Raw genomic sequence first — 113,454 nt, forward strand, 5'->3', positions numbered from 1 at the left:
CGCTTCCCTCCTCCGCCTTGCGATCGCACGCACCAGACCCCGCCAGCCCCGCCCTTCCGGGCGGCCGACGCCACTTTGACGACACTCCCTAGGGCTGGTCCGGTGTGATGCCCTTGATGACGGCGAAGACGCCGCCCTGGGGGTCGGCCAGGACGGACATCCGGCCGGCCGGCATGTCGAAGGGTGGGGCGATGACCTTGCCCCCGGCCTTCCCGGCTGCCGCGGCGATCGCGTCCACGTCGTCCGTGTGGAAGTACGCGAGCCAGTGCGGCGGGGTGCCCGCCGGGTGCTGGTCGAGACCCATCATCCCGCCGACCTCACGGCCGTCGACGCGGATGGTGGTGTAGCCCTCGGCACCCGGGAGGTCGGCGGGGCCGGTGGTGAGGGGCAGGACGCGGGAGTAGAACTCGGCCGCCACGGCAGTGTCGTGGGTGGCGAGCTCGTTCCAGATGAGGGCCCCGTGCTCGTTGACGATGCCGGCGCCGTCGAAGGTGCCGGGCTGCCAGAGGCCGACGGCGGCGCCGGTCGGGTCGGTGATGATCGCCATCCGGCCCAGGTCCATGACGTCGACCGGGCCCATCATGACGCTGCCGCCCGCGTCGGTGACGGCCTTGACGGTTCCGTCGACGTTGTCGGTGGACAGGTACGTGGTCCACACGGTCGGCGGCATCGGGTCGGGCACCGTGCCGTCCGGGTTCATCGCCTTCATGATTCCGGCGACGGGCTTGCCCTTGAGCTGGCAGACCGAGTAGCCGCCGGTCTCCGGCGGGCCGATCTCCCCCTGCCAGCCGAACAGGCCGCAGTAGAAGTCGAGGGCGGCCTGCTGGTCGGGGACCATCAGGTCGATCCAGCACGGGGTGCCGGGCTTGTACGGGCCGTTCATGTCGGGCACTGATGCCTCCGGTGGATACCGTTGGGGAAGGACGGGCTGTCCCGTACCCGCCCCGCAGACCCCGAACCGCGCCGAACGGGTCACCGTACGACCGGGTGGAAGTGAAGCCCGGGCCGACGGACGTCGTCGAGCCGGCCCCGATCGGTTCGCTTTCGTCGGCCCGTCCGAGGGCGCCTCGGCCTCGCGCGCCCGTTCCTCGCGTGCGCGCCCGGCCATCGGGCGACCGGCCGGGTGACCTGCGCCCGACTCACGGTCGTGCACCGCGGAAGCCGGCTCACGCACGCGGGAGGATGCGCAGGCCGTTCCGACTTCTTCGCCGCTGGAGATTCAGTGCTCGAACGCAAGCAGACCAAGGGCCGCACCCAGGTCACCTTCGTCCTCCCCGCCGACGCCCCGGACGGGCCGGTCAGCGTCGTCGGAGACTTCAACCACTGGAACCCGGCCGCCCACCCCCTCGAGCCCCGGGGCGACGGCACCCGCGCCGCCAGCGTCACCCTGCCAGCCCACAGCGCACACTCTTTCCGCTACCTCGCCGCCGGCGACTACTGGTTCGACGACGAACACGCCGACTGCCACGACGGCACCAACTGCCGACTCCACACCTGACGGGTAGGTTGCGGGCCGGGCACGTGGCAGGACCCGGCCGGGGTGATGGTGGCCACGGGCCCGACCGGGTCCTGCGTGCATGGGCGAAGAGCGATCCGATGTGGTCAGAACTCGTCTTCGCGCATTTCGTCATCGCCGCGCTCACGCCGCATCGCCTCCAGGCGGCGCTGCGCGATCTCCTCGGGGCTCATCTTGCCAGACCGCTCCTCGCGGGTACCGGGGTGGACGGGGTCCTGCTCCACAGCACGCATGCGCTCCTGCTCCTCGCGGCCCTTGCCCGGCTCCTGGCGCTTGTCCTGCTTACCGCCCATGACCGCGACTCCTCTGCGACACGTGACTGAAGGCTTCCCTCCCCACGCTGACACACAAAGTGACGCTTCGCATCACATGGGTGACCGGCTGCGGAGCCGGTGGCGGCCCCGCCGACACCCCGAGGGGCCCAGACGGGCTCGACTACGAAACCCACAAGCGTTCGGACGAGGACGTCGAGAACCGCGACGCGATGGAGACGTTGGACCGCTCGGGCTGCTTCCGTCCGCAACTTGTCAGCCCGCTCGGCCGGATCGTAGTGGGCCCGGCGCCCTCGATCAGCAGCACATCGCCCTAGCCGCGGGTGGCTGTGCGGCGCAGCGTTTGCTCAGGCCACTGGTTCGACGACGAGCTCGATCACCTCTGCGGGTCCCGCCCGGAACGCAGGACTGGCTGCGTCGGCTTCGACCATGTGCGGGGTGACATCGTGTGCGGCGAGCGCCGATTTCGACGCCCACTCTTCGATGAGAACAAAACGGTCGGGATCGCCGCTCACTTGGTGCAAGTCGTATTGCAGGCACCCGTCTTCGGCTCGCACGATGGGCGCGAGGCGCTCGTACGCGTCGATTTGCTCCCGGCCGCGACCCGGAAGCGTGGTGATCAGGATGACGAGACGTATGGGTTGGGGCATGATCCGCATCCTAGATCGCCAAGCTGGGCACCGGAAAAGTATTTCCGCCTCAGCGTCTGCTGTGCCACAGCCGTCGGCACGCCGGACACACGTCGAGGTGTGCCGCGAGGACGCCCTTCACCCGTCTCCCCGGCTTGCGCGCGGCTGCGGAGAGGAGGAAGCCGTAGCGGCGGCATTCCTCGTTTCCGCCGGTGCGGCACAGATGCGCGGCGAGGTATGCCTCCCTCAGCCCGTCCCGGGCCCTGGCGGCGAGCGAGGAGACGCCGCTGCGGCTCAGGCCGAACAGGCGGGCGACCACGCTCGCCGGCTGCTCGTCGACCTCGCTGTACCAGAGCACCGCCTGCCAGCGTTCGGGCAGTGAGCGGAACCCGTGCAGGACCATCTGACGATCCTCGGACTGGAGCAGGCGGTCCTCGGCACTCGGGCTGCCGACGGCGCACACGTGCTCATCGCACCAGCGGTCGAAGTCCTCGGAGAGCTCGGTGCGCCGCTCGGACGCCGCCCACTGCGCCGCCGTCCGCCGGACGACGGTCAGCAGATACGGGCGCCATGCCGTGCTGGGGCCGTGCCCGTCCCGGATGGCCTCGAGCGTCCGGGTGAAGGCCTCGGAGGCGAGGTCCTCCGCGGTATGCGGACTGCGGCAGCAGCTCCGTGCGTAGTGGAGCACGTTCCGCCAGTGTCGTTCGTAGAGAATCCTGACGGGTTCCTGGTCTGTACCATTGCGGATCAGTGCCGTCAGTTCGTGATCAGGGGCGCCGACCAGTCGGGAGCGTCCACGGGGCATGAGTAACCCTTGTTCGAAAAGCGGTTGGAGAAGATCCGCTATTTTCGGGCTGGTCCGCGAAGGCTGTAAAGGTGATCCATCCGACACCGGAAAACTGATATCCCGCACGGCTTTTCGGGTCGCTCAGCCGTGGCAGGGCCCCCGGCACTGCTGGTGGACCGTCAGGTTCGTTGCACCTCCCACTCGATGAGGACCCGCCACGAACCGGCATCGGACCGTCGCATCCTGCGGTCAGCCCCACCATCTGGCGGACGAAAGCGGCCCCTCCGGGTACGGATACGGATACGGCCAATCGGAGGGGCACGCGTCGGCTGCGGAGGCACCGGCCCTCGAAAGCGCGCGGGCCTGCCCTGCTCCGCGATCCGGAGGGCCTGCTGTGCGCCGGTGTCGCACAAGCATCGCTCGGCCGTCACACAGTCATCACACCGCCGTCGTCGCCCCATCGAACTCGCCGGCATCCGGATGGCCTGAAGTCGCACAACTCAATCCCTCGTCGCCGTCCCGCCGTTGATCACGTCTCCCCCGCCTCACATACTGCGCTGACCGGCCCGTCGGGCGCCGTTGCGCCCCTGGCTGGAATGACCCATCGACCTCATCCCAAGCTCCTGGGGGAGACTTGCGCGCACATGTGCACAGAGCACGCGCCTTCACCGTCACAGCGGCCGCTTCGGTGGCCCTCGTGGCAGGCATGACCGGCCCCGCAGCGGCCGTCACGACGGCCACGACGACCACAGCGGACACCACGCGCTCGGACGGCAACCGACGGATCCAGCTCATCACGGGCGACCGCGTGGCGGTCGGCGACAAGGGCCAGGTGGTGGGCTTCGAGTCCGCCAAGGGCCGTGAGCGCATACCCGTACAGGTACAGCGCACCAAGGACCACACACTGGTGGTGCCCAGCGACGCGCAGCGCCTGATCGCCACGGGCAAGCTGGACCAGCGGCTCTTCGACGTCGACGAGCTCACCAACCCGCTGCTGCGCAAGAGCCACCGCGACGGGCTCAAGCTGATCGTGCAGTACGACGGGGGCGCCAGTACTGCACGGGCCGAGGTGCGTTCGGCCGGTGACACCCAGCTGCGGCGCACGTTCCCCACCATCAACGCCGACGCCCTCCGTACCTCGCAGGACGACGTGGCCAGGGTGTGGGAGGCGCTGACCGACCAGGGCGAGGGCGGCGTGCGCGCCACCGCCTCCGGCATCGGGAAGGTGTGGCTGGACGGGGTGCGCAGAGCGAGCCTGGACCGCAGTGTCGAGCAGATCGGCGCCGACAAGGCGTGGGCGGCCGGGTACGACGGCAAGGGCGTCAAGATCGCCGTCCTCGACACCGGAGTCGACAAGACCCACGATGACCTGAAGACCCAGGTCATCGGCGAGAAGAACTTCTCCACCTCCCCCGACACCGCAGACCGCGTCGGACATGGCACGCACGTCGCCTCGATCGCCGCCGGTACCGGTGCCACGTCGGGCGGCAGGTATAAGGGTGTCGCGCCGGGTGCCAAGGTCATCAGCGGGAAAGTACTGAACGATGAAGGAGCCGGGGACGACTCCGGGATCATCGCGGGCATGGAGTGGGCCGCCGCCGAGGGCGCGGACGTCGTCAACCTCAGTCTCGGCGGCCCGGACTCCCCCGGCGTCGACCCGATGGAGGCGGCGGTCGGCAAACTGTCCGCCGAGAAGGGGATCCTGTTCGCCATCGCGGCGGGCAACGAAGGCGAGGGCGGCGACTCGACGGTGGGCTCGCCCGGCAGCGCGGACGCCGCGCTGACCGTCGGCGCCGTCGACAAGGACGACAAGCTGGCGCCCTTCTCCAGCATCGGTCCGCGCACCGGGGACGGAGCCGTCAAGCCGGACGTGACCGCGCCCGGCGTTGCCATCACCGCGGCCGCCGCCCCCGGCAGCGCGCTCGACACCCGCCCCGGCACACCGCACCCGGCCCCCGGCTACCTGCAGATGGACGGCACCTCCATGGCCACGCCCCACGTGGCGGGCGCGGCGGCGATCCTGAAACAGCTGCACCCGGGATGGAAGTCCGCCGAGCTCAAGGGCGCGCTGACGGCCTCCGCCAAGGGCGGCGACTACACCGCCTTCCAGCAGGGTTCGGGCCGCATCCAGGTCGACAAGGCGCTGGCCCAGAGCGTGATCGCCGATCCGGTCTCCCTGAGCTTCGGCGTCGCTCAGTGGCCACATCCCGACGACCGGCCCCTCACCAAGAAGGTCGCTTACCGCAACCTCGGGACCAGCGACGTCACCCTTGACCTGTCGGTGTCCGCGCTGGACCCGGCGGGCAAGCCGGCCCCGGCCGGGTTCTTCGCGCTCGGCACCACCAAGGTGACCGTGCCCGCCGGCGGCACGGCCGAAGTCGGCCTGACCGCCGACACCAGGATCGGCGACGCCGACGGCACCTACTCCGGCTACGTCACCGCCACCGGCGCGGGCCAGTCCGTCCGCACGGCCGCGGTGGCCGTCCGCGAGGCGGAGTCCTACGACCTGACGCTCAGGACCATCGACCGCGACGGCGCCGACGCCCGGAACTTCTCCAGCACCCTGATCGGCGTCGCCGGCTCCGGCAAGGGCTTCCAGCCCCGCATCGACAACGAGCCGGGCACGCACAAGATCCGTGTGCCCAAGGGCTCTTACACGTTCAACGCGGCCGTCTACCAGGACCCGTCGGACCTCACCAAGGGCACCGACTGGATCGCCCAGCCGAAGCTGGACATCTCCGGCGACACCGCGGTCACCGCCGACGCGCGCACCACCAAGCCGGTGGACATCACCGTGCCCGGCCTCGACAAGGTGGACTACGGGGGGACGTACTACGAGCTCGCGACCGACATCGGCCGCGTCGGCAACGGCTGGGTCCTCAGGGGCTTCACCAACTTCCGCACCGCGCACATGGGTCCGGGCGTCAGCGACGGCTCGCTCCTCCAGACCTGGGACGCGCACCTGCTCAAGGACGCTACCGCTCAGTACTCGGTGGCCTTCGGCGGCAAGACGCAGAAGGTCGCGACCGGCTACACCAAGCACGTGAAGGCGAACGAACTGGCGACGCTCAAGGTCGGCGTCGGTGCCTCCGCTCCCGGGAAGACCACTGTCACCTCTCCGTTCGCCCATCTGCCGGGTGCGCCGGAAGGCAACGGGTTCTCGGCGCCGCAGGCCACGCCCGGCACGCGCACCTTCTACGTGTCCACCGCCGACGGCGTCAAGTGGCTGACCAGGTCGGACCAGTTCGGCGAGCCTGACAAGTGGGGTTACCCGGCCTTCGACGGCGCCTACGAGATGACCGAACCGAAGCGCTACGAAGCCGGCAGGACGTACCGGGAGACGTTCAACACCGGCGTCTTCGGCCCGCTTCTGGGCGAGAAGACGGGCGTCTTCCGCACCGCACCCGACCCGGCCACGGGCGAGCAGCAGCTCATCGGCGCCCTGCCGCTGTTCGCCGACGGAAACGGCCACGCGGGTCTGACGACGTACACCTCGGCCACGTCGACGCTGTACCGCAACGGCGTCAAGGTCGGCGAGAACGACGACCCGCTGGGCGGCGCGCAGCCCTTCAAGGTCGACGCCGCCGATGCCGAGTACCGGCTGGCGACCTCCGTAGAGCGCCCGGCCAAGGTCGCCGCAGCCTCCACCCGCATCGACACCAGCTTCACGTTCCGCTCGAAGCAGGTCGCGGCCACCACCGCGCTGCCGGTGTCCACGGTCCGCTTCGCGGCCCCCGTCGACCTCGCCTCGCGCGCCCCGGCGGGCAAGTCGGTCCACGTACCGGTGACCGTGCAAGGCTCGGCGGCCGGGAAGAACCTCAAGTCGCTCGCCGTGTCCGTGAGCTACGACGACGGGAAGACCTGGCAGCCCGTGAAGGTTGCGAACGGCAAGATCTCCGTGAAGAACCCGTCGAAGGACAAGGCCGTCTCGTTCTTCGCCGACGTCACGGACAAGCAGGGCAACAAGTCGTCGCTGACGATCCACAACGCGTACTACGGCAGCTGACGTTGCCCCGGTGACGGATATCGCGTGACGACGACGTGCTGGAAGCGTTCAAAAACGCTTCCAGCACGTTCCGTCGAGGACGTGTACCTGATCGTCGGGGGAATGTCCGGGATCGTCCGGACCGGAGCGGCGACCGGCGCCGCATCCTCGGCCTCGCCTTCCGGAGTCCGCTCCGCGCGGGACCGGCGGGTGCCGGGCCAGGGCGCCGACGCCCCCCGCCGGGCCAGAGCCCTCTCGCGGCCGGGTCCTCCGGACGGATCGCCCCGCCGTGCCGGTGCGTGCCCGCCGCCCTATGCTCGGGGCATGCCACGCCGCCCGATGCACATGTCCGAAGCGGCCAAGGCCGCGCTGCGCACCGCCTTGCAGAAGCTGCGGACCGAGCTGCATGCCCCCGCGGCCTTCCCCGCACCCGTGCTCGAAGCGGCCGACGCCGCCGCCCACGCGCCCCGGCTGCCCGACAAGGACGCCACCCACCTGCCGCTCTTCACGATCGACCCGCCGACGTCGAAGGACCTCGACCAGGCCATGTACCTGGAGCGGCGCCCCGGCGGCGGGTTCCGCGTGTACTACGCCATCGCCGATGTGGCCGCCTTCGTCGCGCCCGGCGGCGCGCTGGACGCCGAGGCCCACAAGCGGATCGTGACGCTGTACTTCCCCGACGGCAAAGTGGCCCTGCACCCGCCCGCGCTCTCCGAGGGCGCGGCCAGCCTGCTGCCGGACCAGACCGTCCCCGCCCTGCTGTGGCAGCACGACCTCGACGCCCACGGCGAGGTGACCACGTCGTACGTGAGTCGCGCCCTGGTCCGCAGCCGGGCCAAACTCGACTACGCGGGCGTTCAGCACGCCATCGACTCCGGCACCGCCGAGGAGTCCGTGGCGCTGCTGCGCGACATCGGCACCCTGCGCGAGGCCGTTGAGGCCACGCGGGGCGGCATCTCGCTCACCCTCCCGGAGCAGGAGGTCACGTTCGAGGACGGATCGTTCCGGCTGAGCTACCGGGCCCCGTTGCCCGTGGACGGCTGGAACGAGCAGATCTCCCTCATGACCGGGATGGCCGCGGCCCGGATGATGCTGGACAGCGGTCCGGGCATCCTGCGGACCCAGGACATGGCCCCGACCCACGAGGTCACACGATTGCACCGCATCGCCCAGGGCCTGGGCATCGACTGGCCGCACCACGTCTCGTACGCCGAGTTGATCCGCTCGCTCGATCCGCACGACCAGAAGCACGCGGCCTTCCTCCACGAGGCGGCCGGCGCCCTGCTGCTGAAATCGCTCTACAAGTCCTTCCGCGACCACGACCACATCCCCGAGCAGACGAGCCACGCGGCGATCGCGGCCCCGTACACGCACTGCACCGCCCCGCTGCGGCGCCTGGTCGACCGGTACGCCGGTGAACTGTGCGTGGCTGCCTGCGCCGGCCAGGCCCCGCCGAACTGGGTACTCGCGGCCCTGGACGACCTGCCGAGCAGGATGGCGAAGGCGAAGGGGAGTGCGGCGGACCGGCAGTCCGTGGACCTGGTGGAGGCGGCAGTACTCATGGACCGGGTGGGCGGCACCTTCGACGCCACGGTGATCGACACCGACGAGGAAGAGGACCCGTCGAACCGGCGGGAGGGACAGGTCCAGATGGCGGAGCCCGCCGTGGTGGGCAGAGTCACCTCGGCGGACGTCGACCTCAAGCTGGGCGCAGGCGTCCGGGTCAGGCTCGAGCGGGCGGACCCCGCGTTCCCCGACAGGGGCAAGAAGATCCTCTTCAGCCTGGTGCAGGACCAGTGACCTGAGTCAGTGGTTTGCCGTTGCTTCCGGAGCGGGCCCCGGCCGCGGCCGTCGCGCGTCATACGGGTGACCAGGACGGAGAGGGCAGAGGTCGCCACGAGAGTGGCCGCCCAGGCCACCGGGGCCGCCAGGCTCAGTACCGGCCCCATCACCTGCCGTGCCTCGTACGGGCCCGTCACCGAACCGTCGGGGTGCACGTCGCGGTGCTGGTCCCAGCCCAGCCAGGCGGCCCATGCCTGAGGAACGGTGTGTCAGGAGACGCTCTTGGTCGCGCTGGAGACGACGCACTCCTTGTATTCGCGTCCGTCGCCCTTGCCGGTGTACGGCGTTGTGGCCTCGGCCTGCTGGGATCCGCCGGCCTTGACCGTCAGGTTGGTGACCCTGGCCGTGGCGGCGAGGGCGTTCGACCCGGGCGCGCCTTCGAACTTCATGGTGATGTTGTAGGTGTAGCTCAACGAGCCGCTGTTGGTGACGGTGAGCCGGGCGACGAGGTTCTTGCCCGAGTCGTCCAGGCGGCACTTGTCGATCTTGATGTCACGCTCGGCCTTGTTGGCGCTGCTCGAACCGCCCGTAACGGAGGGCGTGCCGAACGAGGTGCCGCTGCTGCTGTCGCTGCCGCTACCACCCGTGGTACCGCCGGTGTTACCGCCGCTGGAGCCGCCCGAGCTGCTGGAGTGCGAGGAGCTGGAGCCGTGGCTGCCACCGCAGCTGGCGCCGTGGGAGCCACGAGCCCCCGTGAGCGCGACAACGGCGATACCGAAGACGGCTATTGCCCGGACATGACGAAGCTTCACATTCAATCCCGTTGCAAAGAGTGATGAGCAAGTAGGCACCTTGGCAGGCGCACGTCACCTTAATACCGTCTTTATTTCGCCTGGTCGCGCCGAGCCGGACGGGCCCACCTGATCGTGACACGATCACGACACACTGATCACAAGCGGGACGCAGGCCGGCAGCCTCTGCGGCTTGAGCCGGGACCGGGGAAGGCGTCCGCACCGGGGAAGGTGTCCGCACCGGCCGGCACGTTCTGCCCGGAGCAGGCTCTACTCCCACCTCACCAGGTACGCCTCGTGCCGTACGCATCCGGCGTCGGCCAGCAGTGTCGGCTCGCCCGAGTACCGGTCGGGCCGCAGCGACAGTTTGATGGCACGGTCGTTGGCCGTTCGGATTCCCGGCAAGCCGGCTCCCGGCTCGCCGGTTCCGGGGGCGGGTATGTCCTCCACCTTCAGGCCCTGCGCAGACCATGCCCCGCGGAGCGTGTCGACCGCTTCCCCGTACGCCGCGGGGCTCGCATAGCGGGGCGCCCAGGTGATGATCGCCTGGTCACGGGTGACGCCCTCGGAGTCGGTACCGAGGTCGTCCTTACAGGAAGCATTGGCCAGCTCGCGCCGGTCCACGATCGACGAGGGGGCCATCCCCAGCCGCCGCACCGCGTCTTCGCCCGCCTGCTGCGTCAGCCTCAGGTGTTCGCGGAACTCCATCTCCGACATCACCCGGCTGCCCACGCAGCCCTGGGTGAGCGCCGCGACGAGCAGCACCGCGCCGCCCACGGTCAATGCCCTGGTGCGGCGCCGGCGGAGCGGCGCGGGGTCCGGGGCGTGCGCGGCGGGGAAGGGTGTCGTCGTCATGGGCCCATCCCAGCAGGCGGATCCGGGCGGGCGGTACCGCTCCCGTACTCAGGCGCCGGTGAGTACGCGGGCTGCTCGAGCGGATCAGGAGGCAGCAGCGGCGTAGTGGTCGGCGTACGCCTGGAGGTGGGGAGCCAGCGCGCCATCGGCTCCGGTGGAGTTCACCTGCATCCACAGCTCGTTCTCCACGACGAAGCGGTACGCGAACTCCTCGAAGGTGTCGGCACATCGCATCAGCGAGGAGGCCACCGCGACCCGGGTCTCCTCCGCCGGTTCCCCGTCGGACCACCAGCCGGCGGACTCCAGCTCCACGGGCGAGCAGACCACGAACACCTCACCGCAGGGCCGCAGGTACAGGTACCAGGTGACACAGTCCTGCTGGTCCCGCAGGAACCGTACGAGACGGGCGCCCTCCTCGGCCGGGCTGCGCAGCGGACGCGAAAGGTGGCTCCAGCAGGCCGTCACCGAGACCTCGTCGAAGGCCCGGCAGATGCGCTCACCGGCGTAGAAGGCGGCGAAGTCCGCGGGGAGTGCGAGCCCCACCACGGCCAGGTCCCGCTCCACGGCCGCCAGATGCTCAGCGTGCTCCGACCGCGGACCGTCCGCGCCGCCCAGCCAGCCGAAGCTGCCGTCGAGTTGCGCGGCGTCCAGCGGCGGCAGCGTGTCCAGGGGGTAGACGTCGTACGTGGACGCGCACGCTCGGAAACGCCCCAGGTCCGTGGCGCACCAGCCGGTGGAGAACCCGGCGGGCGCAACGTCGGACGCAGGACCGGAAGTGGATGCGGATGCGGATGCGGACATGGAAGACCCCTCGGGACGCGGCTGGTTCAGCGGTACGTCTCATCCTCCCGCCCACCACTGACAACAGCCTTCGCCGTCGCCCCGGCCAGGCCGCGCCACGGACGCCGAGGGACCACCGGTTGAAGCTCGGTTCGGTAGTGCGGCCTCCAGCTCTGCCGGTTCCGCCGCCGCGAGCTCGAGCTCTGTGCCCTTGGCCGAGTCCTGGACCGAAGCCGGGCAGCCGGTCGGCGGTGTGGGAGGAGGCGAAACGCAGCCACGTCGCGCGGCGTTGCTCAGGGCGTAGTGGCGGTCAAAGGGGAGCGGCGAAGCCGCCGCGCCCGGGCTGGCGGCTTGGTAGACCAGCTCTCCCGGCCGGCCTGGGCGGCGATTTCGAACGGACAAGGCGTCGGCCCCGGCACCCGTGATCACGGGTGCCGGCGACGCCCCCGCTACACAACGATACGAAACGAAGCGTTGCGTTTCGACCACGATGTCAGCGGCACCGTCAGCTGTCAATACGAGACGTAGCGTTGTGTTCCGATAGGGTCAGGTCGTGCCCCCGCCACCCCCGCCCGCCTACCGCAACGAACAGTCCCGGCAGGCCATCGTCGAAGCCGCATTACACCTCTGCGCCGAACGAGGCTTCGCGGCAACCACCATCGAGGGCATCGCGACGCGGGCCGGCGTGGGCAAGACCACCATCTACCGCTGGTGGCCGTCCAAGGCCGCCATCCTCATCGAGGGCGTCGAGACCGCACGCGACGCCGCCGCCGGTTTCCCCGACACCGGTGACATCCTGGCCGACCTTGTCACCCAGACCGCCAACGTGACGCGGCTCTTCGACACTGAGTTCGGCGCGATCTGGCGCGGTCTGATCGCCGCCGCCCAGACCGAGGAGGCCGCGGCGGAGGGGATCACCCGCATCCTGCGGGTCTCCATCGACGCATGCATCGCCCGCCTCGCCACAGCCCGCGACGCGGGACAGATCCGCGCCGACCTGGACCTCGAGCTGGCGGTGGAACTCATCTACGGACCGGTCTACCACACCTGGCTGCTGCGCACCCGCCCCATCCCCAAGGGATACATGGAGACCGTGCTGAACGCCCTCATGCCCGCCCTCATGCCCGCCCTCGCGCCCCGTCCCGACCAAGCCTGAGCCGGCCGGCCCCGAGCCTCATCCGTACCGCGGCCGCACCGCGCACCGAGTGGGGTCACCCACCTGCCTCGAAGCGGCGCCGCGCGGCGTCGATCGGCTGCTTGTCGATGAAGTAGACGATCGCGGCCGACCCGATGGCCTTGGTACCCGCGGCCGCCATGGCTCCCGACAAGGCGTTCCCGGGGCCGGGTATCAGTTTGAGAAGCGCTCGGGCAATCTCCCGGAACGCCACTCCCGCTCCGATGTTCAGCCCGAGACCGACGCCGAGTTCCCGGGCCAGTTCCACCGATATCTCGCGTCCGGAGATGTAGGCGATGACCACGATCATGAAGACCTGAAGCGAGGTGATGAACGGCAGGTCCGCGACCGGTATCGGCTGGAGGCCGATGCCGCCGCAGACAGCCGCCGTGATGAAGACGATCCTCCTGGCCACCTGCTTCTGCACCCTGCGGAACTGGGCCAGCCGCACGAACGCGAGCTGCGTCGCGTCGGGCAGCACGTCCTGCATCCTCAGGGCGAGCAGGTCGATGTTCCAGCGGAAGTCCAGGTCGGGGTCGAGGCGGCCCTGCTCGTCGAAATCCATCAGCCCGGACGTGGGCACGACTCCGCAGGCGATGAACGGGGCCAGATAGTCGTTTTCGCGGAGGTGCTCGGCAAAGAGCTTCGACGCTTCGCGGATGTGGCCGGTCTTCCTGGCGCCGTACGGCGGGCTGTGGAGATAGCCGGGGTCGAGCTCGTCGCACTGGCTGAGGATCGGAACGATCTTCACTTCCGTCCCGTGTACGCGAACGGCCTCCCGATGTACGGATTCCAGAGCGGCCAGGTCACCCGAGATCGCGGCATCCACCTCCCTGGCCTTGACCAGGAACAGGATGACGTCGGGGCACCGCTCGCGCACCGCGTTGATGAGGGATTCCTCGGCCGACTCCGCAGGGTCGGCCTCGGCCGGCCGGGATCCCTCCTGCACGCCCCGGGTGTCCAGGATCTCCATCTCCCGGCCCCCGAATTCACACAGCTCCCAGCACGGCGCCCCCGTCTGCGCACGGACGGAACCCACCTTCCGTACGGGAGCGCCGAATATGGCATTGATCAGACCCGACTTCCCCGCGCCGCGCCTGCCCAGCAGCATGACGCGGGGACTGCGCCGGTCCCGGAGCATGCCCAGCAGTTGTTGGATCTCCCTCTGCGTCCTGTTGCGCACGGCCGGCGGCATCATCTCGATGATCGAGAGGAGACTTTCGAGTGCGTGGTCCAGGGAATTGAATTCGTCTTCCGGGCTGTCCGACACGGCAGCAGCTCCCCCCGTGGGCGTCAGCCGGTCACCCGGGCGGGTGGCCAGCTCGACTCGAAGGGGAAACTATCTCCTGCGCCGTTGCGTGTCATCGGCGCACACGGACCCGTACGTACGCCCCGCGCACGCCGCCTCGGGGGCAACGAATCCTGTCTCGGGGCCGTCGGGGCCTACGCCACAGGGCCGAGGTCTCCTTCAGGACGGTCTGGATGATCTGGGGCCGGTCCCCGAGGGCGAGGTCCGGTGACGGGGGCGAGGCTGAGCGGCGCGGCGTCCCACACACCGATGGAGAGGACTTCCAGACCTGGGTGGGCAGCCTCCCGGACGCTCTTGAGGCTTGCGATGTTGACCCTGGCGACGAGCGGCGGCTCCGGGCAGCGGTCCCGGCGTTCTTCGCTCTCCCGGTTGAGGACCAAGTCGGTGAGGGAGTCGGCCATGAGTTCGGCGCCGATGCTCTCCTCGTAGCTGAGCATGATGATCTGCCCGATGTGTCCGCTCGGGCCGGGTGTCAGGTCGACCGCCAGCTGGTCGCCGCCACCGTTCTCCCCGAACACGATCCATCCGGGTGAGCCGACCAGGCCCTGCACCGCGGCGCCGGGCGGGGCGGCGAACGCCTTCGTGGCCGCGAACTCCCAACGGCACTGACGGGTCGACGCGTCGGCGATGTACAGCTCGTCCACGGCGGAGAGCTCGCAGCCCACCGCCTCGTAGACACGGCTCACCGCCTCGTGGTCGTCGCCCCAGTCCTCCCACCGCGCCCGTGTCACGCGGTAGAGCACCTTGAGCTCGTCGGGCAGCGCGACCCCAAGGCGCGCTTCAACGCCGGCGATCTCCTCTTCCGTCGCACCGATGGCGTCGGGCAGCCGCTCACGGAGCGTGCGCTCCAGCAGCTCGAGGTCCGCGGAACGGGCCGGCCCCGCGCCGGGCACCGGCTCGGGCAGACGGCGCCAGGGCGGTGCCTGCCGTCGTCGCAGAGCCAGGCTCCAGCCATGCCGGCCGATGCGTCCCGCCACGCGGGCGGCCTCGTCAGCAGGCCTGTCCGCCTTGGCAGCGAGCAGAAGCCGCAGCCACGGGCTCCCAGGTCGCGAAGCCGCGTATCGATGACGCGGGGCAACTCTGATCAACCATGCGCCGACCGTACGCGGCGACCGCTGCGGCTGGTGAGCAGGCGGCGGGGGCAGCGTCTGTGCCCGGCTGCACCCGGGTGGCGGGGTGAGTGAACGCACGCCGTACCCGAGCGGCTCATCTGACCGGCAGTAGTCGTTGATCGAGTCGGTGATCACCGCCTGGAGGGCCGTCACCGGTCGGTCAGCGGCCACACCGAAGGCTCGTCGGTCAGCGAAGGCACGGCGCACGGACGGAGGACCATGAGCGAGTCTTCCAAGGTCGCCACCATGGCAAAGGGGAACCGGTCGAGCTCAAGACAGAGTGCGACGTCATCGGGATGGGCTCCTTGGCGCACCCCCTCTGCCAGCTCGGCGGCGGCGCGCGACTCGGCGGCGCGGCGGAGGAATTCAGCTGCATCCGCCCCATCCTCGGTAGCCCTCCGAGCGATGTACTGAGCACACGCCAGATCTTCATCGGCGCGCCCGTCCTCGCCGCTGACCACGAACGTGGCGCTGTCACACTCGCGTGTCCGCAAGAGCCGAGCCGTTGCCTCCGCCACCACAAAGCTGGCGCACAGCACCAGCGATGCCTCCCTGACCGCAAGAGCGCCGACCGTCCCCGCCGTCGTTTTCTGCACAACGGTCCGTCCGCCAAGGTCAATGGACCGCAGCAGGCCCGGCGAGTTGACGGCGTCGAACCCGGGCGCGGGCGGACCGTCTTTGAGCGCCACCCAATCCGGGTGGCGAGCCTTGAGCGCCAGGGCTTCGTCCTGCGACTCGGCAAGAACGATCTGTTCCGCCCCCTGGGCAAAGGCCCAGGCAGCCACCGTGAAAGCACGCATGACGTCGACCACGACCGCCACGGACGGGGCTTCGACCAGCTCAGGAATGCCGAGGAATCGAGCGTCCATCCGGTCATGATCACGCATGCCCGACCCGAACCACCCGGACGGTGATGCGCATCACATCGACGGTCTCGGCATGCAGCGCCTAAGGAGCAGGGGCCTTCGCCGCGTCAAGCCGCGGCCGGCGTGTCCGGGGCCCTCGTGAATACCCCCGCGGCCGCCGCGGCCCGGGCGGCGCGGGCCGCCCGGTGCGGCAGGGCGGGATCGGGGGCAGCCCGCAGCAGGAGCAGCTCCTGGTAGAGCGGGGCCGTGGCCGCCACCAGCAGGGCCCGCGCGTCCGGACCGGGCGGGACCTCGCCGCGGTCCACGGCCCGGGCGACGACCGGTGCACAGCGTGCGTAGCGGCCCTCCCAGAAGCGGGTCAGGGCCCTCGCGGCTTCGGCGGAGCGGAAGGACGCGGCGATCAACGCCGTGGTGAGGCTGCCGCCCGGGCCGGGGTGTTCCGGGTGCAGGGCGTCGTAGACCTCCTGGTTGAGAGCGGTGAGGTCGCCCTCCAGGGACCCGGTGTCGGCGGGCTCCCAGGCGTCGTCGGCCGCCGCGTCGAGGACGTCGGCCAGCAGTCCGCCGACGTCACGCCAGCGCCGGTAGACGGTGGTGCGGTGCACTCCCGCCCGTTCGGCGACAGCGTCCACGGTGAGCGCGTCGTACCCGGCGGAGACCAGGACTTCCCCGACGGCCGCCAGAACCTGGGCGCGTACCCGGGCACTACGGCCTCCGGTCCGGCGCCGGGTCCCGGCAGTTGCGGCAATTGCGGCAGTTCCGGCCGACGCACCCGGTGCGGCCGGAGCACCCGGTGCGGCCGGTGCGGCCGGTGCGGCCGGGGCGGCCGGGGCGGCCGAGGCGGCCGAGGCGGCCCGTCCCCCGTCGGCGGAGTGGTCCGGAAGATCGCTTGCGGCTGACGTCGTCATCATGGCACCATCTTAAAGCAACAGTCGTCGCATTAAGGAGTTCACGATGCTCATCCGCATCCCGTCCATCGCCCGAGTCCCCCTCCCCCGCGTCACCCACTCCCAGGAGTTTCCGTATGACCGCAACCACCGCACAGCTCACCGCGCTTGACGTCACCAAGGCCTACGGGGGCCGCCTCGTCCTCGACTCCGTCAGCTGTTCCCTCCCGCCCGGCGGCCGGATCGGCATCGTCGGCGAGAACGGCTCCGGCAAGTCGACCCTGCTCCGCCTCTTCGCGGGCGTCGAGCGCCCGGACCGGGGCCGGATCATCACCCGCGCAGACGGAGGCATCGGGTACCTCCCCCAAGAGGAGGAGCTGCCCGGACAGCTGACCGTGCAGCAGGTCATCGACCGCGCCCTCGCCCGACTACGCGCCATCGAAGCCGAGTTGCGCCTTATGGAGCAGCGCATGGCGGACGGCGCCGCCGAAACCGACCCCGCACTGCTCACCGCCTACGCCGACCTGCTGACCGGCTACGAACTCCGCGGCGGCTACGAGGCCGATGCCCGCGTCGAGCGCGCCCTGCACGGCCTCGGACTGGTCCACGTTCCCCGCGACCGCATGGTCGGCGGCCTCTCGGGCGGCGAACGGGTCCGGCTGCGGCTCGCCACCCTGCTGGCCGCCGCACCCGAGATCCTGCTGCTGGACGAGCCGACCAACCACCTCGACGACGTCGTCCTGCTCTGGCTGGAGGAGCACCTGCGCAGTCGGGCGGGCACCACGGTCACCGTCTCCCACGACCGAGTCTTCCTCGACCGTTTCGCCACCGTCCTGCTGGAGGTGGACGGCGACACCCACCGCGTCGTCCGCCACGGCAACGGGTACGCCGGATACCTCGCGGAACGCGCCGCCGACCGGCAGCGCCGTACCGAGGCCCATGCCGCCTGGCAGGCCGAGGTCGAGGCGCTGCAGGCGCGCGCGGCCGGAAGCGCCCGCAGGGTGGCGCCGGGCCGAGCCCGCAAGGACGGCAACAAGATGGCCTACGACCGGGCTGCGGGCAGGGTCCAGCAGTCCGTGGCCGGGCGGGTCCGCCAGGCCGGGGAACGGTTGGAGCGGCTGCTCGCCCACCCCTTGGCCGCGCCGCCCGAACCACTGCGCTTCACCGCCGCCCCGCGTTCGGGCCGCACGCGGGGGCTGCTGGTGTCGGCCGCGGCCCTGGAGGTCCGGGGACGGCTGGCCCCGGTCGACCTGGCCCTCTCTGCCGGTGACCGGCTGCTGGTCGGCGGGCCCAACGGGGCGGGGAAGTCCACCCTGTTGGGCCTGCTGGCCGGGAACGCCACGAAGGCCGGGCCACCGGCCCGTGGACACCTCGTACGACGCGGACGGACCGGCTGGCTGCGCCAGCTGCCCGACCACGGCCCGGCGGGCCGGAGCGTCCTGGCGGCCTTCGGGCACGGTCGGGCAGGCAGCCCCGACGACCATGCCGAACAGCTGCTCTCCCTCGGCCTGTTCACCCGTGACCGGTTGGACCTCCCGGCAGGCGGGCTCTCAGCCGGGCAGCGGCAGCGCCTGGCCCTGGCCCGGCTGGTGAGCGAGCCGTACGACGTCCTGCTGCTGGACGAGCCCACCAACCATCTCTCCCCCGCGCTGGTGGAGGAACTGGAGGCCGCGCTGGCCGATTTCCCCGGCGCGGTGGTCGTCGTCAGCCACGACCGCATGCTGCGCTCGCGCTGGCAGGGGAGGCTGCTGGACCTCCGACCAGCGACGCGCCGCACGCCGGCAACCGCCGCCTGAGGCCCGCGCCCGGACCCGCGCTCCTTCGCCCCCGTCCCGCTCTGCCGAAAGGACTCCATGCCCCGCGACGTCTCTCTCACCACCGGCCGCTCCTTCCCCATGGCCGATACCGCGTCAGGCCCCTACGCCCTGACCACAGGCCCCGACGGAGCGCTGTGGTGCACCCTCGTCCACACCGGGCGCATCGCCCGCCTCGACCCCGACGGCCGGACACCGGTGACCGAGTTCCCCCTGGACTCGCCGGACTGCGGGCCCGCCCAGATCACCGCCGGACCCGATGGCGCGCTCTGGTTCACCCGCATGCGGGACGACAGGATCGGGCGGATCACCACCGACGGCACGCCGTGCTCGTACCCCGTCCCCACGTCGGGCAGCGGCCCGTACGGCATCACCACCGGCCCGGACGGGGCGCTGTGGTTCACGGGTCTGAACTCGGACCGGATCGGCCGGATGGAAGTGGACGGCTCCGTCCGGGAGTTCGGACTGCCCGGGCCCACCGGGGCCTTCCCTTCCATGATCACGTCAGGTGATGACGGCGCCCTGTGGTTCACGCTCAACCAGGCCCACGCCCTCGGCCGGATCACGACGGCGGGCGAAGTCACCGTCCATCCCCTGCCCACCGCGACGGCCGGACCGGTGGGGATCACCGCGGGGCCGGACGGCGCACTGTGGTTCACGGAGATCGGAACAGGCCGGATCGGCCGGATCACGACGTCAGGGGAGATCACCGGTTCCCCGCTGCCTGATCCGCAGTGCCGCCCCCACGCGATCACGGCGGGCCCGGACGGAGCCCTGTGGTTCACGGAGTGGGCCGCTTCGCACATCGGCCGGCTGACCGTGTCCGGGGAGCTGACGCGGTACCCGCTGCCCGCACCGGACTGCGAGCCCCACGGGCTGGCCTTCGGCCCGGACGGCGCCCTCTACACAGCCCTGGAGCGCGGGGACATCCTGCAGCTGGTCCCGGAGGGCGGGCGGCCGGGCGACGCTGGAAAAATGCCGACGGGTTCGGCACCCAGGGTGGGTGATAGCCGGGTGTCGGGGCGCAGTCAGTCGAACTGCATGCCGAAGTAGGGGTCGGGTTCGCCTGTGTAGGGGTCGACGCCGGACTCGAGGCGGCGTTGTTCCTCGCGCCGGTGAAGGAAGTGCGGCGAGGGTTCACCCCAGAGGGAGGCGTCGCTGAGGGGGCACTCGGCGAAGCCCTTGGTGAACAGACGCCGGAGGAACTCCGCCATTCCACAGTCGTAGATCTTCCAATGGGGCCGGATGTGCCGTCCCCAGACAATCACCGGCCACTTGTCGGGGTCGTCGTCGACGGTGAGCCAGCCGAGGACGTCGGCTCCGCAGCTGGCACCCCAGGCGAGGACGGAGTCAGGGCCGGCATCAACCCCGGCCGGGCCTCCTTCGTCCGACCATATGTGCCGCATGAGGGCGGTCTCGCCCGACATGCTCCCGAGTTCCTGCCCGTAGGCTGGCTGCGTGGTCGCTTCGGGAGCGAGGACGCTGAACGCGTCGTCGATGCCTCCGGCTCCGTAGGTGGCCATGAAGGCGATGTAGTCGGACGGGAAGCCCACTCCCCAAGCCCCTCGCATCGCATCCCAGTCCACCTGCTCGTCGGCGCCGTCATGTGGCGACATGACGGCCGTGAGCGCGGCGAGAGCCATTCCTTCAGACGGCATGTCCCCTCCGGTGCTGTGCTCGTGGGATGGAAGGTATCCGGCGCCACCGACATCGACCCGGCGGCACCGCCCCGAGCACGCTCGTGCGTGCCGGACACATCCGGGCCCACCGCCCGCGCCGCGACGGCGCGGTGCCCGGGGCCGGGGGCGCGGGCGCGGTTCGCGCTCAGGTCGGCGGCGTGGCCGTGCTGCCGAGGAGACGGTCCACGAGGAGTTCCGGGTAGCCGGAGGCCGGCGGGTCGATGCCGAAGATCGCCCGCAGATAGAGCGGCGCGACGAGCTGGTCGAGGATCTGGTCGAGGGGCGGGGGGACCTCGCCGCGGGCGGTGGCGCGCTCGCGGATGCCCTCGATGGCCCCGATGCGGCGCCCGAACTGCTGTGCACGCTCTCCCTGAGCTGTAGCGCTGCCCGGCATGGACAGTGCGACGGCGCGGATGAGCAGTCGCCCTTCGGGGGTGCGGATGCTCGCAACACCCGCTTCGGCCCATGCCGTCAGGTCGCCGCGCAGGGTGCCGGTGTCGGCCAGCGGCCAGTCCCGTTCGAGGCGGGTGACGACCACGTCGGCCAGCAGCGCCTCCCGGCTGCCCCAGCGCCGGTAGACGCTGGTGTGGTTCACCCCGGCGCGCTGCGCGACCGCGGGGATGGTCAGGTCCGCACCCTCGGGGTCGGACAGCAGATCGATGACGGCCTGGTGGACCGCCGAGCGGACCTGTTCGGGGCTCTTGCGTAGGCGCGGGGCCGGTTGTTTCGAAGTCACCCCCACATCGTAAGCACAACTATTTGCTTAATCGCGCCCGGCCGGTCTACAGTTCTGCCGTACGCACAGATCTGTGCTTAAGGAGAGTGTGATGAAGCCGCTGCTGTTCCCCGGCAACCCCCAGTTCTGGTACGAGACCCTGCGCTCCATGAGCCACATCGCCTACGGCGGCGCCGACTTCGGCGAGGTCGTCTCCACCGGCGAGCGCATCAAGGAAGGCGACTACGACAGCTGGCACGAGGAGTGGACGGCGACCGCCGACCGGGTGGCCGCCGAAGCCCAGCGGGCCCTGGACGCGGGCCACACCATCAGCGCCCGGGACGGATTCCTGCGCGCCTCGAACTACTACCGGTCGGCCGAGTTCTTCCAGCACGGCCGGCCGTGCGACCCCCGCCACGACCACGCCTACGACCGCAGCGTCGCCTGCTTCCGGGCCGCGGCCGCGCTCCACACCCCGCACATCGAACCGGTCCGCATCCCCTACGAGGACACCACCCTCCCCGGCTACCTCTACCGGGCCGACGACACCGGCACGCCCCGCCCGACCCTGATCATGCACAGCGGTTTCGACGGCACCGCCGAGGAACTCCACTTCAGCGGCGCGCTGGCCGCCGTGGAACGCGGGTACACCGTCCTGACCTTCGACGGCCCGGGGCAGCCCGGCCCCCGCCACCACCAGGGCCTGGTCTTCCGCCCGGACTGGGAGAACGTCATCACCCCGGTCGTCGACTTCGCCGAAACGCTCCCCGAGGTCGACAACAGCCGCATCGCGCTCCTCGGGAGCAGCATGGGCGGCGTACTCGCCCCCAGGGCGGCGGCCTTCGAGCACCGCCTCGCCGCCCTGATCGCCGTCGACGGCGTCTACGACCTGGGCCAGGTGTCCACCCGCCACATCCCCGGTGACCGCGACGAGGCCGAACGGCTCCTGCGCGCGGACTCCGCCCCCGAACTCGACGCACGCTTCGAGCAGATCACGGCCCAGGACGCCACCGCGCGGTGGGCGATCAACCACGGCATGTACGTGATGGGCGTCGAAACCCCCCGGGCCTTCAGCGCCTCCTACCTCGACTACACCCTCGCCGGCGGCATCGCCGAGCTGATCCAGTGCCCCACCCTCGTGTGCGACGCCGCCGAGGACGAGTTCTTCAAGGGCCAGCCCGAGCAGCTCTACGAGCACCTGACCTGCCCCAAGACCCTGATGCTGTTCACCGCCGAGGAAGGCGCCGGCGCTCACTGCCACCCCGGAGCCATGCGCCTGGCCCTCGCCCGCATCTACGACTGGCTCGACACCACCCTCGCGACCGTCGCCTGAACGCCCGGCCGGCACCGGCACTCCCGTCTCAATCAGACCCGGTCCTCCCGAACCGCCTCACACCTCAAGGAAGCCCCGATGAACCGCACCGGTATCGAAGCCGCCCTCAACGACCTGCTCTTCAACCACGACATCACCCTGGAGGAGGCCGCCGAACGCCACTTCACCCCCGGGTACCGCCAGCGCACGGACGGCCAGTGGGCCGACCGCGCCGAGTTCCTCGACCACATCAGCCACCTGCGCGGCATCGTCGCCGGCGGCACGGTCGAGGTCCACGACGAGCTGTACGACGGCGACAAGTACGCCGACCGGCACACCTGCCACATCACCAAGAACGACGGCACCACCGTCACCATGGAGGTCTACGTCTTCGCCGATATCGCCCCCGACGGCCGCTTCCACCGCATCGAGGAAACCACCCTGATGCTGAGCGGCTCCGACGCCGACCGCAACATCGGCAGCGCCCGCTGACCCCCCGCCGACAGGCTCGCATGCGAACGAAGACCGGCGACGGCCGACACGTGCCCCGCCAGGCACCGCGGACCGAGCGGGAAGCTCGGGCATGGCGGATCGCTCAGGGTCGCGAACTCGGGGATGGCGTGAAGGCCTTCGAAGACGTCGTCGATGAAGCCGGATACCGGTCGGCGTCGTCCGGCCAGGGAGAGCGTGGCGAGCCGGTGCATGAGGTCCATCTCCATGGTGCTGGGGCTGCGTCTGGCGACTGCGCGGAGCATTGACTGGCGCAGCCGGAGGGTCTGGATCTGCACGTCCAAGGCGTTGGCGCGTGCTTCCGTGACTTCCGGTATGGATGCCTCCCGGTCCAGCACCTTGCGCACGGTCGTCAGATCGAGCCCGAGATCGCGCAGCGTGCGGGCGAGGTTCAGGCGTGCGAGTGCGTCGAGGCCGTAGAGCCGGCAGCCCCGCGCCCACCGCACGCGACCTCCGTGCGGGCCGCTCACCGGGACTCCGTGCCTCAGGGCTCACACCGGCGTACGGCGAGGGCGGCGATGTCGTCGTCAAGGCGTCCTCTGCTGTAGGTGAGGAGGTCTCGGTGAAGAGCCGTGAGCAGTTCGCGGGGCGGTGTCGGGGGCTGTTGACGCATCCAGGCCGCCAGCGGGAAGAACTCGCCGTTGCGGGCACGGGCCTCGGCGATCCCGTCGGTATAGAGGAGCAGCAGGTCGCCGGGGGCGAAGTCGAAGGTGTCGACGTTGTAGTGATCGCCGATCAGCTCCGCGAGGCTGAGCAGCGGCGAGGGGGTGGCGGACTCGAGGACGCGGAGTTTCCTGGGGTTCAGGAGCAGCGGCGGGGGGTGTCCGCAGTTGAGGATGTCGATACGTCTGCCCTCGCGCGGGATCTCGGCGAGAAGGGCGGTGGCGAACCGCTCCATCGGCCCCTCGGGGGGAAAGGCGGCGTTGTAACGGGTGCTGCTGGCGTCCAGTCTGCGTGCGACGTTGACCATGTCGGCCTCGTCGTAGGCCGCCTCCCGGAAGGCGTTGACGATCGCCGCGGCCGCCCCCACTGCCGGCAGGCCCTTGCCCCGCACGTCACCGATGAGCAGCCTGACCCCGTAGGGCGTGTCGACCACCTCGTAGAAGTCCCCACCGATGCGGGCCTCCGCCGCGGCCGCGAGGTACAGCGACTCGATCTCGACATTCCCGACGCGGCGTGGCAGGGGGCTCATCACCACCTGTTGCGCCGCGTCGGCGACGAGCCGTACCTGGATGAGAGTGCGCTCCCGCTGGAGCCGGACATGGCTTCCGTACGCGGCGGCCACGGTGACCGCGATGATCCCCGCAGCCGTCCACCACGTTCCCAGATCGGGGAAGAGGAAGCCGAGGCCGATCATCAGACAGAGGCAGACCGTCCCGAGCAGGACGGTGGGGAGGACCGGCCACATGGCGGCGGCCAGGGCCGGCGCCGCGGGCAGGAGGCGGCTGAAGGCCATTTCCCGCGGAGTGGCGTAGGCCAGGCTGGCGATCACGACGGTCAGAATGACCGGCGACAGCCGCACGAGCCACCCCCGGCCGTAGGGCCGACGGAGCCGCGGCCGTCCAGACTCGATCACACCTCCCAGAATATCCGCGCAATAAGGGCATAGCGCTCTGGCGGACAGAGCCGGCCGCCCACCCCGCCCGCCGGCCTGCCGGCGCGGGAGGTCGACGCCAGGACAGAAAATCGAACACATGACTCAATGGGGGGGTGCGCGCAACCGAGCGTCGACAGGCCGGCACCGGGCTGCGGATGTACCGCATCGGCGTGCCGCTGCGGTACATCCGAGGGCCGCGGCGCCGAGCCGGCCGAGTACGGCATACGGGTGACCGCCGCCCCGTGGCCCTGGCTGGCGGCGCTCGAGGTGCGGCACGGCCCGGCACGGCGACATCGGGAATCGGCAGACCGTCCTCTCACCGGCGGGCTACTGTACGGACACGCCGTGTTGCCCACGGTCACCCGGGGAGGAATCCTGTGCCATCGCCCTGCGACTCCCAGTACGCTCCCGCCGGCGATGTGGGGGCCGCGCTCATGCTGATCGACTCCCGGCTCAGAACCGTGTACGACGGCAAGGCCGAGGCCGACCCGGAACAGCGGCAGCTGATCGGCTCATTCACCGCCTCCCTGGGCCCCGAGGAAGCGAATGACCTGGTGGACGGCGTGTGCACGCTCATCTACATGTTCATGCAGTGGCTGCGGATGGCCTACGAGGACCACGACAGGGACGTCATCGAGTACGTGGTGCCCGGCCTCGTGGCCTCGATGCGCATGATGCCCAAGAGCGTCCGTCCCGAAGTCATCCCCACCATGGCCGGCCTGGTCGTCGCGGCCGGCACCGGCCTGAGCCCCAACCTGTGGCGCAAGCAGTACGGAGACTGGACCGGGGACGAGATGCTCTCCCTGGAAGCCACGGCCTTGCTGCTCGCCGAGCACATCAACCGGCTCACTGACGACCGCGACTTTGCCACCCGCATGGTCACCGAAGCCCTGACCAGCGCCAACCAGGACTGACGTGAGGAGGCAGCAGACGCCGGCCCGGCGAAGGGTGCCGCGCTGCACAGTGCGAGCACATGCCGGCCGCCTTCTGGGCAGCCTCACTGTCGCGCGGCCGACCGGCGCTCCCAGCCGCTGAAGAGCGAGAGCCGGCCCAAGAGCGGAGTCTTCGAAGTCCGCCGGAAAATTTCGCTGTGGGATGTCGAGAACCCGCGCGCGGCTCCGTCCCTGGAGCGAAGACGGCCACAATGGGCCGTACCTCACCGAGGAGAACATGATGGCCAAGTACCTGCTGCTCAAGCACTACCGGGGCGCGCCGGCACCGGTCAACGACGTGCCGATGGACCAGTGGGAGCCGGAGGAGGTTTCGGCCCACATGCAGTACATGCGTGATTTCGCCGCTCGGCTCGAGGGCACCGGCGAGTTCGTCGACGGGCAGGCGCTCTCCCCGGAGGGCACCTTCGTCCGCTACGACGGCGAGGGGCGGCCGCCGGTCACCGACGGCCCGTTCGCGGAGACCAAGGACCTGATCGCCGGCTGGATGGTGATCGACGTCGATACCTACGAGCGCGCGCTCGAGCTGGCCGGCGAGCTGTCCGCCGCTCCGGGTGCGGGTGGAAAGCCGATCCACGAGTGGCTCGAGGTGCGCCCGTTCTACGCCGAGAAGGCCACGGCCACCGAGTGAACGAGTCGCTGCTCCGGGAGCTGGTGCCCGCGGTGATCGGTGTCCTCGTCCGGCGCGGAGCCGATTTCGCGGCGGCCGAGGACGCCGTGCAGGACGCCCTGGCCGAAGCGGTCCGCGTCCGGGAGGCCGACCCCTCCCCAGGCTCCTCGAGCAGGGGATACCCCATGCGGGACCCGAAGGGCTGGCTGGTCACCGTGGCCTGGCGCCGGTTCCTCGACGCTACCCGGGCGGACGCCTCACGCCGTAGGCGTGAGGTCCGCGTCGACGAGGAGCCGGCGCCCGGGCCCGCGACCGCGGTGGACGACACGCTCCAGCTCTACTTCCTGTGCGCCCACCCCTCGCTGACGTCGTCGTCCGCGGTCGCGCTCACACTGCGCGCGGTCGGCGGTCTGACGACGCGCCAGATCGCGCAGGCCTACCTCGTGCCGGAGGCGACCATGGCCCAGCGGATCAGCAGGGCCAAGCGCACCGTCTCCGGCGTCCGGTTCGACCGGCCCGGAGACGTCGCCACCGTGTTGCGCGTCCTCTATCTGGTCTTCAACGAGGGCTACTCCGGCGACGTCGACCTCTCCGCCGAGGCCATCCGGCTCACCCGACAGCTCGCAGCCGCGATCGACCACCCCGAGGCGGCGGGGCTGCTCGCCCTCATGCTGCTCCACCACGCCCGGCGCGCCACCCGCACCGCCCCCGACGGCAGCCTGGTGCCGCTGGCCGAGCAGGACCGCGGCCGGTGGGACACCGAATCGATCGCCGAGGGCGTCCGGATCCTGCAGGCGGCCCTCGCCCGCGACCGGCTGGGCGAGTTCCAGGCCCAGGCCGCCATCGCGGCACTCCATGCCGACGCACCCGCCGCCGAGGAGACCGACTGGGTGCAGATCCTCGAGTGGTACGACGAGCTCGCGCGCCTGACCGACAGCCCGGTCGTCCGCCTCAACCGCGCAGTGGCCGTCGGCGAGGCAGAAGGACCTCGCGCCGGCCTGGCGGCTCTCGCGGCGCTGGACGACTCGCTGCCCCGCCACGCCGCGGTGGCCGCGTACCTCCACGAGCGCGACGGCGACCTGGCGACGGCGGCGAGGCTGTACGCCGAGGCGGCCCGGAAGGCATCCAACCTCGCCGAGCGCGACCACCTGACGCGCCAGGCCGCCCGGATCAACGCCCGTCGGCGTCTGTGACGGGTTGGGTCGGCAGATCGAGACCACTGCACAACGCGTTGCCGACGGTGGGGCTTTGCCACTGACTTTTGACACCCCAGTTCGACGTTCTGCCGCTGTGGTCCGACCGGTGTCGTTGCGGCCCGCATGAGTACGCGGACTCATGACGCCCGTCGTTGCGCGGGAGAGGATCGGGACATGACGATGATCAGGACGACAGGGGTCCGGCGCGGGATGGTCCCGGTGGCGATGCTGGCCGTGCTGGCGGCGGGATGCGGAACAGGGCAGCCGGAGGACACCGCCGCCGCGTACCGGCGTTCGCATCCCACGCCGACGGGAATATCGACGCCCAGTACAGCGGCGGACTTCCCGTGCCCCGGCGAGAGCCCCGCGCCGACACCACCGCCGACCGCGGACACTTCGGGCCCGGCTGCGCCCGGCGACCGCTATGCCGAGAACCACGGCTTCAGGGTCCCCTTCCCGCTGCACGGCCAGCGCCGCTGCGACGGCCTCGCGGCCGTCGGTCGCATCGAGGCCGCGCTCGAACCGCTGCGCAAGAGCGGTGACTTCGCCCCGGAACACACCCGCAACGCGCTCACCGGCCTCGGCTACCCCGCCGGGAAGGTGCGCGCGTACGAGAACGGCCCGACCGGGGTCGGCTTCCTCATCGAGCTCGACGCCTCCCCGCTGTGCGTGGAGGGCACGATGGACCGCGCCTCGACCCGGGCGGACCCCTTCGGCGGCTACCCCGACCACTCCGGTTGCGACACCCCCAGCGGCGGTCACTGACCAGAGCCGTCCCACGGCGGCACCATCTGTCGGGATCGGCCCTGGTCGCCCTCCGCCGACGTCTACGGGGTCTGCGTCGGCGTGAACCGCGTGAGGATCAGCAGGGTGTCGACGAGGTCCTCGGCGGGTGCGCCGGTGGCGAGGCGGCGCAGTTGCTGCCCGAAGACCAGGGCGACGGCCACGCCGGCCAGGCGCTCGGGGTCCGGCACGCCGAGTTGGGTCAGGATCCGGGCGGCCAGCAGGTCGTAGGCGGCGAAGCACTCGGCCGCGGCGGCACGCAGCCGTTCGTCGCGGCCGGCCTGGACGTACAGCTCGAAGGGCGCGATGTGACGGCTGTCGAAGGCGTTGCCGCCCGCGACCTGGGCCACCACCTCGGCCGCCTGCCCGATGTCGAAGCGCTCGTCGGTGCACTCGTCGGCGAGTGTCGTGAAGTGCCGGGTCTCCTCGGCCACGAAGTGCAGCAGGCTTTCGCGCAGCAGCTCGTGCTGGGTGGCGAAGTGGTAGGTGACGGAACCGAGGGAGACTCCTGCCTCCTTGGCGATCCGCCGGTTGGTGACGGCGGCGATGCCGTCCTGCCCGATGATCCGCAGTACGGCGTCGATGATGCTCTGGCGGGTTTCGGAAGCATGGGGCATGCCGGCATTCTGCCCCATCAGCCGAAGCCAGTGCCCGGGCAGGGCTGGGGAGTTGGGGGCGTCCGAAGTGTGGACAGCCGACGAGACAGTCCCTACTGTTCGTTCGAACGAACAATAGAGGGCCGCCGCACGGGAGTGATCGTGGACATATCCGGATCGAAAGTTCTGCTCACCGGGGCCACCGGAGGCATCGGTTCCGCCCTGGCTGCGCGCCTGACCTCGCAGGGGGCCCGCCTCACGGTCAGCGGGCGCAGGAAGGAAGCCCTCGAGGCCGTCGCAGACGCCTGGGGCGCCCGCGCCGCGGTCGCCGATCTGGCCGTCCGGTCCGACGTCGTCCGCCTCGCCGAGACCTGCGCCGAGGCGGACGTCCTCGTTGCGAACGCCGCCCTGCCCGCCAGCGGCGACCTCGGGGACTACACCGAGGAGCAGCTCGACCGCGCACTCGACGTCAACCTGCGCGCGCCCGTCCTGCTGTCCCGGCTGCTCTCGGAGCACATGGTGGCACGCGGGCGCGGCCACATCGTGCTGGTCGGTTCCATGTCCGGCAAGGCGGCCACCAAGGCGACCTCCCTGTACAACGCGACGAAATTCGGGCTGCGCGGATTCGCCCTCGCCCTGCGCCAGGAACTCAAGGGCACAGGGGTCGGCGTGTCCCTGGTACAGCCCGGGTTCGTCCGCGACGCAGGGATGTTCGCAGCCACCGGCGCCACCCCGCCGAAGGGCCTCAGGACCGTCACGCCCGGCCAGGTCGCCGACGGCGTCGTACGGGCCGTCCACCGCGACCGGTGCGAGGTCAACGTGGCACCGCTCGAGCTGCGGCTGCTGAGCGCCGTCGCCGGGCAGTTCCCGGGTTTCGCCGAGCGGGTCCAGGCCCGGATGGACTTCGACGGCTCCGTGCGACAGATCGTCGAGGCCCAGCGCTCACACCGTTAGACGCCGTCGGTCCCGCACACCCTCGCGCCCGCCCTCGCACCCGCACGCCTTCCCTGCCACCTCACGTGAACGGAGAGCACCGCTGTGCCGAGCGAACACCTCCCGAATACCGTGGCCGCCCCCGGCCCGGGTGTCGAGCGCAGGTCCCTGCTCCGATTAGGGGCCCTGCTGGCCGCGGGCGGGGCCTGCGCGCTGGTTCCCGCACCGATCGCGCACGCCGCGACGAGGGGTCAGGGGACCGACACCGTGACCACCACGTACGAGGGCCGCGCCCCGAAAGGCAACGACCAGTGGGCGTACGTCGCCTTCGACGTCCCCGCGGGGGTGCAGCGGATCTCCGTCGACACCTCCCACGACGCCGCCGCCGGCATCCTGGACCTCGGCATCTTCGGCCCGTCCGGCTTCCGCGGCTGGTCGGGCGGCGAGCGGGCCGGCTTCACCCTCTCCGCAGCCGACGCCACCCCCGGCTACCTGCCCGCGCCGGTCGAGCCCGGCAGCTGGTCCGTCATCCTGGGGCCGATGGTCGGCGCCGACGGCGGCATGGCCTGGCAGGTCAACGTCACCCTGCACCACGGAGACCCGCTGCCCCGGGCCCCGTACGACATCCTGCCAACCTCGCTCGCCGGGCGCGGGCCCGGCTGGTACCGGGGCGACCTGCACCTGCACAGCGTGCACTCCGACGGGAAACGCACGGTGGACGAAATAGTCGCTGCCGCCCGCCAGGAGGGGCTGCACTTCATCGCCACGTCCGACCACAACACCAGCTCCACCGGCCTGACATGGCGCGGCAACGTCCCGAAGGACCTGCTGGTCATCAATGCCGAGGAGGTCACCACCCGCCACGGTCACTGGCTGGCCGTCGGCCTGCCCCAGGGCGAATGGGTGGACTGGCGCTACGCCCCTGGGGACCAAGGGGCATTCGAGAGCCACGCCCGGCGCGTACACAGCCTGGGCGGACTCACGATCGCCGCCCATCCGCTCACTCCGGCAGCGGGCTCCTTCTGGGAGTTCGGCCTCGACCGCGTGGACGCGCTGGAGGTGTGGAACGGGCCGTGGACGCTGGACGACGCGGCCAACATCGCCGCCTGGCACGTCATGCTGTGCCTCGGAAAGCGCGTCGCCGCCGTGGGCAACAGCGACGCACACAGCCCCGCGGACGCCGTCGGCCGGCCGCACAACGTGGTGCACGCGACCAGCCTGTCCACGCCCGCCGTGCTGGACGCGCTGCGCCTGGGCAGGTCGTACGCCGTCGAATCCGCTGCCGTGACCGTGGACTTCACCGCCCGCACGGGCGGGGCGGTCGCGGGCCCCGGCGAGGAACTGCCCCTGGCGTTCTTCGACACCGTCGATGTGACCTTGGACGTGACGGGCGCCCCGGACAGCATCGCCACGCTGTACACCGAGTGGGGCATCATGGCCGCCACCTGCATCGACGGCAGCGGCAAGGGGCAGTTGCGCTGGCGCGGCTGGGGCAAGGCCTCCCTGTTCGCCCGGGCCGAGGTGCGCCGGCCCAAGCCCGCCTCCACCACGCTGGACCAACTGGTGGCCATCACCAACCCGGTGTGGTTCTACTCCGCACAACTGCCCCCGTACGACGTCGAGCAGCGCGCGCTCTTCCACACCGAGCGCCACCCCGACGGGTCGTGGAGCAGCATGCGTCCGCTGCCGGGGGCCGACGCCGGCGCCGCGTCCTTCGCGGGGGTCCAGAGCGCCGTGGCCGGGATGGCGGACGGCTCCGTCGTGGTACTGGGCATCGCGCTCGACAACGGCCTGTGGCTGACCACCGTACGGGGTTCGGCCACGCTCCAGCCCTGGCAGCGCGTCGCGGGACCGGAGGGCGCGGCCGGGTTCACCGTCCGGGAGGCGGACATCGCCGCGTTCCCCGACGGGACCTGCCAGATCGTGGTGACGGCCTTGGACGGCACCACCTTCCACCAGCAGAGGCGCGCCGACGGCACCCTGCCCGGGTTCCGGGCCGTACCCGGGTTCACCGCGAAGAGCCGCTGGGGTGCGACGAAGGTGTCGATCACCGCCATGCCCGACGGGTCCGCCCAGCTGCTCGGTTACGGCACCGACGGCGCCATGTACCACTGTGTTCGCGGGCGTGACGGTACGTGGACGGCCTGGGGCCGCCTGGCCGGCTACAACGGGGCCCCGACGTTCTCGGGTCCCGCCCTGGCGATCACCGGTATGCCCGACGGATCCTCCCAGGTCCTCGCGATCGGGCTCGACGGGATCGTGTACCACCAGCTGCGGCGGGCCGACGGCTCCTGGACCGGATTCCGGCCCCCGCAGGGCGTCGGCACCCCCACCATGGGGGCCAGCGCCATCGGAATTGCGGGGACGCCGGACGGCTCCGCCCAGGTCGTGGCGGTCGGGCTCGACGGACGGATCTGGCACAACGTGAGGAGGCCGGACGGCTCCTGGACGCCCTTCGCGCAGATACCCGGTCCGAACGGGAGGGACCCCTTCCCCGCAGGGCAGGTGCGCATCACCTCCCTGCGTGACGGTACGACGCACGTGACGGCCGTCAGCGCCGCCTAGTCGGTGCGGTGGCTCCGGAGCGGTGGCACCCGGGCGGGCAGCCGCCGTGAGCCCGGTCCGGTCGATCTTCGGGGGCCGACACCCTTGTCCCTGGAGCCCTGCGCGCTGCCGTCCCCCTACGATGTTCGGCATGCCTGCGGTATCGGCTTCTGCGGGCGGGCACCGGTTCGCCGCGCGGCTGGGGCCGGCCGCCCGCCTGGTCGTGTGCGCCGCCGTCCCCTGGGGCCTGTGCGTCTGGCTCGGCACCAGCTCCGCCCCGGTGCCCGCCGCCCTTCCGGCCGTCCTGATCCTGCGCGAGGACGTGTTCGCCGCGCCCCGGCTGGCCCTGGAGCGGATGGCGGGAGTCATGGCGGGCGTGCTCGTCGGCGTGGCCGTCCTGCACTGGCTGCCCGTCTCCTCCGCCTCGTTCCTGCTCATGCTGCTCTGCGGTTGCGCGGGCATGTACCTGTTGGGCGGCCGCGGCGCCCCCAACCAGCAGGTCCTGGTCTCCGCGCTGATGATCTTCGCCACCCCGGTCCCTGGATACCCGTTGGCCAGGCTGGAGGAGAGCGCGATCGGCATCGCGGTCGTGGCCTTGCTCGGTCCCCTGCTGTGGCCGCCCGACCCCTACCGCGCGGCACGGGCCGACCTGGACGCGTACCGGACCGACCTGTGCGCCCTCCTCGACGGCATCGCCGCCCGGGCCGCTCTGGGGCAGTCCGCCCCCGCCCAGCCCGGCGCGGTCGTGTTCTGGCAGCGTCCGCACGCGCTGGCCGCCTCACTTGACGGAACCCTCGCGCGCCTGCGGCTCGTGCCGCTGAGGCGGACCGACGCCGCGCGCCTGGCCGGCCTCCGGCCCCGGCTGCACCTGGCCGATCGCACCGCGCTCACCCTCCAGTTCTTCACCGGCGAACTGGCGGACCGGGCCCGCGAGGCCGCCGAACCGGACGCGGCCGTGCGCGACCTGGCCCCCCTCGTCCGGGCCACGTCCCGCGCCCTCGACGAGGCGCTGCGCGGAGCGGACTGCTCCGCCGCGCTGCGCCGGGCCCGCGCCCTGGACACGGCGCACCGGGCCGCCCACCCCACCCGCCACGACGCGGTCCTGCGCGCCGGGCTCCACCTCACCCATGAGGCACTCGGCGACCATGCGGGGTAGGCGCCGTAAGGGTGGACATCGTCAGAGGCCGACACGTTCCACGGATCTTGGTCCTGGCGGCTGGCCTCGACGAGCCGTCGGCGGGACCGGGCTCAGCGGCTCGGCGTACCTGCTCCCGCGCGACGCCGCTTCGACGGCACTCCCTAGCGCAGGCGGGTGACCCGGGCGCCGAAGGAGGGCTCGGCCAGCGCGGTCGCGACCGCCACGGGAACGCTCTTCGCGCCCTCCCCGTCGCCGGCCGTCAGGACGCCGACCTCGGTTCCAGCCTTCGCGGTGTGCGGGGTCCCGGAGGCACCCGGCCGCAGGGTGAGCTTCAGCTGCTGGCCCGGTACGCCGATCACGTTCAGGTCCTTCGTGGCCACCAGCGGGGTACGGCCGCCGAGGCCGTCGTCCACGTGGCCGACCGTCTGGCCCTTGCGGACCAACGGAGCCACGTCGAGCGCCTGCCGCACCGCCTCGATGATCTTCTTGCTGTTGGCCTGCACGAGTTTCAGGCTGTTCTCCCCGTTGAGGTCCGGGCCGTCCGCGTGCTGGTCCATGAGCGTGCCGAGGATCAGCGGAGTCTCGTCACCGAATGACTTGTACGCCGCCCACACCAGTGTGCCGCCCGCGGGGGTGCTGGACCCGGTCTTGATGCCGCGGATGCTGAGGCCGTTGGCCAGGAGCAGCTCGTTGTTGTTCAAGAGCGGCGTGGACAGCCCCTTGATCTCGGCGCTCGGCAGCGCCACCACCGCGCGGAACGCCTCCTCCTTCATCACGGCCTCGGCCAGCTTCAGCTGGTCGGTGGCCGTGCTGACGGTTCCGGCGTCCAGGCCGCTGGGATCCGTGTACGTGGTGTTCGTCATGCCGAGTTCCCTGGCGGCGGCGTTCATCTTCGCGACGAAGGCGGCCTCGGAGTCGGTACCGCTGTCCCAGCGCGCCAGCAGCCGGGCCACGTTGTTGGCCGACGGGATCATGACCATCTTCAGCATGTCCTGCTGGCTGAACTTCGTACCGGCGACGAGGCCCTCGACCCGGGACTCGTGCCCCGAGGTGCCGTCCGCCACGGCCTTCGCGTCGACCTCGATCTGAGGGCCGGCCTCGCCCTTGCGCAGCGGGTGGCCCTTGAGGATCACGTAGGCCGTCATCACCTTGGCGACGCTCGCCGTGGGGACGGGCTTCTGCTCGCCGAAGGTGCCGATGTCGCCGGAACCGGGCACGCGTACCGCGCCTTGGCCCTTGGCGGGCCACGGTACGGAGAACTGCCCGTCGAGGTTGTGCGCCTGCTCGGCCGCGACGAGCTGCGGGGCGGGCAGCGGTCGCAGCAGCTGCGCACCGGTTGCCGCGCCGGCCAGGAGCAGCAGGATCGGGGTCCAGATCTTCACGCGCCGGACCGCGGTCCGGCGCGGGGTCTCCGGCGGGGGAGCCGTGTTGGTGAGTTCGGCCAGCAGATCCAGCGGGGGCTGCGGGGGCAGCGGGACCTCGCGGGTGGGCTCGACGACCTCCGCGGTAGCCATGGCCGGGGCGGGGGCCGGGGTCCGGACCGGGGCCGGGGTCCGGGCGGGGGCCGGGGTCCGGGCGGGGGCCGGGGTCCGGGCGGGGGCCGGGGTCCGGGCGGGGGCCGGGGTCCGGGCGGGGGCCGGGGTCCGGTTCTGCGGTACGGCTTCCGGCCAAGGGGCCTTCTCCGCCGGGGCGTCCAGGTCCTTCAGGGCCACGAACTGACTCGTCCGCTCCGCATCGGGCTCGCCGTCCCGAGCCCAGGACGGCACGCGTCGGGGCCCCTGGCCCGCGTCGTCCGCCGCACCGGCCTCTGCGGGCTCCTTGGCCTCGACCGCCTCGGCTGCCTCGACATCCTCGTCAGGCGCGTCCTCGCCCTGGCCATCACCACCGCCGCCATCGCCCTCGTCGTCGGCCTCCGCCTCAGGCTCGGGTACGGCCCCGCCGACGGCCTCCGCCTCGGGCTCAGGAACGACCCCGTCACCGGGCTCCGTATCGGGCTCAGGAACGACCCCGCCGGAAACCTCCGCCTCAGGCTCAGGCGCAGCCCCGGCTACAGCCTCCGCCCCAGGCTCACGCACGACCCCGTCACCGGGCTCCGCCTCAGGCTCGGGTACGACCCCGTCACCGGCCTCCACCCCAGGCTCAGGAGCAGCCCCGTCACCGGCCTCCACCCCAGGCTCAGGTACGACCCCGCCGGAAACCTCCGCCTCACGCTCAGGCACAGCCCCGCCGACAGCCTCCGCCCCAGGCTCAGGAACGACCCCGCCGGAAACCTCCGCCTCACGCTCAGGCGCAGCCCCGCCGACAGCCTCCGCCCCAGGCTCAGGCACGACCCCATCACCGGCCCCCGCCCCAAGCTCAGGAACGACCCCGCCGGAAACCTCCGCCGCGGGCTCGGGTACGACCCCGCCGGAAGCCTCAGGCTCAGGCGCAGCCCCGGCGACGGTCTCCGCGTCGGGCTCCGCCTCCGCTTCGGGCTGTACTTCGACCTCGGGGGCGGTCTCGCCAACCTCCGGCTCGGCCTCGGACCCGCCTTCGGCCTCCGCCTCGGATGCGTGCTCGGCCTCAGCTTCCGCCTCGGGCTCCGCGTCAGCCTCCGGCTCGGCTTCGGCCTTCGCCGCGGCTTCGGCCTTCGCCGCGGGTTCGCCCGGCGCCTCCTCCTCGAGCCCGCTCTCCGCGGCGCCGTCAGCCTTGGCCTCGCCTTCCTCCTCGGAATCGGCGTCGTGCTTCTGCGGCGCTTCGGCTTCGGCTTCGGCAGGAGTTTCGGCCTCTGTGCGCTCCGGGGTGTCCGAGCTGCCGGTACCGGGGGGCGTGTCCTGCCTACGGGGATCCGTTCCCGGGACCTCGGCCCCTTCCGCCTCCGGAGTCTCCGGGGTGCCCGGGGTGTCCGGGGAACCGCCCGCCACCGCTACCGCCTTCATTCCTGCCCCACCTTGCCACTCACCACCGGCCACCGCTGACCCACCGCTCTCGCGGTCGGTCAGCGATGGCCGGTTCTTGCCGATACCGTCGGGCGAGGCCCCGCAGGAGCCTCACCGACCGGCTAGATGTACGCCGCGCTGCGTCCGTTCCCGGAACCGGATCCTGTGACCGTCCGGTCATACTCCGGCCCCGGAGAGCAGCCGGTCGACCACCGGCATCGGCATCCCGTACAGCCGCATCACCACGGCCAGGTGGAGCGCCACGCAGATCACGGCGTCCCGCGGCACCCCAGGCCGCCCGCCGGGGCCGGGCCGGAGCCGCGCTTCCCGACGCTGCTCGTACAAAGCCCGAATCCGGGGTGGGGCACGGACAACCGGCCCCCACACGAACAGCGGAAGGGCGAAGACACGCGCCCTACCGCGCTGGTGACTTCGCGCCAAATGGCGCTCTCCCAGGGGCGATTGCCCTCGCGGAACCCGGGCTCGCTGCGCGCCGCCGTCACAGCAACCAGGGACGACAACTGGCCCTGGCCATCGCCGTAGACTTCGCTCCTTCGCGCGGTCCGCGCACCGGCACCTGAAATCCCGTGCCTCCGCGAGCGGAGCCATGTGGTCGATGTCCGGCCGGGAGACGTCGGTGACGGTGGCTCCGCCATACCCCCACTCGGCGTGCAGTTCGCAGGACCTGCGGCCGCGCGTTCAGTGGCCCCGCGTGCGCGGCGGTAGCGGGCAGGGACAGGGACAGGGCGAGAGGCAGCGGCCGGCCGCATCGTGATCACCCTGATGCAGGTTGCATTCGCCCCCACACCGTCAGCAACAGGCCCCCGACCCCGGGTTCACCCGCCAGGGGCGCCCGATTCACCGGCCAATCGCCACTGCACACCACCACCGGCACCACCGGGCAGCGGCAGCCCGCCGGTATGACCATCGACACGGTACGTCGTGAAGTAGGTGGCCGAAGTCGCTGCCGACTCGGATGTGAGCGTCACCAGGATGTTCGTGCACATGCGGCGCGAGAGCCGGTCAGCGGGCCGATAACCGGAGTAGGCCCGCAGCGCGTCACGGCCCCGGACCGTACGGTCCACTCCGCCCCGGACCAACCGCCCGCGCCGCGCTGATCTCGGCCACCTGGTCGGGGCGGACGGGCACGACGTCCGGGGCGTCACGGATGCCCCAGGCCGGGAGAGAGGCGTTCAGCGCGGGATCACCCAGCTCGGCGCCCATGTCCCGGCGGCGTCGTGGCCGGGCGCCGTGGTGGCGAGGTGGGCGCGGAGGTTGGCCAGTGCCGGGTGGGGGTTGTCGCGGTGCCAAAGGAGCGAGTGCGGGTACACGGGTGTCGGGTCGGTCACCGGGATGCGGCGAAGGCCGTGGCCGGCGGGCCAGACGAGGCGGGTGTGTTCGCCCATGAAGGTGGCCAGGGCCGGGGTGTCGGCGACGGTGTCGAGGAGCGCGTCGGAGCCGAAGTTGGGGCCGGTCGCCTCGATGGTGAGGCCGAACTCGGCGACGAGGGCGTCGTAGTAGGCGGCCCACTCGGTACCGGGGACGATGCCGGGCATCCAGATCCGGTGCCCGGCGAGCTGAGCGAGGGGCACCGACCGGGCGCCCGCCAGCGCGTGGGCGGGGCCGGTGAGGAGCTGGAGCGGCTCGTCGAGGACCCGGACGGACTCGATGTCTTCGGGAAGGGGCCGGCCGGGGGCGGCGACGGCGCGGAAGGACGCGTCGATCTCACCGGACCGGATGGCGGCGACGGCCGTCTGGATGTCGAACAGCATGAGCACGTCGAGGTCGATCTCGGGGTGCGCGTGGTGGAAGCCGCGCATCAGGCCCGACGGCGCGACGCGCGAGGCGATCACGTCGACGCGCAGTGGACGGTGGCCGGTGCGCACGGACGCGGTCGCGCGCTCGGCGACGCGAAGCAGTTCGCGTGCGTGGGGCAGGAATGCCTGCCCGTCGATGGTGAGCTCGGCGCCGCGCGGGGTGCGGGTGAACAGCCGCACCCCGAGGTTGCGCTCCAGCGTGGCGATGCGTTTGGAGACGGCCTGCTGCGTGACCGCCAGCTCGGCGGCTGCTTCTTGGAACTGCCCCGCGTCGGCGGCGGCGACGAAGGTCCGGACGGTGTCGAGGTCCATGCCGACACCCTACGGCCACAACCATTGGTTGTGGCAGGCGATCCTGGGGTTGTTTGATCCTTGGTCGTGGTGCTCGCTTTGATGCTTCGGATCGCGGATCGGTTGTGCGGGTGGGAGGCATCGGGCATGAGGAGCGGACAGCGGCTGGGGCGGCGGTTCGGGTGGCTCTGGGGTGCGTACGGGACCAGCGCGCTCGGCACGTGGCTCGCGTTCGGCGCGTTCCCGTTGATTGCCGTCCAGGTGCTGCACGCCGGACCGGCCGAGGTCGCCGCGCTCTCCTCCGCAGGAGCCGCGGTGGGCGCGGCCGTGGCGGTGCCGCTCGGCCCATGGGTGGAGTTCCGCCGCAAGCGGCCGGTGCTGATCTCCATGGACTTGGGGCGGTTCGCGGCGCTGCTGACGATCCCCACCGCGTTCGCGTTCGGTGTGCTCACCTTCGTCCAGCTTCTGCTGGTGTCGGTCGTCGTCGCGGCGGCCGACATCACCTTCCGCGCCGCCTCCGGCGCGTACCTGAAAACGCTGCTGCCGGCCGAGGACCTGCTCGTCGCCAACGCCCGATTCGAGTCCACGGCCTGGACGACCACGATCATCGGACCGCCGCTGGGCGGCGTGGCGATCGGGCTCCTCGGCCCGGTGGCGACAGTGGTGGCAGACGCGGTCAGCTACCTGCTCTCGGCCCTGGCCATCCGCGCGACGGGCGGGCACGAACCGCAGACCGAGCGCCGGGAGGCCCCGCGCATGCGGGCCCGGGACCTGCTCGACGGCTGGCGGTACATCCTCGCCGACGCGACACTGCGTCCGCTGTTCTTCAACACCGCCTTGTTCAACGGCCTGGTGATGGCCGCCCAACCGCTACTGGCCGTCCTGATGCTCGGCCGGCTCGGTTTCGCGCCCTGGCAGTACGGCCTCGCCTTCGCCGCACCCTCGATCGGCGGGCTGCTCGGTTCACAGCTGGCCCGACCGCTCGTCACCCGGTTCGGGCAGCACCGGGTCCTGGCCATGGCAGGGAGCCTGCGCGCGCTCTGGCCCATCGGCCTCGCCTTCCCGGGAGCGGGCACCGGGGGGCTGCTGCTGGTGATGGGAGTCGAACTCGGGCTCATCTTCTGTTGCGGGGTCTTCAACCCCGTCTACGCCACCTACCGCCTCGAGCGCACCGCGACCGACCGGGCCACCCGCACACTGTCCGCCTGGGCGGTGACGACCAAGGCCACGACCGCGCTCCTGACGGCCGTCTGGGGCGTGCTTGGAGCCCTGCTCGGCCCGCGTACGGCCATCGGCCTGGCCGGCGTGCTCCTCCTGGCCACCCCGCTGCTGCTCCCCCACCGCGCGACGGCGCTTCCCTCCGGGCCGGAGCCGGCACCGGGCCCCACCTGACGGGCCACCGGGCACCACGAGCGAGAGGCCGGGCCCGGCGCTCAGGCGGCCCTCTCACGTCCTGCCCAACGGATTCCCGCGCACTCGTCACCCGGCTTCTATCGTGGGAATCACAGACGGCATCGAGCGCTGAGGCAGGCCGACTATGGCGGAGGCGGAAATCGACTACGCGGCGGTGTTCCAGGCACTGCCCGGCATGGTCGCGATCCTGACTCCCGAACTGGTGTACGCGGACGTGAACGAGGAGTTCCTGCGGATGTCGGGCCGGACGCGCGAGCAGCTGGCGGGCCGGTACCTGTTCGACGTCTTCCCCGACAATCCCGGCGACCCCACCGCCACCGGCGCGCGCAACCTGCAGGCGTCACTCCAGCGGGTGCTCGCCACCGGCGAGCGGGACACGATGGCGCTGCAGCGCTATGACGTGGAGTCCGTGGAACGGCCGGGTGAGTGGGAGGAACGGTACTGGAGCCCGGTCAACGCACCGGTGCTCGGACCTGACGGCCGGGTGACGGTGCTGGTGCACCGCGTCGAGGAGGTCACCGAGCTCATCAAGGCCCGCGGCGCGCGAGGCAGCCGCACCCGGGTGCTGGAGGCCGAGCTGTACACCCGGGCCAGGGAACTGCAGGATCTCAACGAGCGGCTCCGCGAGGCCCACGCCCGCGAGCGAGAGGTCGCCCTCGCCCTGCAGGACGCGATGCTGCCCGCCCCCGGCCCCTTCGGCCACCACCGTGCCGCCGTGCGCTACCAGCCCGCAATGGGGACGCTCAACGTCTGCGGCGACTGGTACGACCTCGTCGACCTGCCGGGCGACCGCATCGGCGTCGCCGTCGGCGACGTCGTGGGCCACGGCCTCCACGCAGCCTGCGTCATGGGCCTGCTCCGCAGCGCCCTCAGCGCCGCCTCCCGCGTCGCCGACGGCCCCGCCCAGGCCCTGGAAGTCCTCGGTCTGTACGCACGCTCCGTCGAAGGCGCCGAGAACACCACGGTCGTCGAGACCTGCATCGACTGGGGCACCCACACCATCACCTACAGCAGCGCAGGCCATCCCCCGCCCGCCCTGCTCCGCACCGACGGCACCGTCGAGTTCCTCGACCAGGCCACCGATCCCCCGCTCGGCGCCCGCCCCGACCACGTCGCCCGCCCCCAGGCCACCACCCCGTTCGCCGAAGGCGACACCCTCGTCCTCTACAGCGACGGCCTGATCGAACGCCGCCACGAGGACATCGACACCGGTCTCGCCCGCCTCGCCGACGCCCTCACCCGGCACCGCGGGGCCGACCCCGAGCCGCTCGCCGACGCGCTTCTCCTCGACCTGCTCCCCGCCGTGGGCGCCACCGACGACACCGCCCTCGTCATCGTCCGGCTCTGACGAACCCCGGCAGCACTCCGACCCGGTGTCGGGGATCGGGATGTCCGTGACGAAGTGGCCGGCCGGCGCCTCGGCGACAAGACCGTCAGCGTCTTTCCAGTTCCGGTTGGATTGCAACTCCAGGTTGCGTTAATGGCGGAACATGCGACAGGATCAGGCTATCGCAACTTGCAGTTGCGATACAGCAGTGCTCTTTCGGCGCTGCAGACACTCCTGACCCACGGATCGAGGCCCCATGCCCCATGACGACACAGCCGCGCGCAGCGTCGAATACCGTCCTCGCTCGGCCGACGATCGTTCGGAGAGCGTGCCGCAGACGCTTCCGCGCAAGAGCTGGACGCCGGAGTCCGTCCCTGACCAGTCGGGGCGGCTGGTCGTCGTCAGCGGCGCCAACAGCGGCATCGGGTACGTCACCGCCCGCGAACTCGCCCGCCGCGGCGCCCATGTCGTCCTGGCCTGCCGCAGCCACGAGCGCGGGCGGGAGGCAGTGGAGCGGCTGCGCAGTGAAGTACCCGGTGCCCACGCCGAACTGCGCATGCTTGATCTCGCCGACTTGGAATCCGTCCGCAGGTTTGCCGAGGGCTGGAGTCACGACCGGCTCGATCTCCTGGTGAACAACGCCGGCGTGGCCATGGTGCCGTTCTCCCGGACGGCCGACGGCTTCGAGTCCCAGTTCGGCACCAATCACCTCGGTACGTTCGCGCTCACCGGCCTCCTCATGCCGCACCTGCTGGCAGCCGCCGACCCTCGCGTGGTCACGGTCAGCAGCGAGGGCCAGCGATTCGCCCGGTTCGACATGACCAACCTCAATGCCGAGCACCGCTACCGAGCGCTGTTCACCTACCTGCAGTCCAAGCGGGCCAATCTCTACTTCGCCACGGAACTGCAGCGAAGGGCCGATGTCGCCGGGCTGAAGCTGCGCAGCATGGCGGTCGCCCCCGGACTCACACGCTCCAACGTGCTGACCGGCGGCGCCAACAGCACGCGCGGCCGCGCGTACGGGATCTTCACTGGCCTGCTCTTGCGCACCGCATTCCGCCCCACACCGGAAGGCGCCAAGACCTCTCTGTACGCCTCGACGGTCCCCGACCTCCCCGGAGGCAGCTACGTCGTGCCCGACGGACCCTTCCAGCTCAGGGGCGAGCCCGTCCTCCGCAGCCGAGAACGCGCCATCCAGGACTCCGCCACGGCCCACGAGTTGTGGGCGCTCTCGGAAGAGCTCACCGCAGTGCACTACTCGTTCCCCACGAACCGGCCTACGGGTTTCCGGCCTTCTCGAGGCAGCGGCCGGGGCAGGCCGGCGGGGCTGTGACGAACGCGGAGCGGTCGCGTCGGGGTGGCGGCACGCTCATCCCTCAGAGCGCTGAGATCTCGCTCAGCAGGTCGTCCAGGCCCAGCGAGCCCTGGGACAGCGCGGCCATGTGCCAGGCCTTGAGGTCGAAGTCCGCTCCGTGCCGGGCTCGGGCCGCCTCCCGGCCCATGAGCCAAACCCGCTCGCCGAGCTTGTAGCCGACGGCCTGGCCCGCCATGCCCAGGTATCGCGTGACCTCGCTCTCGACGTAGTCGGCCGGGCGGCTGGTGTGACGGGCGAGGAACTCCTGAGCCAGCCCCGGCGTCCAGCGCTCGCCCGGGTGGAAGGGGGAGTCCTTCGGGATCTCCAGCTCCAGGTGCATCCCGATGTCGATGATGACGCGGATGGCCCGCATCATCTGCGCGTCCAGGTATCCCAGCCGCCGCTCGGCGTTGGACAGGAAGCCCAGCTCGTCCATCAGTCGCTCGGCGTACAGGGCCCAGCCCTCGACGTTGGCGTTGACGAAGCCCACGGTCGTCTGGTAGCGGGAGAGGCCGTCGGCGACGTGCGCCCACTGGGCCAGCTGGAGATGATGACCGGGTACGCCCTCGTGGTACCAGGTGGTGACCAGGTCGTACACCGGGAAGCGGGTCTCTCCCATCGTCGGCAGCCAGGTGCGTCCGGGCCGGGAGAAGTCCAGCGACGGCTCGGTGTAGTAGGGGGCGGCGGCACTGCCTCGCGGGGCTATGCGCGACTCCACCCGGCGTACCCGCTCGGCCAGTTCGAAGTGGGTGCCGTCCAGCGTGTCGATGGTTTCGTCCATCAGTGACTGGAGCCACTGCCGGGTCTCCTCGACCCCTTCGACGGCCTCGCCGTGCCGGTCGCACCAAGCCAGCGCCTCCCAGGGGGTAGCGGCGCCCGGCAGGACCCGTTCGGCCTCGGTGCGCATCTCGGCGAGCAGCCGGTGGAACTCGGCCCAGCCGTACGCATAGGCCTCGTCCAGGTCGAGATGGGCGCCGTTGTGGTGACGGGCGAGACGGACGTAGCGCTCCCGGCCGACGACGTCGGGTGCGCCCTCGACGGCCGGGGCGTAGGTGTCACGCAGCCAGTCGCGCAGTTCCGCCAGGCCGCCGGTGGCCGCTGTGGCGGCCTTGGCGAGCTCGCCCCGCAGCCGCTCGGGACCGGGGTCGGTGAACTCCGCGAACCAGCTCCGGTCCGTACCGATCCACTCGGTCAACTGGCCGATGACGGCCGAGACCTGCCGCGGCCCTGCGGGCAGTCCGCGCGCGAGTCCGGCGTGCAGAGAGGCGCGGTATCCCGCCATGGCGTCCGGCACGGCGCGTAGCCGTCGCGCGATCGCCGCCCAGTCCTCGTCCGTGTCCGTGGGGGTGAGCGTGAGGACGTCGCGGACCTGGTGCAGGGGTGAGTCGAGGTTGCTGACCTTACGCAGGCCCTCGTCTGCTTCGTGCACCTCGAGTTCGGCGGTGAGCCGCTCACGCAGCAGCCGGGCGCAGCGGCGCTCGGCGATGTCGTCCGCGCCGGGAGCGGTCTCTGCGGCAGCGAGCTGCCGCAGGGTCGTACGGGCCAGCTGGTCCACCGCTTCTTGGCCCTCCGGGGAGAAGTCGGGGAGCCGGCCGGAACTCTTGGCGACGCCGAGGAAGGTGCCGGCGATCGGGTCGAGTTCGACGAGGGCGTCGACATGGGCGTCGGCCACCTGACGGGGCAGCCGACCGCCGCTGGGATCATTGGTGTTGGGCATGCGAGCTGTCCTTGTGTCGATGTGAATGCGACCCACTTCGGATCAGATCCATTCCAGGCTCCGGGCAATGCGCAGCGCATCGATACGGTTGCGTGCACCTATGTTCACCACGATGGATGAAATGTAGTTGCGCACCGTCCCTTCGGACAGGGACAGCCGTGTGGCGATCTCCTCCACCGTGTCACCGCCGTCGAGATGCTCGAGCACGGACAACTGCCGGGGGGTCAGTGGGCAGTCTCCGTTGGCCACGGCTGCGACCGCGAGCTCGGCGTCGAAAGCCCGCTCGCCGTCGTGCACCAGATGGATGGCCTCGAAAAGGCGCTGCGGCGGGACACTGCGCCGCACCATTCCGCCGATTTCTCCGGCGAATGCCCTGCGGACGGCCGATCGGACACACGCGGTGGCAACCAACAGCGTCCGGACGTTCGGAAGGATGGCGATCTTCTCGGCAATGTCGACGGTTTCCTCGTCCCTGCCTTCGAAACTGATGATCACGACATCGGGTCGATTCATCTCAGCGAACTCAAGTGCGGCATACCTGTTGTCCACCGATCCCACGACCCTGATCTCCGGCTGCTGTTCCAGCAGGGCCGTGAGCGCAAATCGAGACAGGGCAAGATCATCGTAAACCATCACATCGACACTCATTCGAATCCCCCGATCAATTGAGACGATGCAGCGACAGCGTGGGCGTACCGAACACCCTTGCACGCGACGCGTTTCCGACGTCGAACCATCCGCTGCCTCTGTCAGGTCGTGCTCGCGGATTCGCGTCCTCCCGTACGCGTACCACCAGCGCGGGAGCCGCACCTCGGCCCCGCGGCCCTGAGGTGACGGCACGGTGTGCGGTCACTGCTCCGGGACGGGTCCGCCAGAACCTCGGAGGGGGTGACCGGGTCCTTGCTCGTGGAGCCATCCGGAGACGGTCCCCTGCGCGGGGTCGGTGTCGGGGGCACCGGCGTGGGCGCCGGGATACTGGTTGATCACCGGCCGCCGCACCCGGACACCGGTGAGCGGCGCGCCCCGGTCACCGCAGCGGCGTCAAAGGGAGTGCGAGGAGGTCCACACCGTGCGGTGGCCCCGTGAGTTCGCCGGCCTTCTTCCAGCCCCACCGCCCGTACATCTCGCGCGCCGACGCCCTGCTCGAGGCGGCGAGTACGGCGAACGGCTCGGTGCGGTCGGACAGCAGCAGCTCCAGCAGCTCGCGCCCGTGCCCGCGGCCGCGCAACTCACTGACGACTGCGAGCTCGTAGACATAGAACAGCGGCCGGCGCAGCCACCGCGGCGCGGGCGCGGCGGCACGCGGATGCCACCATCCCTCCTCCCGGTGCACTCCGTAGGCGAAACCGCTGAGCAGACCGCCGTCGAGGACGGTGGTCACGGAGAAGCCGGGCAGCGCCGCGTGGCCGGCCAGCTGTCGGGCGAAGCCGTCTGCTGCCGCCGCATCCTCGTGGTAGGGCGCCTCGCGGTAGACCCGGTGGTAGACGTCGCGGAACTCTTCCGGGCGGCGGACCTCGGCACCGCGCTCAGCCATGGACGGTCTCCCGCTGGACGTGTGCGGGCAGCACACGGTGGAGTCGCTGCAGCACCACGACCGCCGCGAGGCAACAGAGGCAGAGCGCGAACCACGGCAGGCCCGCCCCCCGCGCCAGCAGCCAGGTGAACACCGTCGGCGCCATCACCCGGGCCAGGCTCCACATCAGCTCCTCCAGCCCCAGGTACCGGCCGCGAAGATGCCCTGCGGCGATCGCCACGGTCAGCGCACTGCTGGTCGGGGCCTGGAGCAGTTCGGCGACCGTGAAGACGACCATGCCCAGGACGAGCCCGCCGAAGGCCAGTCCGATGTGGTCGCCGGGCACCGCCGCGAACAGCGCGAAGGACACCAGCCACAGGACTGAGGCCACCTGCAGCACCCTGGTCCGTCGGTACCGCTCGACCGACCTGGCCACCGCGGTCTGTGCCAGCATCACCATGACGGTGTTGATCGCGAACAGCATCCCCGGCTGCCACGCCGGCAACCCGCGTGCCTCGATCACGTAGGCGCTCAGCAGCATGGTCAGCGCGAGGTCGCACAGCGCGAACACGCAGACGGTGGCCAGGACGCCGAGAAAGGCCCGGTCGGCGAGTACCTCCCGGTACCCGCCGCGCCGCTGCTCCGGAGCGTCCCCGGCCGGGACCGGGCCGCCGGCGCCGCCGTAAGGCAGCACGGCGGTCCGGCGCCAGGTCGCGACCAGCCCGGCCGCGATGAGGAACGACACGGCGTTCAGCGCGACCACGGCGGTGTAGCCCGAGGTACCGCCCCAGCCGACGAGCGTGCTGCCCACCAGCCCGCCGGCGCCGATCCCGACGTTGCGCAGGGACCGGTCCATCGCGTACCAGCGCGCCCTGTGTCCGTCGTCGGCCACCTGAGCCACCAGCGCGGAGACCGCGGGCCGGAACAGGCTGTCGCCCCACAGGGTGACCGTGACCAGCACGACGAGCTGCCAGGGAGTGTCGGTGAACACGTAGGCGGTGAAGGTCAGTACACGGATCAGGTTGCTCGCGATCAGCACGCGCCGCGGCCCGATCCGGTCGATCAGCGGGCCCCCCAGCGGTCCCGCGGGCAGCGAGAGCAGCGCGCCGACGGACAGCATCACGCCGACCGTGGTCAGTGGGATGCCCTTGGCGGCGTGGAAGTACACGACGGCGAAGGGGAGGAAGAGCCCGGTGCCCAGGGCATCGACGACCTGCGCGACGATCAGAGGCTTGCGGCCTTTGGTGTTCGGCAGGCCGAGTGTGTCGATGACAGCCATCGGTATCCCTCACGCATGGGGTAGTGGGAAGACGTTGAATTCCTCCTCGGCCAACGGTTGCGACCGCCAGCCGAGCCGGACGCCCGCGCGGCCGATCCTGCCGTCGCCCCACATGGGCATGCCGGCGGGGAAGTTCGACACGAGGCCGGGCACGATCGTGTGGGCGGCACTGAACCCGGCCGCTTCGGCGTCACAGGTCGTCAGGTCGACGCTGATCACCTCGAAGCCACGGGCCTCGACCCGTTCGCGGTACGCCTCGAGGCTCCGCTGTGCGAGCGCCGGCAGTCCGTCCCAGGAGCGGGTGGGCAGGTCCCGGACCCAGGGTGCGACCCGCTCCCCCGCCCGCGGATCCAGGTGGACCTGCTGCTGGCACAGCAGGTCCCGGACGTCGCTGAAGTCCGGCCGGTAGGAGTCGAGGTAGCGCCGGTCGGCGCGGTACGGCTTGAGGTTGTCCAGGTGCGGCAGCTCCGCCCGGCCGTCCGCCAGCGTCTTGTCGTCGTCGAGGAAGCGGCAGGTGTGGTGCAGGGTGAACCCCTCGGCCAACGCCTTCTCCGCCGCCTCCTGCGGATCGGGCCGGGTGGCGAAGCCGATGCCCAGCCACCCGGCGGCCCGGTCGCGTACGACCGCGGCGAGCACCGGGACGTCGAACTCGTTGTCCAGATGGATCAGGTTGATGTCGTAGGCGTCCAGGCTGTCGGCGACCAGCTCGCGGATCCGGTCGGGCACCGGCAGCTGGGGAAGGCGGGCGGCATTGGCCCACCACAGCATGGTGGTGTCTCGCTCGATCACCTCTTCGAGCCCCGAGGTGACGGTGTGCTCCTCGCTGACGCCGCAGGCCACGCCGGCCACCAGCGGATCGGAGTAGGCAACCGGGTCGTGCTCTCCGTGGGCGACCAGGAAGGCGGGTACCCATGCCGGCTCGCCGGTCGTCCACGAGCGGCCCTCGACCCAAGCGCACTCCGCGTCCACGGTCAGCGGAGCGAAGGGGAAGCCTTGGCTGCGGTACTGCCGCTGCGAGTACAGGTGCAGTCGGCGCGGGTCGAGCGCGGGCACCCCGGCCCTGCGCAGCTGGGCGTAGCTGCCGAACCGGAGCCGGTCCTGGGGCAGCCGGCTGCCGCAATAGCGTTCGACCGCCTCGCCGACGGCGCTGCGCCGGGCGGCGTCGAAATCCGACCAGGACGTGCCGAACGCCTGCCGGTCGTTGGGCCAGTCCGCGACGCGCCGCATGTCGGCGACGTCCACCGCGCACACCCGCAGCCGCGCCGGCATACCCGGCAAGGGAGCCAGCTCCTGAACGCCGGTCACCACGCCGACCTGGTCGTCGACGAGCAGGTCCGCCTCGGCGTCGCCGCGCACCACCGGCCGCGGCCGCGTCGGAACCGGCAGGATGGTGCGCTCGATCCGGTCGAGCCGGCGCGGATCTAGCCCGACCTCGTCTACGGTGGCCTCGCCGGTGACCCAGCGCTCCAGGTACGTTGCGAGCTGTGCGGATGTCCAGCGGACTTCGCCGTCGCGGAGGCGGTGGCCGTCGGGCTGCGGCGCGTCCCGCATGGCCTCGACGACCCGCGGGTCGTGTGCCGCGCTGAGCCGGCGGTCCAGCACGTCCGCGAAGTCCGCCGTGGTACCGGGGGTGATGGCAGGACCGAGGATGGCCCGGCCGCGTTCATGGCGCAGCGGCAGCCAGCGCAGGCCGGACCGGGCACACAGCTCGTCGATACGGCTCAGTTCCCGGTGGGCGGAGTAGGAGAAGGCGGCGACGAGCACGGTGTCGCGGACATCGACGACGGACAGGTCCTCCGGGGCCGGCCCGACATGCGCGTAGCCGGTGGTGCTCAGCGCGTGGGCGAGTGGGGCGGTGAGCTCCGGCGCGCCGGTGACGAGGACCGTGGTACGCGCCACTCGCGCCGCCCGCTCGGCGTCGAGGGTGGCCCCGGCCGGACGCAAACAGCCGTCGTGCCGCAGGACGTCGACCACCTCGGCGTATTCGGAGGCCATTCCCGCCAGCAGTTCGCTGCGGGACCTGGTTCCGTCGCAGCGCGCCAACCATGCACGAAACTCGGATGTGGGGGCGGATATGTAGAACTGCCCACCGTTCGGGGTGGCGAGAAAGCACAGATCTTGCTCGAGGTCGTATATCTCAACGTCCACGATTTCCAAAGCGGTGTCGTCCGCCGACATATCAGCCCCCATAGAAACTGACTCCTGGTGCAAAGTGCCACGGTCCCGGGAGAACCCCGGGACCGTGGTCGAAGACCTCAGAGGGTCAGCTTCACTTGGCGACCGAACGGTTGTGGACGACCGCACGGTTGTGCACAACCGCACGGTTGTGGACGACGGCACGGTTGTGGACCACAGCGCAGATGACGTTGGTCTTGACGGTCGAGATCATGGAAATACCTCCCGTTTGGCTGTCAGTTACGAGAAATACGTTACGGGCATTCAGTACCGGCACCTAGGTGCATTCCTCACGAATCCTCGTGGATGACTCACGGGTTCACCCGGAACTCCCGGCCCGGGAATAAGGCACAGGGATACGGTGTTTGCCGGACCCGCTCGCCACCGGAACGCATGGACGGGAAGGCCATGGGCTGCGCGGCAGCAGCCTCCCGGCGGGCGATCGGTGCCGACTGGCCCGTTACTTTCGCCAGAACAGGTGGTGCGTCACGCCGCTCGGGCTGGGCACGACCTCCAGGTGGAACCGGTCGAGCAGCTCATCGGGGGACTCCCAGAGTCGCACTCCGGACCCGAGCTTCACCGGTGAGACCGCCACATGCATGGTGTCGACGAGGTCGGCGTCGAGGAACTCCCGGATGGTGGTGGCCCCGCCGCCGAGTCGGACGTCCTTGCCCTGCGCGGCCTCACGTGCCCGTTCGAGGACGGTGGCCGGGTCGTCGTCTACGAAGTGGAACGTGGTGTCGGCCAGCGTGAACGAAGGACGCTTGTGGTGGGTCATGACGAACACCGGGGTGCGGAACGGGGGCTCATCGCCCCACCAGCCGCGCCACTCATAGTCCTGCCAGGGCCCGCGCTGGGGCCCGAACTTGTTGCGGCCCATGATCTCGGCACCCATGTTGCGTGCGTAGTCCCGCGTGAAGTAGTCGTCGAGGCCCCGGCTCCCGCCGGGATCCGTGCGCATGGGCCAGCTCGCCGTGGCACCGGCCCAGGCGAACAGCTTCCCGGGATCGACATGGCCGAACGGACGTTCAAGGCTCTGGTCCTCGCCGGCACCGATGCCGTCACTCGAGACGTTGAAGTTCTGGACTCTCAGTAGCTGAGCCACATGTTCCTCCTCTGCTGTCGATGGTGGTGAGACTCTCCGGGCCGGGCAAACTCATCGCTGCGTCCGTGACAGGTCGGAAATCGAGCCCCGTACGGGCGGGATACCCGCGACCCCGGTCGTCTGCAGCACGATTCAGCGCTGCTCGTCATCACCGGACGGGCGGGCATCGGGGGTGGCTCGGTCGCCTGGGCCGTAGTCGGTAAGGACCAGCGCCTTCGCCCGGCGGAACTCCTCGTCCGTGATCTCGCCGCGCGCCCGCATGTCGGAGAGCTTGGCCAGTTCCTCGGTGCTGCTGGGTCGTGGCGCGTCGGCGGTCTCCCGGACGTAGGTGTCGAACTCCTTCTGCTGGGCCCGTGCCTGGGCCAGTTCCCGGCGGCCCATGCTCTTGCCCCGGGCGATGAGGTAGACGAAGACGCCGAGGAACGGCAGCAGGATGACGAAGGCCAGCCAGCCGGCCTTGGCCCAACCGCCCAAGTCGTCATCGCGGAAGATGTCGAAGATGATCCTGAAGAGCAGGAAGAACCACAAGATCCAGAGGGCCAGCACCAGCATGGTCCAGAAGACGCTCAGCAGCGGGAAGTCGTACGCGAGGTACACCTGAGTGCTCATTCGCCCCTCCACGTGGGCGGGCACCCGTGTGATCCGGCCGGTCCGCCGCTTCGAGGGCGGCGCGGGCACGGCGCTCGACGAGCACGGGCACGAGGTCGCGGACTCTACGGTCCTTGAAGTGATCCAGCGCCGCACGCACCGCGGCATCCACCTGATCAGCGGGTTCGTCGACCGTAATGGGCGATCCCGGGCCTCTCGGCGACCCGCTCGACACCTTCCTCTTCGGCCGGTCGAAGGGACGTGCGCCCTCCCGAGACAATGGTGCCTCCCCCGGCCCCCGTCGGCATCCGGCCACAACGCCAAGGTGCCACGACGGCGATGACGCCGCCTGCTGCCGACCGGGGGCCGGGTGTGACGCGTCGCGGGTGCCCGGCGGAGGCGGACGGGCAGCGGGCGGAGGGGGCGGGGACCACGGGGGTGGTTGCGCCGCCGGTCCCGTCTCAGGCCGGGTGCGAGGCGGTGGGGCCGCGACGGGGGCGCGGGGTGGAACCCCGCAGGATCAGGTGGTGGGCGGCAGCGCCCAGGACGGCGCCGAGGGCGGGTGCCACGAGGTAGATCCACAGGCCCGCCGTGGTTCCGGACATCAGCATGGGTCCGAACTGGCGGGCGGGGTTGGCGGCGCCGCCGCTGAGGGGGCCCAGAACGGCAATGATCGCGCAGATGAGAACCGCCAGGACCCAGGGGAACCATCGTTCGTGGGCCGGGTGCGCGAGGAAGAAGCCGATCATCAGGGTGACCACGACCAGGCAGCCGGCCTCGGCCGCGAAGACGGCCCAGCCGTTCCACGACGGCGCCGCGGCCGCCGCACCGTAGCCGACCCGCGCGACCGCCGGCCCCCAGGCCAGGCGGGCCAGAGCCGTCCCGGCGACCGACCCGCACAGCTGCGCGACGACGTACACCGTCACGCCCCGGCCGGGGAAGGCCCTCAGCAGCCACAGCGCGAGCGTGATCGCGGGATTCATGTGCGCACCCGAACACCGCCCCCACGGGGAGCGGAACAGCCCGAAGACGAGCGCCCCGGCCAGCGCACCCACCAGGAGGAGGGCCAGGCGGACGTTCGCGAGGGCGAGTGGGGAGGCCGGATCGAGGACCCAGCGGATGACCGTGACCACGGTGAACATCAACATCGCGGTCAGGGCGAACTCGTACAGGGGGTAGCCGCGGCGTTCGGGCTCGGTTTGCACAGGCGGCTGGCCGGAACCCGTGTGTGTTCCGGGTGAAGCGGCCGGGGAACCGGACGAGGACATCTCGTTTCCGCTCATGGGTTCTCCCTTCGGTCGGGCGACTTCGGCGCTCGGGCGCGGGCCGCGCCCGTGAGCGCGTCCAGCAAGCGTGTGGCACTCCAGGGCCGCAAGGTGCGCGTACACGCCGACGGGCAGGGCCGGGCCGCGGACGAATCCGGCGGTGTGGATGACGTGGCCGGATCGGCCCCGGATGGCCCGCGGTGACCGGTGGCGTCCGCCCTTCGGTACTCGCCTACCGCGCGCCGACCGACGCCCGGGCCGGAGAGGGGGACGCCGTCGTGAGGGGCGCGGCTCCGCTCGAGGGGTCGAGATGGGCCTCCATGTCGTCGAGGGCGCTGCGCACCTCCGCGATCCGCATGCGGAGTTCGTCGGCGCCCTCCGGGGCCGCCCGACCCGCGTGCCCCGCGGGCTGCCAGGCGGTGACCTGCTCGGTCCGGTTCGCCTCCGCTTCCATCTCGCGCGCCTCTTCCAGGGCGTTGAGGACGACACCGATCAGCACGTTGACCAGGACGAAGGAGGCGAGGAGCACGTAGGAGGCGTAGTAGATGATGCTGAAAGGGGAGACCGCCAGTCCGGCATGGACGGCATCGCCCAGGCCCTCCAGCGTCATCAGCAGGAACAGCGTCAGCCCGGCCCGGCCGAGGGAACCGTAGTGTTCCGGGTCATGTCCGGCGAAGCAGATCCAGCCGATCATTGCGTAGACGTAGAGGATCAGGGCGCCCACGAACAGGAAGCTGACCGTTCCGGGCAGGCTGCGGCCGACAGCCACGAGCAGGACCCGCAGCTGCGGCATGAACTGCGCGGTGCGCAGCACTCGCGCCAGACGCAAGAGGCGCAACAGGGTGGTGTTCTCCCGCAGGAAGGGGATGAAGGCCGAAGAGACCACCAGCAGGTCGAACACGTTCCACGGGTCACGGAAGAAAGCTTTCGGCCTGTCGATGTGCGCGCCCAGGCGGATCAGCATCTCCAGACTGAACGCCGCGACGCAGAACCGTTCGGCCGAATGGAGAAGGGCGCCGTACTCCACGGACAGTCCGCTGTACGTCTCGACGCCCAGCAGCACGGCGTTGAGGAGGATCACCGAGATGACGCCGAGCGAGAACGCGGGCTTCTCGCTCACGTGACGGCAGCGCGCGGCAAGCCTTCGGCGGCCGCTGTACGCCTCGATGAGGTCTGGCATCATGCTCCCTTGCCGGCCACCGGGAGCCCGGTCGCACGTCGTATCGCGCCCCGGCGGACACCGAGACTTTGATCAAGCTCCGTGTCGTGTAACGCCGTAAGGCCGGATTCGAGACGCCCCGGCCCCAGACATCGCCCGATCGGGGAGCCGCAGCGACCGGTCGCCCCGGAGAACCGACGGGCCGACCCGTGCCGAGCACGCCGGGCGGGAGGACTTGCGGGCCCGGAGACGTCCGCCGTTCCGCGGTCCCGCAGCCCGGTGCACGTGCCGCCGGACGGAGTGGGAGGGCGGGGGTCAGGCAGCGAGGGCTTCGATCACGTCCGCGCCCGGGAGTTCCGCGAACAGCTTCCCGGGAACGATGAGCTTGCCGCGGCGACGGCCGCTGCCGACCAGTACGTACGGCAGCCCGACCAAGACGGAGTCCACCAGCAACGGCCAGTCCGACGGCAGGCCGATGGGGGTGATGCCGCCGTACTCCATGCCACTGAGCTGCACCGCGGTGTCCATCGACGCGAAGGACACCTTGCGGGCGGAGAGGCGACGGCGCACCACGCCGTTGACGTCGGCACGGGCTCCGGAGGGGACCAGGCACGCGGCCAGCGTGGACTCGCCGCCGCGCTTGGCGGAGACGATCACGCAGTTCGCCGACTGCGCGAGGAGCTCCTGCCCGTAGTGCTCGACGAAGGCGGCGGTGTCCGCGATGGCCGGATCGGTGTCGACGTACAAGATGTCCTCGGCCGGGACGGTGCCGTGCCAGGCGCGGACCGCCTCGGCTACCGGTGCGGTGAGTTCGGCCAGGCAGTCCGCCGCCGGGCGGGCGTTGTCGAAGGAACCGATGGGTGCGCGCATGCGTGCCATTGTGCACGGCCGGCTGCCGGGCCTGCCGTGACGTGACGGACCACGGCGGGACAACAGGCCAACATGACACGTGCAGTTGCCGTCGGTCCGGGACGCGCAGAGACTCGTGCTGCACCACGACGCTCATACGGATGCCCCCGACCACGAACCGTCTGTTCCCCGGGGCACTCCGCCCGTCGGCCGCGGGCGCCGGCCAGCCGACGCCGTCTTCGCGGTTCCGCAACCCCTCATGAACGAGAGGAAATCCGCATGTCCGAAACCTCTGCCACCACCGGGTACAACCACCTCGATCTGGACCTGGACCTGGACCTCAGCGAGCTGACCGTCACCGCGCTGAGCGACACCGCCGCACTGCCCGAGAACGGCGCCTCATGGGGCTCCTGCTCCTGCCAGGGCTCGTCCTCCTGCGCCCAGCCGCAGGTGGAGACGCCCGTCGTCTGACGGCTGTGAAGCGGCCGCTCCCGTGCGTCCGGCCCACCCGGGCCGGCCGCACGGGCTGCGGCCCGAGCCGGAGGACAGCTCACAGGCCCAGACCGCACCACGGGAGCCCGCCTTGCCGCACCCCGCCCAGCCAGCCGCACCGCAGCACGCCGCGCCCGTGTCGGGGACCGCTCGCCCGCCGGCGGGGCCGCCCACCGGGACCGCCCCGTACGCGCTGGTCCGCACCACGGTGACGGCGCACCCTGCACAGCCGGAGGAAGCCGCGCGCGTACGGGCCCTGCTCGACCGGCTCAGCGCCCTCGCGGCACAGGAGGACGCACTGCGTCCGGCCCTGTGCGACGACCTCTTCGCCTCCAGGCCAGGGCACGACGAGGGGTTTCACCGCCACGTCGTGCTCCCGCTGCGCCGGGCCCTGCACAACGACCGCGCCCCTCGGCCCGCCCTGCTGGCCCGCCTCGACGACCTGCCCGGACGGGTGCCCCGGCTCGGCACCTGGCTGAACCTGCGCGAGCTCCGCGACGCGCTCCTCACGGACCTGGCCGCCGCCGCCCCCGGCGCCCTGGCCGCCGAGCGCACCGCCCTCGCGGAACTGTGCCGCTCCCCCGGCTTCACCCGGGCCGTTGCGCTCACCAGTGCCGACCTGCTGCGCGCAGTGTCCCGGGCCGCCCGGGACGAAGGCGGGCGCAGGGCCCGCAAGGAGGAGCCTTCGGTACTGCGTCATGCCCTGCGTGCCAGTACGAAGACCAGTCCGCTCTCATGGTTCACCGCCGTGGGGTGGTCCGGCGGTGAACCGGGCGGCGGTGATGCGGTCGCCGCGGCGCGGGGCGGACCGGCCCAGCCGCCGGAGCCGGTACCGCCGTTACCGCTGCCGCCGCTGCGGTCCGTGGTGCGGGAACACCGGACGCTCGTCGAGGCGCTCGTCGCCGCGCTGCTGGACGAACCGCGCCGCCGGCGGGCGCTCGCCCATCGCATGACCAGCAGTGCGCGGCCCACGGCCGACGGCCGGGCCCTGTACACCCGGGACCGCACGCTCTTCGCGGGCGGCCGGTACCTCATCACCCACGAAGAGACGATCGAGCTGGCAGCCCGTCCCGCCCTGACCGCGCTCGAGTCGCTCGCAGCCACGCCTGCGACCCTCGACGAGCTGGCGGCCCGACTCGGTCCGGCCCTCGGTCGACCCCGCACGGACCCCGCCGTCCGCCGCTTTCTCGGTCAACTCGCCGAGGGCGGCCTGCTGGTGCCCGTGGAGCCCGTCGACCCTCAGCACCCGCACCCGTTGCGTGCGCTGGCCGACTGGTTGCGCCGGTGGCCCGAGGACGCGGCCCTGGCCGACCGGATCGACCGGATCGCTTCCGACACCGCCGGGTTCGCGAACGCCCGGGCCGAGGAGCGGCCCGCCCTGCTCGGCGACCTGGCGGACCGCTGGCGCCGCCTTCTGGCCGACGCCGGCCGGCCCGTGCCGGCCGATGCCGCCCCGCTGAACGTGCTCTCCGAGGACGTGCTCGGCGGGGATGTGCTCTCCGAGGACGTACTCGCCGCCGGACACCCGGCGGCGGAACCCGCATCCGGCCCTGCGGCTTCGGGCATCCGTACCGCCGCCGTCGGGCCCGGTCGGGTCGGGATGCGGACCGGCGACCTGGTCCCCGCCGGACGGCTGACCGGCCCGGACCGGGCCGTGCTCGGTGAACTGACCGCCCTGGCCGAGCTGTTCGACCTCGGACACCTGATGCGGCGGGCCGCGCTGGAGCGCTTCGTCTCGCGCTACGGGCGCGGTGGAACCTGCCCGGCGCCCTGGGAGTTCGGCGCCGACACCGCCGCCGCGTGGGAGGAGGCCGCACGGCTCGCCGTCCGGCCGTCCGGCGATCCGGGGCTCTCCCGCGAGCTGTCCGAACTGGCCGTACTGCGCGAGGAGTTCGCCCAGCGGACACGGGCCGCCGCGGCTGCCGCACCCGGCGGCTGGGCCGAGGAGGTCGTCCTGCCCGCCGGGGAGGTCCGCGGGCTCGCCGCCCGGCTGCCCGGCTGGACCGCCGCCCGCCCGCTCAGCTACTCGTGGTTCGTCCAAGGCGCGGTCCCGGCCGCCGGCAGGCCGCAGGCGCAGCCGGCTCCGTCACCGGCTGACCGACCGGAGGGCGCCGTCCCCGGCGGCCTGCTCTGTGTGAACCACGTCTACGGCGGCTGGGGCCGCTTCACCAGCCGCTTCCTGGACGACCTGCCCCACGGGGCCGCCGCGGAGGTGGCCCGTGAGATCCGCCACGGTCTCGGTGACGGCGCACGGGCCGCGCAGATCCGGCCGGTGGGCGGCTTCAACGCAAATCTCCATCCGCTGCTGGTCGGTGAGGAGATCGGCCCCGACCGGTACCGGAGTGCGCTCGCCGAGGCCGACGTGGAGTTGGTCCACGAACCGGTCTCCGATCAGCTCCGGCTTCGGCTGCGGGCCACCGGCGAGCCCCTCGACGTCCTCTACCTCGGCTTCCTCGCCCCGGTCATGCTGCCGCAACGCCTCGCGCCGTTCCTCTGCGACCACCCGGGCGGCGTCGTGGACTTCCGCCGGCTCCTCCCCCGCCGCACCCTGGCCGTGCCCGGCGGCGAGGTGCATCGAACCCCCCGGCTGCGCCACGCCCATGCGGTGCTCGCCCGGCGGCGCTGGCACCTGCCCGCAGGGGTACTGGCCGCGCTCCGCGCCGACCTCGCGGCCGACCCCGGCGTGATCCCGGCCGCCGCGGCGGCCCGTTGGCGGGCCCTGCTGGGGCTGCCCGAGCAGTTGTTCCTGCACCCGGTGCCGGAGCCCCCTGCCGGGCGGCCCGCCGAGGACTTCGTACGGAGTCTGCGCGCGCCGAAGCCGCAGGCCCTCGACCTGGGCAGCGCCCTGCACCTGCGGTGCCTCTCCGGCTGGCTGGCGCGCCATCCGCGCGGCGTGGTGCTGGAGGAGTCGCTGCCCGTCTTCGGTGGCCGGAGCCGCCCCGCCCGTGCCGTGGAGCTCATCGCCGAGACCTACCGGCCTGCCCGCACCGCGCGGCCGGGCTGAGCCCCCGTGCCACCCGCGCCGTTCGGGACACCCGTCCCGGCGGGCCCCACCGCCACCCCGCCCGCCATCCGCCGAGGAGGCACCCCATGAACGCCCCGGCCACCGGCCCGGACACCGCCCGGCCCGCCTCGAGTGCTGCCACGGCCCTTGACGTGGTCGTCTACCACTACGAGCCGGTCAAGGCGCCCCTCTTGCGCGAAGCCGTGCTGCCCCTCGCCCGACGGGCCGCCACGGACGGGCTGACCTCTCACGTCGAACGCCACTGGCTGCACGGTCCGCACCTGCGGCTGCGTCTACGCGGCCTGCCCCGGGCGGTGGCCGCCACGGCCGAGCGTGGCGCCGCCGAGCTGCGCGCCCGCGCGGCCTCGCACCCCTCGCGGGACGCCGCCGACGGGCAGCGCCTGCTGGCGCAGGCCGCGGCGGCAGGGCGGGCGGAGCTGGTCCCGCCCCCGTACGGTCCGCTCGTACCCGACAACACCGTGCGGGTGGAGCCGGTGGACCTGTCCTCCCTGGAGTCGCTGATCGGCCCGGACGGGGTGCGGCTGCGCGAGGACCTGCTGGCGCTGGGTCTGCCCGCCCTGCAGGCGGGCACCGCATTCCTCGGCGAGCGCGCGGACACTTCCGCCGCCCGGGTCGAACTCGTGGTGGCGGCCCTTGCGGCCCATGCGGCCGCGCACCCCGAAGGACTGGTCGGCGGCCACTACTCGTACGTCTCCCACCTGGAGGACTTCCTCGTCCAGGAGGACCGCGACGGGCGGCTGCGGGCGGCCTTCGAACGCCGCTGGGACGCCGCGGGCGGCCGGATCTCCGCGCTGGTGGGCCGGATCGCGGGCGGCGGTGCGGCCGGCTGGGAGCGGGCCTGGGCCGACTGGTCCGCCCGGGCCTGGCGGATCACGGAGGAGCGGCTGCGGGCGGGAGCCGACTTCACCGGGGTGCATGCGGAGTACGTGGAGCGGGCCGCGGCATTGGGCGACCGGGCCACCGTCGAGCGCTGGGACCGCGAGGCACGGACCCGGTACAGCGACTTCCACCGGCGGCTGCACCGCTCGGACCCGCAGGGCACGATGTGGAGCCGCCCCGACTACCTGGTCCACCGGGCCTGTACGAACGGGCTGTACCGGCTCCTCACCATCTGCGATGTCCGGCCCGTGGAGCGTTACCTCGCCGCCCACCTCGTGGTACGGAGCGTGCCGGAACTCACCGGGCACCGGTGGCAGGCGCGCATCGACGAGGTCATCGCCGCCGTGGAGGGGACGCCGTGACCACTGCCGAACCGCACCTGCGGCTGCGGCCCGGGGTGGCGGTCACCCTGCTGCGGAACGGTCTGCACCTGCGCGGCCGGGACGGGAGCGTGACGCTCGAAGGGAGCAAGGCTCTGCCCGCCCTGTGGGAGCTGCTGTCCGAGCAGCTCGGCCATGGGCCCCAGGACGTCCGGAGCGAGGAGCGGTACGGCCGGGGCGGGGCGGGGTACGGCCGAGGTGCGGAGGGAGGCCGGCCCCGCCTCGATCCGGCCGATCCCCGGGTCGAGGCCGCGCTGCGCGCGCTGACCGAGCAGCTGCACGCTCACGATCTGCTCGCCGAGTATCCGGCCGGAGCGGCCGGACCGGCCGCCTGGCTGGGAGCCTCCACGCACCGGCCCGCACCCGCGGCCGCGGCCCTGGCCGCCGCACGGCCCGTGATCGCAGCAGCCGATCCCGACGGGCCGCTCGCCACTGCGCTGTTCGGCGTCCTGGACCGCGCGGGGACCCCGCCGCAGGTGTACCGCGACACGCGCCTGCCGGCCGACCGCGTGGTGGCGGTCGCGGGCAATCCGCCGGTGGCCGTGGCCGTGGCCGGTACCGCCGACGGCGGTTTCGCCACGGCCCCGGCCGCGCCGGAACGGGCGCGTTCGGACGCCGAGTCGATCGCCGCTCGCCTGCACCCCGGTACCGGCTCCGCGCCCGCCGGGGCGAAAGAGGGGGCATCGGCGGTGCTGACGGCCCTGCTGGCCGGCGCCGCAGCGCAGCGGCTGCTGTGTGCCGCGGCCGGTCTGCCCGATCCGGCCGGGCGGGAGGAGGACCCGCAACTGCTCCCGGACCGTCCCGCCGTACTGGTCGCCGTGGCCCGGCCGCCGCACGCGTCCTACCGTTCTTGGGTCACCGGGCCGGCCGACCCGGCGTCCCGCTCCGCCGCCCCTGTCGCCGACCTGGCCGAGGCACTGCGTGGTATCGGGGCACTGGGCGACCCGTACCTGGGAGTGCTCGACGCGCCGCGGCCGGGCGATCTGCCCCAGTTGCCCGCCGCGCTCGCGGCCTGCAGCACGGTGGCCGGGCCCCTGGTGGCCGGGGCTCCCCGGACGGACCTGGCCCGGCTCTCCGCAGCCTGCCGTGCGGCAGAACTGCACCTGGGCGAAGGGATGCCGGGCCCGGTGACGGTCGGCGCCGGACCCGGGCACGCCTTGGGACGGGCCCTGCGCCGAGCCGCCCTCGCCGCCGCGGGTTCCTCCGGCCCCGGCCGCGCCCTGAGCGAGGAGGAATGGCGCGAGCATCCGCAGGCCCACCACTGGTGGACCGTGCTGACCCGGCATCTGGAGCTTCCGGTGGAGATGACGGTCCATCGGTTCCCCGCGGAGCAGGCCTACTTGGCCGTGGTACGGGACCCCGCCGGCCGGGCCGGGACGGCAGGAGTGGCCGCCCGTGCGGTGGAGGCGACACCCGCCGACGCTGCGGCCCTGGCCGCACTCGGCGCGGTGACCCGGGCCATGGCGGCCGAGCACGGTCCGGCCGGGGCCGTGCACGCCGCGTTCAGCGGGGCCGAGGCACCGCTCGCCGTTGCGGGAGCCGAGCCGGCGGCCTGGACGGACGAGGGCTGGACCGACCGCTGGCTGGCCGGGATCGCACGCCGGGAGCCGGAGCTGTGCGCGGCGCTGGCCCGGCTGACCGGGCTGCGCCCCGAGCCCTGGCAGCCGGGTGGGGCGGACCTCGCCGGCAGCGGAGCGGCCGGATCCTCCGGGCCGCTCCTGGCTGCCCTGCACGCATGCGGATTCACCGTTCTGGCCGGGCGGGGAGGAGCGCGATGAGCCGGATCACGACGAACCGGACTGCTGCGGAGGCGACGGCTTCCGACGCGGCGGTGGTGGCCACCGTCGCCGGCGCCGTGCCCGTCCTGGATCCGGCTGCGGCGCTGAAGACCACCGGCGGCGCGGCCATCGTCCACCTCGGCTCCTGGACGCTGGAGCTGGCGGAGCGACTCAGCCGCCACGCGATGGCCCATCCCGTGCGCCTGGTGCCGGTGCGGGAGGACGGCGCGCTGACCGTGATCGGCCCCGTGCTGGAGCCCGCGATGCAGGCGTGCCTGTCGTGCACCGAGTACCGGCGGCTGGCCACCGCGGGCGGCAGGGTGCCCTGGCAGAGCCCCCGGCTGACGCTCGGCGGCACCGGCACCCCGGCCATGGCGGAGGCGGCCCTGCTGCTCGCCGCCGCCCTCCTGGAGCCCGGGCCCGCCGCGGAGGCGGAGGCGCCACCGCCCACCGTCCACATCGTCCAGGGCCACCGGGCCACCTGGTCCACCCATCACGTCCGCCCGGTCGGCGGCTGCCCGGTATGCCGGCCGCTCCCGGCCGACTCCCCCACCGCGGCCGGTTTTCCGGACACGCCGCAGCCGCTGCCCGACCCCGCGGTGCTGCGCGGCCCCAACGACCGTACGGGAGCGGACCGGTTGCGGGCCGAGCTGCACGACGAGCGGTTCGGCCCGGTGCGGCGCCTGTTCCGCACCGAGGACTCCGCGTTCGCCCTCACCACCGCCTGGGTGACGGACGGCCGTCTGCTCGACGACGGCGGATACGGGCGCTCCGCCGATTTCCGCTCCAGCGAGCGGGTGGCGCTGTTCGAGGCCGTGGAACGGCTGGCCGGCATGCGCCCGCTGGGCCGCCGTACCGTCCTGCGTGCATCCTTCGCCGAGCTGGGCCCGGAGGCCGCCGTGGACCCCGCCCGGCTCGGGCTGCCCGACCCTGTCCACCAGAGGCACCCTGCCACCCTGACCGTCCCGTACCACGCGGACCTGGAGCTGGACTGGGTGTACGGCTGGTCGCTCACCGAGGGCCGGGCCCGGGCGGTACCCGAGCACGTGGCGTACTGGGACCTCGCGCAGGGCCCCGGACGGGCACGGGTGGTCTACGAGTCCTCGAACGGCTGCGGGCTCGGAAACAGTCCCCAGGAAGCTGCCCTCTACGGGCTGTTCGAGGTGGCGGAGCGGGACGCCTTCCTGATGGCGTGGTACGCGCGCACGCCGCTGCCCGGCATCGCGTTGCCCGCCGGCGACCCGATGGTGACCGCCCTGGCCTCGCGGGCCGAGCTGATGGGCTACCGGCTGAGCCTGCTGGACGCCACCAACGACCTCGGCATCCCGGCGGTGGTCTCGCTCTGCCGTTACGAGGGGAGCCATCCCGACGCTCCCCGCGCCTTCCTGGCCGCCGCAGCCCACCACGATCCTCGCGCCGCGATCCGCTCGGCGGTGGCGGAGGTCGTCACCAACGTCCAGGACGCCGTGCACCGGCCGGCCGGCCCGGGCGGGCCACGCGATCCGGAGCGGCTTCGCCCCATGCTCCGGCGGCCCGAGCTGGTGGTCGACCTCGACGACCACGTGGGCCTGAACACCCTGCCGCAGGCACAGCCCCGGCTGGAGTTCCTGTTCGCCGACACCGGGGAGGCCCCCTGGCAGGAACGGTGGCCGGGCGCTCCCGCGCCCGTGGCCGACCTCACCCGGCTGCTGACGGAAACGGTCGCGCGTCTGGCCGCCGAGGGGCTGGAGGTGGTCGTCGTGACGCAGGACGAGCGCGGGATCCGGGACCGGCTGGGGCTGCACTGCGCCAAGGTGATCGTGCCCGGCACCCTCCCGATGACTTTCGGCCATGTCAACCGCCGCACGCTCGGGCTCCCCCGGCTCCTGGAGGTGCCCCACCGGCTGGGGCGCTCCACCCGTCCACTGCGCCACGACGAACTCCCCCTGTACCCGCACCCGTTCCCGTGAGGACGATCCGATGACCGAACACCCGTACGCGTCCGCCTCCTCCGTGAACGCGGGAGCGCCCGCCGCTACGACGGCAACCCTCGCACCGGCTCCGGCGGGAGGCTGGCAGAGCCTGCACCTGACCCTGCACACCGACGCCGCGGACACCGACGCCTTCGTCACCGGGGCGCTCGCCCCGCTGATGGACGGCCGGTACGGGCCGAACGGCGGGTACGGGCCGAACGGCGGCGGCTGGTTCTTCATCCGCTACCACGAGGGCGGACCCCACCTGCGGATCAGGTTCCGCAGCACGGCGTCCGCCGAAGACACGGCCGATGGCGTGTCCGAACTCGCCGCGGAACTTGCCCTGCTGGCCGGCGGCACCAACTCCGTCACCGGCCCCTGGCACAGCCGGCACGGGGAGGTGCTCAGGGCGCCGTACGAGCCGGAGACCGAGCGCTACGGCGGGCCGGCCGCGCTCCCGGTGGCCGAGGAAGTGTTCGTGCACTCGACGCGCGCGGCCGTCGCCGCCCTGCGCGCCGTGCCCGGGCGCGCCGACCGGCTGCAGCTCGCCCTGGACCTCGCCCACGCCACGGCGTACGCCATGGGCCTGGACGAACTGGCCTCGGCGGGCTGGCTGCGTCGGCACGCAGCATCCTGGCGCTGGGCCGCCGAGGCCCGGCCGCTGCCCGGAGCCGCCGTCCACACCCGCGTCAACACGGTGTTCGCGGCCCAGCGTACGAACCTGGGGCGGCGGGCTCGGGCAGTCCGCGCCGGGCTGGACGACGGCTCCGCCGCGCCCTGGCTCGCGGAGTGGGCCCGGCAGGTGCGAGCGGCTGACGCCCGGTTGCGTACCGCCGTACCCCCCGCGGACCGGCCGGACGCGCCGGTGCGGACGCACCGCCGACTGTGGGTTTGGGCCTCACAGCTCCACATGCTGTTCAACCGGCTGGGGGTCACCCCCGACGAGGAACGGGCCGTCTGCCGGCTCGCGGGGCGCGCCCTGCTGGAGACGGGTGACGAGGACGGCTTCTTCGGTGCCGGCCCGCGCGCGGCCGACTACCAGTACCTGGAGCAGAGCAAGTTCCAGATCGGTCGTGCACAGGACACTGCCGTACGGAGCATCGCACGGCCCGGCATACGGTCCGAGTACCGGCCCGAGGCCGAACGCGCGCTCCCCGCGGGCTCGTTGCCGGAGCTGTCCCTCGCCGAGGCGCTGCGCCGCCGCACCTCGGCGCGCGGGCCGCTGCGGGGGCCGCTCACCGCGGAAGAGCTGGGCGGGGTGCTGTGGCACGCCCACGCGCCGAGCCATGTGACCCGGCAGCCCCTGGCCGACGGCACGGAGCGCACCCTGCACCACCGCCCGTACCCGAGCGCAGGCGCCCTCTACAGCGTCCGGGTACGGCTCCTGGCGCTCGGCGTGGCAGGACTGGCTCCCGGCACCTACCACTGCATGCCGGAGCGGCGGTCGCTGGTCCCCCTGGGACCCGCGCCGGACCTCGGCGGGCTCAAGGCGCTGTCCTCGTACCTCTCGCGCCCGGCCGACGACCCGGACTCCGTCGGGATCGACGAGGCACCGGCCGTGCTGGCGGTCCACCTGGACCTCGGGCTGCTCCGCCGCCGCTACGGGCTGCGGGCGCTGCGGCTGGGCCTGCTGGAGGCCGGGCACCTGGCCCAGACCCTCCAGCTCACGGCCGGCGCGTTCGGGCTGGCCACGATTCCGCTCGGTGGCCTGCATGACGACCTGGCCCACGAGCTGCTGGGCCTGGACGATCTCGAGGAGCCGGTCCAGTACCTGCTGCCGCTCGGGCGCCCGGACCTGCGGACCGGTACTTCCGCCGGCGCCGGCCGGCGGGCGTAGACAGCGTCCGACGGCGTTGTGCAACGGATCGACATCCATCGACATCCGCCGCCGGGTCGCGGTGACGGAGATCGAGTTCTCCGGTCGCTCGCGCACCTGATGCGGCGCTGCACTGCATCGGCTGCCCCGGGGCGAGTGCCCCGGCCCCGCCACTGCGACGCGGCGGGCGATCGGCTGTAGGGTGCCGCCCGTGTCCGAGCATCAGCGGGACCTCGTCGGCTACGGCGCCGAGCCGCCGCATGCCGCCTGGCCGGGCGGCGCCCGCGTCGCCGTCAGCCTCGTCCTCAACTACGAGGAGGGCGGCGAGCAGAACGTCCTCGAGGGCGACGCCGCCTCCGAGGGCTTCCTCCACGAGATCGTCGGCGCGCCGCCCGTGGTCGGCGGGCGCGACCTGAACGTCGAGTCGATGTTCGCCTACGGCTCGCGCGCCGGCTTCTGGCGCATCCACCGCACCATGGTGGCGCACGGCGTGCCGCTCACCGTCTACGCCGTGGCGCAGGCCCTTGAGCGCAACCCCGACGCGGCGCGGGCGATGGGCTCCGCCGGCTGGGAGGTGGCGAGCCACAGCCGGCGCTGGATCGACTACCGGCACGTGCCCGAGGACGCGGAGCGCGCCGACATCGCGCGCTCGATCGCGACGATCGAGCGGCTCGTCGGCCGCCGGCCCGTCGGCTGGTACACCGGCCGGACGAGCCCCAACACGCGGCGCCTGGTCGTCGAGGAGGGCGGCTTCCTCTACGACTGCGACGACTACTCGGACGACCTGCCGTTCTACGTCGAGACGGCCGGCCGCTCGCACCTCGTGGTGCCGTACAGCCTCGACACCAACGATTTCAAGTTCCTGATCGTCCACGGCTTCACGACCGCCGACGACATGCTCGCGTACCTCGTCGACACCTACGACACGCTCCACGCGGAGGGCGCCGAGCGGCCCCGGATGATGAGCGTCGGCCTGCACTGCCGGATCATCGGCCGACCCGGCCGCATCCGCGCGCTGGACGGCTTCTTGAAGCACGTCGCACAGCTCGGCGGGGCGTGGGTCGCCACGCGCGAGCAGATCGCGCGTCACTGGCTGGCCACCCACCCGCCGCTACGCTGAGCGCCGGGCAGCGGGTGGCGGGTCGTCGAAGTCGGTGGTGTGCTGTATCCCGGCCCGGTTGAGGGCGGTGCGAAGCCTCCGTCAGCCATTGCCTTCACCGCGTGCAGCTGGATCATCACGCTGCGTATCAGCTGCTCGCGGGGACGGTGTGCGACCTCGTGCCCGCCCACGGCCGAACCCGCCGCACTGCCGGCAGGGTCCACGTACCAAGGGTTTCACGCGCCCCACCGGGCTTCGTCCGCTCCCGACTCGCCGTGACGGTGTGGAGCGCGACAGCATGGAGGGAAGGCGGTCGGCCGCGGCTGCCCCCGCAGGAAGGCGTTACAGACCGTGACCAGGCAGCGCTTTGCGTTCTGCGGGGCTGAGCTGGCCGCTGTCTACGTGCTCGCCGACGGCCGCGAGGAGCTCCATCTGGCCGAGATGACCGGAAACCGCGCCATGCTGTACGGGCTGCCGGCGGTCCTCTCCGTGGACGGGCACTCGCCGGCCGCCGAGGCCTACCGCTCGGGCCGCCCGCTGTGGCTGGACCCGAAGGAACTCGCCGCGTACGTGGAGGAGGATCCGCACCACTTCCCCGGGCGGGTGCGGGACGACTCCGTCAAGGCGTCTCCGGCCAGACTCTCGCTCGGCGCCCTGCCGCTCGGGCACGGCTCCAAGGAGCTGGGGTGCCTGATCGTCGCCGGCAATGTCCCGGACGGGTTCAGCGACGACCGCCGGAGCCTGCTGGAGCTGTACGCCGACCAGGTCGCCGCCGGACTCGCATCGGTGGCCGCCCACGCGCCCGGGCGCACGGCCCCGCGCCCCGTGCGGGGACACACGTTGGTGCCGCTCCGGGGCGGCGCGTTCATCCTGGAACTCGGCTCCGGCCGCATGGAGGCGCACGCGCGTGCACTGGAACTGCTCGGGATCCCAGCCGACCAGTTCGACGGCAACGTGGAGACGCTGCTCGCGCGTGCCGTGCCGGACGACATCCCTGCGCTGATGGCCGTCGTGGAGCCCGACAGGCTGGCGTCCGGTCCGCAGCAGCTGGCGTTCCGCATCCGCCGACCGGGAGGTGAACTGCGCTGGCTGGGCCTGCGGTGCCGGGTGATGACGGACGAGGACGGCACCCCCGTACGGGTCCTCGGCGTGGTGGCCGACGCCTCCTACCTGCGCCCCAGTGCCGACGAAGTCTCCATCGTGCAGCGGATGTCCGCCACGCTGGCCGGCGCGACGACCATCAGGGACGTCAGCCAGATAGTCGTCAACTCCCTGCGCGGCCCACTGGACGCGAGCCGGGTGGCGGTCGCGGAGCTGGAGGCCGACCGGCTCGTGGTCACCGTCCTCGACCCTCCCGAGCCGCAGGCGTGGCCGGGCATGTGGCGTTCGGAATGGCGGTCCGAGTGGCCGGACGCCTCGATGCACGAGCTGCCCACGCTGCAGACCGTACTGCGGGAGGGCCATGTGAGCCTATGGCCGCCCGGTGCGGACCTCGAACCCGCTCTCGCGGGGATCGGACCCGGCGGGCTCGCGGTCCTGCCGCTTCCGGCGGACGGCCGGATGGTCGGCGTCTGCCTCGTGGGATGGGACGGTGAGCACCGGTTCGGGCCGGAGGAGCGGTCGCTGCTGACCGCCACCGCGGGGCTCGTGGGGCAGGCGCTGATGCGCGCGCACGCGCTGAACGCCGGCCACGAACTCGCCACGATGCTCCAGCGCAGCCTGCTGCCGCGCAAACTCCCTTCGCTGCCCGGCGGGGTGGCCGTCGCCCGCTATCTGCCCGCGACAGCGGGGCTCGAAGTGGGCGGCGACTGGTACGACGTCATCCCGCTCGGCGACGGCCACGTGGCGCTCGTCATCGGCGATGTGCAGGGGCACAGCGCCGGAGCTGCGACCATCATGGGCCAGATCCGGACGGCCGTGAGGGCCTACGCGGTGGAGCGCCACCCGCCCGATGTGGTCATCGCCCGGGCCAACCGCCTGCTCGTCGGCATGGAGACGGACCTGTTCGCCACCTGCCTGTACGTGGACCTGGACATGGAGGAGGGCATCGCCTGGTTCGTCCGCGCCGGGCACCTGCAGCCGGTCCTGCGCAAGCCGGACGGCAGCACCGCGGAAGTGCCGGTCGAAGGAGGACCGCCACTGGGAGTGGTCACGGACACCGAATTCCCCATGACGGAAGTCGGCTTGGTCCCGGGGACGATGCTCGCCCTGCTGACGGACGGCATGGTCGAGTCGTCCAACGTCCGTCTGGAGGAGGGCATGCGCCGCGTGTGCGACGTGCTGGCCTCGTCGGACCCGGCCGACCCGGGGATGGTGGCCGACGAGCTGGTGGCGCGGGTCAACCGGCGGGACGACGACGTGGCGCTGCTGCTCCTGCGCTACGACGGCACCCGCGTCCGGCCGATGCGGTCGAACTGGACCGTCTGGCGGCTCCCCGACGCCGTCCACCACGCTCGCCGTTTCGCCGCGCGCACACTGCGCTCGTGGGGCGTGGCGGAGGAACTCGACGTCGCCCTGCTGGTGGTCTCCGAGCTGGTCACCAATGCGATCGCCCATACGCAGGGAGAGGTGCGGCTGGATCTGACGCTGTCCGCGGACCGGCTGCGGATCGCCGTGAACGACGCCTCGCCCCGTAGCCCGGTCAGGCCTGCGAACGTGGACTGGTCGGCGACCGGGGGCCGGGGAATCCTCATCGTCGAGGCAACGACGGCGTCGTGGGGCTCGGTACCGCTCAGCGGCGGCAAACAGGTGTGGGCGGAGGTGCCGCTGGCCACCACACGAGCGGCTCACCAAGCGCGCGCAGCGGCGCCGCCCGGGGGCTGAAACCCTCGCTGCGAACTGCGCACCGCGCACGGGCGCAGAACGGCGCGCAATTCCTCACCCCGGAGTCCGGGGCGCGCCCACCTGCGTCCTTTTGGGCGAAAAGGTTGGTGGAACGCTGCTCGTCGCCCCTCAATGCGAACCATGGTCTCTACAGCGGAAGCGGCTCGAGGGAACGAATGAGACATTGCATTTGAGGCGTACCGGAGCGGTCCTGGGCGCAGCCGCGCTGACCATGCTGACCATCCCGGCCAACGCTCATGCTGCGGCCATCGCAGGCAGCGGTCGCGCGTACGTGCGGGCCGGCGAGGCCATCGGCCCCGTCGAGGTGGGAAGCACCACCCGGGTATGCGGCCCCGTGAAGGTCGAGATCCGCGTACACGCTCGGGCCGACGGCGCTGCTTGGAGCGGCTGGTCCCCCGCGGCAACGAAGCAATGCCAGACCTGAGAGCCTGGGTGTTCCGTGTCCCGGCGGGCCGGGACACGGAACACGGAGCCCCGGCCGACGGCCTGCGTCACCGGGATGTCGGCGGAGTCCAGCCCGGGTCACGCCCGCTCAGCCCGACTGCCCGCTCCAGCAGCGGGGCGTCGTCCGGTACGGGCACGACCGGCCCGAAGATGCCCTCGCCCCGGTCCCCGTCCTCCGCAGCCGCCAGCAGGAACGCGTGCGAGGCGCGCAGCGCGGCTTGATCGGGTGCGTACTCCTGACCGGTGGCCCGAGCCAGGTCCCATCCGTGCAGCACCAGTTCGTCGGCAGCCACCACGCCCGCGATTTCGCCGGGAAGGTCCACGCCGCCCGCCCGGGTCATGCCGGTCCAGGCGGTCGGGTCCTTCCAGGCTCCGGCCAGTTCGCCGAGGACCCTGGGCAGTTCCTCCCGCCAGCCGGCGGGCAGGGAGGGCGCGGCTGAGCCGGGAGCCGTGTCCGTCGTGGGGCCCAGGTCCTTGCGGGCGGCGTCGCGGAAAGCGACGGCGAGGCCTGCGAGGTGACCCAGCAGGTCATTGACCGCGTACTCGGGACAGGGCGTGCGGTCGGCGAGCCCGTCGTCCGGGACGGCCGCCGCCAGCCGGGCCACGATCCGGGCTTGTGGTCCGAGGTCGAGAATCCTCGTATCAGTCATCTGCCGCTCCTCCCAGACGATGGGCCTGAAGGTTAGACCGGCGCCGGAGCCCGTACTCATCGCAACGCGCGCGCCGGTCACGGGGACGGCGCCAAGGCACCCATCCGGCTCGATCTGCCGGCGGCCGCAACATCGGGCATAGCATTCACGCTCAGTCCATTGCAACGCACAGGGTAGACGCTGTTGCATTTAATTCAATACGATTGCAACGATTTATCCGCCTCGACCTGCAAAAACGCTGATTATGCGCAATAACTCTGTTGCCCGACTAGTGAATGCAACGTAGCGTTTCATGTATCAGAAACAACGGACCCGAAGGCCTCGCAGGCCGGGAGGTGCGCGTTTCACAAAGGGAGCGATCAAAGGGGTCGGACATGGAGACAGCGCAGAGCAAGCAGCAGGCGGCACCCGGCGCCGTCAACGCCTTCGCCCGCTTCGTGCTCTGTGGCGGCGGAGTGGGGCTCGCCTCCAGCCTCGCCGTGGCGGCCCTCGCCGTCTGGATTCCTTGGGGCCTGGCCAACGCCCTGATCACGGCGGTCTCCACGCTCCTCACCACCGAGCTGCACGCCCGTTTCTCCTTCGGCGCAGGCGGCCGCGCGACCTGGCGCCAGCATGCCCAGTCGGCCGGTTCCGCGGCGGCCGCGTATGCGGTGACCTGCGTTGCGATGCTCGTCCTTCACCAGCTGGTGGCGGCACCCAGTGCGCTGCTCGAGCAGGTCGTCTACCTGTCCGCCTCCGCAATCGCCGGTGTCGCCCGGTTCGCGGTGCTGCGCCTCGTCGTCTTCGCACGGAGCCGCTCGCAGGCCGCGGCCACCGTCCGCGCCGCCCGTCCCGTACACCCGACCGTGCCCCGCGCTGCAGCACCGGCCGGCCCGGCGGAGCTCTGCCGCGCCGCCTGACCTGCCCCGCAGGGCGCCATGCCCCGCAGGCGGTTGACGGCTCTACTGGAGGCGGGCCAGCAAGTGGGCGTCGAGGAAGCCCCGCTCGGAGGCCGGGTCGTGGACCAGCCGGGCGAACGTTGTGAGCCCGGCCCCGGCCAGCAACTCGGCGAACCGGTCCACCGGCCAGCTGTAGGCGGGCGTCACCTTGTGGTCGAAGCGGACCGGCTCCGGTCCGTCGGTCGCGAAGAACGAGACCAGGAGCAGGCCCCCTGGTGCCAGCACACGCACCTGTTCGGCGAGCAGTGCAGGCAATTCCCCGGGTGGCGTATGGATCATCGAGTAGTGGGCCAGCACGCCGCCGAGCGCGCAGTCCCCGACCGGCAGGGCCTCCATCCGCGCCTCGTCGAACCGCAGCGCCGGATGGGCCCGCCGGGCGTGGTCGACCATGGCCGGGGAGAGGTCGAACCCGAAGGCGTCCAGCCCCAGTTCGTACAGCATGGCCGTCAGATGCCCGGGCCCGCACCCGACATCGGCTGTCCGCAGGTTCCCCGTCCCGCGCACCAGCTCGGCGAAGGTGCCGACCATGGCCCGCGCGAACGGCCGCGTCTCCAGCCGATCGGCGAACATCGACGCATAGAGCTCGACGACCCCGTCGTAGGCCGCCCCGGTCTCGTCCTGGTGTTCCACCACAGGAAGGAAGCTAACACCTGCTCCGTTCGCGCCCGTTCTCCGGCCCCGTGTCGACCATCCGGGAGACTCACCGTCCCATGAGGGGGTCCTCGGCATGGTGGACGGTGTGCGTGAGCGCGTTCTCGTAGGCAGGTCTGGGGAAGACGAACGGTCCGATGGCGAGATCGCCCCAGGCCGGGCGATGGGGTTGGCGGAAGGCGGACCAGGCGACGGTCTCAGGAGTGGCGATGATGCGGGTGAACAGGGGCCAGCATTCCCAAAAGCCGCAGGGGCAGCCCAGTACCGCGGTTGCCTCCGTTGGTGTGTGTCGGAGCTCGGGGGCGGCGTCGTCGAGGAAGTGGAGCACGGGGTCGCGAAGGTCTGACTCCGCCATTCCGGCGTACTGGTGGAACAGGAAGTTCTCTGTGTCCTCCGGTGTCCTCTCGTAGTGGCTCTTCTCCCGCAGCCACAGGGGGCGGGTGGCATCTGCGGCGTGGACACGCAGGTCGGACCCGTCGACGCGGATGCCCCACAGGCGGGAGGGCGTGTAGGTGAAGAACTCGATGTGCTGCATGGGAATCATCCTGTGGGATCACCGCCGCAGGCTTGCGCCCAGGGCGGACTGCGGGGTCCGTCCCGGACCGCCTTCGCCGACCTGCCCGGGCCGGGTGCCCGTGACCACGACGATGACCGACCCCGTGGGCGGTAGTTCACCAACGAGGACGAGGCCGCCGGGGAAGCGTCCCGGGGGAAACCCGGCCACCAGCGGCCGCCCACGCGTCCTGTCAGACCCCGCACCTAGGCTGTCCGCACAGACCGTCGTCAAGGAGCAGTGCAGTGCGGATAGAGCGTCATCAGGTGGGCCAGGCAGTCGTTTCGGCGGCGCGCGAGGACTTCGCGAACCGGATCGGGGGGCAGGTCCGGTCCATGTCGAAGGCCGGGCGGATGGCCACTTACGAGTGGCAGGCGATCGCCGACGAGTTCCTCGACTACCTGGGCGCCCTCTCCGTCGAGACGCCCGGCCTCGACATTCCGGAGGCCAAAGCGGCCCTCAAGGACGCCGCCGAGTCCGCGGCCGGCGCCGTCTCCTTCGCCGCGTACCATCCGCACTGCACCTTCCAGGTCTTCCTGGACTACGTGAACTTCGGGATCAGCTACGACCCCCACGACGAGGACTACCAGGACGGCACCGAAGAAAGCGTCACCCCGGGCGAGTGGATCGACGCGTTCTGCCTCGCCATCCTCACGGACAGGGCCTCGTGGCACGGTGAGGCCTTCCACTTCGCCCGCCGGAAATTCGCCGCGAAGGCACAGGGAAGCCCCGCCGGCGAGCTCGCCACTGGCTTCACGGCCCAGGTCATCGGCGACACCGGCGACGACGAAGGGGACTACCCTCCGAGCGCACAGGCGAAGCTCGCCGCCATCGACGCCGCGCTGGCCCGCATCGGCCGCCGGGCAGAGGAGTCCGGCGAAAGCCTCCTCGACCACCCGGACAGCGTGGCGCTGATGACCCTGCGCGCCCTGGCCGCCGAGGACCGGGAGGCCTTCGACTCCGGACTGACCGCCCTCCTGCTCCCGCACGCCACCCTGCACGGCCCCGGCGCGTCTGCGAGCAGTCTCCTCCCGCTCCTGCCGCTCGGCCTGTCCGCGCTCGCTTACCGGACCCTGGGGTGGGCGCCGGCCCTCCGTACCGACTACCTCCCGCACGCCCTCGTCACCGGATTCGAGACCCGCGGCCCGAGGGTCGGGGGCTTCGGCCGCGACCGGTGTCCGAAGGCGGTCGCCGCACTGGCCGCAGGCCCGCTGGTGGTCGAGCGGCCCGCACACGACCGGACCGTGAACGCGGAGGCCGAGGCCCAGTTCGGTCAGTACACCCAGGAGGCTCTCACGCCGGTCGACGGAAAACCCCTCGCGGTATGGCAGCTCGAGAGCGCCATGCGCTACCAGGAGCTCCTCTTCAAGTGGCGCGCCGGGAACTCCGCCGACGTCACGGACGCCCAGCTCGCGAACCTTCGCCTGGCCTCCCAGCTGGGGGCGGCCCTGTTCCGCATCGCCCTCGCCGAGCCGGGCACCGAGGCCGAGGTGGGCATCGACGGCCGCACCCTTCGTTACCCGGCTGAGAGGGGCGCGAAAGCGGGCCCCGGCTACTGGGGGTACGCCACCGCCTTCGCCCTGATCACCGGCGTACGCGAGGACCTCGCCCCTCTGGTCCTCGCCGGCCCTGAGATTGCCGTCAAGGACGGCTCCGCCTTCGCCGGATACCGGCAGGCCCTCCACGCATACCTGACCGGCGCGGATCCCCAGCCGGCGGCGGAGCGTGCGCTGCGGGAGGTCGAGAAGGCCAAGGACTGGGGCTTCTTCCCGCCGCCGGCGGTCCTCTTGTCGCAGCTCGTGGAGGGTGACGAGGAGAGCTTCAACCTGGCCCTGGCCGACGCCCTCGAAGCCCACCGCGACCACTTCCGCGTCGCCGACCGCGCCGACGACCCGGACGCCGCAATCAACCTCAACGTCCTCGCCCTGGCCTGCCACGCCCGCCGCCGGGGCTGGAGCATCCGGGTCGAGTCCCCGTACCTGCCCCAGCGGCTCCTCAAGGCTGCCGAACCCTTCTAGGTCGTGTCGTCGAAGTCCCTCCCCCAGCTACCGCTGGCAGGTGCCCCCACCGCGTCGCTTCCCTCCTCCGCCTTGCGATCGCACGCACCAGCCCCCGCCAGCCCCGCCCTTCCGGGCGGCCGACGCTACTTTGACGACACTCCCCCCTAGGCCGGGGCCATACGTCCAGCCCGTCGACAGGCAGTCGGCCTGCTTGACGCAGGAGCGGGGGCGAGGCGACGGCCGTCCTGCGGACGTGCGGGCGCAGTCAGCTCCTGTGCGTGGCGGTGATCCGGTGAAGGTGGATCGATCAGTCGTCGATGCGGGCGAGCCGCATCCGCTCGTGCGCGTCGACCGGCGGGAAAGCGCCGATGCTGCGGACCGGACGTGCCGTGGCCGACAACTGGCGGGCCCGGATCGGCCGGTGCACGGTGACGAACTCGCAGGAGCCGTAGGCCGCGGCCAGGTTCGACGGACACCTTGCGCGGCGCCGGTGGCAGGGCGACGGGCCGCCCTGCCACCGGCAGTTGTGCCTGCCCTACGAGGCGGCCAGGGCCTCCAGGGCGGGGACCGTTTCGGCCGGGGTCGGCAGGGCGGCGTTCTCCGCCTGAAGGCGGACGGCGGCCTCGCGCAGGGCCGGGTCGGTGATCAGGCGGGTGAGGAGCGGGGCGTCGACGTCGTCGGAGGCGGAACGCAGAGCGGCGCCGGTCGCGGTGAGGGCGTCGGCGTTGGTGAAGTGGTCGGCGCCCTGCGGAAGCAGGAGCTGAGGCAGGCCGGCCTGCAAGGCGGTGAGCAGGGTGCCGGAGCCGCCGTGGTGGATCTGCGCATCGGAGGCGGTCAGCAGCTCGGCAAGCGGGACCCAGGGCAGTGGGCGGACGTTGTCCGGGAGGGTACCGAGCGGGGTGAGGTCGGCGTCACCGACGGCGAGCAGGAACTCGGCGTCCACCGAAGCGGCGGCCTCGATCAGGCGGACGATGGCGCGGACGCCGTCCATCTCGGTGAGCACGGTGCCCAGGGTGACGGCGACGCGCGGGCGGGTGCCGCGGCGGAGCAGCTCGGCGGGGACGGTCCCGCCACCGTTGTAGGGGAGGTAGCGCATCCGCAGGCCGCCCGGGTCGCCGCCGAGCGAGGCGGGGACGATGTTCAGCGCGGTGGGCTCGGCCGGGCCGGCCACCTTGTACGTCTCGTACGCCTCGGTGAAGTTGGCGGCGAGCCGGCCGACCATGTCGAGGCCTGAGGTGACGCCGAAGTTCTGGATCACCGACGGGATCTTGAGCTTGGCCGCGACCAGCGGGGCGGAGGCCTGAAAGGAGTCGTAGACCAGCAAGTCCGCGCCCCAGTTGTCGGCGGCGTCCAGCAGGCCGTCCACGGTGGGGCGGGAAACGAGCGCGAAGCCGTGGGCCGCCCTGTCGAGAATCTGGTCCGGGGTCATGTCGGGGGCGACGTAGCGCACCTCCTCGCCGGTGGACTGCTCGAACACGTCCCGGATGGTGCGGCCGTCGCCGATCTCGACGATCGGAAAACCTGCCTCGCGGAGCCGGTTCAGTGGCTGCGAGCTCGCGAACAGCACCTCGTGGCCGGCGGCGCGCAGGGCCTGCGCCGTCGGGATCATCGGGAAGAGGTGGCCGGCCGCGGCCGGTCCGGTGAAGAGTATGCGCACGGTTTCTCCTTGCCAGTGGTCTACCGGTCCAGGACGAGTCGTGCGGGCTCGCCCCGGTTCGCTTTGGTGAACTGACGGGAACGCGCGCTGTGTTCCCCGCCGGAGATCGAAAATCAGACATTCTGAAACGCGCCGACCGGGCACGACGCGCCCCCGGGACACCGACGATCGCCACATCTGAGTGACGGCAGGAGCGCCAGCGCGCCCAGGGCCTGCGTAGTGGACGACGGGGTTCGCGTGGCGTGGCGGAGCGCAGGGCGGTACGGGCCACCCACCACGGACGGTGTCCACCGCGCCGGCGTACCGGGGGTGTAGGGCGAGGTGCGCACCGCCGACTGGACCTGGCGCGGTGCCTCCGGGGTCGCCGACACCACGACGGGGCGTCCCGTCAGCGCGGACATGCGGCAGCGCGTCGGCAGCATCACCAGGACCTTCACCGCCGCCGCGGTCATGCAGCAGGTCGAGCAGGGCCGGATCCGGCTCGACGCGCCGAGCCGGGACGCGCGGCGCCTCCCGCGGGCGAGCCCGGCGGCACAGCCCCGCCCCATCGACGACGCCCTGTCGACGCTGTAGCCGCAGGCGCCGTGCGGCACCGGCAAGAGTTGATCCGCTGTTCCCTCCCCACGCCGAGCGGGCCCGGACAGGGCCGCGCTCGGCATGCGGGACTCGGGTCAGGAGGACTGGTCCGTCAGGATTGCCGGGTCGGAGAGGCCGGCTGCGCCGGTTTCGACCTTGCCGGCGAAGCGGCGGCGGAAGTCCGGGGATTCGGATGCGGTGACCGTCACGTCGTACCAGCGTCGCGTGTTCTTCAGAGGAACGCTGTACGTGACGGTGGCGCCCTTGGCGACCGTGAGCCGCTTCGGCCCGCCGCCGTAGGCGTTGGTGACCGTGAGCGTCGCGGTCGACGCCCCGGCGTTGGTGAGGGTGAGGTCCAGGTTCCCCGTGGTGGCGTTGTGGCGGGCGGTGACCTCGGGGCCGGGGGTGGTGCTGGGGTTGCGGAAGCCGCGCAGGAAGCCGTTGGGGCCGTGGACGGTCAGGTCGGTGACACCGGCCGAGTAGCGGGTGTTCCAGGCGTCCGCGATCGACTTGCCGGCCTCGGTGGTGTACGTCCAGGGGGCGTCGGTCCGGTTGCCGGAGGTGACGTAGAACTGCGCGCCCAGGTCCGGGCCGCCGCTGAACGTCAGCCGGAACTTGCCCTCGTCGGTGAGTGCGGCGCCGTCAACGTACGGGGCGTACTTGAGCGGACGGGTGGGGCACAGCCCCTTCTCCTGGCGCGGCATGGTCGCCACGGCCGGCGGGGTGGCCCGGAAGTCGGGGTGGCGCTCGCGGTCCTGCGGCTCCCAGGAGCCGGTGTCGGGCAGCCGGACCGTACCGGTGTCCGTGCGGGCGAAGTCGAAGGCGGAGGTCAGGTCACCGCAGACGGCGCGGCGCCAGGGCGAGATGTTGGGCTCCTGCACACCGAAGCGCTTCTCCATGAAGCGGATGACGGAGGTGTGGTCGAAGGTCTCGGAGCAGGAGTAGCCGCCGGTGCTCCACGGAGAGACCGCGAGCATCGGAACGCGCGGGCCCAGACCGTACGGGCCGGCGACGTAGCCGGCCTTGCCGGGGAAGACGTCGAGCGCGGTCGGCACGGTCGACAGGCCCTGGTTGGCGTCCGCGGGGGCGTAGGGCGGGACGACGTGGTCGAAGAAGCCGTCGTTCTCGTCGTAGGTGATGAACAGCGCGGTACGGGCCCACACGTCGGGGTTGGAGGTCAGCGCGTCCAGAACCTGCGCGATGTACCAGGCGCCGAAGTTGGCCGGCCAGTTGGAGTGCTCGCTGAAGGCCTCGGGGGCGGCGATCCAGGAGACCTGGGGCAGGGTGCCGGCGGTGACGTCGGCGCGCAGCTTGTCGAAGTAGCCCTCGCCGGTCCTGGCGTCGGTGCCGGTGCGGGCCTTGTCGTACAGCGGGTTGCCGGGCTGGGCGCCCCGGTAGTTGTTGAAGTAGAGCAACGAGTTGTCGCCGTAGTTGCCGCGGAAGGCGTCGTTGATCCAGCCCCAGGAACCGGCGGCGTCGAGGCCGTTGCCGATGTCCTGGTAGACCTTCCAGGAGACGCCCGCCGCCTCCAGGCGCTCGGGGTACGTGGTCCAGCCGTAGCCGGCCTCGGCATTGTTGAGGACCGGGCCGCCGCCCTTGCCGTCGTTGCCGGTGTGGCCCGACCAGAGGTAGTAGCGGTTGGGGTCGGTCGAGCCGATGAACGAGCAGTGGTAGGCGTCGCAGATGGTGAACGCGTCGGCGAGGGCGTAGTGGAACGGGATGTCGTCGCGCGTCAGGTGGGCCATGGTGGCCGGCGTCTTGGCGGGCACCCAGTTGTCGTACTTGCCCTTGTTGAAGGCGCTCTGGCCGCCCGCCCAGTCGTGGTTGAGGCCCTGGAGGTACTCCATGCCGAGGTCGTCGGACGGCGGCCGGAACGGCAGCGTCTCCTTGCCCGCATTGTCGGTCTGGTGCCAGACGGACTTACCGCTGGGCAGGGTCACCGGGCGCGGGTCGCCGAAGCCACGGACGCCGCGCAGCGCACCGAAGTAGTGGTCGAAGGAACGATTCTCCTGCATCAGGACCACGATGTGCTCGACGTCGGCGATGGTTCCGGTCGTCCCCTGCGCGGGGATGGCGGCGGCGCGCGCGATGCTCTCGTTGAGCATGGTCAGGGCGGCGGCGCCGCCGGTGAGCTGGAGGAAGCGGCGGCGGTTGAGTTCTGCCATGGCGAGAGGGACCTCTGCTTCGGTGGAGAAGTGCTTGAGCGCCCCCAGGACATCGTGCACGGGGTACCGGAGAGGGAGCCTGGCGTGACGGCGGCGAATACACCAGGCGAACGGCAGTCGGATTCCGTAGGAGTTCGGCCAATCCCCGTCGCGGACAGGCGTGGCGGCTCGCCGGGTGGTACCTCGCCGGACCCGTCAGGGTCTACGGCCGGGGCGGGCGCCGTCGGTCGTGCGGCGCGAGGCATGTGCGCCGAGGTGAACGGCTCGGGGCGCGGGAGACGAAGGAGGTCGAGGCCCTCGCGGTCTCGGAGTGGGCCGAGCCGCGGGAACGTGGTGGGCGCCCCCTGACCCGTTCGCCGGTCGCCGGCGTCGCTGCAGCCGCCGCCGAGGCGACGCGGCCACCGGCACGGAGCGCTGGAGGTACAGAGCCCAGGAAGAATTGAGGGAATCCCTCCCGTCGGCAGGGATCCGGTCCCGGAGCCGGCCCGCCCCCGGAGCTCATGCTCCGGGGGCGGGTGGATCCGGGCTGCGCGGATCAGGCAGCGGTGATGTTCTCCGCCTGCGGGCCCTTCTGGCCCTGCGTGATGTCGAAGGTCACGGCCTGGCCCTCCTGGAGCTCGCGGTAGCCGCTGGAGTTGATGTTGGAGTAGTGAGCGAAGACGTCGGGCCCGCCGCCGTCCTGCGCGATGAAGCCGAATCCCTTTTCGGAGTTGAACCACTTCACGGTTCCGCTGGCCATGGTTTTGCCCTCTCAGTCGATGTCGGGCCCGCACCGCGCGGCCCCGGAGGTGATCGCCCTGGTCCGGCACTGCACAGCAAAACGCCCACGCCAGGGCGCGGGCAGGGACTGCGAACCACGACAGCTGCCGCTGACGCTACACGCAGGAGCGTCCCGTCACCAGAGAGCGACGATCACCTTTTGCCGGGAACAGGGCCCCGACCGCTGCCTCCCGCGGACAGATCGGGCGAACCGCCGTCCAGCACGCCGTCACCACCTCCAGGCTCACTCGACCGTGCCTCGAGCCGGCGGCGCTTGCTCGCAGGGACACGCCCTCCCTGCGAGCGGAACCGGTGCCGTCGTTCTCTCGTCCTGCAGGCCGGGCGGGCTGCCTGCCTGCCTGCCTGCCTGCCTGCAGGACGAGAGAACGCAAGGGTTGGGGGTGGGGTCCTGACCGGCGTCCCTCCGGCCGAGATCAGAAACCGTGCACTTTGAGAGGTCTTCGCAATGCCCGTGGTCAACCCCCGTTTCAGCGTCCTGGCCGAGGACTTCGCCGCTTCCCCCTACCGCTACTTCGCACAGCTGAGGGAGCAGGCTCCGGTGCACTACGAGCCGGTGATCGACAGCTACTTCCTCTCCCGCTACGAGGACGTGAAGCGGGTGCTGACCGACCATGAAGCATTCACCACCAAGACACTGCAGGTGCGCGCCGAGCCGGTCATGCGCGGGCCGGTCCTCGCCCAGATGACCGGGGCCGAGCACACCGCGAAGCGAAAGATCGTCGTACGGGGCTTCACCGGCCAGGCCCTCCAGAACCAGATACGCGCCATCCACGCCAACGCCGCCGAACTCATGGCCCCTTTCCTTGCTCAGGGCCGGATGGACCTGGTCAACGACTTCGGCAAACCCCTCGCCGTCCACGTGACGCTCGACGTCCTCGGTCTCGACAGACAGGACTGGCGGCAAGTGGCCGCCTGGCACAGCGGGGTCGCCGAGTTCATCACCAGCATGACCCTCACCCCCGAGCGCCGCCGGCACTGCGTCGGTTGCGCCGAGCAGCTGGAGGCCTATCTCCTCCCCGTCATCGAAAAGCGGCGCCGCCGACCCGGCGACGACCTGATATCCAAGCTGTGCACCGCCGAATTCGACGGAATCGCCATGAGCGATCGTGACGTAACCGCACTGATCATCAACGTTCTGGCTGCCTCCACCGAGCCCGCGGACAAGACCCTCGCCCTGCTCTTCAAGCACCTGATCGACCACCCCGAGCAGATGGCGCAGGTCCGTCGGGACCCGGACCTGCTGGCCGCCGCGATCGCCGAGACCCTGCGCTACACCCCGCCGGTCCAGCTCATTCCACGCCAGGCGGAGGAGAACTCCGTGTTCGCCGGCACCACCGTCCCTGCAGGTGCCACCGTCTTCTGCATGATCGGCGCGGCCAACCGCGACCCCGAAGCCTTCGCCGCCCCGGACGCCTTCGACATCCACCGCCCGGACCTGGGCACCGCCCGCTCCTTCACCGCGGCCGCCCAGCACCTGGCGTTCGGTACCGGACTCCACCAGTGCGTCGGCGCGGCGTTCGCGCGCGCCGAGATCGAGACCGTCGCCGCGATGCTCCTGCCCGTGCTCGACGAGGTCCGCTACAGCCCCGGCTTCCGCTACCGGGAGACCGGCCTGTACACCAGAGGCCCCGTCTCGCTGTCGCTGGACTTCACCCCGGTCCACTGAGGCGGACGGCCGCGACCTACCGCCGCCTCTCCCCCGGCCCCCGCCGGGTACTGTCCTCCGCGGCTCCCGGAGCCAGGAACCAGGAACCAGGAACCAGGACTTTCATACCCCCACTCCCCTCAGGCGAAGACGACCATGACACCGACCGACATCACCCGAGCCATCAACGACTTGCTGTTCAGCGGCCGGTGGAGTGACCGGACTTCCTTCGCCCAGCACATCACGCGCCTGCGCTCCCTGATCCGCAGCGGACACATCGAGGTCCACGATGAACTCCGCGACGGACTGCGCTACGCCGACCGCCACACCGTCACCCTCAGCCACCACGACGGCCACACGTCCCGCACCGAGGTCTACCTCTTCGCCGAACTGGCCCCCGACGGCCGCTTCCAACGCGTCGTGGAAACAACGCTTCTGATCGCCGGTCAGGCCGACGACAGTAACCTCGGTTCCGTCAAGTGACGAGGACGGGAGCCGCCATGGGGTCCGTGGGGGAAAGACTGAGCAGAGCGCGCGTACGGGCCTTCATCGGCAGGGACGAGGAACTCGGGCTCTTCGGGGAGGCCTTGGCCGGCGATCCGCAGGCGCCGTTCGCGTTCTACGTGTGCGGGCCGGGCGGCATCGGAAAGTCGACGCTGCTGCGGCGACTGGCGGACCACGCTCGTGCGGCCGGCCGGCTGCTCGTCGAACTCGACGGCCGGTTCGTCAGCCGGGACCCGGCCGACTTCGAGCACGCCGCCGGTCCTTTCCTGGATGTTCCGGGCACGGTCCTGTTCGTGGATTCCTTCGAGCACTGCCAGTGGCTGGAGAGCTGGCTGTGGCACCACTTCCTGCCCCGCGCAGCGGACGACACCCTGGTCGTCCTGGCCGGCCGGCGCGCTCCGCAGCCGCAGTGGACCGCCGACCCCGCCTGGTCCCGGCTCCTGCACGTGACCGAACTGGAGCCGTTCTCCGAGGAGCAGGCCCGGAGCCTGCTGGTGGCGGCGCAGATCCGGCCCGAACTACGGGACCGGGTGCTCCGCTTCGCCGGAGGCAACCCGTTGGCCCTGTCCCTCGCGGCCGCGACAGGATCGGCGGGCTGCGGCAGGGAGGAGATCTGGGCGCCCACTGCGGACGTCCTGCGCACTCTGCTGGCAGGTCTGATCGGGGAGGTGCCCACGGCGGTCCACCGCCGCGCCTTGGAGGTGGCGGCGCAGGCCCACTCGACGTCCGAGGAACTGCTCGCCGCGGTGCTGCCCGGGGAGGACGCCCATCTGCTCTTCTCCTGGCTGCGGGACCTCCCCTTCATGGAGTCCACACACCGGGGGCTCCACCCGCACGACGCGGCCCGCGAGACGCTGGCCGCCGACCTGCGCTGGCGAGCGCCCAATGCCTTCGAGGCGATGCGCCAGCGCCTGGCGGACGAGTACCTGCGCATACTGCGCGAGGCGCCCGAGGAGCGGGTGTGGACCGTCACCGACGAGCTCTTCTACCTCTTCCGGGAGGGCGAGACCCTGGCCCGGCTGCGCTCCTGGTCCCGCGAGGACGAGGTGCACGACCGTCCTCTGCACCCGGATGACATCGATGCCGTGCTGCGCATGGCCGAGGAGACCGAAGGCACCGCCTCCGCGGAACTGGTCCGCTACTGGGCGCAGCGCCAGCCGCAGGCTTTCAGCGTCTACCGGCTGGTGGACACGGGCCGGATCGTGGCGTTCACGGCCCGACTGGCCCTGCCGGCCCCTCCCGATCCCCGGGACCTGGCCACCGATCCTGTCGTCGCCGCAGCGTGGCAGTACACCGATGCCGTCGCGCCGGTGAGCCCCGGCGAACACATCGGCGTCAGCCGCTTCTCGATCTACCCCGAGCGGTACCAGGTTCCCTCGCGCGTCATCGACTTGAGCAGTTCCCGGGCCCAGGCGGAGGCGGCCCGCGCCCGCGGCCGCGCCTACGGCTTCGCCGTCTTCCGGGACGCCGAGACCTGGGCCGAGCGGGTCAAGGGCACCCTCAGCGACACCGGGGCGCGCCCGCGGGTCGGTGAGCACACCTACGGGCTGTTCGGCGTCGACTGGCGTCAGATACCCGTGGAGGCATGGCTTCAACGCTTCATATCGGCCCCCGAGCCGCCTGTGCCGTCCGGACCGTCGCCCTTCTCGCGTACCGCGTTCGACCAGTCCGTGCGTGAAGCGTTGGCCCACTGGCGCGATGCGGGCGCCTTCGCCGCCTGTGCCCTGCTGCGCACCCGTCTCGCGGCTGACTTCGGTGATCCTGTCGCGGAGCTGCGCGCCCTGCTGCGCCAGGCCGTCGACGACCTCGCCCGTGACCCGCGCGGTGTGCGCGCCCGCGAGGCCCTGACGGCGGGCTACTTCTCCGGTGCGCCCACCCAGGAAGCCGCGGCTCGCCGCCTCGGCCTTCCGTACGGCACCTACCGTCGCCACCTGCGTCAGGGCCTGGACCTGCTCTGCGAGGCGTTGTGGCAGCAGGAGCTGCACGGCTCCCGGTAGCAACGGCAGCGGCGTGGCCGCGGCAGAACCGGGTGGACAGGTGCGGACAGGAGTGGACAGGGCCCGTCCCTGCCGGGCCTGGATAGTGGACACCGCCTGACACGAGCCTGTGCGGCATGAACGTTGCACACACGCAGACGGACCGGGCAGCAGCTCGAGCTCCCCGGCCGGGAACCACGCTCGCGGCGCTGGCGGCGGCTCAGTTCACCGTCATGCTCGCCACTTCCATCGTGAATGTGGCGCTCCCGCAGATCCGCGCCGGGGTGGGCCTCTCGGACGGCGGGACCACGTGGGTGGTCAACGCCTACGGCCTGGCGTTCGGGGCGCTGCTCCTCGCGGGCGGCCGGGCGGCCGATCTCCTCGGCCGCCGTAGGGTGCTCGTCTTCGGCCTGGCGCTGTTCGCGGCGGCGTCACTGGCGGCGGGACTGGCCGCATCCGCGAGCGTGCTGATCGTGGCTCGTGCTGTTCAGGGCCTCGGTGCCGCGGCCATCGCCCCGGCCGCGCTCGCCCTGGCCATGGACTTGTTCCCGCCCGGACCCGGGCGGGGCAGAGTGCTGGGGGTGTGGGGCGCGGTCTCCGGTGCGGGAGGGGCGGGCGGCGTCCTGCTGGGTGGTGTCCTCACCCAGGCGTGGGGCTGGCCGTGGATCTTCCACTCCGTGGCTCTCGGGGCAGCTCTGGTCCTGGTCGCCGTGGCGGCGCTGGTGCCACGGGTGCCCGGACGGAAGGACGGGCGGTTCGACCTGCTGGGCACCGCCGTCATCAGCCTCGCCCTGACCTGCCTGGTCTGGGGACTGACCACCGCACGCGGTTCCGGCTGGACGGACGCCCGGGTGCTGGGCTCGCTCGGCGCGGCCGCCACACTGCTCGCAGCCTTCGCCGTGATCGAGCTTCGCCGGCCGAACGCGCTCATACCGCCGCGCCTGTTCGCCACCGGCCGGGTCGCCGCGGGAAACCTGCTGATGGCCCTGCTGGGGTCCGTGTGGATCGCGCTGTTCTTCTTCCTGCCGCTCTACCAGCAACAGGTCCTCGGGGCGGATCCCCTGACCACCGGGGTGGGCCAACTCCCGCTCGCCGGAGCCAATATGCTCGGCGCGGCCGTGGCGCCCCGCATCTCGCGGCGCATCGGCGCCACCGCGACGGTGACGGCGGCCCTGTTCACCGAGGCGGCGGGCCTGCTGTGGCTGTCCCGGATCAGCGCCCACGGCAGCTACCTCGTGGACGTCCTCGGTCCGAGCATCCTGGTCGGCATCGGCCTGAGCATCGCCTTCGTCCAGCTCACCGCACTCGCCGTGGACGGCGTCCCGCCGCAGGACGCGGGGCTGGCCGGCGGCCTGGTGAACACCACCCGCCAGGTCGGCGGCGCGATCGGCCTCGCGGCCCTGGCGACCCTGGCCGGCTCCGTCACCGGGCACGCCGCAGTCCACCAGCCGCACCTGGAGGCGCTCACCGCGGGCTACCGCACCGCCTTCGCCGTCTCGGCCGCAGTCCTGGCCGCCACCGCGCTCCTCGCGCTGTTCCTCGCCCGCCGCACCGGCCCTCGGACCAAAGCCACCGCCCGCCCGGCCTCCGATCCGCAACCCTCCCGTCCACAACCCTCGCGAATCCCCTGAGTCGGCCGAGTCGGGCGAACCGATGGATCAGCCGCAGCACCGGCACATGCCCGTCCAGGAAGGAAACACAGACGTGATCACCATCGACGAGACCGCTCCCGTCATCGTCCGCCTGAGCACCGTGATCGAAGCCCCGCTCACGACCGTGTGGGAGCTGCACACCGACATCGCGGCCCGGCCCAGCTGGAACACGCACATCGACCGGGCAGAAGCCGACGGCCCGCTGCTGCCCGGCAACTCCTTCAGCTGGCGGACCCACGGCGAGCGCACCACCGTCCGCACCGAGGAGTCCTGGAGCGGCGCCCCGGTCGAGGCTGCGGCCGACGACCTCGGCAAAGCCCTCCACGACTCCCTCGACACCAGGCCCTCCGACCTCAAGGCCCGTGCCGAGCACGCTTCCTGACCAAGCATCACCTCTACGAGAGAGATTCCTGCCATGACGACTGCGAAGCCGTACCTGACCGGCCACTTCACCCCCGTCGCCGAGGAGGTCACCGCCACCGGCCTCACCGTCGAGGGCACCCTGCCCCCCGAGCTCGACGGCCGGCTGATCCGCAACGGGCACAACCCCAAGCCCGGCATCACACCCACGCACTGGTTCAAGGGCAGCGGCATGGTCCACGGCATCCGGCTGCGTGACGGCCGCGCCGAGTGGTACCGCAACCGCTGGGTCCACACCCCCGCCCTCGACGGCGCTCCCTACATGACCGAGCACGGACCCGACCTGACCGCCAGCGCCGCCGGCACCCACATCATCGAACACGCCGGACGGCTCCTGGCGTTGTGCGAGGCGAACCTGCCCTTCGAACTCACCCCGGAGCTGGAGACGGTCGGCGCCTGCGACTTCGGCGGCAAGCTGCGCGGCGCGATGACCGCGCACCCCAAGGAAGACCCGGTGACCGGGGAGCTCCACTTCTTCGGGTCCTCGCCGTTCCCGCCGTTCCTGACGTACTACGTCTCCAATGCCAAGGGCGAGATCATCCACAGCGCCGAGATCCCGGGAGCGACCGCGGCGCTCAAGCATGACTTCGCCGTCACCCGCCGCCACGTCGTGTTCGTCGAGGGCAACGTCACCTTCGACCACGCCGAACCCTCCGGTATCCCCTACGGCTGGAATGACCGGCAGCCCGCCCGCATCGGTGTCATGCCGCAGGGAGACGACGGCGCCCGGCACATCCGCTGGTTCTCCATCGAACCGGGCAACATGCTCCACGTCTCCAACGCGTACGAGGACGGCCAAGGCCGCATCGTCCTGGAAGGCCCCACCGTGGACCGCGAGGGTTTCCGGCTGTCCTGGAACTGGTGGGTCGGAGCGCCCGGGCGCGGCAGCGAGCCCGTCTCCCGCTCCTACACGCGGCGCTGGGTACTCGACATGGCCGCCGGTACTGTCGACGAGCAGATCATCGACGACCTGCCCGTGGAGTTCCCGACCCTCAACGAGGGGTACCTGGGCGCCGAGAACCGCTATCAGTACGCCATCTCCTTCCCCGACGAGAAGGGCTTCGGCGGCTACGGTGTCGTCAAGTACGACCGCACCACCGGCGCCCGCCGCATCCACCAGGTGGGGGACGCCCGCATGCCCAGCGAAGCCGTTTTCGTCCCCGCCGCCCGTGCCACGTGCGAGGACGACGGCTATCTGCTGACCGTCGTGTCCGACCTCAAGCAGGACGCCTCGCAGTTGCTGGTCCTCGACGCCTCCGGCCTCGACCGCATCGCGACCGTCCACCTGCCCCACCGGGTGAGCGCCGGACTCCACGGATCCTGGATCCCCGACAGCGCCCTGGAGGACACCACGGACTGACCCGCGGCGAGGACGCACCCCGGCTCTCGCGCGACCTGTCGGTCGACCCCCTCGGCCTCGGCCCCGTGCCCGCCCGAGGGGACCACTCCTGATACCGAATGGATCGTCATGGGCGACGGGACAATGGAGCGCTACCGAGCCATCGACAAGCCCGGCGGCGACCACCACTTCCTTTACGAGGAGACTGAGTGCCCACCAGCGAGGACAACCTCATCGAGCTCATTCGGAGCAGCGGCCTCGAGGTGGGCGCCGTCCAGGGCAACGAACCCGGTCCGTCGGTCGACGCCGCCTGGCGCGCGATGGCGGGATTCGGCGTGGAGCCCAGCGCGTCCCTTTCCTTGAAGGGGGAGCTCGGAGGGGTCCACCGGCTGTGGCTCGACCATGCCCGTCAAGCCGGCGTCGTCGGCGAAGACGGGACGTTCCTCCTCACGGCGGTCGTGACCGGCGGCTCCGCGGTCGGCTGGGTGCGTGTGCGCCTGACCGGCTCGGCCGACGTATCCCGTCTCGTCGATGACCAGGGACGGATCGAATTCATCGCCCGCTCCTCGTGCGGCGACCACATCTGCGGTGTCACCGCGGAGGAGTACGCCTACTGGGTGGTCAGCCTGGACACCTGACGGGAGCCACGCCCGGGCCCGTGCGCGAGGCGTCGACGACGCCTCGCTGCACGGGTCACGGGTTCACCGCCGAGCCGCCTGTCACGGCACGGTCATCTGCAGGGGTGCAGCGACACCGTGTGCGTGGCCAACGCGCTCCACTTCGCTCCCCGGCGGCGGCCCCGCTCCGGCAACCATTGGTACTATTTGTGCAACATTGCAACATTCCTGGAGGTCGCGTGGTGCATGCCTCCGTATACGCCCGGCGACTGCCCGCTACTGCGCTCGTCTGCGGAGCATGTCTGATCCTGCTGCCGCCCGGTCCGGCGCAGGCTTTCACCGGCGGCAACCACGAGAAGATCACTCGCGCCGCCCTGAAGTGGGAACCCGGATCGTTGACGGCAATGGCCGACTCCCGCGACGGGGCGATCGTGGCCGACGACCAGGGCGACTACTTCAAGCTCGGCATCCTGCACTGCGACAACGCCGACTACCTCGCCCCGCGATTCGGGTCCGCGTACCCCCGTACCCGCGACGAGGCGAACACCGAACTGCTCGCCTGCATCCGTGGCTCCGTCGCCCGCATGCGGGCTGCCGTCCGCTACGCCGACGGGCTGGTCGACTCCCAGGGCAGGGTCATCGCGCGGCAGAGCGACCTGGGCTCCCCCTGTACGTGGAACGAGAGGGCGGGACGCGCCAAGTGCAACGTCCTGGAACAGCTCGGCCGCGGCTGGCACCCGATCGAGGACTTCTACTCGCACAGCAACTGGTCCGACAAGGCCGGCGCCGGCGCGATCGGTACGGCCAATCCACCCGGACTGAACCGCACCGGCATCGCGCCGTTCCTCGACATCCGCCGCTACAGCTCCATGAACGACGCCGACTGGACCGAGGAAGCCGCCGGCCTGATTCCCGAGGACCTCACCACCGGCTGCTATCCGGACTTCGAGTCGACCGGCACCAAGCCCACCGACTGCGCCGGACGCATCGAGCACAACCGCGCTCTCAACAAAGACACCGAAGCCGCCCAACGTTCGAAGAACGGCAACTTTCAGCGGGCGACCGAGCTTGCCACGCAGGACATCGCCCGCCAGTGGAAGGACTTCACGGCAGAACTCATCGCGACCTACCCCGACAACGGACGCGGCGAGCAGATGATCTGCGCACTCACCCACGACACTCCCGCGGCCAGCTGTCCCGGCCGGCCCCGGACGGAGAAGCAATGAGCAACCCTCCCTCGGCTGACGGAGCCCCGGTCAGCCGTGCCACACCCCGGTCGCGGCAGCGGCTCGCACGTAATCGGTGAAGTCGCGGGGTTCGCGGCCGAGAGCCCGCTGAACGCCGTCGGCGAGCTGGGCGAAGCGGCCCTCGCCGATCCAGCCGCAGAGCATGTTCAGCAAGGCGATGAAATCTTCCGGCAAGCCCTCCCTGGTGGCGTAGGCCGCGAAGTCGCCCGGGGAAACGGGACGGTAGGAAATGTCCCGGCCGGTGGCCCGGGCGATCTCGTCGGTCACGGCGCCCAGGCTCAGCAGTCGCGGTCCGGACAGCTCGTAGGCCTCCCCGCCGTGGCCGTCCTCGGTGAGGGCGGCCACGGCGACATCAGCGATGTCTTCGACGTCGATGAACGGCTCGACGCCGTCCCCGGTCGACATGACGACCTCGCCGTCCATGATCTGCCCTCGCCAGAACGACTCCTCGCTGAAGTTCTGCGCGAACCAATTCGGCTTCAGGAGCGTCCACTCCGCGCCGGATTCCCGCACTGCGCGCTCGCACGGCAGCTTCTCCTCACCCTCGGGCACCACCCAGTCGCGGGCGGACAGCAGCACCAGTCGCTCGACACCGCCGGCCACGGCGAGCTTGCTGAAGGAACTCAGCGATGTCGCGGCGTCGCTCTGCTGTGAGTCGACCAAGTAGGCCGCGCCGATGCCCTCCAGTACGGGCTCCCAGGTGTTCTCGTCGTTCCAGTCGAAGCGCGTCGGCCCCTTCCGGGAGGCAACGCGGACCTCGTGTCCACGCTGCCGGAGGCGGGAGACCACGCGGCGTCCCGTCTTGCCGGTACCGCCCAGGACCAGGATCGGTTTCGTCATCATGTGATCAGTCAACGGTGCGGCCGGTGAGTCATGAAATGGTCCATGCGCTCACATCGATGTCTCAGCGTCTAGACTCGCGGCATGGATCCGCTGGCGAGCCTTCTGTACGAAGTGAGGTCCAACGGCGCCCTGTTCACCCGGAACCACATGGCACCGCCCTGGTCGGTCCGCTTCGCCGACGGCACACCGCTCGCCGTCATCACCATGCTGCGCGGCGCGGGTTGGCTCATCCCCGGCGACGCCGCGCCCATCGCGCTCGGCCGTGGCGATGTCGCGATCGTCGCCGGGACGGAGCCGTTCTCCATCACCGACGATGCCGGCGCGGGGACTCCGCCGCTCTACGTGGTGCACCCCGACCGATGCACGACGGCCGACGGCGAGGACATCAGCGACGACGTCATACTGGGCCTTCGCACCTGCGGGAACAGCCCGGACGGCCCGACCGTACTGCTCACCGGCAGCTACCAGATCGACGGCCGGGTCTCCGAACGGCTGCTGAGCGCACTTCCCCGGGCGCTCGTGGTCCACCGCGACGAGCCCGGCCCGATCCTGGACCTCACCGCCACGGAGATCAGCCGGGACGACCCGGGACAGCAAGCCGTCCTGGACAGACTCCTGGATCTGTTGCTGCTGTCCACGCTGCGGGAATGGTTCACCCGCCCTGAGGCCGATCCGCCTGCGTGGTACCGAGCGCTCGGCGACCCCCTTGCGGGCAGGGCACTGCGGCTCATCCACGACCGGCCCGCACATCCGTGGACCGTGACGGCCCTCGCCGAAGAGGCCGGCGTGTCGCGAGCCACCTTCGCCCGCCGCTTCGGCGATCTGGTCGGCCAGCCGCCCATGGCCTATCTGACCGACTGGCGCCTCGCGCTGGCAGCCGACCTGCTGGTGCGCACCGAGGCCACCGTGGAATCGATCGCCCGACAGGTCGGCTACCAAAGCGCGTTCGGATTGAGCGTTGCCTTCAAGCGTGTGTACGGAACCCGCCCCGGCCAGCACCGCGCAGCCCTGCGATCGGGGCCCTCACGGAAGGAGAAATATTGACCGCTCGTTCCAGATACCTCTATGATCTTGCTCGTGGCCAGGACCAAGGAATTCGATCCGGACGCCGCGCTCCAGTCGGCCCTCGAGCTGTTCTGGCGGCGCGGATACGAAGCGACGTCGGTGGCGGACCTCGTCGAGCACCTCGGCATCGGCCGGGCGAGCATCTATGCGACGTTCGGCAGCAAGCATGAGCTCTACCTCAAGGCACTGGACCGGTACGCACAGTCCGTCGACCCGCGGCTCTTCGCCGACCTGTCCGGGCCGGGACCGGCCCTGCCGGCGGTACGGACCGTGGTGCGCCGCTTCGCCGCCGAGGCCGCCTCGCCGGAGGAGCGGCTGAACGGCTGCTTCGTCACCAACACCGCCGCCGAGCTGGGCGCTCACGACTCCGTGGCGGCCCGCCGGGTCGAGTCGAGCTGGGACCGGCTGGAGACGCTGCTGCACGCGGCGCTCGTCCGGGCACAGGCGCAGGGCGAACTGCCTGCGGAGCGCGAGCCGCTCGCTCTGGCGCGGATGCTGCTGGTCCTGCTGCAGGGGGTGCGGGTCGTCGGGAAGGCCTCGGCCGACCCCGCCCGCGTACGGGACGCGGCCGAGCAGGCACTGTCCCTGCTGGACTGAACCGAACCGAACCGATCCGAACGATCCGAACTGACCGCGACACGCGCGGAGGAGCCGCACGGCTCCCTTCCGCACGCCCGAATAATGGAACGAACGGTCAAATATCAAGGGGGGAAAGACATGGGGGGTAGTACGACCTCCACCGGCACCACCACGACCACCACACCCGCCACCGCGCCCGCCACCACGGGAGCCACAAGCGGCCGCGCCGCCTTCGCGCTGCTCGGCAGCATCCAGATCACGCTCATCTACACTCTCGCCGCGACCACCGTCCCGCTCCCCCGCATCGCCCGCGACTTCGCCCTCCAGCGCGCCGACCTGATCCTGCTGAGCGCCGCCTACGGCCTGACCTTCGCCGGGCTGCTGCTCCTGGGTGGACGCCTCGCCGACCGGTACGGCGGGCGGCGCGCCCTCACCGCGGGCCTCGCTCTGTTCGCCGCGGCCTCCCTCGTGGCCCCCCTCGCCCCCGGCTGCCAGGCCCTGCTGGCCGCCCGCTTCGCGCAGGGCGCCGGAGCGGCCCTCGTCGCCCCCGCCGCCATGGCGGTCCTGCGCACCCTGTTCCCGTCCCCCGCCGCCTACGGCCGGGCCATGGCCACCTGGGGCGGTCTCTCCGTCCTCGGAGCGACCACGGGCAACCTGGCCTGCGGCGTCATCTCCGCCCTGCTGTCCTGGCGTTGTGCCCTCGCCGTACCCCCGGTGGTGGCCCTGGCCGCCCTGTTCCTCGCGCCACGGCTGCTGCCGGGCACCGTGCCGGGCCGGGGCAGGAGCCTGGACCTGCCGGGAGCTCTGCTCGCCACCGCCGGGATCAGTCTGGTCAGTTACGGCCTCGTGGTCACCGACGCCCGCCCCTGGACCTCGGCGGCGGTCCTCGCGCCGCTGTCTGCCGGAGCCGCCCTGCTCGCCGCGTTCCTCCGCACCGAGCGCCGCTCCCGCGACCCGCTCCTGCCGCCCCGCTTCCTCCTCGACCGGCGCCGGGCGGCAGCCCTCGCGGCCGTCGCGCTCACAGCCTGCGGGACCGCGAGCACCTTCGTCCTGCTCTCCCTCCACTTCCAGCAGGACCGTGACTGGTCACCGCTGCGCACCTCCGCCGCCTTCGTCCCGTTCGCCGTCACCCTGATCGCCGGCGGCCGCGCGGTCAGGCCCCTGGCAGCCCGTCACGGCGCCCGCGCCCTGACCGCCGGGGGACTGGCCACCGGTGCGGCCGGGCTCGGACTGCTCTCCCTCACCGGCCTGGACGCCGGCACCCCGTACGCACTCGGTCTGCTGCCCGGCCTCGTCCTCCTCGCAGCGGGCGGCGCCGCCTCCTTCGCCGGAGCAGCCGTACTGGCCACCGAGGGGGTGCCCGCGCGCGACGCCGGCCTGGCAGGCGGCGTACTGAACACCGCGATGGAGTTCGGCCCGACCGTCCTGTTCGCCCTCCTGCTCACCCTCGGCGACGACGCCGCCTCGCTCGCCGCGACGGCCGCCGCGTTCGCCGCCGTGGCCCTTCTCCACTCCGTACGCCGCCGCCCCGCCCGGGCGTGACGGCAGCCCTCCCCCACAGCCCTCCCCCACTGACACCCGTACAAGGAGCCACCGCAATGAACCGTTTCACCGACGCGTCCGTCCTGGTCACCGGCGCCGGATCCGGCCTCGGCCGGGCAATCGCCCTCGCCTTCGCCGCCGAAGGTGCCCGTGTGGTCGCCGCGGGCCGGACCGCGGCCTCCCTCGACGAGACCGTGCGCCTCGTCCGGGCGGCCGGCGGCACGGCCGAGGCGGTCACCGCCGACGTCACCGACTCCGCCCAACTGGCCGCTCTCGTAGGCGAGACCGTCACGCGATTCGGCTCCCTGGACGTCGCCGTCAACAACGCCGGGATACTCCGCGGCACGGTGCCCGCCGGCGACATCGCAGAGGAGGACTGGGACGCGGTTCTGCGGACCAATGTCACCGGCGTCTGGCTGGCCATGAAGCACGAGATCGCCCACATGCGGGAGAACGGCGGCGGCGCCATCGTGAACATCTCCTCGAACCTGGGCGCCCACACCCGCATCCCGAACGCCGCCGCGTACATCACCTCCAAGGCCGCCGTTTCCGCGCTGACCCGCGCAGCCGCCCTGGACCACGTCCGCGACGGCGTGCGCATCAACGCGGTCAGCCCGGGAACCTCCGCCGCGCCCATGTCCCTGCGGCCGGGCGAGACGGAGGCCGACCGCGCAGAGCGGGTCAAGAACGAGAACCCGCTCGGCCGCGTCGCGGAGGCCGAGGAGGTCGCGGCCGCAGTCCTCTACCTCGCCTCGTCCGCGGCGGGTTCCGTGGTCGGCCACGACCTGGTCGTCGACAGCGGCTCCTCCGCCTGACCTCCCGGAACCGGCCCCGCTGCCGCTTCCGCCCCCGCTTCCGCCCCGGCGGTGGCGGCGGGCGCGGGGCCGGTTCCGCCCGTCCCGGGCCGTCAGGAAGAGCGGCGCCGCAGCCGCGTGGTCAGGTGGTGCTGGAGCGGCTGCCCCACCGCCGCCATGTCGTGCACCACCGTCAGCAGGTCGCCGTCGAGGCTGTAGCGGCGGCGCGTCCCGGTGACCTCCTTGGCCAGCGGGGTCAGCGCCACGTCCTTCGTCCCGATCTCGATCTCCGCACCGGACACCGTGCCGACATACGTCTCGACGATCCCGGTGGGGTGGGCGAGGACGACCTCCAGGCCCGCGTCCGGCGTCACCCGCCACCAGCCGGCCTCCCGACCGGCAGGCCGGATGGGAGCCCCGGACTCGTCGACCAGCCAGGCGCGTGCTTCGTATCGCAGGAAGGGGCGCCCGTCGTGGCTGAAGACGACCTCCTGCTCGTAGCGGAAATCCCGTTCCAGCGTGGGGTACTGGCCCTGGCCCCGGCCGTGCCAGCGCCCCACCAGCCCCAGCACCGGCCTCAACAGCGGGTGCGGCTCGGGACCTTCGCCGAGGGTGTGGGTGTCGGGGTACGGATTCTCCTGCACCGGATCGATCATGGTCACCTTGTCTGTGTCGGCGAAAACGGAGACGGCGTGCAGCCCGGGCCGTCGATTCCGGATCCTGCACGAACACAGCGTGACACGCCCGGACCGGGCCATTTCGTCCGGGCGCTCCACTCGTTGGCCATGGGTGTCGCCTACGCATCGGCCTTCTCCCGAAGGCTCTCCTGCACCCCGCAGGCACTTCGTCGTCGCCGCGATGGGTTGCGCCGGGGGAATGGTCATGCTGGACCAGACCGTCGTCGCGGTCGCCCTCGACCCGATGGCACGAAGTCTTGGTCTGACCACGTTCGTGATGCACGGCGTGGTGCTCGTCTACGTCCTGTCGCTGTCGGCGTTCGCGCCGGTCGGCGGTATGGCGGCCCGCAGGTTCGGCCTTCTGCGCACCTTCCGGTTCGGGACCGTGCTCTTCGTCCTCTCCTCCGCGGTCTGCGGACTCACGCCGGGCGGTGACGCCGCCGAGCCGTTCTTGCTCACCGGGAGGGCCGTGCAGGGTGCGGGGGCCGCACTGATGATCCCGGTGGCCACCACGGTGATCACCGACCTGTACGAGGAACACGAACGCGGCAGGGCGCTGGCGGTGTACGCGGGTCTGGCGCAGGTCTTCTTCGTCCTCGGCCCCGTGGTGGGGGCGGTCCTCACCCAGTTCCTCGGGTGGCGCTCGGTCTTCTTCGTCAACGTGCCCGTCGGCGTGGCGATCCTGTGGGTGATCGCCGGGGCACGGCTGCGCAAGGACGCGGAGGGTGGCACCCTCACCGCGCTCCAGCCACTCTTCGTGATCTTTTCCCTCGTCGTGCTCGTCTTCGGGCTCTACCAGTGCGGTGTCTGGGGCTTCACCGATGTCAGAGCGTTCGCCGCACTGGCGACGGGCGCGCTGGCGCTGGCCCTGGCGGTGCGACTCGTCCTGCGGTCCCGGCAGCCCCTCGTCGATCTGCGGCTGCTGGCCATCCGCCCGTACGCCGTTGCGGTGGCGATCACGTTCATGGTGCAGGCTCCGCAGCTGATCGTGCTGGTGCACGGCACGCTGTTCCTGCGGCAGGCCATGGGCCTGTCGCTCCTGGCCACCGGGATCTCCCTGATTCCCCTGGTCACAGGCCTGGCGGCGGGTACGTTGATGTCCGGGTACCTACTGGAGCGCTCCCGGTCGATCCGGGTGCCCGTACTGCTCGGCCTGGCAACGGCCACGCTCGGCGCGGTGGCCTGGACGATGGCCCTGCCCTCGCGCGAGTACCTCTGGCAGGTCCCCGGGATGGTCCTGGCGGGGATCGGAATGGGCATGCCGATCCCCGCCCTGAGCGCCGAACTGATGCGTGCGGTTCCCGCGGGCAAGAGAGCCGATGCGTCCGTTCTCCGTCAGACGCTGCGGCAGTTGGGCGGGGCGGTCGGGCTGGCGGCAGCGGGGGCCGTCGTACTGGCGGCGAACGACGAGGCGGCCGACGAGAGGGGAATCGTCACCGCTGCGGCCGCCCCATCGGGATTCGTGGTCGCGAGCTGTGTCCTGGCCGCCGCACTGCTCCTCGCGGCCGTCACGCTGCCGCGCAACGAACCGGGACGACAGCCCACCGACTCATGAGAACCCGCCCGTCGGGGCGGCGATCGACACCGCGCCGCAGCGCTGCGTACGAGCGTCTCCCGGCGCCCCGTACCGGCGTGCGGACCGGCTCTCCGGCAGGGAAGATGAGGATTGTGAAGGGCAGAGGGAGAGCCGCCGGGGGCTCCTCCCATGGTGCTCCGCACGGAAACGGTGGGCAAGGCGGAACCGCGCTGTGGCTGTCCGGCCGGCCGGACACGGCGGCGAACCAGACGCTCGCCCTCGCAGCCATGGTCTTCGCCGTCGCGATGATCTTCGTGGACCAGACGATCGTCAGCATCGCCGCCCCCAGCATCGTCGAGGAACTCGGCCTGTCGTCCTCCGGAATGCAGCGGGTGGTCAACGCGTATCTGCTCGCGCTCGCCGCGTGCTTCGCGCTCGGCGGGCGGCTCGCCGACGTCTTCGGGCACCGCCGGATGGTGGTGGCGGGCACGCTCGTCTTCGTCGTCTCATCCGTGCTCTGCGGCTCGGTGCCGCCCGGAGACTTCGCCGAGAGCTGGCTCATCATCTTCCGGGCCACCCAGGGGCTGGGCGCGGCACTGGTGTTCCCCGCCGCCCTCGCCGTCGTCGTTTCCGTCGTCCCCGTCGACAAAAACGGGGCCGGGCGCTGGCCCTGTTCTTCGTCCTCGCCGGCGCGCTCACCGCTCGGAAGTCCAGGGTGCGGCCCGCAACATCGCGGAAGCGGTCACCGGTCACCCGGACGACCACGGTCCCACCGACGGCGGGCCGACCTCCGCGCTGATGCGGAGCGCCGTCCAGGCCGTCCAGATGGACTTCGCCGAGGCCAACCAGTGGGTCTTCTACGGCATGTCCATCGCGCTGGGCGTGGCGTACGTGTGCACACTGCTACACCCGGGGACGCGGGTGACGGGCGAGGTCACGGAGGCGGAAGAGACCGTGCAGGAACGAACCCGTCACTGACTGTCTGGGATGCCGCGGGCATTCCGGTCAAGGCTGCTGCTGTGGGCTGACCGCCGCGCAAACACGATAATGAACGCCCCGGTCCAGATGATCCACACAACGCTGGGCCAGGCAGCGATCCGCTCGAACAGCCCTTGCACCCCGGGGTCCGGTCTCATCGCCGTGAGCGTGGCCGAGACGACGGAGGTCACGCCGCAGGCGATGCCGGCTGCACCCCAGTACGGCCGACGCGCCTGCCGGAGCATGCCCCCCCAGGAGCAGTACGCCCACAGCCCCGCAGAAGAAGCACGTTCCGGCGGACAGGAGATGCACGGTCGGACGGAGGTTGTAGGGATTGAAGCCGGTGGACACGAGTCCCAGTCCGCTGACGGCCAATACGCCGAACGTGAGGTTCCTGAGACGGTCTGCCGGAAAGATCTCCATATTGAGCACCGCGGCCAGGGTGAGGGACACCCCTCCGATGATCCAGGCGATGTCGGCGGCCTCGTGCCAGGGTGAGCAGAAGCGGAACCCCCCGATGAGACCACATCGCGTCACTCCGAGCGCCGAGATGATGTGCTCTTCCAGGTTCCGGCTCGACGCATGGGGAAGAACGATCAGATTGTTCACCACGAAGATCTGGATCAACGACGCCCAGAGGATGCCCCCAGCCGTGAGTCTCCTCGAAGCCGTGAAGGTGAGTTCGCGCATGCCGTCACTTGATGCTAGGGCGAGTTGTTCGAAGCTGTCGCGGGCAGTGGCACCGGCGTAATTGCAGGTCTGGATGGCGGAGCCACCACCGGCTCGGCCTCCGGCGTTGTCGTGGAGCCGTCCGATGACCGCCCCGCTCAGTATGTCCTCCCCCGGGCTGCTGGAGGATGACCATGCCTCGGTGAGTCCCGATCCGGTGAGCCGGATGGCGGCCACCTCAGTGCACAGGGGACGAGGAAATGGCTTGCTCCTCAGGACACCACTCACCCGATCGGCGAGCCGTGCCGGTACCGGCTGCTCCGTCCCAACGGCCGACAATGCAGCCATCGGCGGTTGCGCATGGTGGCGGGGAAGTCGGCACCTCCTCGCCGTAGCCGTCTGCCCGTCACGATGAGGTCGCCGCGACGGTGGCCACCGAGCTCCTGCGCCGACCCGCGGTGGCCGCCTTCTCGCCGGCCGTTTCCGATCTCCCGAGGTGTCCGATGCCTGGAACTGTCAGCGCCGCCCCCCGGGCCGGCCTGACGCCCACCGACGTCGCAATCATGGTGGTGGGCATCGTCCTCGGTATCGGGATCTTCAAGACGCCATCGCTGGTCGCGAAATACTCGAGCGACGAGACGGTGTTCGTGTTGCTTTGGCTGCTCGGCGGACTGATCACGGTGGTCGGCTCGGTTTGTTATGCCGAGCTGGGCAGCGCACGCCCCAACTCGGGTGGCGAATACGCGTTTCTGCGTGAAGCTTACGGGCCACGAGTGGCACTTTTGTTCGCCTGGGCGCGCTGCACGGTGATCCAGCCCGGCGCCATCGCCGCCGCAGCGTTCGTGATGGGCGACTACGCGAATGTGCTGTGGCCGCTCGGAACGTACGGCCCGGGCGTCTACGCCCTTGTCTCCATCACCGTCTTCACCCTCATCAACTATGTGGGAACCACGCCAGGGCAGCTGACCCAGAAGGTCGTTGAGGTCATCACCGTGCTCTCCATGCTCGGCATCATCATTTCCGCGTTCGTCGCGACGGTGCCGGCGCCTCGTGAGGGAACCCCACACGACTCGTCCCTGGGCAGCATCGGTCTCGCGATGATGTTCATCCTCCTGACGTACGGCGGCTGGAACGAAGCCGCCTATCTCTCGGGTGAGCTTCAGGATGCCAGGCGCAACATGGCCCGGGCCTTGGTCGTCGGCGTCCTGATCGTCATCGGAGTATCCCTCGCGATCAATTTCGCCTATCTCCATGTGCTGGGGCTCGACGGCATCCGTGACAGCAACGCCGTCGGCGCCGCCATGATGCGCGTCGTCGCCGGTGACGCCGGTGCGACGATCACGAGCGTCGTCGTCGTGCTCTCCACCCTGACCACACTCAACGGTCTGATCATCACCGGGTCGCGCTCGTACTACGCGCTCGGCCGGGATGTGGCCGCGCTCCGCTCGATCGGCACGTGGAAGGAGCACGGTTCGACCCCCGCCAACGCGCTCGTACTTCAGGGCGCGGTGTCAGCCGCACTTGTCGTCTTCGGAGCCGCCACACGTGTCGGGTTCCAGGCGATGGTCGCCTATACGTCACCGGTGTTCTGGTTCTTCATGCTGCTGGTCTCCCTCTCGGTCTACATCTTCCGCCGCCGCGAATCCGGCGGCGAGTCGCACTATCGCGTGCCGCTCTATCCGGTGACCCCGGCGGTCTTTGCCCTCAGCTGCCTGTGGGTGCTCTGGTCCAGCCTGTTCCATGCCGGATGGGGGTCGATCATCGGCGTCGCGGTGCTGCTTGCCGGAACGCCGTTGCTGCTCCTCCCGATCCCGTCGGATCCCCCGGGCACAGCGCCGTGATGGGACGTCATCGTCCCCTTGTCACCGCGGCGTTGTCAGTGGTGGCCGATAGCGTCGGGGGTGTTGGAAGGGCCGTTTCCCGACAGGAGTGGACGATGACCGAGAACCGTGTGGAGCCCGTGCTCAGGGTGGTACTGACCGACGTCAACGAGCGTGTGGTGGAGGCGTGGCGGGCGGCATTCGCGGACACCCCCGGGATCGAGATCCGCAGGGGTTCGATCCTCGACGAGGACGTCGATGCCTGGGTCACCCCGACCAACTCGCGTGGCCGGATGGACGGCGGGGTCGACGCCGTCATCAAGCGGCACCTCGGAGCGGGCATCCAGCTGCGCGTGCAGCGGGCGATCCGCGACCGGTTCACCGGGACCCTCCCGGTGGGCAGTGCCGTCTGCGTCCCGTCCGGTGCGACCGTCCCGCGGTACCTGATATCGACGCCGACCATGGTGCAGTCCTCGCAGAACGTGAAGGACACGCTGAACGTCGCCCTGGCGTGCGCCGCAGCGTTCCAGGCCGTCCACCGGCAGAACCGTCAGGCGCCGGGCAGTATTCGTTCGGTCGCGCTGGTCGGGATGGGCGCGCAAACCGGCCGGGTGCCGGCCCGGGTGTGCGCCAACCTGATGTGGACCGGCTTCACGCTCTTCCACGACCACTGGTTCGAGGACGACGACCAGCTGCGCGCCACGATCACCGCGCAGCTCGACGGCATCGAGAGCGCGCCCGCCACGGAGCGGGTGCGCATCGTGCCACCGAAAGGGCATTCCTTTCGCCGCTGATCCCGTACACACCGCCGGTCAGCCTGCCGGCCACCTCCATCCCTCAGTTACGACAACCGGGAGCCCTTCCCCCATGACCGACGCCACCACCACTGAGGCCCAGCCCGATGCGAACGACCCGCTGGGCCTCACCGAACTCTTCAAGGGTGGCGGTGAACCCTGGCTTCCGCTCCTGAAGCCGGTCATCGAAGCGCAGCCGGATGCCGCCCGGTTCATCGGCCAGGGCCGCAGCCCGGAGGTCGTCCCGGTCCGTGAGCTGACCTTCCAGGCGCTCAAGCCGAACCCGCCGCACAAGTGGAAGGTCGTCGTCTTCGGCCAGAACCCGTACCCGCGGCCGGAGAGCGCCACCGGGATAGCCATGTTCGACAACACCTTCAACGACTGGAAGGACAGCCAGTTCGGCAGGGTCGTCAGCATCCGCTGCATCATCAAAGCGGCCGCGATGTGGAAGTACGGCATCGCCAAGAAGACACCCATCGCCGACGTCCGCGCCCTGTTGAAGGAGCGGGACACGGTCCAGCCGCCGGAGTGGTTCCAGGCGATGCTCACGCAGGGCGTACTGCTGCTGAACGCCTCGCTCACGGCCAGCGGCGACGGGGCGATGGGCGCCGACCAGCACACCGCGTTCTGGCGGCCCGTCGCCGAACGGATCGTCGAGGAGATCCTCAAGGCCAAGCAGGACGCCGACGAGGAGGACCGCGGCGTCGTGTTCGCCTGGTGGGGTGCCCACGCCCGCAGCCTGAAGAAGATCGTCCTGCGGCTCCAGAAGAAGTACCCGGACGTCGAGGTCCGGCACATCGATCACCCCAACCCCGCGGCCCAGGGCGACGTCTTCTGCGAGGGCGACCACTTCGCCACGGTGAACGCGGCCCTCGCATCGCTCGGCGCCGACGAGATCGACTGGCTGCCCAGCAAGGGGTGGAACGAGAGCGCGACGGGGGCTGGCGGTGCGGGCGGGGACGTCGCGGCACGCATGGGGGCCTTCATCGCGTCGACCATGGAATTGCACCAGCTGTACCTCGACCGGCTCACCGGTGTAAAGGACGAGGGGCTCGTCCTCCCGGCGATCACGGGTGTGTTCGACACTCCGCTGATGGACTTTCAGGACGCCGTCGCCCCGGTCGCCGAGGTGCTGTTCGGACTCGGCCGGCAGATCGACCGGTCCCACGAGTTCGGCAAGCGCCGGGCGGACGAGACGGCCGGCCACATGTCCGCCGACGCCATCGCCGCGCTCTACCTGTACACCTGCGAGTCCGCCTTCTACCGCGAGATCAACGCCGTCCTCCGTTCGCCGGACCGGACCAAGGTCGTGCCCTACCTCCCGTACCTGCGGCTGCTGTTCTCGGCGGTGTCGGGGCTGCCCGCCCACACCCGGCCGCTCTGGCGCGGTGTGTCGCTGGACCTGCGGGCGCAGTATCCGGTCGGGGAGACGGTGACCTGGTGGGGCGTGTCCTCATGCACCTCCGAGCTGAGCGTGGCCCGGTCCTTCCTGGGCAGCCGAGGCAAGCGGACGCTCTTCGAGGTGACGCCCACCCGGGCGGTGGGGATCCGGAGCTTCTCCGCGTTCACCGGCGAGGAGGAATACATCCTCGCGCCGGGCACCCAGCTGAAGGTGACGGACGTGAAGGCCGAGCGCGGCGGCCTGTGCACGATCAAGCTGACCGAAGAGGATGCCGCCCCCGTCGTCTCCTGACCGCCCCGCTCGTGCACACGGATGATGACCTGTCAAAGACAGCTGCAGCAGGGGCAATCGGGGTGTGTCCACACTCGACGACGCGATCGCCGCCATGGCGAAGGGCGGCTTCGACTGCAAGGTGACCTTGCGGAACGAGCACAAGTTCGGCTCGGACGCCACCTGCGAAGTGCAGCACCGCGCAACGACCGTCTACAACGAGATCCAGGTGTTGCGCACGGCCCGGTTCAGTGGTGCTGGAGCCGCTCGAGGGGAAGTAGCGGGGAAGTAGCGGGGTCGCACCGCCGGCCGTTCCGGCGCGCCTCCCTGCGGCGGTCACTCCACGCTCCGCCCCCGTGATCCGGCGGCGGCCCACCCGATCGGCCGCGTGGAGCGGTGGGACCGCCGCCGGGGGTGCAAGGCTGGAGCGGAGGCCCCCAGCCGAGGCCGGGTCGGACAGGAGGCGTTGTCGGTGCCTGGCGTGGATTCCCTGGTGTCGTTCGCGCCGTTCTTCGTGCCCGTGATCACCGGCTTGGTGGGTGGGATCAGCCTCGTCCTCAGGGACCGCCGCGAGGCGCGGAGCGCCGACCACCACTACCGCAGGAGGCTGGAGAAGGCGCAGATGGAGGTCCAGTTCATCACCGGCTGGATCGAAGCCAAGAAATTGGCGCCGACCGAGGCCCCGAACCCGGAGCCCGGCCACTGGCTCGACGAGACCTACGCGTCGGTACGCGCCTTCGAGGCTGCGGCGCGCCGCCACCGGGGAGGGCCGGGGAGGCTGCGCCGTCTGCTCCTGCTGCGCACGCTGCACGGCGGCCCGGCGAAGGCCGTGCGGGTTCTGTACTGGCTGGCCGTTGTCGCGTTCAACGCGGCCCTCGCTTGGTGGGTGAGCATGATCATCAGCGGTCCTCCCGCCTTCTTCGGGACGGACGAGGAATCCCAGTCCGATGACGTCGACGCGGTCTTGGGCGTGGCGGGCTGTTTCCTGCTGGCGGCGATTGTCCTGTGGGCGTGGGCGGTGCATCTGGACTCGTCGGGGCCGAAGGAGGGGTACCGCTCGGGGATCGACTCGGCCGCCTGGGCGGCGCGGGAGGACGCGCGGCGACGTGCCGCGGACGAGAAGGCGGACGACAAGGCGGACGACGGGCCCGACGGGGGCGCAGGGTGACCGGCCCCGTGGTCGCTGCGCGCATGCCGTGTCATCCATGCCGGTCTTGATGCGGGCGGGCTTCGGTGCGGCGTAGGCTCGTCCACAGGAGACTCGTCGTCGACATCGTCGAGGCGGGCGGCAGGCCTCACCGAGGGCGAGTCGAGCAGGACCCGACGAGACCGCGGGAGGATCCATGACCGTGACGGCGCTCGGTGAACTCATCCCGATCGACGACAGGACCGTGCTGGTCCTCGGGCAGGAACTGGATTTCGAGCACGATCAGCCGGACGTCGCCAACGCACTCGTTCACCGGGTCGGCGACACCGTGGTGCTTGTCGACACCGGCGTCACGCCGGCCTTCCGCGCGGCACTGCGGGCGGCGATGGACCGGGTCGGGCGCTGGTCCCGGGCCCTGCTGCTGACCACGCACGGCCATCCCGACCACGTAGCCAACAACGACCTGGCCGACGAGCTGGGTGTACCGGTCGAGCACTACGTCCCCGCTCTTGACCTCGACCAGATGCGGGACCCGGCGTCGTACTGGGTGCGGTCCTTCGAGCGCATCGCCGGCACGGCACCGCTACCCGCACCCGCGCTGGCCGCCGACAAGGTGGTGTCACTCTTCCGGCCCATGCGGCCCTTCGGCGCCACGACCCGCACCTACGAGGAGCGACCGCTGGAGCGGATTCGGATCGGCTCCCTGCGGTTCACCGGCTGGACCTTCGCCGACGGCGCGGTCCGCGTACTGCGCAGCCAAGGCCACTGTGCCGGGCACGTGATCGTGCACCTGAGGGACTGCGGCGTCCTTCACCTGTCCGACGAGGGCAACGGCGCCTGTGGCGCCATGGTCGACGCCGATCAGCTCAAGATCCAGACAGCCCTCGGCGCCGTCGCCCTCCTCTTCGAGGAGGGGGAAGCCACACACCTCACAGACGGGCACACCTTCGCCGTGCGCCGTGGCGCCGAGGTGGCGCCCTACCTGGACGGGCTGCTCGAGCAGGCCACCGCCCTACAGGAGGCGGCACTCAGTCTGACCAGGGAGAGCAGGCGGGTCCGGCCGAGCGCGTTCACCACCCGCTACCTGGAAGCCGTCGCCGGACTGGGGGGCGGCGGCGCCAACCCGAACACGATGTTCACCGCCATGATGGCGGTCAACCAGCTCCGCGAGCTCGGGCTACGGCCGGAGTCCGGCGGCGTCGACGCGCCCTGGTCCCGGCCCGCTCTCCAGAACCCGGCGCCGGACCCCCCGCGGCCCGACTCGCCCGCCCGCGGCAGTCAGCCGGCCAGCACGCTCAGGGGAGCACGGTAGAGGCGGGGAGAGAGCCTCCACGACACCGCCCGAGCCGTCGGCCCTCTGCACGACCTCCCGCTCACCCGGCAACACCCGTCAGAGCGGGCCGTCCTTCGCGACCAAGGTGTACACGGCCCGGGCCTTTGCGCCCAGTCGCGGTCCGGCGAGCCAGGTGGCCGAGGCCGGGCCGATGGAAGTGTTGCTGACGAGGGCGAGGGCGCCGTCGGGACGCCGGGCGAACCAGCCGCCGCCGGAGGAACCGCCGGTCATCGTGCACCCTATGCGGTACAGCGAGGGCCGGTCGGGGCGCAGGGACAGCCGCCCGGGCCGGTCCTGGCAGGCGAACATCCGCTGCCCGTCGAAGGGAGCCGCGGCCGGGTAGCCCAAGGCCTTCATCGCCGGGATCGCCGCCGTGGGCGGCGCGTCGAACCAGACGGGTACGGCCGCCCCGGTCGCCTGCTGGAGCGATGTGCGGGTGTCCTGCCGGGCCACGCGCAGCACCGCGAAGTCGCCGGACGCCCCGGCGCCGCCGGTGTCGGAGCCCTCCGCGAGCCATTGCTCGGAGGTCACGGCCCGGTCCGCCCACCACGTGCCCAGCGGAGCGATCTCGGCCGCCCCGGCCGCGCGGCGGGAGGCGCCGGTGAGACCCCGGTCGTTGTAGGAGGGGACGAAGACGATGTTGCGGTGCCAGGTGCCGCCTGCGCCGCCGTGGACACAGTGGCCCGCCGTCCACACCAGGCTGGAGCGGCCCGGCCGGGCCGGGTCCTCGACGGCGGTGCCCGAGCAGACGCTCGGCCCGTCGGGCCCGTCGAAGAAGACCTTCCCCAGCGCGGGGGCGCTCGCGCGGTACGGGGTGCGTTCGGCGGCGGCCCGGACGGGGGCCGGGACGGGGTCGGTCTCCCCCAGGTCGGCACCGAGCCCGTCCGCCACGGGCGTGCCGTACCTTTCGGCTTCGGCCATGCGCTGCGGAGTCCAGAGGCCGGGGATGACGGGGTTGGAGAAGCCCGGTACGACTCGCCTGAGCGTATCGGCCGGCCCGGAGCAGGCGGTCGTGACGCCGAGGACGGCCAGGACGACGAGCAGGGCGGCCAGGACGCCCGGGCGTTCGGCGCCCCAGGGGCGGCCGGAGTGCATGTTCATGGTGACGCTCCTCGGGGTGGGGACCGCGGCCCCCTGAACTGCCGGGCGCCGGACGGAGGTCGGAAAGGGAGGATCAGCGGGGCGGGCGGACGGCGGTGCGTGGCCCCTCCACCCGCCCGGAGACCGGCTCAGCCGCCGAAGCGGATGGATTTCACGGCCGGGAACCCGATGGCGGCCAGGTCCTTGACGTCGCCCTGCACCTCCTGGGACTTGCCGGTGCAGTTCGGCCCGTCCCAGATCTTGGCGGTGCCGCTGATCTGCAGCGAGCCGGAGAAGCGGACCGGCTTGCAGCCCGGGCCGGCGATGCCCTCGGCCGGGTCGGCGAAGTTCGCCGAGTTGAAGAACGTCGCACTGGCTGCGGGCTTGGCCGCCCCGGGAGCCGGGGTGCCGCCGCCGTCCTGACCGCCGCTCCCGCCGCCCTGGCCGGCCTTCTTGCCGTCCGGTGTCACCCCGGACCACGTCCCGCCCACGCCCTGTCCGTTGGTGTCGCCGGGCTTGGTGTCCTTGCTGAACAGGTAGACCGGCCAGCCGCCGATCGTCACCTGGAAGGCGCCGTCGCGAGGGATGAAGCCGATCGCCGATTTCGGGATGCCGTCGAGGAAGACGTTGCCGCCCTTGGCCACCAGGTACGGCGGCCAGGTGCTTGCGCAGGCGTCGAAGCAGGTCGACTTCGAGGGCTGCGCCGAGTCCTTGTCGAAGCGGTACAGCGTGAACCCGGCCCCGTTGATCACCACGGGGCTGAGCGCGCCCGCCTTGCCGGCGGACAGCTGCACCCAGGAGCGGGCCACGGGCTTCTTCGGGGCCGCGGCGGGCGCGGCGTCCGGCGCGAGGTCGCCGGTGTTCGGCTGGGCGTTGTTCTGCCGGGCGGTGCCGTTCTGGAAGGTCAGTTCGGCCGCGGAGGCGCTCGGCGAAGCGGCGGCGTCCGCGGCCCCGTAGTTGCCGTTGCCGTTGCAGGCGGAGAGCAGGAGCACGCCGGCCGTCGCGAGAGCGGCGAGGGACGCGGCACGAGCACGAGTACGAGTACGGAGCATCGGAATCCCCTTGGTCGTTCGGTCGGTTCGGCCGCCCCGGCGGGTTCCGGGACGAGGACACTGGAGACACGGGGCTCCTCCCGGCCGAGTTCTGCCGTACGGCCACTGAGACACGACGGTGACAATTCCCGAACCGGCCGATGACAGGAGGAGCCGTCCTGCACCGACGGATCCGGCCCCCTCGCCGTATCGACGGCCGGCGCCTTCCCCTCTGCGGGAACGGCAGTGCTAGACATGATCCACAGGGCAACTGAAGGGCAGTGGAACCATGTCGAGGGCATTCCCGGACAACACCCCGCAGCGCATGCGCGACATCGCCCGCGGCCGGGTCCTGGTCGTGGACTGCGCGCCGGGTACGACGGCGCTCACCGAGCTGGCGGACCTCAGCCGTCTCGGCCTCGAACCGACCGTCAACACCCGGCGGGTGGCCGATCCCGAACTCCGGTCGCGCATCGCGCAGCAGTGGCGGACCGTGGACTTCGACGGGTTCGCGGAGGAGGAGCTGGCCCGGCAGCTGGAGGACGGCGGCCTCGGCCATGAGGCCCTGAAGTGCCGGGCCGGCATTCCCCTCACCGAGGCGGTGCTCGAACGGGCCACCTCGGACTCCCTCCAGCACCGTCTGGTACTCGTCGGCCGCGCCGCGGCGGGCTCCGACACGTTCGACACCGCGGCCGCACGACGTCTCGGCGTCGCCCTCCGCACCACCCCCGGGGCCAACGCCGGGGCCGTCGCCGAACTGACCCTGGCCCTCATGCTCGACGCCCTGCGCGGCGTGTCGCAGCGGGCGCAGGCTCTGCGGCAGGGCTCCTGGGCCGCGGCGACCGCCGCCCTGCCGACGGGCAGCCTGGCCGACGCCCGCGTCGGACTGGTGGGTTCGGGGGCCACGGCACGCAGGGTCGCCGACCTGGTACGTGCCTTCGGCGCAGAGGTGTGGGTGTTCGGATCGCCGCGCTTCACGCCGGAACGTGCGGCCGGATGGCCCGGTCGCCGGGTCGCGTCCCTGAGAGAGCTGCTGGAAGGCTGTGACATCGTCTCCGTGCACGTGCCCGCCACGGCGGAGACGAACGGCCTCATCGGGGCCGAGGAACTCCGGCTGATGCGGCCGGGGTCGGTGCTGGTCAACACCGCCCGGGCGAGCGTGGTCCGCGAGGCGGACCTCGACCGCGCCCTTCGGGACCCGAGGTCGGGCCCATGGCACGCGGCGGTCGACGTCTTCGAGGCGGAGGGCGCCGCATTCACCTCCCCCCTCGGCGACAACCCCCACTGCACGCTCTCCCCGCACTCGGCGGGTATGACCCGTGCGGCCATGGAGGAGGCCTCGCGCAGAATCGTGGGCGAGTTCGCGCGCTACGTCGAGGAGAACGGCATCGCGGGCGGCGGGCCCGGCTGACACGATCGTGTTGCCGATCTCCCCGCTGCTCTTCTGCTGTGCAGGGCCTGTTGGTGCCGGCGCCTCGCTCGGATCTTGTTGCCGCCCGATCGTGGATGTCCCGGTGCCTCGGTCAGATCATGCGGCGGGGCTCCCGGGTGCGCGGAGGGTTCGGCGGACGGCGTTGCGGAGCCAGTGGTGGGCCCTGTCGGCTGCATGGCGGGGGTGCCAGGCCATGCCGACGGTCACGGGCGGCATGGCCAGGGGGATGTCCAGGAGGTGCAGTCCGAGGGCGATGGCGTCGCCGGTAAGGGGTGAGGGGGCGGCGCCGGGGAGTGCGGCAGGTACGAGGCAGACGATGTCGCTGCGAGCAGCGAGCGTCATGGCGGCCAGGTGGCTGGGGAGGACGATGCCGACCCGCCGATGAAGGTTCTGCTCGGCCAGGGCGGTGTCGAGGGGGCCGGCGAACCGGCCTCGGCGGCTCACCGCGACGTGCTGGGCGGCGGCGAGCCGGGCCGGGGTCAGGGGTCCTTCGGTCAGCGGATGGCCGGGCCTGACGGCCGCCACCATGCGGAGGCTGACCAGTTCCTCGACCCTGGTTTCGGGGTCCACGTGGTCGATGGACCCGACTTCCAGGTCGATCCGGCCGTCACGCAGGGCGGGACCGGCCTCCAACTCCTCGGCCCGGAGCCGGAACGAGACCCCCGGCGCCTCCTGCTCGGCCAGGCGCAGCAGTCCGGGAGCCAGTGCCGCGCCGACCAGGTCGGCGGTCTGGAGGGTGAAGGTGCTGCGCAGGGTGGCGGGGTCGACGCCGGTATCGGGGCCGAGCAGGGCCCCGAGGCGCTGCACCACGGCTGCGGCTTCCTCGCGCAGGGCCAGGGCGCGCGGGGTGGGGACCATGGTCTGCCCGGCCCGGACCAGCAGCGGATCCTGCAGCGTGCGGCGCAGCCGGGCGAGCGTGCGGCTCATGGCGGCGGGCGAGGTGTGCAGGCGGGCGGCGGCCCGGGTGACGCTGTGCTCGGCCAGCAGGGCGTTCAACGCGATGGCGAGGTTGGCGTCGAGGGCCGGATCCGGGCTGTTCACCAGCATTATTCCATTTCAGTCAATGATTCCGTGCCGAAGTTCCCATTGTGGCAGCACTGGGATCCTCAGCAGGATGAGGGGCGTACCGACCGGCACGACCTGCGAGGTTTTCATGATCGTAATTACCGCTCCCACCGGGAACATCGGCCGTCCCCTCCTCTCCCGGCTCCTGGAGTCCGCCCCCGCCGCAGGCGAGGAACTGCGCGTGATCGTGCGCGACCCCGCCCGGCTTCCTGACGCGGCGCGCGGACGCGTCGAGGTGATCACCGGCTCGCACGGAGACGCCGAGGCCGTCGACCGGGCCTTCGAGGGTGCGGACGCCGTCTTCTGGCTCGTGCCCCCGGACGCCTCGTTGGCTCCGCAGGACGCGTTCAGCGGCTTCACCCGCCCCGCCGTGAAGGCGCTCGCCACCCACGGCGTCAGCCGTGTCGTCGGCGTCTCCGCGCTCGGCCGCGGCACCCCGCTCGCCGACCGGGCCGGCCTGGTCACCGCCTCCCTCGCCATGGACGACCTCATCGCCGACAGCGGCGTCGCCTACCGGGCCCTGGCCAACCCCTCCTTCTTCGAGAACCTCCTCGAGGAGTCCGACTCGATCCGCGACAAGGGCGTCTTCACCGACGTCGTCGACGCCGACCGCAAGGCCCCCCTCGTCGCCACCGCCGACATCGCGGCCGTCGCCGCCGGCCTGCTGCTGGACCGCTCGTGGACCGGCACCGACAGCGTGCCGGTCCTCGGGCCGGAGGACCTGTCCCCCAACGACCTGGCCCGCATCATGACCGAACAGCTCGGCCGCCCCGTCCGCTACGAACGCCAGCCGCTCGACGAACTGCACACCGCCCTCGTCGGCTACGGCCTCAACGCGGCATTCGTCCAGGGCGTCGTCGACATGAAGCGGGCCAAGGACCAGGGCCTGGACGCCGGTGTCGCCCGCACCCCGGACACCGCCTCCCCCACCGGGTTCGAGCAGTGGTGCGCCCGGACCCTCAAGCCCGCCGTCCTCTCCTGAAGCCCACCACCCGTCGCCGGAGCACACAGTGGCCCAGCGCACCAAGACCACCCGCCATCTTGGAGGCACCCTGATGCCAGCGGAAAATACCGAACTGCCGGTCACGGCGTTCATGCTCGTCAAGACCACACCCGAGTGGCTCGCCCTGACCGTCCAGCAACGCGTCGACGCTTTCACCACCCATGTCCTGCCCGCGATCGAGGCCAGGACCACCGGCGTCCGGTCACGCTTCTACGACACCGAGTTCTACTCCGCACGCATCACCGACGTCTGGGTGTGGGAAGCCGAAGACCACCACGCCTACCAGCTCCTCATCGACGCACTGCGCGAAACCCCCTTCTGGGACCGCTACTTCGAGGTCATCGACCTCCTCGTCGGCACCGAGAACGGCTACGCCCGCACCTACGGCCTCGAACCCGTCGCCACCATCACCACCTGATGCCCGGCCCCGCACCCCGCCCGGCAGCCGGCGAAGTACCTGAGGCCGGGCCGCCGTGCTTGGCATCCACGCACCCGAAGCCCCTACGGGCGCCTGCGGCTACACCTGATCGGGGTCCGCCTCGGAGACGAACGGCTGCAGGAAGCTCGCGATGTGCTGCTCCACATCGGTGATCCGCTGCTCGTACGCGTAGAGCTGGTCCCGCATGCCCGCCTTGGCCTGATCTCGACTGATCTGCGCAGCAGCTCCAGCGGCTGCTCGACGACGGCCAGCGCGAACGAGGGGGTGCGGGGTGCGCCGTAGGCGTCGATCTGGAGGAGACCTCCCGCTTGAACTCCTCCGTCGTGACCGCCGTCTCGACGCCCTGCCGGTCCGCGTCCCGGTACAGCCAGGCCCGCTCGGTCTCGCCCCAGCGCAGGACGGTCGTGAAGGCGGTGGCCGGATTGGCCTTGGTGGGCAGCAGCCGCTTTCCCAGCAAGGCGTTGATCAGGGTGCTCTTGCCGCTGCTGAACTCGCCGAGCACCATGATGCGGAAGGTCTCGCGCTCGAAGACCGCCCCGTTGATGCCGAGGTCCAGTGCCCCACCCGCGCCACCGGGCGGGACGATGACCGCCGCGGCCTCGCCGGCCACTCGCTGCAGGCGCTGGTAGTACGAGCGAAGTGTGCCGATGTTGTCGCTCCAGCCGCGGAACTGCGCGGCCGGTGATTCCTGGCCGGCCGGTAACTGCCGGTTCTCGTGCGCCATCAGGTCCCTTCCAGGGGAGAGAGGTGGGCGTGCACGGAGCGGCTCAGCGATCGCGCCGTGCTCTGCAGTGAACGCCAGTGGTCGAGGGACTCCGGCTGTGCGGCGACGGCTGTGGTGTGCAGCCGCCACCACTGCTCGTCGCGGTCCCGCGCCTGGCTCAGCAGGCGGTCGTACACCTGCCCGATGCGTGCCTCGGTCCGCGCCACCTGCTCCGTGAAGGCCGCCTCGACGATCCGTTCCAGGTCGTCGATGGCGCGTTCACGGCTCTCGGCCTGGCCGTGTTCGAGCGCCTCCGTGAGCAGCGCCGTACCGGCCGCTCCCGCGATCTGCGCCACGACCTCGGTCGAGACCGGAGTCAGCACGCTCTCGATGGCGGTACCGACGAACTCCGGCAGCCAGGAGGCGTCCCAGCCGGTGGCGTTCTGCGACTCCGCGGCGGCGGCCGCGTCGGCGACACCGGGCAGTGCCGCGGCCGGCACGACCCGCCCGGCACCGGGGGCGGCCAGTCCCTGGAACAGTTCCTCGCCGGGCCTGTTGCGGAGCAGGATGCCGCGCAGTCGGCGGGTGCCCTCTTCGAGTACCCGGTCGACGGTCCCGGTGATCCACCGTTCGAACTGCTGCAGGGCCTCGGCGGTGTACGGGATCGCGTGCAGGCGGATGAAGTGCTGTTCCTCCGGCGTCTCCAGCATCTGGGAGAAGCGCGAGGCGAGTTCGCGCGCTGCGGCGGCCCGACGTCTGCGCGCCTCGGCGGCGATCGTCTGGACGAGCGAGGCGCGCCACTCCCCCGCGTCGGCGCTGAGCACGATCCAGTGGAAGCGTGCGCTCTCGTGGGCCGTGTGCCAGATCTGTGCGGTCCGCGTTCTGACGGGGTCGGTCCGGTGCACGTCCGTGAGCGCCCGCGCGGCGGCCTCCTCCACCAGGCCGCAGGTGGCAGCGAGGAGGTGCAGCCTGCGGATGGTCCGCAGCGCGCGGCGCAGCCGGATGCCGGCCAGCTGGCCGAGGGCCGCGCGGAGCGGGGCGACGCCGTCGGGTTCCCCGGGCAGCACCAGGGCCTCCGGAGCCAGGACTGCGACGAGGTGGTTGACGCGTCGCAGGATGTCGGCCGCCTCGTCCTCGACCTCGGCGAGCTTGGTGACGACGACGGCGAGCGGAGGGCTGTGCGGTGCGGCGGCGAGCGCCTTGATCCGGGCCTGCTCGGTGGCGAGCATGGCGCGGCGCGCCTCGGTGACGACCACCACCACGTCGCAGTCTCCGACGATCCTGGCGAGGGCTGCGGTGTCGGGCTGCCGCACTCCGGACCAGCCTTCCCAGCCGGGGGTGTCGACGATTTCCACTCCGGCACGGGCCGGCCAGGACCCGGACGGCACCTCGACGCGTACGGTACGCAAGCCGGCCGGACCACGGTCCTCGGGCCCGGCCTCCCCAGGAGTCCGCGGAGTCCCGGATCCGGAGGGCTCGGAGGGCTCGGAGGTGAACGGGCGCACGACGACGGGCGGTCCGTCCGTCGGGTGCACGGACACCGGCAGGCAGACCGTGCCGATCAGCTCGTTGACGAGGCGGGACTTGCCGACGTTGCTAGCGCCGATGACACAGATCCGGGCCCGTGGGGACTGGGCGCGGCGGGCCGTGCGGCGGATCAGCGAGGCCGCGGAGTCCGCTCCGGCCCGGTCCGCGAGCAGGGCCACCTGTTCGGCGAGTTCACCCTGCAGCAGCTCCCGTTCGTGCTCCCCCCGTACCGACCACAGTGCCGCCACCCCACCCGTCAGGACCTCCCCGGCGCGACCATGATGCAAACGGATGCCGCCGGGCGCCGCCCGTTCGGCAGGAAGGCCCCGGCAGCTGCGCAGAGGAAGCCGTCGTTCTCCTCCGGGAGGCCGACGGCGACGCGGATGCCGTCCCCGGGGAAGGCCCGGACCAGGACGCCGTGGCGGGCGCAGAAACCGGCGAACTCCGTGGCGTACGGTCGGGCAGCCGCTCCAGGAAATCGTGCAGTTCGCGGCTGCGGACCGCTGTCCCCGTGGGGTTGTCGGGGGTTGGACACGAAGACGACCCGGGTGGCCGGGGTTACCGCGTCGAGCATCGCCCCGAGGTCGTGTCGGTGTTCCGCGTCGAGGGAGACGGTACGGACCACATGAGGGGCTTCTCGTAGCGGCGGACGCCACAGACGCGCCGTCCGCCGCCCGGGCCCCTGACGATGTCCACGACGTATTCGGTTCCGTCGAGGAAGGACCGGACGAGGACTTCGGTGACTGCGGCGCGGACCTTCCTCGGGCCCCTCGGGTCCTCACGTGGCGACGGTGTCCGCACGGTCCGCCCGCGCCTTGCGAGGGCCGCTCACGCCGTCGGGGTCCGGGGCGTTCTTGCGCAGCCACAGGCTCAGGGCCGTGCACACGGCAGCGAGGCCGAACAGTACGAGCGGCACCGCCTTCACGTCCATGGTGTCGATCACCCCGCCCAGCAACGGCGGGAAGGCCACGCCGCCGATCATCGAGGCGGCGATCACGTAGGCGCCGGCCGCGGCCACACTGGGCACGGCCCGGTTCAGCCAGGGCAGGCAGGTCGGGAAGATGGGCGCGATCATCAGGCCGACGCCGAAGTACGCGTACGGGGCGAGCGCCGGTACGGTCGCCAGGACCAGGAAGCCGGCCATGCCCGCGCAGCAGACGGTGAGGATCGACGGTGCGGACCAGCGCAAGCTGAGCGGGGCGACCACGAACCGGCCGATGGTCATCGCCGCCCAGTAGGCGGAGGTCGCGGTGGCGGCGGTGGCGGCGCCGTACCCGACGGCTTCGAGATGGGTGGGTTCCCAGCCGCCGACGCCGGTTTCGATGGCCACGTGCAGCACGTAGACGCCGATGAACACGGCGATGATCGGCAGCACCCGGGCTCCGGCGGCCGCGCCGCCTTCCGCCGGGGCCGGCTCCGGCTCCCGGGCGGCCACCCCGCCCAGGGTGACCGGGATGAGCAGGCAGACCACCCCGATGCCGAGGAAGATCTGCGGGTAGCGGTCCGCTCCGAGCCAGCCGATCAGGGCCGGGCCCGCAATGGCACCGACACCGAAATGACCGTTGAGCAGGTTGAGCATCGCGGTGCTGCGGCGGCCGAAGCCGACGGCGAACAGCTGATTGAGGCCGTAGTCGATGCCGCCGAAGCCCAGACCGATGACGAAGGTGCCGGTCAGGGCCAGGTTCCAGCTCGGTGAGAAGGCGAAGACCGCGGCGCCGGCAGCCATCAGCAGGTAGGAGCCACCGAGCAGCACCCGGTTGTTCAAGCGGCCCCGCAG

95 protein-coding genes and 5 pseudogenes (1 of these 100 only partly in view) are annotated in these 113,454 nt (G+C 71.6%); 55 read left to right on the top strand and 45 right to left on the bottom strand.

Translation table 11 applies throughout. The features are described from left to right. Positions 1-88: 88 nt before the first annotated feature. On the bottom strand, positions 89-883 hold the full coding sequence (locus tag ACZ5WG_RS21180; protein WP_468725515.1) for a VOC family protein: 795 nt from the start codon (positions 881-883) through the stop codon (positions 89-91). A 339-nt stretch (positions 884-1,222) separates the two neighbouring features. Between ACZ5WG_RS21180 and ACZ5WG_RS21185 the strand changes: the two genes are divergently transcribed. Further along, the gene (locus ACZ5WG_RS21185) at positions 1,223-1,498 is read left to right on the top strand and encodes an isoamylase early set domain-containing protein (RefSeq protein WP_468725073.1); all 276 of its coding nucleotides are present in this window, start codon (positions 1,223-1,225) and stop codon (positions 1,496-1,498) included. A gap of 104 nt (positions 1,499-1,602) precedes the next feature. Here the strand turns inward: ACZ5WG_RS21185 and ACZ5WG_RS21190 are convergent, their stop codons facing one another. Beyond that, positions 1,603-1,809, bottom strand: a complete 207-nt coding sequence (locus ACZ5WG_RS21190) for a hypothetical protein (RefSeq protein WP_468725074.1) — start codon at positions 1,807-1,809, stop codon at positions 1,603-1,605. 59 nt (positions 1,810-1,868) lie between these two features. On the opposite strand from ACZ5WG_RS21190, the gene ACZ5WG_RS21195 reads away from it, so the two are divergent. After that, on the top strand, positions 1,869-2,105 hold the full coding sequence (locus ACZ5WG_RS21195; protein ID WP_468725075.1) for a hypothetical protein: 237 nt from the start codon (positions 1,869-1,871) through the stop codon (positions 2,103-2,105). Between the two features lie 30 nt (positions 2,106-2,135). On the opposite strand, the gene ACZ5WG_RS21200 is transcribed toward ACZ5WG_RS21195, so the two are convergent. Next, complete coding sequence (locus ACZ5WG_RS21200) at positions 2,136-2,438, bottom strand: putative quinol monooxygenase (RefSeq protein ID WP_468725076.1); 303 nt, start codon at positions 2,436-2,438, stop codon at positions 2,136-2,138. A 49-nt stretch (positions 2,439-2,487) separates the two neighbouring features. After that, positions 2,488-3,222, bottom strand: coding sequence for an RNA polymerase sigma factor (locus ACZ5WG_RS21205; RefSeq protein ID WP_468725077.1), 735 nt, complete (start codon positions 3,220-3,222; stop codon positions 2,488-2,490). Between the two features lie 688 nt (positions 3,223-3,910). Here ACZ5WG_RS21205 and ACZ5WG_RS21210 point away from each other — a divergent pair. Together ACZ5WG_RS21210 and ACZ5WG_RS21215 are read left to right on the top strand one after the other, a co-directional pair. After that, on the top strand, positions 3,911-7,210 hold the full coding sequence (locus ACZ5WG_RS21210) for a S8 family peptidase (RefSeq protein WP_468725516.1): 3,300 nt from the start codon (positions 3,911-3,913) through the stop codon (positions 7,208-7,210). A 303-nt stretch (positions 7,211-7,513) separates the two neighbouring features. Beyond that, a complete protein-coding gene (locus ACZ5WG_RS21215; protein WP_468725078.1) occupies positions 7,514-8,989 on the top strand; it encodes an RNB domain-containing ribonuclease in 1,476 nt (491 codons plus the stop codon). Between the two features lie 251 nt (positions 8,990-9,240). Here ACZ5WG_RS21215 and ACZ5WG_RS21220 read toward each other — a convergent pair whose 3' ends face one another. From ACZ5WG_RS21220 to ACZ5WG_RS21230, 3 genes are all read right to left on the bottom strand, one after another. Beyond that, on the bottom strand, positions 9,241-9,783 hold the full coding sequence (locus ACZ5WG_RS21220) for a hypothetical protein (protein WP_468725079.1): 543 nt from the start codon (positions 9,781-9,783) through the stop codon (positions 9,241-9,243). A gap of 249 nt (positions 9,784-10,032) precedes the next feature. Further along, entirely contained in the window at positions 10,033-10,617 is a 585-nt protein-coding gene (locus ACZ5WG_RS21225; RefSeq protein ID WP_468725080.1) for a hypothetical protein, read from the bottom strand. Between the two features lie 84 nt (positions 10,618-10,701). Continuing rightward, positions 10,702-11,418, bottom strand: a complete 717-nt coding sequence (locus ACZ5WG_RS21230) for a hypothetical protein (protein WP_468725081.1) — start codon at positions 11,416-11,418, stop codon at positions 10,702-10,704. A gap of 532 nt (positions 11,419-11,950) precedes the next feature. On the opposite strand from ACZ5WG_RS21230, the gene ACZ5WG_RS21235 reads away from it, so the two are divergent. After that, a complete protein-coding gene (locus ACZ5WG_RS21235) occupies positions 11,951-12,553 on the top strand; it encodes a TetR/AcrR family transcriptional regulator (RefSeq protein WP_468725082.1) in 603 nt (200 codons plus the stop codon). A 55-nt stretch (positions 12,554-12,608) separates the two neighbouring features. Here the strand turns inward: ACZ5WG_RS21235 and ACZ5WG_RS21240 are convergent, their stop codons facing one another. The 4 genes and pseudogenes from ACZ5WG_RS21240 to ACZ5WG_RS21255 all read right to left on the bottom strand — a co-directional run bounded on the left by ACZ5WG_RS21240 (position 12,609) and on the right by ACZ5WG_RS21255 (position 16,766). Continuing rightward, entirely contained in the window at positions 12,609-13,841 is a 1,233-nt protein-coding gene (locus ACZ5WG_RS21240; RefSeq protein ID WP_468725083.1) for a GTPase family protein, read from the bottom strand. A gap of 230 nt (positions 13,842-14,071) precedes the next feature. Then, positions 14,072-14,972: pseudogene (locus ACZ5WG_RS21245) on the bottom strand (SMI1/KNR4 family protein); the annotation flags it as partial. A 169-nt stretch (positions 14,973-15,141) separates the two neighbouring features. Further along, complete coding sequence (locus tag ACZ5WG_RS21250; protein WP_468725084.1) at positions 15,142-15,861, bottom strand: 2-phosphosulfolactate phosphatase; 720 nt, start codon at positions 15,859-15,861, stop codon at positions 15,142-15,144. A gap of 104 nt (positions 15,862-15,965) precedes the next feature. Further along, positions 15,966-16,766 carry a TetR/AcrR family transcriptional regulator gene (locus ACZ5WG_RS21255; protein WP_468725085.1) on the bottom strand — a complete coding sequence of 267 codons (801 nt, stop codon included), beginning with the start codon at positions 16,764-16,766 and terminating at the stop codon, positions 15,966-15,968. 113 nt (positions 16,767-16,879) lie between these two features. Here ACZ5WG_RS21255 and ACZ5WG_RS21260 point away from each other — a divergent pair, with 113 nt between their 5' ends. Further along, positions 16,880-18,538 (top strand): ABC-F family ATP-binding cassette domain-containing protein, encoded by a 1,659-nt coding sequence (locus tag ACZ5WG_RS21260; protein WP_468725086.1) that lies wholly within the window; start codon positions 16,880-16,882, stop codon positions 18,536-18,538. 57 nt (positions 18,539-18,595) lie between these two features. Next, on the top strand, positions 18,596-19,609 hold the full coding sequence (locus ACZ5WG_RS21265) for a Vgb family protein (RefSeq protein ID WP_468725087.1): 1,014 nt from the start codon (positions 18,596-18,598) through the stop codon (positions 19,607-19,609). On the opposite strand, the gene ACZ5WG_RS21270 is transcribed toward ACZ5WG_RS21265, so the two are convergent. Then, entirely contained in the window at positions 19,585-20,214 is a 630-nt protein-coding gene (locus ACZ5WG_RS21270; RefSeq protein WP_468725088.1) for an SMI1/KNR4 family protein, read from the bottom strand. The genes ACZ5WG_RS21265 and ACZ5WG_RS21270 overlap by 25 nt on opposite strands. A gap of 166 nt (positions 20,215-20,380) precedes the next feature. Beyond that, on the bottom strand, positions 20,381-20,971 hold the full coding sequence (locus ACZ5WG_RS21275) for a TetR/AcrR family transcriptional regulator (protein WP_468725089.1): 591 nt from the start codon (positions 20,969-20,971) through the stop codon (positions 20,381-20,383). A gap of 91 nt (positions 20,972-21,062) precedes the next feature. On the opposite strand from ACZ5WG_RS21275, the gene ACZ5WG_RS21280 reads away from it, so the two are divergent. Together ACZ5WG_RS21280 and ACZ5WG_RS21285 are read left to right on the top strand one after the other, a co-directional pair. After that, positions 21,063-22,283 (top strand): alpha/beta hydrolase family protein, encoded by a 1,221-nt coding sequence (locus ACZ5WG_RS21280; RefSeq protein ID WP_468725090.1) that lies wholly within the window; start codon positions 21,063-21,065, stop codon positions 22,281-22,283. A gap of 78 nt (positions 22,284-22,361) precedes the next feature. After that, complete coding sequence (locus ACZ5WG_RS21285; RefSeq protein WP_468725091.1) at positions 22,362-22,754, top strand: nuclear transport factor 2 family protein; 393 nt, start codon at positions 22,362-22,364, stop codon at positions 22,752-22,754. 502 nt (positions 22,755-23,256) lie between these two features. Here ACZ5WG_RS21285 and ACZ5WG_RS21290 read toward each other — a convergent pair. Further along, positions 23,257-24,348 (bottom strand): PP2C family protein-serine/threonine phosphatase, encoded by a 1,092-nt coding sequence (locus ACZ5WG_RS21290; RefSeq protein ID WP_468725092.1) that lies wholly within the window; start codon positions 24,346-24,348, stop codon positions 23,257-23,259. A 398-nt stretch (positions 24,349-24,746) separates the two neighbouring features. Here ACZ5WG_RS21290 and ACZ5WG_RS21295 point away from each other — a divergent pair, with 398 nt between their 5' ends. From ACZ5WG_RS21295 to ACZ5WG_RS21310, 4 genes are all read left to right on the top strand, one after another. Further along, positions 24,747-25,283: a hypothetical protein gene (locus tag ACZ5WG_RS21295; protein ID WP_468725093.1), complete on the top strand. Its 537-nt coding sequence runs from the start codon at positions 24,747-24,749 to the stop codon at positions 25,281-25,283. Positions 25,284-25,542: 259 nt separating this feature from the next. Next, positions 25,543-25,950: a YciI family protein gene (locus ACZ5WG_RS21300; protein WP_468725517.1), complete on the top strand. Its 408-nt coding sequence runs from the start codon at positions 25,543-25,545 to the stop codon at positions 25,948-25,950. Further along, positions 25,947-27,122: an RNA polymerase sigma factor gene (locus ACZ5WG_RS21305; protein WP_468725095.1), complete on the top strand. Its 1,176-nt coding sequence runs from the start codon at positions 25,947-25,949 to the stop codon at positions 27,120-27,122. The genes ACZ5WG_RS21300 and ACZ5WG_RS21305 overlap by 4 nt, the downstream gene beginning before the upstream one ends. Positions 27,123-27,299: 177 nt before the next feature. Next, entirely contained in the window at positions 27,300-27,890 is a 591-nt protein-coding gene (locus ACZ5WG_RS21310; protein ID WP_468725097.1) for a hypothetical protein, read from the top strand. Between the two features lie 62 nt (positions 27,891-27,952). Here the strand turns inward: ACZ5WG_RS21310 and ACZ5WG_RS21315 are convergent, their stop codons facing one another. Continuing rightward, the gene (locus tag ACZ5WG_RS21315) at positions 27,953-28,525 is read right to left on the bottom strand and encodes a TetR/AcrR family transcriptional regulator (protein WP_468725098.1); all 573 of its coding nucleotides are present in this window, start codon (positions 28,523-28,525) and stop codon (positions 27,953-27,955) included. A gap of 141 nt (positions 28,526-28,666) precedes the next feature. Between ACZ5WG_RS21315 and ACZ5WG_RS21320 the strand changes: the two genes are divergently transcribed. The 3 genes from ACZ5WG_RS21320 to ACZ5WG_RS21330 all read left to right on the top strand — a co-directional run bounded on the left by ACZ5WG_RS21320 (position 28,667) and on the right by ACZ5WG_RS21330 (position 33,137). Next, complete coding sequence (locus ACZ5WG_RS21320) at positions 28,667-29,458, top strand: SDR family NAD(P)-dependent oxidoreductase (RefSeq protein WP_468725100.1); 792 nt, start codon at positions 28,667-28,669, stop codon at positions 29,456-29,458. 84 nt (positions 29,459-29,542) lie between these two features. Next, positions 29,543-32,002: a CehA/McbA family metallohydrolase gene (locus ACZ5WG_RS21325; protein WP_468725101.1), complete on the top strand. Its 2,460-nt coding sequence runs from the start codon at positions 29,543-29,545 to the stop codon at positions 32,000-32,002. Between the two features lie 130 nt (positions 32,003-32,132). Beyond that, complete coding sequence (locus ACZ5WG_RS21330) at positions 32,133-33,137, top strand: FUSC family protein (protein ID WP_468725102.1); 1,005 nt, start codon at positions 32,133-32,135, stop codon at positions 33,135-33,137. A gap of 143 nt (positions 33,138-33,280) precedes the next feature. Here ACZ5WG_RS21330 and ACZ5WG_RS21335 read toward each other — a convergent pair whose 3' ends face one another. The 3 genes and pseudogenes from ACZ5WG_RS21335 to ACZ5WG_RS21345 form a co-directional block, all read right to left on the bottom strand. Continuing rightward, on the bottom strand, positions 33,281-35,194 hold the full coding sequence (locus ACZ5WG_RS21335; protein ID WP_468725103.1) for a D-alanyl-D-alanine carboxypeptidase family protein: 1,914 nt from the start codon (positions 35,192-35,194) through the stop codon (positions 33,281-33,283). 1,742 nt (positions 35,195-36,936) lie between these two features. Beyond that, a pseudogene (locus ACZ5WG_RS21340) lies at positions 36,937-37,203 on the bottom strand (hypothetical protein); the annotation flags it as partial. Positions 37,204-37,230: 27 nt separating this feature from the next. Then, a complete protein-coding gene (locus tag ACZ5WG_RS21345) occupies positions 37,231-38,166 on the bottom strand; it encodes a LysR family transcriptional regulator (RefSeq protein WP_468725104.1) in 936 nt (311 codons plus the stop codon). A gap of 126 nt (positions 38,167-38,292) precedes the next feature. Here ACZ5WG_RS21345 and ACZ5WG_RS21350 point away from each other — a divergent pair, with 126 nt between their 5' ends. The 3 genes from ACZ5WG_RS21350 to ACZ5WG_RS21360 all read left to right on the top strand — a co-directional run bounded on the left by ACZ5WG_RS21350 (position 38,293) and on the right by ACZ5WG_RS21360 (position 42,218). Beyond that, positions 38,293-39,537, top strand: a complete 1,245-nt coding sequence (locus ACZ5WG_RS21350; RefSeq protein WP_468725106.1) for an MFS transporter — start codon at positions 38,293-38,295, stop codon at positions 39,535-39,537. A gap of 145 nt (positions 39,538-39,682) precedes the next feature. Beyond that, positions 39,683-40,906 carry a PP2C family protein-serine/threonine phosphatase gene (locus ACZ5WG_RS21355; RefSeq protein ID WP_468725107.1) on the top strand — a complete coding sequence of 408 codons (1,224 nt, stop codon included), beginning with the start codon at positions 39,683-39,685 and terminating at the stop codon, positions 40,904-40,906. A 307-nt stretch (positions 40,907-41,213) separates the two neighbouring features. Beyond that, a complete protein-coding gene (locus ACZ5WG_RS21360; RefSeq protein WP_468725109.1) occupies positions 41,214-42,218 on the top strand; it encodes an oxidoreductase in 1,005 nt (334 codons plus the stop codon). Positions 42,219-42,261: 43 nt separating this feature from the next. On the opposite strand, the gene ACZ5WG_RS21365 is transcribed toward ACZ5WG_RS21360, so the two are convergent. The 11 genes from ACZ5WG_RS21365 to ACZ5WG_RS21415 form a co-directional block, all read right to left on the bottom strand. Next, positions 42,262-43,956: a DUF885 domain-containing protein gene (locus tag ACZ5WG_RS21365; protein WP_468725110.1), complete on the bottom strand. Its 1,695-nt coding sequence runs from the start codon at positions 43,954-43,956 to the stop codon at positions 42,262-42,264. Between the two features lie 42 nt (positions 43,957-43,998). After that, entirely contained in the window at positions 43,999-44,604 is a 606-nt protein-coding gene (locus tag ACZ5WG_RS21370) for a response regulator transcription factor (protein ID WP_468725111.1), read from the bottom strand. Positions 44,605-44,983: 379 nt separating this feature from the next. Beyond that, positions 44,984-45,490 carry a GNAT family N-acetyltransferase gene (locus tag ACZ5WG_RS21375; protein WP_468725113.1) on the bottom strand — a complete coding sequence of 169 codons (507 nt, stop codon included), beginning with the start codon at positions 45,488-45,490 and terminating at the stop codon, positions 44,984-44,986. Beyond that, positions 45,483-46,748, bottom strand: coding sequence for an MDR family MFS transporter (locus ACZ5WG_RS21380; RefSeq protein WP_468725114.1), 1,266 nt, complete (start codon positions 46,746-46,748; stop codon positions 45,483-45,485). Before ACZ5WG_RS21380 ends, ACZ5WG_RS21375 begins: the two co-directional genes overlap by 8 nt. 9 nt (positions 46,749-46,757) lie before the next feature. Next, the gene (locus ACZ5WG_RS21385) at positions 46,758-48,743 is read right to left on the bottom strand and encodes a YcaO-like family protein (RefSeq protein ID WP_468725116.1); all 1,986 of its coding nucleotides are present in this window, start codon (positions 48,741-48,743) and stop codon (positions 46,758-46,760) included. Between the two features lie 640 nt (positions 48,744-49,383). Beyond that, positions 49,384-50,028, bottom strand: coding sequence for a dihydrofolate reductase family protein (locus tag ACZ5WG_RS21390; RefSeq protein WP_468725118.1), 645 nt, complete (start codon positions 50,026-50,028; stop codon positions 49,384-49,386). Positions 50,029-50,160: 132 nt separating this feature from the next. Further along, positions 50,161-50,580 (bottom strand): SHOCT domain-containing protein, encoded by a 420-nt coding sequence (locus ACZ5WG_RS21395; protein WP_468725519.1) that lies wholly within the window; start codon positions 50,578-50,580, stop codon positions 50,161-50,163. Continuing rightward, a complete protein-coding gene (locus ACZ5WG_RS21400; RefSeq protein ID WP_468725119.1) occupies positions 50,507-50,932 on the bottom strand; it encodes a three-helix bundle dimerization domain-containing protein in 426 nt (141 codons plus the stop codon). Before ACZ5WG_RS21400 ends, ACZ5WG_RS21395 begins: the two co-directional genes overlap by 74 nt. Before the next feature lie 145 nt (positions 50,933-51,077). Further along, positions 51,078-51,821 (bottom strand): MIP/aquaporin family protein, encoded by a 744-nt coding sequence (locus tag ACZ5WG_RS21405; protein ID WP_468725120.1) that lies wholly within the window; start codon positions 51,819-51,821, stop codon positions 51,078-51,080. Positions 51,822-52,113: 292 nt separating this feature from the next. Continuing rightward, complete coding sequence (locus ACZ5WG_RS21410) at positions 52,114-53,061, bottom strand: ion transporter (protein ID WP_468725520.1); 948 nt, start codon at positions 53,059-53,061, stop codon at positions 52,114-52,116. A 294-nt stretch (positions 53,062-53,355) separates the two neighbouring features. Beyond that, the gene (locus ACZ5WG_RS21415) at positions 53,356-53,910 is read right to left on the bottom strand and encodes a YbaK/EbsC family protein (protein ID WP_468725122.1); all 555 of its coding nucleotides are present in this window, start codon (positions 53,908-53,910) and stop codon (positions 53,356-53,358) included. Positions 53,911-54,168: 258 nt separating this feature from the next. On the opposite strand from ACZ5WG_RS21415, the gene ACZ5WG_RS21420 reads away from it, so the two are divergent. The 9 genes from ACZ5WG_RS21420 (at position 54,169) to ACZ5WG_RS21460 (ending at position 68,578) form a co-directional block, all read left to right on the top strand. After that, a complete protein-coding gene (locus tag ACZ5WG_RS21420; protein ID WP_266659992.1) occupies positions 54,169-54,360 on the top strand; it encodes a thiazolylpeptide-type bacteriocin in 192 nt (63 codons plus the stop codon). Between the two features lie 157 nt (positions 54,361-54,517). Beyond that, a complete protein-coding gene (locus ACZ5WG_RS21425; RefSeq protein WP_468725123.1) occupies positions 54,518-57,385 on the top strand; it encodes a lantibiotic dehydratase in 2,868 nt (955 codons plus the stop codon). Positions 57,386-57,471: 86 nt separating this feature from the next. Then, positions 57,472-58,647 (top strand): lantibiotic dehydratase C-terminal domain-containing protein, encoded by a 1,176-nt coding sequence (locus tag ACZ5WG_RS21430; protein WP_468725124.1) that lies wholly within the window; start codon positions 57,472-57,474, stop codon positions 58,645-58,647. Continuing rightward, positions 58,644-60,443 (top strand): hypothetical protein, encoded by a 1,800-nt coding sequence (locus ACZ5WG_RS21435; protein ID WP_468725125.1) that lies wholly within the window; start codon positions 58,644-58,646, stop codon positions 60,441-60,443. The genes ACZ5WG_RS21430 and ACZ5WG_RS21435 overlap by 4 nt, the downstream gene beginning before the upstream one ends. Continuing rightward, on the top strand, positions 60,440-62,392 hold the full coding sequence (locus tag ACZ5WG_RS21440) for a TOMM precursor leader peptide-binding protein (RefSeq protein ID WP_468725126.1): 1,953 nt from the start codon (positions 60,440-60,442) through the stop codon (positions 62,390-62,392). The genes ACZ5WG_RS21435 and ACZ5WG_RS21440 overlap by 4 nt, the downstream gene beginning before the upstream one ends. Before the next feature lie 10 nt (positions 62,393-62,402). After that, a complete protein-coding gene (locus ACZ5WG_RS21445) occupies positions 62,403-64,232 on the top strand; it encodes a thiopeptide-type bacteriocin biosynthesis protein (protein ID WP_468725127.1) in 1,830 nt (609 codons plus the stop codon). 190 nt (positions 64,233-64,422) lie between these two features. Then, positions 64,423-65,331 carry an allantoinase PuuE gene (puuE, locus tag ACZ5WG_RS21450; RefSeq protein ID WP_468725129.1) on the top strand — a complete coding sequence of 303 codons (909 nt, stop codon included), beginning with the start codon at positions 64,423-64,425 and terminating at the stop codon, positions 65,329-65,331. 330 nt (positions 65,332-65,661) lie between these two features. Then, positions 65,662-68,133, top strand: coding sequence for a SpoIIE family protein phosphatase (locus tag ACZ5WG_RS21455; RefSeq protein WP_468725131.1), 2,472 nt, complete (start codon positions 65,662-65,664; stop codon positions 68,131-68,133). A 190-nt stretch (positions 68,134-68,323) separates the two neighbouring features. Beyond that, entirely contained in the window at positions 68,324-68,578 is a 255-nt protein-coding gene (locus ACZ5WG_RS21460; protein ID WP_468725132.1) for a hypothetical protein, read from the top strand. Between the two features lie 67 nt (positions 68,579-68,645). On the opposite strand, the gene ACZ5WG_RS21465 is transcribed toward ACZ5WG_RS21460, so the two are convergent. Beyond that, positions 68,646-69,248: a TIGR03086 family metal-binding protein gene (locus tag ACZ5WG_RS21465; protein WP_468725134.1), complete on the bottom strand. Its 603-nt coding sequence runs from the start codon at positions 69,246-69,248 to the stop codon at positions 68,646-68,648. A 374-nt stretch (positions 69,249-69,622) separates the two neighbouring features. Here ACZ5WG_RS21465 and ACZ5WG_RS21470 point away from each other — a divergent pair, with 374 nt between their 5' ends. Further along, a complete protein-coding gene (locus ACZ5WG_RS21470) occupies positions 69,623-70,147 on the top strand; it encodes a hypothetical protein (RefSeq protein WP_468725135.1) in 525 nt (174 codons plus the stop codon). Between the two features lie 42 nt (positions 70,148-70,189). On the opposite strand, the gene ACZ5WG_RS21475 is transcribed toward ACZ5WG_RS21470, so the two are convergent. Together ACZ5WG_RS21475 and ACZ5WG_RS21480 are read right to left on the bottom strand one after the other, a co-directional pair. After that, the gene (locus tag ACZ5WG_RS21475; RefSeq protein WP_468725137.1) at positions 70,190-70,819 is read right to left on the bottom strand and encodes a class I SAM-dependent methyltransferase; all 630 of its coding nucleotides are present in this window, start codon (positions 70,817-70,819) and stop codon (positions 70,190-70,192) included. A gap of 67 nt (positions 70,820-70,886) precedes the next feature. After that, a complete protein-coding gene (locus ACZ5WG_RS21480) occupies positions 70,887-71,372 on the bottom strand; it encodes a hypothetical protein (RefSeq protein ID WP_468725138.1) in 486 nt (161 codons plus the stop codon). Positions 71,373-71,635: 263 nt separating this feature from the next. Between ACZ5WG_RS21480 and ACZ5WG_RS21485 the strand changes: the two genes are divergently transcribed. Further along, a complete protein-coding gene (locus ACZ5WG_RS21485; protein WP_468725139.1) occupies positions 71,636-73,408 on the top strand; it encodes an immunity 49 family protein in 1,773 nt (590 codons plus the stop codon). A 517-nt stretch (positions 73,409-73,925) separates the two neighbouring features. Here ACZ5WG_RS21485 and ACZ5WG_RS21490 read toward each other — a convergent pair. Next, complete coding sequence (locus tag ACZ5WG_RS21490) at positions 73,926-75,047, bottom strand: nucleotide disphospho-sugar-binding domain-containing protein (protein WP_468725140.1); 1,122 nt, start codon at positions 75,045-75,047, stop codon at positions 73,926-73,928. A 321-nt stretch (positions 75,048-75,368) separates the two neighbouring features. Here ACZ5WG_RS21490 and ACZ5WG_RS21495 point away from each other — a divergent pair. Further along, positions 75,369-75,575: pseudogene (locus ACZ5WG_RS21495) on the top strand (serine hydrolase); the annotation flags it as partial. A gap of 143 nt (positions 75,576-75,718) precedes the next feature. Here the strand turns inward: ACZ5WG_RS21495 and ACZ5WG_RS21500 are convergent. Then, on the bottom strand, positions 75,719-77,788 hold the full coding sequence (locus tag ACZ5WG_RS21500) for a phosphocholine-specific phospholipase C (protein ID WP_468725141.1): 2,070 nt from the start codon (positions 77,786-77,788) through the stop codon (positions 75,719-75,721). Between the two features lie 535 nt (positions 77,789-78,323). Further along, the gene (locus ACZ5WG_RS21505) at positions 78,324-78,527 is read right to left on the bottom strand and encodes a cold-shock protein (RefSeq protein WP_030299749.1); all 204 of its coding nucleotides are present in this window, start codon (positions 78,525-78,527) and stop codon (positions 78,324-78,326) included. Between the two features lie 486 nt (positions 78,528-79,013). Here ACZ5WG_RS21505 and ACZ5WG_RS21510 point away from each other — a divergent pair, with 486 nt between their 5' ends. The 8 genes from ACZ5WG_RS21510 (at position 79,014) to ACZ5WG_RS21545 (ending at position 87,947) form a co-directional block, all read left to right on the top strand. After that, entirely contained in the window at positions 79,014-80,234 is a 1,221-nt protein-coding gene (locus ACZ5WG_RS21510; protein WP_468725142.1) for a cytochrome P450, cyclodipeptide synthase-associated, read from the top strand. Positions 80,235-80,369: 135 nt separating this feature from the next. Then, a complete protein-coding gene (locus ACZ5WG_RS21515) occupies positions 80,370-80,696 on the top strand; it encodes a nuclear transport factor 2 family protein (RefSeq protein WP_468725144.1) in 327 nt (108 codons plus the stop codon). A 26-nt stretch (positions 80,697-80,722) separates the two neighbouring features. Further along, positions 80,723-82,714 (top strand): ATP-binding protein, encoded by a 1,992-nt coding sequence (locus tag ACZ5WG_RS21520; protein WP_468725145.1) that lies wholly within the window; start codon positions 80,723-80,725, stop codon positions 82,712-82,714. A gap of 116 nt (positions 82,715-82,830) precedes the next feature. After that, positions 82,831-84,324, top strand: coding sequence for an MFS transporter (locus tag ACZ5WG_RS21525; protein WP_468725146.1), 1,494 nt, complete (start codon positions 82,831-82,833; stop codon positions 84,322-84,324). Between the two features lie 73 nt (positions 84,325-84,397). Beyond that, positions 84,398-84,727 (top strand): SRPBCC family protein, encoded by a 330-nt coding sequence (locus tag ACZ5WG_RS21530; RefSeq protein WP_468725147.1) that lies wholly within the window; start codon positions 84,398-84,400, stop codon positions 84,725-84,727. A 33-nt stretch (positions 84,728-84,760) separates the two neighbouring features. Then, the gene (locus tag ACZ5WG_RS21535) at positions 84,761-86,125 is read left to right on the top strand and encodes a carotenoid oxygenase family protein (protein WP_468725149.1); all 1,365 of its coding nucleotides are present in this window, start codon (positions 84,761-84,763) and stop codon (positions 86,123-86,125) included. 188 nt (positions 86,126-86,313) lie between these two features. Beyond that, positions 86,314-86,742 carry a hypothetical protein gene (locus ACZ5WG_RS21540; RefSeq protein WP_468725150.1) on the top strand — a complete coding sequence of 143 codons (429 nt, stop codon included), beginning with the start codon at positions 86,314-86,316 and terminating at the stop codon, positions 86,740-86,742. A 221-nt stretch (positions 86,743-86,963) separates the two neighbouring features. Then, positions 86,964-87,947 carry a hypothetical protein gene (locus ACZ5WG_RS21545; RefSeq protein WP_468725151.1) on the top strand — a complete coding sequence of 328 codons (984 nt, stop codon included), beginning with the start codon at positions 86,964-86,966 and terminating at the stop codon, positions 87,945-87,947. Between the two features lie 30 nt (positions 87,948-87,977). Here ACZ5WG_RS21545 and ACZ5WG_RS21550 read toward each other — a convergent pair whose 3' ends face one another. Next, the gene (locus ACZ5WG_RS21550) at positions 87,978-88,811 is read right to left on the bottom strand and encodes an NAD(P)H-binding protein (protein ID WP_468725152.1); all 834 of its coding nucleotides are present in this window, start codon (positions 88,809-88,811) and stop codon (positions 87,978-87,980) included. 81 nt (positions 88,812-88,892) lie between these two features. Here ACZ5WG_RS21550 and ACZ5WG_RS21555 point away from each other — a divergent pair, with 81 nt between their 5' ends. From ACZ5WG_RS21555 to ACZ5WG_RS21570, 4 genes are all read left to right on the top strand, one after another. Beyond that, positions 88,893-89,855, top strand: coding sequence for an AraC family transcriptional regulator (locus tag ACZ5WG_RS21555; RefSeq protein WP_468725154.1), 963 nt, complete (start codon positions 88,893-88,895; stop codon positions 89,853-89,855). Between the two features lie 33 nt (positions 89,856-89,888). Then, positions 89,889-90,473 (top strand): TetR/AcrR family transcriptional regulator, encoded by a 585-nt coding sequence (locus ACZ5WG_RS21560; RefSeq protein ID WP_468725155.1) that lies wholly within the window; start codon positions 89,889-89,891, stop codon positions 90,471-90,473. Positions 90,474-90,593: 120 nt separating this feature from the next. After that, positions 90,594-91,997, top strand: coding sequence for an MFS transporter (locus tag ACZ5WG_RS21565; RefSeq protein WP_468725156.1), 1,404 nt, complete (start codon positions 90,594-90,596; stop codon positions 91,995-91,997). Positions 91,998-92,053: 56 nt separating this feature from the next. After that, positions 92,054-92,812, top strand: a complete 759-nt coding sequence (locus ACZ5WG_RS21570) for an SDR family NAD(P)-dependent oxidoreductase (RefSeq protein WP_468725157.1) — start codon at positions 92,054-92,056, stop codon at positions 92,810-92,812. Between the two features lie 92 nt (positions 92,813-92,904). Here ACZ5WG_RS21570 and ACZ5WG_RS21575 read toward each other — a convergent pair whose 3' ends face one another. Continuing rightward, positions 92,905-93,447 (bottom strand): heme-binding beta-barrel domain-containing protein, encoded by a 543-nt coding sequence (locus tag ACZ5WG_RS21575; RefSeq protein ID WP_468725158.1) that lies wholly within the window; start codon positions 93,445-93,447, stop codon positions 92,905-92,907. Between the two features lie 220 nt (positions 93,448-93,667). On the opposite strand from ACZ5WG_RS21575, the gene ACZ5WG_RS21580 reads away from it, so the two are divergent. The 3 genes and pseudogenes from ACZ5WG_RS21580 to ACZ5WG_RS21590 all read left to right on the top strand — a co-directional run bounded on the left by ACZ5WG_RS21580 (position 93,668) and on the right by ACZ5WG_RS21590 (position 95,962). Beyond that, complete coding sequence (locus ACZ5WG_RS21580) at positions 93,668-95,023, top strand: MFS transporter (protein WP_468725159.1); 1,356 nt, start codon at positions 93,668-93,670, stop codon at positions 95,021-95,023. A 248-nt stretch (positions 95,024-95,271) separates the two neighbouring features. Next, positions 95,272-95,687 (top strand): annotated as a pseudogene (locus ACZ5WG_RS21585) (MFS transporter); the annotation flags it as partial. A 95-nt stretch (positions 95,688-95,782) separates the two neighbouring features. Continuing rightward, the gene (locus tag ACZ5WG_RS21590; RefSeq protein ID WP_468725161.1) at positions 95,783-95,962 is read left to right on the top strand and encodes a hypothetical protein; all 180 of its coding nucleotides are present in this window, start codon (positions 95,783-95,785) and stop codon (positions 95,960-95,962) included. Between the two features lie 27 nt (positions 95,963-95,989). Here the strand turns inward: ACZ5WG_RS21590 and ACZ5WG_RS21595 are convergent, their stop codons facing one another. Continuing rightward, a complete protein-coding gene (locus ACZ5WG_RS21595) occupies positions 95,990-96,652 on the bottom strand; it encodes a hypothetical protein (RefSeq protein ID WP_468725162.1) in 663 nt (220 codons plus the stop codon). A gap of 407 nt (positions 96,653-97,059) precedes the next feature. On the opposite strand from ACZ5WG_RS21595, the gene ACZ5WG_RS21600 reads away from it, so the two are divergent. The 6 genes from ACZ5WG_RS21600 (at position 97,060) to ACZ5WG_RS21625 (ending at position 103,376) form a co-directional block, all read left to right on the top strand. Next, entirely contained in the window at positions 97,060-98,472 is a 1,413-nt protein-coding gene (locus ACZ5WG_RS21600; protein WP_468725163.1) for an APC family permease, read from the top strand. A 95-nt stretch (positions 98,473-98,567) separates the two neighbouring features. Continuing rightward, positions 98,568-99,245: a macro domain-containing protein gene (locus tag ACZ5WG_RS21605; RefSeq protein ID WP_468725165.1), complete on the top strand. Its 678-nt coding sequence runs from the start codon at positions 98,568-98,570 to the stop codon at positions 99,243-99,245. 73 nt (positions 99,246-99,318) lie between these two features. After that, a complete protein-coding gene (locus ACZ5WG_RS21610; RefSeq protein WP_468725167.1) occupies positions 99,319-100,938 on the top strand; it encodes an ADP-ribosyltransferase domain-containing protein in 1,620 nt (539 codons plus the stop codon). Positions 100,939-101,002: 64 nt separating this feature from the next. Next, positions 101,003-101,209 carry a hypothetical protein gene (locus ACZ5WG_RS21615; RefSeq protein ID WP_468725168.1) on the top strand — a complete coding sequence of 69 codons (207 nt, stop codon included), beginning with the start codon at positions 101,003-101,005 and terminating at the stop codon, positions 101,207-101,209. A 180-nt stretch (positions 101,210-101,389) separates the two neighbouring features. Next, on the top strand, positions 101,390-102,085 hold the full coding sequence (locus ACZ5WG_RS21620) for a hypothetical protein (protein WP_468725170.1): 696 nt from the start codon (positions 101,390-101,392) through the stop codon (positions 102,083-102,085). A 175-nt stretch (positions 102,086-102,260) separates the two neighbouring features. Further along, positions 102,261-103,376: an MBL fold metallo-hydrolase gene (locus ACZ5WG_RS21625; RefSeq protein WP_468725171.1), complete on the top strand. Its 1,116-nt coding sequence runs from the start codon at positions 102,261-102,263 to the stop codon at positions 103,374-103,376. 78 nt (positions 103,377-103,454) lie between these two features. On the opposite strand, the gene ACZ5WG_RS21630 is transcribed toward ACZ5WG_RS21625, so the two are convergent. Both ACZ5WG_RS21630 and ACZ5WG_RS21635 read right to left on the bottom strand, forming a co-directional pair. Continuing rightward, positions 103,455-104,498 carry a trypsin-like serine peptidase gene (locus ACZ5WG_RS21630; RefSeq protein WP_468725173.1) on the bottom strand — a complete coding sequence of 348 codons (1,044 nt, stop codon included), beginning with the start codon at positions 104,496-104,498 and terminating at the stop codon, positions 103,455-103,457. 128 nt (positions 104,499-104,626) lie between these two features. Further along, on the bottom strand, positions 104,627-105,529 hold the full coding sequence (locus ACZ5WG_RS21635; RefSeq protein ID WP_468725174.1) for a COG4315 family predicted lipoprotein: 903 nt from the start codon (positions 105,527-105,529) through the stop codon (positions 104,627-104,629). Positions 105,530-105,797: 268 nt separating this feature from the next. On the opposite strand from ACZ5WG_RS21635, the gene ACZ5WG_RS21640 reads away from it, so the two are divergent. Further along, complete coding sequence (locus tag ACZ5WG_RS21640; RefSeq protein WP_468725176.1) at positions 105,798-106,919, top strand: NAD(P)-dependent oxidoreductase; 1,122 nt, start codon at positions 105,798-105,800, stop codon at positions 106,917-106,919. Positions 106,920-107,036: 117 nt separating this feature from the next. Here ACZ5WG_RS21640 and ACZ5WG_RS21645 read toward each other — a convergent pair whose 3' ends face one another. After that, entirely contained in the window at positions 107,037-107,987 is a 951-nt protein-coding gene (locus tag ACZ5WG_RS21645) for a LysR family transcriptional regulator (protein ID WP_468725177.1), read from the bottom strand. Positions 107,988-108,093: 106 nt separating this feature from the next. Here ACZ5WG_RS21645 and ACZ5WG_RS21650 point away from each other — a divergent pair, with 106 nt between their 5' ends. Together ACZ5WG_RS21650 and ACZ5WG_RS21655 are read left to right on the top strand one after the other, a co-directional pair. Then, on the top strand, positions 108,094-108,987 hold the full coding sequence (locus ACZ5WG_RS21650; protein ID WP_468725178.1) for an NAD(P)H-binding protein: 894 nt from the start codon (positions 108,094-108,096) through the stop codon (positions 108,985-108,987). 73 nt (positions 108,988-109,060) lie between these two features. Beyond that, complete coding sequence (locus ACZ5WG_RS21655; RefSeq protein WP_468725179.1) at positions 109,061-109,426, top strand: darcynin family protein; 366 nt, start codon at positions 109,061-109,063, stop codon at positions 109,424-109,426. A 319-nt stretch (positions 109,427-109,745) separates the two neighbouring features. Here the strand turns inward: ACZ5WG_RS21655 and ACZ5WG_RS21660 are convergent. From ACZ5WG_RS21660 to ACZ5WG_RS21675, 4 genes and pseudogenes are all read right to left on the bottom strand, one after another. Further along, positions 109,746-110,171, bottom strand: a pseudogene (locus ACZ5WG_RS21660) (dynamin family protein); the annotation flags it as partial. Then, on the bottom strand, positions 110,171-111,925 hold the full coding sequence (locus ACZ5WG_RS21665) for a dynamin family protein (RefSeq protein WP_468725180.1): 1,755 nt from the start codon (positions 111,923-111,925) through the stop codon (positions 110,171-110,173). The pseudogene ACZ5WG_RS21660 and the gene ACZ5WG_RS21665, both read right to left, overlap by 1 nt. Positions 111,926-111,933: 8 nt before the next feature. Then, positions 111,934-112,302, bottom strand: coding sequence for a hypothetical protein (locus ACZ5WG_RS21670; RefSeq protein WP_468725181.1), 369 nt, complete (start codon positions 112,300-112,302; stop codon positions 111,934-111,936). A gap of 153 nt (positions 112,303-112,455) precedes the next feature. Continuing rightward, a protein-coding gene (locus ACZ5WG_RS21675) for an MFS transporter (protein WP_468725183.1) crosses the window boundary here: on the bottom strand, positions 112,456-113,454 show its 3' portion. It continues 231 nt past the right edge of the window; only the last 999 of its 1,230 coding nucleotides appear in the window; its start codon lies off the right edge, out of view; it ends in the stop codon at positions 112,456-112,458.

It is taken from the genome of Streptomyces sp. NPDC032745 (assembly GCF_055579465.1).

What these genes read in the sequence shown, in the direction of transcription:
- ACZ5WG_RS21255 (WP_468725085.1), bottom strand. Translation starts at nt 16,766, where the DNA reads ATGATGACGACGTCAGCCGCAAGCGATCTTCCGGACCACTCCGCCGAC.
- ACZ5WG_RS21350 (WP_468725106.1), top strand. Translation starts at nt 38,293, where the DNA reads ATGAGGAGCGGACAGCGGCTGGGGCGGCGGTTCGGGTGGCTCTGGGGT.
- ACZ5WG_RS21205 (WP_468725077.1), bottom strand. Translation starts at nt 3,222, where the DNA reads ATGCCCCGTGGACGCTCCCGACTGGTCGGCGCCCCTGATCACGAACTG.
- ACZ5WG_RS21370 (WP_468725111.1), bottom strand. Translation starts at nt 44,604, where the DNA reads ATGAGTGTCGATGTGATGGTTTACGATGATCTTGCCCTGTCTCGATTT.
- ACZ5WG_RS21200 (WP_468725076.1), bottom strand. Translation starts at nt 2,438, where the DNA reads ATGCCCCAACCCATACGTCTCGTCATCCTGATCACCACGCTTCCGGGT.
- ACZ5WG_RS21505 (WP_030299749.1), bottom strand. Translation starts at nt 78,527, where the DNA reads ATGGCCAGCGGAACCGTGAAGTGGTTCAACTCCGAAAAGGGATTCGGC.
- ACZ5WG_RS21650 (WP_468725178.1), top strand. Translation starts at nt 108,094, where the DNA reads ATGATCGTAATTACCGCTCCCACCGGGAACATCGGCCGTCCCCTCCTC.
- ACZ5WG_RS21625 (WP_468725171.1), top strand. Translation starts at nt 102,261, where the DNA reads ATGACCGTGACGGCGCTCGGTGAACTCATCCCGATCGACGACAGGACC.
- ACZ5WG_RS21315 (WP_468725098.1), bottom strand. Translation starts at nt 28,525, where the DNA reads ATGCCCCATGCTTCCGAAACCCGCCAGAGCATCATCGACGCCGTACTG.
- ACZ5WG_RS21270 (WP_468725088.1), bottom strand. Translation starts at nt 20,214, where the DNA reads ATGCCGTCTGAAGGAATGGCTCTCGCCGCGCTCACGGCCGTCATGTCG.
- ACZ5WG_RS21395 (WP_468725519.1), bottom strand. Translation starts at nt 50,580, where the DNA reads ATGCTGGTGCTGGCCCTCTGGATCTTGTGGTTCTTCCTGCTCTTCAGG.
- ACZ5WG_RS21300 (WP_468725517.1), top strand. Translation starts at nt 25,543, where the DNA reads ATGGCCAAGTACCTGCTGCTCAAGCACTACCGGGGCGCGCCGGCACCG.
- ACZ5WG_RS21570 (WP_468725157.1), top strand. Translation starts at nt 92,054, where the DNA reads ATGAACCGTTTCACCGACGCGTCCGTCCTGGTCACCGGCGCCGGATCC.
- ACZ5WG_RS21515 (WP_468725144.1), top strand. Translation starts at nt 80,370, where the DNA reads ATGACACCGACCGACATCACCCGAGCCATCAACGACTTGCTGTTCAGC.
- ACZ5WG_RS21215 (WP_468725078.1), top strand. Translation starts at nt 7,514, where the DNA reads ATGCCACGCCGCCCGATGCACATGTCCGAAGCGGCCAAGGCCGCGCTG.
- ACZ5WG_RS21605 (WP_468725165.1), top strand. Translation starts at nt 98,568, where the DNA reads ATGACCGAGAACCGTGTGGAGCCCGTGCTCAGGGTGGTACTGACCGAC.
- ACZ5WG_RS21575 (WP_468725158.1), bottom strand. Translation starts at nt 93,447, where the DNA reads ATGATCGATCCGGTGCAGGAGAATCCGTACCCCGACACCCACACCCTC.
- ACZ5WG_RS21635 (WP_468725174.1), bottom strand. Translation starts at nt 105,529, where the DNA reads ATGCTCCGTACTCGTACTCGTGCTCGTGCCGCGTCCCTCGCCGCTCTC.
- ACZ5WG_RS21250 (WP_468725084.1), bottom strand. Translation starts at nt 15,861, where the DNA reads ATGGACGCTCGATTCCTCGGCATTCCTGAGCTGGTCGAAGCCCCGTCC.
- ACZ5WG_RS21550 (WP_468725152.1), bottom strand. Translation starts at nt 88,811, where the DNA reads ATGATGACGAAACCGATCCTGGTCCTGGGCGGTACCGGCAAGACGGGA.
- ACZ5WG_RS21345 (WP_468725104.1), bottom strand. Translation starts at nt 38,166, where the DNA reads ATGGACCTCGACACCGTCCGGACCTTCGTCGCCGCCGCCGACGCGGGG.
- ACZ5WG_RS21655 (WP_468725179.1), top strand. Translation starts at nt 109,061, where the DNA reads ATGCCAGCGGAAAATACCGAACTGCCGGTCACGGCGTTCATGCTCGTC.
- ACZ5WG_RS21525 (WP_468725146.1), top strand. Translation starts at nt 82,831, where the DNA reads ATGAACGTTGCACACACGCAGACGGACCGGGCAGCAGCTCGAGCTCCC.
- ACZ5WG_RS21225 (WP_468725080.1), bottom strand. Translation starts at nt 10,617, where the DNA reads ATGACGACGACACCCTTCCCCGCCGCGCACGCCCCGGACCCCGCGCCG.
- ACZ5WG_RS21445 (WP_468725127.1), top strand. Translation starts at nt 62,403, where the DNA reads ATGACCGAACACCCGTACGCGTCCGCCTCCTCCGTGAACGCGGGAGCG.
- ACZ5WG_RS21385 (WP_468725116.1), bottom strand. Translation starts at nt 48,743, where the DNA reads ATGGCCTCCGAATACGCCGAGGTGGTCGACGTCCTGCGGCACGACGGC.
- ACZ5WG_RS21380 (WP_468725114.1), bottom strand. Translation starts at nt 46,748, where the DNA reads ATGGCTGTCATCGACACACTCGGCCTGCCGAACACCAAAGGCCGCAAG.
- ACZ5WG_RS21630 (WP_468725173.1), bottom strand. Translation starts at nt 104,498, where the DNA reads ATGAACATGCACTCCGGCCGCCCCTGGGGCGCCGAACGCCCGGGCGTC.
- ACZ5WG_RS21210 (WP_468725516.1), top strand. Translation starts at nt 3,911, where the DNA reads ATGACCGGCCCCGCAGCGGCCGTCACGACGGCCACGACGACCACAGCG.
- ACZ5WG_RS21440 (WP_468725126.1), top strand. Translation starts at nt 60,440, where the DNA reads ATGAGCCGGATCACGACGAACCGGACTGCTGCGGAGGCGACGGCTTCC.
- ACZ5WG_RS21430 (WP_468725124.1), top strand. Translation starts at nt 57,472, where the DNA reads ATGAACGCCCCGGCCACCGGCCCGGACACCGCCCGGCCCGCCTCGAGT.
- ACZ5WG_RS21555 (WP_468725154.1), top strand. Translation starts at nt 88,893, where the DNA reads ATGGATCCGCTGGCGAGCCTTCTGTACGAAGTGAGGTCCAACGGCGCC.
- ACZ5WG_RS21580 (WP_468725159.1), top strand. Translation starts at nt 93,668, where the DNA reads ATGGTCATGCTGGACCAGACCGTCGTCGCGGTCGCCCTCGACCCGATG.
- ACZ5WG_RS21470 (WP_468725135.1), top strand. Translation starts at nt 69,623, where the DNA reads ATGGAGACAGCGCAGAGCAAGCAGCAGGCGGCACCCGGCGCCGTCAAC.
- ACZ5WG_RS21610 (WP_468725167.1), top strand. Translation starts at nt 99,319, where the DNA reads ATGACCGACGCCACCACCACTGAGGCCCAGCCCGATGCGAACGACCCG.
- ACZ5WG_RS21640 (WP_468725176.1), top strand. Translation starts at nt 105,798, where the DNA reads ATGTCGAGGGCATTCCCGGACAACACCCCGCAGCGCATGCGCGACATC.
- ACZ5WG_RS21415 (WP_468725122.1), bottom strand. Translation starts at nt 53,910, where the DNA reads ATGCGCGCACCCATCGGTTCCTTCGACAACGCCCGCCCGGCGGCGGAC.
- ACZ5WG_RS21645 (WP_468725177.1), bottom strand. Translation starts at nt 107,987, where the DNA reads ATGCTGGTGAACAGCCCGGATCCGGCCCTCGACGCCAACCTCGCCATC.
- ACZ5WG_RS21365 (WP_468725110.1), bottom strand. Translation starts at nt 43,956, where the DNA reads ATGCCCAACACCAATGATCCCAGCGGCGGTCGGCTGCCCCGTCAGGTG.
- ACZ5WG_RS21480 (WP_468725138.1), bottom strand. Translation starts at nt 71,372, where the DNA reads ATGCAGCACATCGAGTTCTTCACCTACACGCCCTCCCGCCTGTGGGGC.
- ACZ5WG_RS21190 (WP_468725074.1), bottom strand. Translation starts at nt 1,809, where the DNA reads ATGGGCGGTAAGCAGGACAAGCGCCAGGAGCCGGGCAAGGGCCGCGAG.
- ACZ5WG_RS21260 (WP_468725086.1), top strand. Translation starts at nt 16,880, where the DNA reads ATGACCGCAACCACCGCACAGCTCACCGCGCTTGACGTCACCAAGGCC.
- ACZ5WG_RS21565 (WP_468725156.1), top strand. Translation starts at nt 90,594, where the DNA reads ATGGGGGGTAGTACGACCTCCACCGGCACCACCACGACCACCACACCC.
- ACZ5WG_RS21595 (WP_468725162.1), bottom strand. Translation starts at nt 96,652, where the DNA reads ATGCGCGAACTCACCTTCACGGCTTCGAGGAGACTCACGGCTGGGGGC.
- ACZ5WG_RS21590 (WP_468725161.1), top strand. Translation starts at nt 95,783, where the DNA reads ATGCGGAGCGCCGTCCAGGCCGTCCAGATGGACTTCGCCGAGGCCAAC.
- ACZ5WG_RS21500 (WP_468725141.1), bottom strand. Translation starts at nt 77,788, where the DNA reads ATGGCAGAACTCAACCGCCGCCGCTTCCTCCAGCTCACCGGCGGCGCC.
- ACZ5WG_RS21265 (WP_468725087.1), top strand. Translation starts at nt 18,596, where the DNA reads ATGCCCCGCGACGTCTCTCTCACCACCGGCCGCTCCTTCCCCATGGCC.
- ACZ5WG_RS21180 (WP_468725515.1), bottom strand. Translation starts at nt 883, where the DNA reads ATGAACGGCCCGTACAAGCCCGGCACCCCGTGCTGGATCGACCTGATG.
- ACZ5WG_RS21355 (WP_468725107.1), top strand. Translation starts at nt 39,683, where the DNA reads ATGGCGGAGGCGGAAATCGACTACGCGGCGGTGTTCCAGGCACTGCCC.
- ACZ5WG_RS21285 (WP_468725091.1), top strand. Translation starts at nt 22,362, where the DNA reads ATGAACCGCACCGGTATCGAAGCCGCCCTCAACGACCTGCTCTTCAAC.
- ACZ5WG_RS21375 (WP_468725113.1), bottom strand. Translation starts at nt 45,490, where the DNA reads ATGGCTGAGCGCGGTGCCGAGGTCCGCCGCCCGGAAGAGTTCCGCGAC.
- ACZ5WG_RS21280 (WP_468725090.1), top strand. Translation starts at nt 21,063, where the DNA reads ATGAAGCCGCTGCTGTTCCCCGGCAACCCCCAGTTCTGGTACGAGACC.
- ACZ5WG_RS21310 (WP_468725097.1), top strand. Translation starts at nt 27,300, where the DNA reads ATGACGATGATCAGGACGACAGGGGTCCGGCGCGGGATGGTCCCGGTG.
- ACZ5WG_RS21535 (WP_468725149.1), top strand. Translation starts at nt 84,761, where the DNA reads ATGACGACTGCGAAGCCGTACCTGACCGGCCACTTCACCCCCGTCGCC.
- ACZ5WG_RS21330 (WP_468725102.1), top strand. Translation starts at nt 32,133, where the DNA reads ATGCCTGCGGTATCGGCTTCTGCGGGCGGGCACCGGTTCGCCGCGCGG.
- ACZ5WG_RS21465 (WP_468725134.1), bottom strand. Translation starts at nt 69,248, where the DNA reads ATGACTGATACGAGGATTCTCGACCTCGGACCACAAGCCCGGATCGTG.
- ACZ5WG_RS21230 (WP_468725081.1), bottom strand. Translation starts at nt 11,418, where the DNA reads ATGTCCGCATCCGCATCCGCATCCACTTCCGGTCCTGCGTCCGACGTT.
- ACZ5WG_RS21510 (WP_468725142.1), top strand. Translation starts at nt 79,014, where the DNA reads ATGCCCGTGGTCAACCCCCGTTTCAGCGTCCTGGCCGAGGACTTCGCC.
- ACZ5WG_RS21420 (WP_266659992.1), top strand. Translation starts at nt 54,169, where the DNA reads ATGTCCGAAACCTCTGCCACCACCGGGTACAACCACCTCGATCTGGAC.
- ACZ5WG_RS21410 (WP_468725520.1), bottom strand. Translation starts at nt 53,061, where the DNA reads ATGCCAGACCTCATCGAGGCGTACAGCGGCCGCCGAAGGCTTGCCGCG.